103 protein-coding genes and 1 riboswitch (2 of these 104 cut by a window edge) are annotated in these 115,343 nt (G+C 64.3%); of the genes, 54 read left to right on the top strand and 49 right to left on the bottom strand.

Annotation, left to right across the window (positions count from 1 at the left end):
- The 3 genes from JY451_04395 to JY451_04385 form a co-directional block, all read left to right on the top strand.
- A protein-coding gene (locus JY451_04395; GenBank protein QZH75836.1) for a DUF2029 domain-containing protein crosses the window boundary here: on the top strand, nt 1–523 show its 3' end. Its footprint begins 641 nt before the window's first position; 523 of the gene's 1,164 nt are visible here — the last part of the coding sequence; the start codon falls outside the window, past its left edge; the stop codon is at nt 521–523.
- Nucleotides 524–609: 86 nt separating this feature from the next.
- Nucleotides 610–756, top strand: a complete 147-nt coding sequence (locus tag JY451_04390) for a hypothetical protein (GenBank protein QZH75835.1) — start codon at nt 610–612, stop codon at nt 754–756.
- 122 nt (nt 757–878) lie between these two features.
- Nucleotides 879–1,028, top strand: coding sequence for a hypothetical protein (locus tag JY451_04385; protein ID QZH75834.1), 150 nt, complete (start codon nt 879–881; stop codon nt 1,026–1,028).
- Nucleotides 1,029–1,045: 17 nt separating this feature from the next.
- On the opposite strand, the gene JY451_04380 is transcribed toward JY451_04385, so the two are convergent.
- Nucleotides 1,046–2,569, bottom strand: coding sequence for an alanine:cation symporter family protein (locus tag JY451_04380; GenBank protein QZH75833.1), 1,524 nt, complete (start codon nt 2,567–2,569; stop codon nt 1,046–1,048).
- 299 nt (nt 2,570–2,868) lie between these two features.
- On the opposite strand from JY451_04380, the gene secE reads away from it, so the two are divergent.
- Both secE and nusG read left to right on the top strand, forming a co-directional pair.
- Complete coding sequence (gene secE, locus JY451_04375; GenBank protein QZH75832.1) at nt 2,869–3,078, top strand: preprotein translocase subunit SecE; 210 nt, start codon at nt 2,869–2,871, stop codon at nt 3,076–3,078.
- Nucleotides 3,079–3,125: 47 nt separating this feature from the next.
- Complete coding sequence (gene nusG, locus JY451_04370) at nt 3,126–3,665, top strand: transcription termination/antitermination factor NusG (GenBank protein QZH75831.1); 540 nt, start codon at nt 3,126–3,128, stop codon at nt 3,663–3,665.
- A gap of 21 nt (nt 3,666–3,686) precedes the next feature.
- On the opposite strand, the gene JY451_04365 is transcribed toward nusG, so the two are convergent.
- The 5 genes from JY451_04365 to JY451_04345 are packed head-to-tail and all read right to left on the bottom strand — an operon-like array spanning nt 3,687 to nt 7,457.
- On the bottom strand, nt 3,687–4,451 hold the full coding sequence (locus JY451_04365) for a CPBP family intramembrane metalloprotease (protein ID QZH75830.1): 765 nt from the start codon (nt 4,449–4,451) through the stop codon (nt 3,687–3,689).
- A 32-nt stretch (nt 4,452–4,483) separates the two neighbouring features.
- On the bottom strand, nt 4,484–5,533 hold the full coding sequence (locus tag JY451_04360; protein ID QZH75829.1) for a sulfotransferase: 1,050 nt from the start codon (nt 5,531–5,533) through the stop codon (nt 4,484–4,486).
- A gap of 9 nt (nt 5,534–5,542) precedes the next feature.
- Nucleotides 5,543–5,923 carry a hypothetical protein gene (locus tag JY451_04355; protein ID QZH75828.1) on the bottom strand — a complete coding sequence of 127 codons (381 nt, stop codon included), beginning with the start codon at nt 5,921–5,923 and terminating at the stop codon, nt 5,543–5,545.
- Nucleotides 5,920–6,183 (bottom strand): hypothetical protein, encoded by a 264-nt coding sequence (locus tag JY451_04350; GenBank protein ID QZH75827.1) that lies wholly within the window; start codon nt 6,181–6,183, stop codon nt 5,920–5,922. Before JY451_04350 ends, JY451_04355 begins: the two co-directional genes overlap by 4 nt.
- On the bottom strand, nt 6,171–7,457 hold the full coding sequence (locus tag JY451_04345; protein ID QZH75826.1) for a hypothetical protein: 1,287 nt from the start codon (nt 7,455–7,457) through the stop codon (nt 6,171–6,173). The genes JY451_04350 and JY451_04345 overlap by 13 nt, the downstream gene beginning before the upstream one ends.
- Nucleotides 7,458–7,732: 275 nt before the next feature.
- Here JY451_04345 and rplK point away from each other — a divergent pair, with 275 nt between their 5' ends.
- The 5 genes from rplK to JY451_04320 all read left to right on the top strand — a co-directional run bounded on the left by rplK (nt 7,733) and on the right by JY451_04320 (nt 11,981).
- Nucleotides 7,733–8,164, top strand: a complete 432-nt coding sequence (gene rplK / locus JY451_04340) for a 50S ribosomal protein L11 (protein ID QZH75825.1) — start codon at nt 7,733–7,735, stop codon at nt 8,162–8,164.
- A 4-nt stretch (nt 8,165–8,168) separates the two neighbouring features.
- A complete protein-coding gene (gene rplA, locus JY451_04335; protein ID QZH75824.1) occupies nt 8,169–8,861 on the top strand; it encodes a 50S ribosomal protein L1 in 693 nt (230 codons plus the stop codon).
- Between the two features lie 201 nt (nt 8,862–9,062).
- A complete protein-coding gene (locus tag JY451_04330; protein ID QZH75823.1) occupies nt 9,063–10,928 on the top strand; it encodes a beta-glucuronidase in 1,866 nt (621 codons plus the stop codon).
- Nucleotides 10,929–11,041: 113 nt separating this feature from the next.
- Nucleotides 11,042–11,638 carry a porin family protein gene (locus JY451_04325; GenBank protein ID QZH75822.1) on the top strand — a complete coding sequence of 199 codons (597 nt, stop codon included), beginning with the start codon at nt 11,042–11,044 and terminating at the stop codon, nt 11,636–11,638.
- 106 nt (nt 11,639–11,744) lie between these two features.
- The gene (locus tag JY451_04320; GenBank protein ID QZH75821.1) at nt 11,745–11,981 is read left to right on the top strand and encodes a hypothetical protein; all 237 of its coding nucleotides are present in this window, start codon (nt 11,745–11,747) and stop codon (nt 11,979–11,981) included.
- 4 nt (nt 11,982–11,985) lie between these two features.
- Here the strand turns inward: JY451_04320 and JY451_04315 are convergent, their stop codons facing one another.
- Genes JY451_04315 through JY451_04305 form a run of 3 tightly spaced genes read right to left on the bottom strand, consistent with a single transcriptional unit; the run spans nt 11,986 to nt 17,239 of the window.
- The gene (locus JY451_04315) at nt 11,986–14,931 is read right to left on the bottom strand and encodes a DUF2339 domain-containing protein (GenBank protein QZH75820.1); all 2,946 of its coding nucleotides are present in this window, start codon (nt 14,929–14,931) and stop codon (nt 11,986–11,988) included.
- 38 nt (nt 14,932–14,969) lie between these two features.
- Complete coding sequence (locus tag JY451_04310) at nt 14,970–15,734, bottom strand: competence/damage-inducible protein A (GenBank protein ID QZH75819.1); 765 nt, start codon at nt 15,732–15,734, stop codon at nt 14,970–14,972.
- Entirely contained in the window at nt 15,731–17,239 is a 1,509-nt protein-coding gene (locus tag JY451_04305; protein QZH75818.1) for an NAD(P)/FAD-dependent oxidoreductase, read from the bottom strand. Before JY451_04305 ends, JY451_04310 begins: the two co-directional genes overlap by 4 nt.
- 45 nt (nt 17,240–17,284) lie before the next feature.
- Here JY451_04305 and JY451_04300 point away from each other — a divergent pair, with 45 nt between their 5' ends.
- Nucleotides 17,285–18,250: a magnesium and cobalt transport protein CorA gene (locus JY451_04300; protein QZH75817.1), complete on the top strand. Its 966-nt coding sequence runs from the start codon at nt 17,285–17,287 to the stop codon at nt 18,248–18,250.
- On the opposite strand, the gene folD (JY451_04295) is transcribed toward JY451_04300, so the two are convergent.
- From folD (JY451_04295) to JY451_04285, 3 genes are read right to left on the bottom strand one after another with little or no spacing between them, the layout of a single operon-like run.
- On the bottom strand, nt 18,247–19,107 hold the full coding sequence (folD, locus tag JY451_04295) for a bifunctional methylenetetrahydrofolate dehydrogenase/methenyltetrahydrofolate cyclohydrolase FolD (protein QZH75816.1): 861 nt from the start codon (nt 19,105–19,107) through the stop codon (nt 18,247–18,249). The two genes, JY451_04300 and folD (JY451_04295), sit on opposite strands and share 4 nt — an antisense overlap.
- A 46-nt stretch (nt 19,108–19,153) precedes the next feature.
- Entirely contained in the window at nt 19,154–20,077 is a 924-nt protein-coding gene (gene folD, locus JY451_04290; GenBank protein QZH75815.1) for a bifunctional methylenetetrahydrofolate dehydrogenase/methenyltetrahydrofolate cyclohydrolase FolD, read from the bottom strand.
- Nucleotides 20,078–20,112: 35 nt separating this feature from the next.
- Nucleotides 20,113–20,985, bottom strand: coding sequence for a methylenetetrahydrofolate reductase (locus JY451_04285; GenBank protein ID QZH75814.1), 873 nt, complete (start codon nt 20,983–20,985; stop codon nt 20,113–20,115).
- A gap of 139 nt (nt 20,986–21,124) precedes the next feature.
- On the opposite strand from JY451_04285, the gene JY451_04280 reads away from it, so the two are divergent.
- From JY451_04280 to JY451_04255, 6 genes are all read left to right on the top strand, one after another.
- Nucleotides 21,125–21,823, top strand: a complete 699-nt coding sequence (locus JY451_04280) for an alpha/beta fold hydrolase (protein QZH75813.1) — start codon at nt 21,125–21,127, stop codon at nt 21,821–21,823.
- Between the two features lie 44 nt (nt 21,824–21,867).
- A complete protein-coding gene (locus JY451_04275; protein ID QZH75812.1) occupies nt 21,868–23,295 on the top strand; it encodes an aminomethyltransferase family protein in 1,428 nt (475 codons plus the stop codon).
- 96 nt (nt 23,296–23,391) lie between these two features.
- The gene (locus JY451_04270) at nt 23,392–23,973 is read left to right on the top strand and encodes a hypothetical protein (GenBank protein QZH75811.1); all 582 of its coding nucleotides are present in this window, start codon (nt 23,392–23,394) and stop codon (nt 23,971–23,973) included.
- Nucleotides 23,974–24,130: 157 nt separating this feature from the next.
- A complete protein-coding gene (locus JY451_04265) occupies nt 24,131–25,741 on the top strand; it encodes a VWA domain-containing protein (GenBank protein QZH75810.1) in 1,611 nt (536 codons plus the stop codon).
- Nucleotides 25,738–26,370, top strand: coding sequence for a pilus assembly protein (locus tag JY451_04260; protein ID QZH75809.1), 633 nt, complete (start codon nt 25,738–25,740; stop codon nt 26,368–26,370). The genes JY451_04265 and JY451_04260 overlap by 4 nt, the downstream gene beginning before the upstream one ends.
- On the top strand, nt 26,370–27,011 hold the full coding sequence (locus tag JY451_04255; GenBank protein ID QZH75808.1) for a pilus assembly protein: 642 nt from the start codon (nt 26,370–26,372) through the stop codon (nt 27,009–27,011). The genes JY451_04260 and JY451_04255 overlap by 1 nt, the downstream gene beginning before the upstream one ends.
- A gap of 9 nt (nt 27,012–27,020) precedes the next feature.
- Here the strand turns inward: JY451_04255 and JY451_04250 are convergent, their stop codons facing one another.
- The 3 genes from JY451_04250 to JY451_04240 are packed head-to-tail and all read right to left on the bottom strand — an operon-like array spanning nt 27,021 to nt 29,361.
- Nucleotides 27,021–27,782 (bottom strand): helix-turn-helix domain-containing protein, encoded by a 762-nt coding sequence (locus JY451_04250; GenBank protein QZH75807.1) that lies wholly within the window; start codon nt 27,780–27,782, stop codon nt 27,021–27,023.
- 2 nt (nt 27,783–27,784) lie between these two features.
- Nucleotides 27,785–28,912 carry a cobalamin-independent methionine synthase II family protein gene (locus tag JY451_04245; GenBank protein QZH75806.1) on the bottom strand — a complete coding sequence of 376 codons (1,128 nt, stop codon included), beginning with the start codon at nt 28,910–28,912 and terminating at the stop codon, nt 27,785–27,787.
- A 53-nt stretch (nt 28,913–28,965) separates the two neighbouring features.
- Nucleotides 28,966–29,361 (bottom strand): nuclear transport factor 2 family protein, encoded by a 396-nt coding sequence (locus JY451_04240; GenBank protein ID QZH75805.1) that lies wholly within the window; start codon nt 29,359–29,361, stop codon nt 28,966–28,968.
- A gap of 68 nt (nt 29,362–29,429) precedes the next feature.
- Here JY451_04240 and JY451_04235 point away from each other — a divergent pair, with 68 nt between their 5' ends.
- The 5 genes from JY451_04235 (at nt 29,430) to JY451_04215 (ending at nt 32,988) form a co-directional block, all read left to right on the top strand.
- Entirely contained in the window at nt 29,430–29,819 is a 390-nt protein-coding gene (locus JY451_04235) for a nuclear transport factor 2 family protein (GenBank protein ID QZH75804.1), read from the top strand.
- Between the two features lie 121 nt (nt 29,820–29,940).
- Nucleotides 29,941–30,690 (top strand): SDR family oxidoreductase, encoded by a 750-nt coding sequence (locus tag JY451_04230; GenBank protein ID QZH75803.1) that lies wholly within the window; start codon nt 29,941–29,943, stop codon nt 30,688–30,690.
- 2 nt (nt 30,691–30,692) lie between these two features.
- Nucleotides 30,693–31,223, top strand: coding sequence for a DUF3237 domain-containing protein (locus JY451_04225; protein ID QZH75802.1), 531 nt, complete (start codon nt 30,693–30,695; stop codon nt 31,221–31,223).
- A gap of 99 nt (nt 31,224–31,322) precedes the next feature.
- Nucleotides 31,323–32,333, top strand: coding sequence for a DUF4118 domain-containing protein (locus JY451_04220; GenBank protein ID QZH75801.1), 1,011 nt, complete (start codon nt 31,323–31,325; stop codon nt 32,331–32,333).
- A 145-nt stretch (nt 32,334–32,478) separates the two neighbouring features.
- A complete protein-coding gene (locus JY451_04215; GenBank protein ID QZH75800.1) occupies nt 32,479–32,988 on the top strand; it encodes a DUF1097 domain-containing protein in 510 nt (169 codons plus the stop codon).
- 48 nt (nt 32,989–33,036) lie between these two features.
- Here the strand turns inward: JY451_04215 and JY451_04210 are convergent, their stop codons facing one another.
- Nucleotides 33,037–33,513, bottom strand: coding sequence for a hypothetical protein (locus tag JY451_04210; GenBank protein QZH75799.1), 477 nt, complete (start codon nt 33,511–33,513; stop codon nt 33,037–33,039).
- 156 nt (nt 33,514–33,669) lie between these two features.
- Between JY451_04210 and JY451_04205 the strand changes: the two genes are divergently transcribed.
- Nucleotides 33,670–35,736, top strand: a complete 2,067-nt coding sequence (locus JY451_04205; GenBank protein QZH75798.1) for a hypothetical protein — start codon at nt 33,670–33,672, stop codon at nt 35,734–35,736.
- 3 nt (nt 35,737–35,739) lie between these two features.
- Here the strand turns inward: JY451_04205 and JY451_04200 are convergent, their stop codons facing one another.
- Nucleotides 35,740–37,227 (bottom strand): carotenoid oxygenase family protein, encoded by a 1,488-nt coding sequence (locus JY451_04200; GenBank protein QZH75797.1) that lies wholly within the window; start codon nt 37,225–37,227, stop codon nt 35,740–35,742.
- Nucleotides 37,228–37,456: 229 nt separating this feature from the next.
- On the opposite strand from JY451_04200, the gene JY451_04195 reads away from it, so the two are divergent.
- A complete protein-coding gene (locus tag JY451_04195; GenBank protein ID QZH76553.1) occupies nt 37,457–37,882 on the top strand; it encodes a MarR family transcriptional regulator in 426 nt (141 codons plus the stop codon).
- A gap of 5 nt (nt 37,883–37,887) precedes the next feature.
- Nucleotides 37,888–38,313 (top strand): nuclear transport factor 2 family protein, encoded by a 426-nt coding sequence (locus JY451_04190; protein ID QZH75796.1) that lies wholly within the window; start codon nt 37,888–37,890, stop codon nt 38,311–38,313.
- 98 nt (nt 38,314–38,411) lie between these two features.
- Here JY451_04190 and JY451_04185 read toward each other — a convergent pair whose 3' ends face one another.
- The gene (locus JY451_04185) at nt 38,412–39,674 is read right to left on the bottom strand and encodes an MFS transporter (GenBank protein QZH75795.1); all 1,263 of its coding nucleotides are present in this window, start codon (nt 39,672–39,674) and stop codon (nt 38,412–38,414) included.
- 79 nt (nt 39,675–39,753) lie between these two features.
- On the bottom strand, nt 39,754–40,635 hold the full coding sequence (locus JY451_04180) for a hypothetical protein (GenBank protein ID QZH75794.1): 882 nt from the start codon (nt 40,633–40,635) through the stop codon (nt 39,754–39,756).
- Between the two features lie 105 nt (nt 40,636–40,740).
- On the opposite strand from JY451_04180, the gene JY451_04175 reads away from it, so the two are divergent.
- Genes JY451_04175 through JY451_04160 form a run of 4 tightly spaced genes read left to right on the top strand, consistent with a single transcriptional unit; the run spans nt 40,741 to nt 43,539 of the window.
- The gene (locus JY451_04175; GenBank protein QZH76552.1) at nt 40,741–42,276 is read left to right on the top strand and encodes an FAD-binding oxidoreductase; all 1,536 of its coding nucleotides are present in this window, start codon (nt 40,741–40,743) and stop codon (nt 42,274–42,276) included.
- Complete coding sequence (locus JY451_04170; GenBank protein QZH75793.1) at nt 42,273–42,671, top strand: cytochrome c; 399 nt, start codon at nt 42,273–42,275, stop codon at nt 42,669–42,671. The genes JY451_04175 and JY451_04170 overlap by 4 nt, the downstream gene beginning before the upstream one ends.
- A complete protein-coding gene (locus JY451_04165) occupies nt 42,668–43,036 on the top strand; it encodes a hypothetical protein (protein ID QZH75792.1) in 369 nt (122 codons plus the stop codon). Before JY451_04170 ends, JY451_04165 begins: the two co-directional genes overlap by 4 nt.
- An 11-nt stretch (nt 43,037–43,047) precedes the next feature.
- Nucleotides 43,048–43,539 (top strand): isoprenylcysteine carboxylmethyltransferase family protein, encoded by a 492-nt coding sequence (locus tag JY451_04160; GenBank protein QZH75791.1) that lies wholly within the window; start codon nt 43,048–43,050, stop codon nt 43,537–43,539.
- Between the two features lie 27 nt (nt 43,540–43,566).
- On the opposite strand, the gene JY451_04155 is transcribed toward JY451_04160, so the two are convergent.
- Nucleotides 43,567–44,079: a hypothetical protein gene (locus tag JY451_04155; protein ID QZH75790.1), complete on the bottom strand. Its 513-nt coding sequence runs from the start codon at nt 44,077–44,079 to the stop codon at nt 43,567–43,569.
- A 181-nt stretch (nt 44,080–44,260) separates the two neighbouring features.
- Here JY451_04155 and JY451_04150 point away from each other — a divergent pair, with 181 nt between their 5' ends.
- The 7 genes from JY451_04150 (at nt 44,261) to JY451_04120 (ending at nt 52,797) form a co-directional block, all read left to right on the top strand.
- Complete coding sequence (locus JY451_04150) at nt 44,261–45,169, top strand: NAD(P)H-binding protein (GenBank protein ID QZH75789.1); 909 nt, start codon at nt 44,261–44,263, stop codon at nt 45,167–45,169.
- Nucleotides 45,166–47,388 carry a PQQ-binding-like beta-propeller repeat protein gene (locus JY451_04145; GenBank protein ID QZH75788.1) on the top strand — a complete coding sequence of 741 codons (2,223 nt, stop codon included), beginning with the start codon at nt 45,166–45,168 and terminating at the stop codon, nt 47,386–47,388. Before JY451_04150 ends, JY451_04145 begins: the two co-directional genes overlap by 4 nt.
- Nucleotides 47,389–47,431: 43 nt before the next feature.
- A complete protein-coding gene (locus tag JY451_04140; protein QZH75787.1) occupies nt 47,432–48,904 on the top strand; it encodes an aldehyde dehydrogenase in 1,473 nt (490 codons plus the stop codon).
- Nucleotides 48,905–48,913: 9 nt separating this feature from the next.
- On the top strand, nt 48,914–49,435 hold the full coding sequence (locus JY451_04135) for an O-acetyl-ADP-ribose deacetylase (protein ID QZH75786.1): 522 nt from the start codon (nt 48,914–48,916) through the stop codon (nt 49,433–49,435).
- A 95-nt stretch (nt 49,436–49,530) separates the two neighbouring features.
- Nucleotides 49,531–51,543, top strand: coding sequence for a TonB-dependent receptor (locus JY451_04130; GenBank protein ID QZH75785.1), 2,013 nt, complete (start codon nt 49,531–49,533; stop codon nt 51,541–51,543).
- 81 nt (nt 51,544–51,624) lie between these two features.
- Nucleotides 51,625–52,485, top strand: coding sequence for an alpha/beta hydrolase (locus tag JY451_04125; protein ID QZH75784.1), 861 nt, complete (start codon nt 51,625–51,627; stop codon nt 52,483–52,485).
- Nucleotides 52,486–52,563: 78 nt separating this feature from the next.
- Nucleotides 52,564–52,797, top strand: a complete 234-nt coding sequence (locus JY451_04120; GenBank protein ID QZH75783.1) for a hypothetical protein — start codon at nt 52,564–52,566, stop codon at nt 52,795–52,797.
- A gap of 24 nt (nt 52,798–52,821) precedes the next feature.
- Here the strand turns inward: JY451_04120 and JY451_04115 are convergent, their stop codons facing one another.
- From JY451_04115 to JY451_04055, 13 genes are all read right to left on the bottom strand, one after another.
- Nucleotides 52,822–53,145, bottom strand: coding sequence for a TraR/DksA family transcriptional regulator (locus JY451_04115; GenBank protein QZH75782.1), 324 nt, complete (start codon nt 53,143–53,145; stop codon nt 52,822–52,824).
- Nucleotides 53,142–54,524 carry a carotenoid oxygenase family protein gene (locus JY451_04110; GenBank protein QZH75781.1) on the bottom strand — a complete coding sequence of 461 codons (1,383 nt, stop codon included), beginning with the start codon at nt 54,522–54,524 and terminating at the stop codon, nt 53,142–53,144. The genes JY451_04115 and JY451_04110 overlap by 4 nt, the downstream gene beginning before the upstream one ends.
- Nucleotides 54,525–54,662: 138 nt before the next feature.
- Nucleotides 54,663–56,159: a Ppx/GppA family phosphatase gene (locus tag JY451_04105; GenBank protein QZH75780.1), complete on the bottom strand. Its 1,497-nt coding sequence runs from the start codon at nt 56,157–56,159 to the stop codon at nt 54,663–54,665.
- On the bottom strand, nt 56,156–58,354 hold the full coding sequence (locus JY451_04100; GenBank protein ID QZH75779.1) for an RNA degradosome polyphosphate kinase: 2,199 nt from the start codon (nt 58,352–58,354) through the stop codon (nt 56,156–56,158). Before JY451_04100 ends, JY451_04105 begins: the two co-directional genes overlap by 4 nt.
- Before the next feature lie 69 nt (nt 58,355–58,423).
- Nucleotides 58,424–59,449 (bottom strand): P-type DNA transfer ATPase VirB11, encoded by a 1,026-nt coding sequence (virB11, locus tag JY451_04095; GenBank protein QZH75778.1) that lies wholly within the window; start codon nt 59,447–59,449, stop codon nt 58,424–58,426.
- A 7-nt stretch (nt 59,450–59,456) separates the two neighbouring features.
- On the bottom strand, nt 59,457–60,608 hold the full coding sequence (locus JY451_04090) for a TrbI/VirB10 family protein (GenBank protein QZH76551.1): 1,152 nt from the start codon (nt 60,606–60,608) through the stop codon (nt 59,457–59,459).
- A 26-nt stretch (nt 60,609–60,634) separates the two neighbouring features.
- Entirely contained in the window at nt 60,635–61,426 is a 792-nt protein-coding gene (locus tag JY451_04085; GenBank protein ID QZH75777.1) for a TrbG/VirB9 family P-type conjugative transfer protein, read from the bottom strand.
- On the bottom strand, nt 61,423–62,628 hold the full coding sequence (locus JY451_04080) for a type IV secretion system protein (protein QZH75776.1): 1,206 nt from the start codon (nt 62,626–62,628) through the stop codon (nt 61,423–61,425). The genes JY451_04085 and JY451_04080 overlap by 4 nt, the downstream gene beginning before the upstream one ends.
- Entirely contained in the window at nt 62,625–65,054 is a 2,430-nt protein-coding gene (locus JY451_04075; protein ID QZH75775.1) for a VirB4 family type IV secretion/conjugal transfer ATPase, read from the bottom strand. Before JY451_04075 ends, JY451_04080 begins: the two co-directional genes overlap by 4 nt.
- Before the next feature lie 21 nt (nt 65,055–65,075).
- On the bottom strand, nt 65,076–65,357 hold the full coding sequence (locus tag JY451_04070) for a VirB3 family type IV secretion system protein (GenBank protein ID QZH75774.1): 282 nt from the start codon (nt 65,355–65,357) through the stop codon (nt 65,076–65,078).
- Nucleotides 65,358–65,370: 13 nt separating this feature from the next.
- Complete coding sequence (locus JY451_04065) at nt 65,371–65,667, bottom strand: TrbC/VirB2 family protein (GenBank protein ID QZH75773.1); 297 nt, start codon at nt 65,665–65,667, stop codon at nt 65,371–65,373.
- Between the two features lie 2 nt (nt 65,668–65,669).
- Complete coding sequence (locus tag JY451_04060) at nt 65,670–66,314, bottom strand: lytic transglycosylase domain-containing protein (protein QZH75772.1); 645 nt, start codon at nt 66,312–66,314, stop codon at nt 65,670–65,672.
- A 154-nt stretch (nt 66,315–66,468) separates the two neighbouring features.
- Nucleotides 66,469–66,837 (bottom strand): tetratricopeptide repeat protein, encoded by a 369-nt coding sequence (locus tag JY451_04055; protein QZH75771.1) that lies wholly within the window; start codon nt 66,835–66,837, stop codon nt 66,469–66,471.
- A gap of 287 nt (nt 66,838–67,124) precedes the next feature.
- Here JY451_04055 and JY451_04050 point away from each other — a divergent pair, with 287 nt between their 5' ends.
- Nucleotides 67,125–68,702, top strand: a complete 1,578-nt coding sequence (locus JY451_04050; GenBank protein ID QZH75770.1) for a hypothetical protein — start codon at nt 67,125–67,127, stop codon at nt 68,700–68,702.
- A 120-nt stretch (nt 68,703–68,822) separates the two neighbouring features.
- Nucleotides 68,823–71,501 carry a TonB-dependent receptor gene (locus tag JY451_04045; GenBank protein QZH76550.1) on the top strand — a complete coding sequence of 893 codons (2,679 nt, stop codon included), beginning with the start codon at nt 68,823–68,825 and terminating at the stop codon, nt 71,499–71,501.
- 45 nt (nt 71,502–71,546) lie between these two features.
- Here the strand turns inward: JY451_04045 and JY451_04040 are convergent, their stop codons facing one another.
- Together JY451_04040 and JY451_04035 are read right to left on the bottom strand one after the other, a co-directional pair.
- Nucleotides 71,547–72,239 (bottom strand): response regulator transcription factor, encoded by a 693-nt coding sequence (locus JY451_04040; GenBank protein QZH75769.1) that lies wholly within the window; start codon nt 72,237–72,239, stop codon nt 71,547–71,549.
- Between the two features lie 78 nt (nt 72,240–72,317).
- Nucleotides 72,318–73,826, bottom strand: coding sequence for a tryptophan 7-halogenase (locus JY451_04035; GenBank protein ID QZH75768.1), 1,509 nt, complete (start codon nt 73,824–73,826; stop codon nt 72,318–72,320).
- 207 nt (nt 73,827–74,033) lie between these two features.
- Between JY451_04035 and JY451_04030 the strand changes: the two genes are divergently transcribed.
- The 6 genes from JY451_04030 (at nt 74,034) to JY451_04005 (ending at nt 84,622) form a co-directional block, all read left to right on the top strand.
- Entirely contained in the window at nt 74,034–77,378 is a 3,345-nt protein-coding gene (locus tag JY451_04030; GenBank protein ID QZH75767.1) for a TonB-dependent receptor, read from the top strand.
- A gap of 213 nt (nt 77,379–77,591) precedes the next feature.
- Complete coding sequence (locus tag JY451_04025; protein ID QZH76549.1) at nt 77,592–78,524, top strand: glycoside hydrolase family 16 protein; 933 nt, start codon at nt 77,592–77,594, stop codon at nt 78,522–78,524.
- Nucleotides 78,481–79,572, top strand: a complete 1,092-nt coding sequence (locus JY451_04020; protein QZH76548.1) for a LacI family DNA-binding transcriptional regulator — start codon at nt 78,481–78,483, stop codon at nt 79,570–79,572. The genes JY451_04025 and JY451_04020 overlap by 44 nt, the downstream gene beginning before the upstream one ends.
- A 73-nt stretch (nt 79,573–79,645) precedes the next feature.
- Entirely contained in the window at nt 79,646–80,776 is a 1,131-nt protein-coding gene (locus JY451_04015; protein QZH76547.1) for an MFS transporter, read from the top strand.
- Between the two features lie 132 nt (nt 80,777–80,908).
- Nucleotides 80,909–83,260, top strand: coding sequence for a glycoside hydrolase family 3 C-terminal domain-containing protein (locus tag JY451_04010; GenBank protein QZH76546.1), 2,352 nt, complete (start codon nt 80,909–80,911; stop codon nt 83,258–83,260).
- Between the two features lie 66 nt (nt 83,261–83,326).
- Nucleotides 83,327–84,622 (top strand): sugar MFS transporter, encoded by a 1,296-nt coding sequence (locus JY451_04005; protein ID QZH75766.1) that lies wholly within the window; start codon nt 83,327–83,329, stop codon nt 84,620–84,622.
- A gap of 74 nt (nt 84,623–84,696) precedes the next feature.
- Here JY451_04005 and JY451_04000 read toward each other — a convergent pair whose 3' ends face one another.
- The 5 genes from JY451_04000 to gcvT all read right to left on the bottom strand — a co-directional run bounded on the left by JY451_04000 (nt 84,697) and on the right by gcvT (nt 91,039).
- Nucleotides 84,697–86,304, bottom strand: a complete 1,608-nt coding sequence (locus tag JY451_04000) for a pre-peptidase C-terminal domain-containing protein (protein QZH75765.1) — start codon at nt 86,302–86,304, stop codon at nt 84,697–84,699.
- A gap of 67 nt (nt 86,305–86,371) precedes the next feature.
- Nucleotides 86,372–88,009: an aminomethyl-transferring glycine dehydrogenase subunit GcvPB gene (gene gcvPB, locus JY451_03995; GenBank protein QZH75764.1), complete on the bottom strand. Its 1,638-nt coding sequence runs from the start codon at nt 88,007–88,009 to the stop codon at nt 86,372–86,374.
- Entirely contained in the window at nt 88,006–89,367 is a 1,362-nt protein-coding gene (gcvPA, locus tag JY451_03990) for an aminomethyl-transferring glycine dehydrogenase subunit GcvPA (GenBank protein ID QZH75763.1), read from the bottom strand. Before gcvPA ends, gcvPB begins: the two co-directional genes overlap by 4 nt.
- A gap of 114 nt (nt 89,368–89,481) precedes the next feature.
- Nucleotides 89,482–89,853, bottom strand: a complete 372-nt coding sequence (gene gcvH / locus JY451_03985; GenBank protein ID QZH75762.1) for a glycine cleavage system protein GcvH — start codon at nt 89,851–89,853, stop codon at nt 89,482–89,484.
- A 4-nt stretch (nt 89,854–89,857) separates the two neighbouring features.
- The gene (gene gcvT, locus JY451_03980; GenBank protein ID QZH75761.1) at nt 89,858–91,039 is read right to left on the bottom strand and encodes a glycine cleavage system aminomethyltransferase GcvT; all 1,182 of its coding nucleotides are present in this window, start codon (nt 91,037–91,039) and stop codon (nt 89,858–89,860) included.
- A gap of 159 nt (nt 91,040–91,198) precedes the next feature.
- A riboswitch (glycine riboswitch) is annotated at nt 91,199–91,301 on the bottom strand.
- A gap of 159 nt (nt 91,302–91,460) precedes the next feature.
- Between gcvT and JY451_03975 the strand changes: the two genes are divergently transcribed.
- The 5 genes from JY451_03975 to JY451_03955 are packed head-to-tail and all read left to right on the top strand — an operon-like array spanning nt 91,461 to nt 101,744.
- Complete coding sequence (locus JY451_03975) at nt 91,461–95,129, top strand: DUF4132 domain-containing protein (GenBank protein ID QZH75760.1); 3,669 nt, start codon at nt 91,461–91,463, stop codon at nt 95,127–95,129.
- On the top strand, nt 95,105–96,235 hold the full coding sequence (locus JY451_03970; protein ID QZH75759.1) for an AAA family ATPase: 1,131 nt from the start codon (nt 95,105–95,107) through the stop codon (nt 96,233–96,235). The genes JY451_03975 and JY451_03970 overlap by 25 nt, the downstream gene beginning before the upstream one ends.
- A gap of 3 nt (nt 96,236–96,238) precedes the next feature.
- A complete protein-coding gene (locus JY451_03965; GenBank protein QZH75758.1) occupies nt 96,239–98,608 on the top strand; it encodes a hypothetical protein in 2,370 nt (789 codons plus the stop codon).
- The gene (locus JY451_03960) at nt 98,605–99,753 is read left to right on the top strand and encodes a VWA domain-containing protein (protein QZH75757.1); all 1,149 of its coding nucleotides are present in this window, start codon (nt 98,605–98,607) and stop codon (nt 99,751–99,753) included. Before JY451_03965 ends, JY451_03960 begins: the two co-directional genes overlap by 4 nt.
- Entirely contained in the window at nt 99,729–101,744 is a 2,016-nt protein-coding gene (locus JY451_03955; protein QZH75756.1) for a hypothetical protein, read from the top strand. The genes JY451_03960 and JY451_03955 overlap by 25 nt, the downstream gene beginning before the upstream one ends.
- A gap of 74 nt (nt 101,745–101,818) precedes the next feature.
- Here JY451_03955 and JY451_03950 read toward each other — a convergent pair whose 3' ends face one another.
- The 5 genes from JY451_03950 to secB all read right to left on the bottom strand — a co-directional run bounded on the left by JY451_03950 (nt 101,819) and on the right by secB (nt 107,259).
- Entirely contained in the window at nt 101,819–102,880 is a 1,062-nt protein-coding gene (locus tag JY451_03950; protein QZH75755.1) for a DUF475 domain-containing protein, read from the bottom strand.
- Nucleotides 102,881–103,153: 273 nt separating this feature from the next.
- On the bottom strand, nt 103,154–103,867 hold the full coding sequence (locus tag JY451_03945; GenBank protein ID QZH75754.1) for a DUF4136 domain-containing protein: 714 nt from the start codon (nt 103,865–103,867) through the stop codon (nt 103,154–103,156).
- 168 nt (nt 103,868–104,035) lie between these two features.
- Complete coding sequence (gene trpS / locus JY451_03940) at nt 104,036–105,055, bottom strand: tryptophan--tRNA ligase (protein ID QZH75753.1); 1,020 nt, start codon at nt 105,053–105,055, stop codon at nt 104,036–104,038.
- A 72-nt stretch (nt 105,056–105,127) separates the two neighbouring features.
- On the bottom strand, nt 105,128–106,699 hold the full coding sequence (murJ, locus tag JY451_03935; GenBank protein QZH75752.1) for a murein biosynthesis integral membrane protein MurJ: 1,572 nt from the start codon (nt 106,697–106,699) through the stop codon (nt 105,128–105,130).
- A 29-nt stretch (nt 106,700–106,728) separates the two neighbouring features.
- Nucleotides 106,729–107,259: a protein-export chaperone SecB gene (secB, locus tag JY451_03930; protein ID QZH75751.1), complete on the bottom strand. Its 531-nt coding sequence runs from the start codon at nt 107,257–107,259 to the stop codon at nt 106,729–106,731.
- Nucleotides 107,260–107,527: 268 nt separating this feature from the next.
- Between secB and JY451_03925 the strand changes: the two genes are divergently transcribed.
- Genes JY451_03925 through JY451_03915 form a run of 3 tightly spaced genes read left to right on the top strand, consistent with a single transcriptional unit; the run spans nt 107,528 to nt 109,963 of the window.
- Entirely contained in the window at nt 107,528–108,190 is a 663-nt protein-coding gene (locus tag JY451_03925; protein QZH75750.1) for a Tim44 domain-containing protein, read from the top strand.
- Between the two features lie 19 nt (nt 108,191–108,209).
- Nucleotides 108,210–109,391: a murein transglycosylase A gene (locus JY451_03920; GenBank protein QZH76545.1), complete on the top strand. Its 1,182-nt coding sequence runs from the start codon at nt 108,210–108,212 to the stop codon at nt 109,389–109,391.
- Nucleotides 109,388–109,963, top strand: coding sequence for a Smr/MutS family protein (locus JY451_03915; protein QZH75749.1), 576 nt, complete (start codon nt 109,388–109,390; stop codon nt 109,961–109,963). Before JY451_03920 ends, JY451_03915 begins: the two co-directional genes overlap by 4 nt.
- On the opposite strand, the gene JY451_03910 is transcribed toward JY451_03915, so the two are convergent.
- Nucleotides 109,960–110,484 carry a DUF2306 domain-containing protein gene (locus tag JY451_03910; GenBank protein QZH75748.1) on the bottom strand — a complete coding sequence of 175 codons (525 nt, stop codon included), beginning with the start codon at nt 110,482–110,484 and terminating at the stop codon, nt 109,960–109,962. The genes JY451_03915 and JY451_03910 overlap by 4 nt on opposite strands.
- A gap of 155 nt (nt 110,485–110,639) precedes the next feature.
- On the opposite strand from JY451_03910, the gene JY451_03905 reads away from it, so the two are divergent.
- Entirely contained in the window at nt 110,640–111,449 is an 810-nt protein-coding gene (locus tag JY451_03905) for a LytTR family transcriptional regulator DNA-binding domain-containing protein (protein QZH75747.1), read from the top strand.
- A gap of 33 nt (nt 111,450–111,482) precedes the next feature.
- Here JY451_03905 and JY451_03900 read toward each other — a convergent pair whose 3' ends face one another.
- On the bottom strand, nt 111,483–112,559 hold the full coding sequence (locus JY451_03900) for a transcriptional regulator (protein ID QZH75746.1): 1,077 nt from the start codon (nt 112,557–112,559) through the stop codon (nt 111,483–111,485).
- A gap of 130 nt (nt 112,560–112,689) precedes the next feature.
- On the opposite strand from JY451_03900, the gene JY451_03895 reads away from it, so the two are divergent.
- Nucleotides 112,690–113,259 (top strand): hypothetical protein, encoded by a 570-nt coding sequence (locus JY451_03895; protein QZH75745.1) that lies wholly within the window; start codon nt 112,690–112,692, stop codon nt 113,257–113,259.
- Here the strand turns inward: JY451_03895 and dut are convergent.
- Entirely contained in the window at nt 113,256–113,726 is a 471-nt protein-coding gene (gene dut / locus JY451_03890) for a dUTP diphosphatase (GenBank protein ID QZH75744.1), read from the bottom strand. The two genes, JY451_03895 and dut, sit on opposite strands and share 4 nt — an antisense overlap.
- Nucleotides 113,719–115,343, bottom strand: partial view of a bifunctional phosphopantothenoylcysteine decarboxylase/phosphopantothenate synthase gene (locus JY451_03885; protein QZH75743.1) — the 3' portion only. Its footprint extends 124 nt past the window's final position; only the last 1,625 of its 1,749 coding nucleotides appear in the window; its start codon lies off the right edge, out of view; its stop codon occupies nt 113,719–113,721. Before JY451_03885 ends, dut begins: the two co-directional genes overlap by 8 nt.

The raw sequence follows: 115,343 nt of genomic DNA, 5'->3' as shown, positions 1-115,343 counted from the left end.
GGTCCTGCTGTCATGGCTCGCCTTCGGCACCGAAACAATGGTCGCCTACACCACCAGCTGGCAAGCCAGTGCCGCGATCATGGACGGTGCGGGGGTCGATCTCTATCTGCGGATGGCGACACCCTACAGTCAGATCAGCCTGTTCGCGCCCGAGGGCACGGCTCTGGCACTGCAAGGCGTGATCACGTTAGGGATGGTTGTCCTCGCCGTGTTGGCTGGCAAGCGGATGCAGGGTGATCCATTGGCCAGCGGCGCGCTGGTGCTGGCGGCCACCGCGCTCGCATCGCCCTATCTGTTCAATTACGATCTGCCCTTCCTGATCCTGCCGACGCTGTGGCTGGTACGCGAAGGACTGTGTGGGGGCTTCCGCCCCTACGAAAAGCTCGTTCTCGTGCTGCTGTACGCCGCCCCTTACGCTACCCGCGCTGTCGCGCTGCCACTCGGCATCAATCTGATGCCGCTGGCGACACTGGCCTTGGTCTTGCTGGTCTGGTCACGCAGAGCCGCTGCCGAAAGGATATAAGCGCCCTGCTTCGGCCCACTCCCGGGAACCGCCGTCGCAGTCGGGGATTTCACCTCCGCAATACTACCGCCAAGGAGGAGATTCACATGGCGAAGCTTTTTCGCAGTACTCGTCCCGATAGCTGGACGAGCCCGCGTCCGTTTTCCGACCCCAGCTATCGCGCGATGGCGCATGGCAAGATCCTGCCGATGGAAGAACCGGGCTTCTGGGAACGCCTATTCAGGCGCGGATAGTAGCTGAACCGAGGCCGACGCTACTCGCCATCACGGGTTCAGATTTCGTGCGGTAAACCGTTCTTCAGCAGGGACGAGTTGAGAAACTCAGATTTGCCGGTAAGAAAGCAGGGAGCCACATGATGTCGAGTCGCGTTTTCACTTCGAGCCGTCCGGACCGCTGGACTTCGCCACGCGCGATGAGCGATCCGAGCCTGCGCCTAGCCGCCTTTGGCCGTATCCAGCCGATGGAGCAGCCCGGATTGCTCGAACGGCTATTCAGCCGCCGCTGACCCACAGGAACCGGAGGTCAGTATTCCTCCGGCTCCTCGGGCGTCTTCTCGTGGTGGTCGGCCCCGGCCGTCCTGTCACCGCGAGCCAGAGCGAAAACCACGCCGGACAGCGCTAGCAGGGCAATCAGGTTCGGCAGCACCATCAGTCCGTTGGCGATATCGCCCAGCCGCCAGATTAGATCCGATTCGCGGCTCGCCCCGACAAAGATCGCAACGCACCAGAGCACTCGCCATCCCATGTGGAGGAGTTTCTCGCCGCGCAAGGTGGAGCCGGGAACCCGATCATAGAGGAAAGTGATCGCCCGCTCGCCATAATAGCTCCAGGTGAGCAGCGTGGTGAAGACAAACAGCAACAGGGCAATGCTCGCGACCAGCGTACCAATCGGGATCTCGGCAATCGTGAAAGGGAAGGCCGCCGCAAAGGCGCCGCTTGTCATTGCGAAGCCCTGCAACTCGGACTGCCACGCGTGTTCCACGGCCACCCCGTTGGCGCTGAAATCTCCCTGAACTGTCAGGATAACAAGCGCTGTCATCGTGCAGATTACGATCGTGTCGATGAAAGTGCCGAGCATGGCCATGCGGCCCTGGAACTGCGGGTCATCGGTCTGCGCAACCGCGTGGGCTATCGGGGTAGAGCCTTGCCCCGCCTCGTTCGAGAACAGCCCGCGTGCCACACCTGCCCGGATGGCGAGGATCAAAGCCGCGCCGACAAACCCTCCGCTGGCGCTCTGCGCATTGAATGCACCGCCAAATATGCGGCTGAAGGTTTCGGGAATGTCCTCCAGATTGAGAAGGATGGCGATAATCGCCATTACGATGTAGGCGGCCGCCATTACCGGCACGACCTTTTCGGCAACATTGCCGATCGACTTGATGCCCCCGATGATGACGATGAAAACCAGGATGGCGACGATAAGTCCGCCAAGCCATTCCTCGATCCCGAACAATTCGTTCAGCCCGTCCGCGACGGCATTGGCCTGGATTCCGTTGCCGGTGACGAGCGCGGAAATGAGCGTGCCGATGCAGAAGAACACGGCCAGCCAGGTCCACTTTTTTCCCAGACCCATCATGATGTAGCTCATCGGGCCGCCGCGGTAGGTGCCATCGCTGGTTCTTTCGCGGTAACGGATGGCCAGCGAGCCTTCGGCAAAGGCCAGCGCCATGCCGAACAGCGCTGTAATCCACATCCAGAAAATCGCTCCCGGACCGCCCAGCGCGATGGCAGTAGCGACGCCAGCCAGATTGCCTGTGCCTACTTGTCCCGAAAGCGCGGTAGAGAGCGCGGCGAAGGGGGAAATCTCGCCCTTGCCTTCGGATTTGCGCCCCGCGAACAGGCCTTTCATGGCCGGAATGAAGTTAGTGATCGGATAGGCGCGCAGGCCGATCATGAACCACAGACCTGCGCCCAACAGGATCACTGCGAGCGGTGGCAAGGGGATAACCTGGACCCCGTTCCAGGTGCCACCCCAGATAAAGTCGGCTATATTGGTGACCGGGCCGAGCAGCTGCTGGTCGATGGTCATTTCGGTTCCGGCTGCCATTGCGAGAATTTTCCCTGTTCGTCCCTGGTTCTGGCGGGCAGTGCTATCGGCGCCAGCGTCCCCTGCCTAGCCCCCAGTCGCATTTCCGGTCACATTTGTTACCAAGCGGACCTTGTTTCTTGTTGCCCCGAAGGCGTTCCGGGGGTGCTCGGCCTTGCCAAGCAGCGACAGCACCCCTAAATAGCCGATCGTCATCCGACATCGGAGCCTCGCCAAGCCCCTCCCGGACCTGTCCGGGGCGGCGCGGAGCCCTACCCGGAAGGCACGGGATTTTTTAGCGAAGCGAAAGCGAAGCCAGCATGGCCGAAGAGACCAAGAAGAAGACCAGCCCCGGCGAATTCGTACGTCAGGTACGCTCGGAAACCGCCAAGGTGGTATGGCCGACCTGGCCCGAAACCGTGCGCACGGCGATCTTTGTCGGTATCATGGTCGTCATTCTGTCGCTGTTCTTCCTCGCGGTCGATTCGCTGTTCGGATGGACGGTGCAACAATTACTGGCACTGCTCTGATCCGCTTCGCCGCTTAGACAAGATTTCAGGGAAAAAGAGGGACTTTCATGGCCGCCCGCTGGTATATCATTCACGCCTATTCCGGTTTCGAGAACAAGGTGCGCGACGCGATCCTGTCCGAAGCCGAGCGCCTCGGCCTGTCCGAAGGGGTGGAAGAGGTCGAAGTGCCGACCGAGACCGTGACCGAGATCAAGCGCGGCAAGAAGGTGCAGACCGAACGCAAGTTCATGCCCGGCTATGTGCTGGCCAAGCTGAACCTGACCGACGATGTCTATCACCTCGTGAAGAACACCCCAAAGGTGACCGGCTTCCTCGGTTCGAGCAACAAGCCGCAGCCGATTTCCGAGAAGGAAGCGGCGCGCTACTTCGGCGGAGTCGAGCAGGCCAAGTCTGCGCCGAAGCACGAGATTTCGATCAATTACGAAATCGGCGATCAGGTGAAGGTGCTCGAAGGCCCCTTCGCCAGCTTCAACGGGCTGGTCGAGGAGCTCGATTTCGACAAGGCGAAGGTCAAGGTCTCGGTCTCGATCTTCGGCCGCGCGACGCCGGTGGAACTCGATTTCGAACAGGTCGAGCTGGTCAAGTAAGACGCTGGACTTCCAGCGCTTTCAGCCGCCGATCGCACCCAGTTCGCCCGCATAGGCGAGGCTGAGCATGATCGTGTCCACCGCCGCGTGGGCGAGCACCGCGGCCCAGATCGCGCCGCCCGCGCGCAACCGTACCCACCCGAGCAGTAACCCCACCGCGCCGGTCATCAGCACGCCCGCGATTCCTTGATAAAAGTGCGCCAGACCGAACACAGCGGCCTGCACAATTAGTGCAGCCGGCATGGTTCCGGCCACGCCGGGGAGCCGCAACAATCGGTCGAAAAGGAAGCCGCGAAACAGCAATTCTTCGCCCAGGCCTGCGCCCAGCCAGGCCACCGCGACGATCCACAGCGTGAACAGCGCCGGGCTGGCGGTTATCAGATCGAGCACTTGCTGGATATCGGGGGAAGCGAGGCCTGCGGCTTCGATTGCAATCCCGCCAATACTGAAGATCGCGATCACGCCTCCCGTTGCCAGCAGTGTCAGGCCTAGCGTCTGCAGCCAGTTCGTCAGCGGCAGCAGCCCCAGCGCCTGCCGGAACCGCCCGCTCCTGCGCAGCCACAGCCATGCCACGCCGACGGCAGCCAATGCCGATAGCGGGCTGGCGAGGGCGGCGAGGACCGAGATCAGTTCGCGAGGCGGCTGTTCGCCGGTGATCGCCTGACTGATGATCGCGGGAAAGATCACCAGCATTTGCATCGTGTAATAGGCGAGGCCGACGCTCAGCACCTGCAGCGCGAAGCGCCAGTAGGTGAGCCTTTCGCGTTGGATTGGTGCTGCCGTCATTGCCCGTCTTTGTCCTGTCTTTGCCCAGTGGATCAGAACAGGCAATCGGGCTTGCTCCGCATGTCTTCGTAGAGCGCCATGGCCTCTCGCGCCAAGCTACTTTCGACCGGCGCGCCGTAGGATTTGATAGGAGCCACCATCGCCTGTGCTGCCCTCGGCACTTCGGATGCAGCGGGAAGGCCGAGACGCGCGAACAGGGTGGCGACCCCATCCGGCGCAGAGGTAAACCGCTGCATGTCCAGCACTTCGCCCAGACCGCAGGCTTCCACGTGGCGCATCGCGGCGATCCAGTAGCCGAGCCAGTATTCGATGCTGTCGGGCGTGTGTGCGGCAATCACCGCGTCCATCCCGGCAAACAGGATCGGGCGATGATCGGCGCCGAATTCGAAGTGGCCGATATCGCGCGGGTAGGCGCGGGCGAACCTGCTTGCCGAATGGCTCGCCAATGCCTTGCGGTGCTGGTGAAGCAGCGATTGCGCCTGATCGAGCGGATGGCGCAGCGGCACCAAGATCCGGGCGTCAGGGAAGGCCGAGGCCAGCGCGGGCAGGCGGGCGACATTGGCGTTGTTCTTGGAAACATAGCGGGCACCGGGAACGCCGCGCGCCAGCACCAGCGCGCGCATGTAATCGCGCAGGGCATCGGCAGTATCGGCAGGCAAGCCATCGCGGGTTGCAATCCCTCTGTCCGAAAAATCACCCGGCAGATGGCGCAGCCAGAACACTTCCTCGAAGGCCTCGGGACTGTCGGCATCGACCATCATCCCGTCGCCGTGGCTGCGTTCCTTGGCATCGGCCTTGACCTGGAACCGGCGCGACAATTGCCGCCAGATAACCGGCGACAGCACGAAAGGCATGTCGCGATAACGGTGCGTTGCCACCAGCGGATGCTGCGCCAGCAGTTCCAGCACCAGCGTGGTGCCCGCTCGCGGCAGGGCGGTGATGAAGACCGGCGCGGTCACGTGCTGCGCGGCGATGGCGCCGCCGAATTTCGACTGCTCCATCTCGCGCAGCAAGGCCTGTGGCGCGCGCGCGCCGAAGGCGAGGCGGTGGACCATGCGGTCGGCCCACGAATAGTCTTCCAAGGCCACAGATCAGCTCCGGGCGAGGCGGGATTGCAGCAGCGGCCAGAGCGCCAGCGCCGCCACAGTCGCCACCACCACCAGTGGCTGGATCGAGAAGACCAGGAAATCCTGCCAGGTCAACCAGCCAGCCCACTGCGCCAGCACCACCGGCAGCGCGGCGGCGGCGAAGGTTGCGATCAGCACCAGCGTCAGCCGCACGGTCAGCCCCAGCACTTCGATCGAGCGGCGGCGCAGCGCCGCTTCCTTATGGTCGTCGCTCAAGGCCTTGTCCGTCATCACGGCAAAGGCACCGCGCAACTCGCGGGTCATCGCCTTGGTGCGCGGCCATACGTGCAGGCCTTGGAAGGCTAGCACCAGCAGCAGGCAGGAAAGGATGTAGGCGGCGATCACGCTTTGGTTTCGGCGTCCGCAGTCTGCGTTTCGGCCGCAACCGGAGCGGCTTCGACCTTGCCCGTCATCCGTTTGATCGCGCGCTTCAGCGGGAACCACACGAAGCCCACCACCATCAGCAGCATCACGCCGAGGAAGCTGAGCATCGAGCCGATGGCAGAAAGCCCGGCGCCTGCGCCCATGTAGGCGTGGGCGGGCGTGGCGGTGACGGCAAGCAGCATGGCGGCAGCCACGGCGGGCACGGTTATCAGTTTGAACATTGCGGAAACTCCATGGTGAAATAGTCGTTCGGCACGCGGATGCCGAAGGAGAAGTTGGAGGCGAATTCATCGTCGAACGGCAGGCGGTAATCCCACACTACTTCGCCCGCCGGGGTCACTTCGAAGGCGCGGCCGGCGCGCGATTCCACGATCAGGCGATTGCCGTTCTCCAGCGGCTGGTGCATCCCCATGATGTCGGAATTGAACGCGTCGGCACTGCCGCGCGGGAAGACCACGCTGGTTTCCCCCGTTTCCGGAACAAGCCGCATGATCTGGCTGCCCGGCGTATGGCCGTTCACGATCGTGGCGCGGTTGTTGAACAGTTCGATCGTGCCGTCGGGCATGATGTCGGGATCGTGCTGGCGCACCCACGGCCCCTGCTGGTGCCATTTGAGCGCGCCATCATCCTTGTCGAGAATGGCGAGCATGTTCATTGCCCGCAGCGAAACGAGCAGGTCGCCCGCTTCCACCTGCGGCAGCCGCTCTGCGAGCGCGGGCGTGACGACTTCGATATCGTTGATATGCGTCGCATCGGTGATGGTTTCGGTGTGCGACTGGTAGAGTGCGCTTTCCAGCCCGGCATCGTGGATCGCCTTGAGCACCGACATTTCGCGGAGGATGTCCCCGTCCGCGCTCACCAGCACCACGCTGTCGTGATAGTAATGATCGGTCAGAATCGCGTCGTCGATTTCCTGCGGGGTCCAGCCGTCGGGCATATACTCCTGCGGAGTTTCGCTGGCCAGGATGTGTCCGGGAATCCAGAAGGTGTCGTTGCCCACCGCCGTTACCGAGTGGTGCAACGGCTGCTGGGTGCGCCACACGGTGTTTGAACAGGCATCGATCCGGGCGCTGCCCAGCCCGGTAAGGTTCACGATCAGCGATCCGTCGGGCATCGGCCACATGCCGTGGGTGATATAATTGTTCTGCGATGCCGGGATGCGGCGCGCCGGGATGATCTGGTCCGCATCGGGCCAGATGGCGAAGAAATCCACCGTCCAGCGGTGCACTTCGTTGCCTTCGTGGTCGAGCAGCCGCACCTGCGGTCCGCCGGGCATGGTGCCCTGGATCAGGGTCAGCCCCGGCTGCGATTTCGCCGCATCGCGCGACACCAGCCCCGTGCCCTCGTGGCTGATCGGGATCAGGATGCCGGGGCGCGAGTTCACCATCCCGCCGACGAACTGCATCGTGGTGCGGGCGCTCGCCGAAATCTGCGGGAAGGGCGGCACGCCCATGCTGCCCAGCAATCCGCCCACCATGACCGTGGCGAAGAGCATGAAGAGCCTTTCGGCCGTGTTCGACTGTTTCTTCGCCGCTTCCATGCCCAAACATGTAGCGGGTCATGGTAAATGCGGGGTAAACGCGGGCGGGCAAAATCGGCGCGGACGAGCTATCCGCGCGCTTGCCTTTTTGCGCAAAAAGGTTATGGGCGCGCCTTCCCGAACGACAGTGACGGAAACCGTGCGGAAGCCGTGGAGCGAGTCCACGGCGCTTGACCGCTTAACATGAGCTTGCCGGATACGGCAGGCGACAGTGCGAAAAGGAGGCCATTATGGCCAAGAAAATCGAAGGTTACATCAACCTTCAGGTGCCCGCGGGCTCCGCCACTCCCAGCCCGCCGATCGGCCCGGCCTTGGGCCAGCGCGGCGTCAACATCATGGAATTCTGCAAGGCCTTCAACGCTGCCACCAGCGAAATGGAAAAGGGCATGCCGATTCCGACGAAGATCACCGTTTACGGCGATCGTTCGTTCACTTTCATCACCAAGACCCCGCCTGCCAGCTACCTGCTGAAGAAGGCCGCCAACCTGAAGTCGGGTTCGAAAGAGCCGGGCAAGGCTGTCGCCGGCAAGGTGACGCAGAGCCAGGTGCGCGAAATCGCTGAAACCAAGTTCGCCGATCTCAACGCAAACGATATCGACCAGGCCATGAAGATCATCGAAGGCTCCGCGCGTTCGATGGGCCTCGACGTGGTGGAGGGCTGAACCGATGGCAAAGCAGACCAAGAAGCAGCAGCTCGTCGCCAAGCTCGACGCTGAAAAGCTCTACACCGTTGACGAAGCTCTCGCCACGCTGCGCGAGCACAAGGCCAAGTTCGACGAGACCGTCGAGGTCGCCATGAACCTTGGCGTCGACCCCCGCCATGCGGACCAGATGGTGCGCGGCATGGTCAACCTGCCCTCGGGCACCGGCAAGGACGTTCGCGTCGCCGTGTTCGCGCGCGGCGACAATGCCGACAAGGCGCTGGCCGCCGGTGCCGACAAGGTCGGTGCGGAAGACCTGATGGAAGACATGCAGAACGGCAACCTCGATTATGACCGCGTGATTGCCACGCCGGACATGATGGGCGTGGTCGGCCGCCTCGGCAAGCTGCTCGGCCCCAAGGGGCTGATGCCGAACCCGAAGCTGGGCACCGTCACCCCCAACGTGGAACAGGCCGTCAAGGACGCCAAGAGCGGCCAGGTCGAATTCCGCGTCGAAAAGCAGGGCATCATCCACTCCGGCATCGGCAAGCTGAGCTTCGACGATGCGGCGCTGAAGGCGAACTTCAAGGCGCTGACTTCGGCAGTGGTGAAGTCCAAGCCGGCGGGTGCCAAGGGCAAGTATGTCCGCAAGGTCTCGATCACCTCCTCGATGGGTCCGGGCCTGAAGCTTGATCTCACTGAGGTAGAAGGGGCGTAATTTTCTTGCGCTCCGGCCTCCGCCGGAGCGTCCTCGCTAGGCGGCCAGCTGTGCTGGCCCCGCTGCGGGCGGCCAGTCGGCCTTGCGAACCTAAGCGGGTTCGTTTGGCGGGTGAGGTTCAAATTGTCGAAAGGGCCGGGAGAGCAATCCTCCGGCCCTTTTCGTTTGCCTGCCGTCTCCGGCGCGCATAGCCTCTACGTCATGAGGATGTTTCTGGCCGCATTGGCGGCAATGGTGTTGCAGGCGAGCGGGCTGGCGGCCCAGGTCCTGCCCGATGGGCCGGTGCTGGCGGCAGGCGATCTGCGCCCGGCGCAGGATCTTTCGGGCGAATGGACCTGGTCGATCGATCCCTATCGCGACGGGCAGGCGGGCTTCCACGGCGAAGGCGCGGGGACGGGCCACCGCCGTTACGACGATACCGATGTCGATGCCGCGCGCCGCGCCAATCCGCTGGCGCTCTACGAATACGATATGGACCGCAGCCCGGTCGCCACATTGCCGTCAAGCTGGCTGACCCACGCGCCGGAGATGCGGCATTATCAGGGGCTGGTCTGGTACCAGCGCCGCTTCGATGCCGCTCCGGGTGAAGGCACACGGCAATTCCTGCGTTTCGGGGCGGTGAATTACACCGCCGAAGTCTGGCTCAACGGCGAATATCTTGGGCGACACGAGGGCGGGTTCACGCCGTTCGCCTTCGAAGTGACCGGCAAGCTGCGCGCGGTGGGCAACCGGCTGGTGGTTGGCGCGGATTCGCAGCGCGACGGGTTCGATGTCCCCCCGCCGGTCACCGATTGGGAAACCTATGGCGGCATCACTCGCCCGGTGCGGCTGATCGAAGTGCCCGCAACCTATGTCGATGATGCATGGGTGCGGCTGACCGATGACGGGCGGATCGCTTTCGACGTGGCGCTCGATGGCCCCCAGGCGGCGGGTGCAAGGGTGAACTTTGCGATCCCCGACCTTGGCGTGGAACTGGCGCTGACGGCCGATGCGGCGGGCCGTGTTGCGGGCAGCGTCGCCGCTCCAGCGGGAATGGAGCGCTGGTCTCCCGCCAATCCGCGCCTCTATCACGTTGCGATAGGCGCAGGGGGAGATGTCTGGACCGACCGCGTCGGCCTGCGCACCGTGGCGGTCGACGGCGCGCAGATCCTCCTCAACGGCGAGCCGGTGTTCCTGCGTGGCATCTCCCTGCACGAAGAGGAACTGGGCGCGAACCCTACCCGCAACATGACTCCCGAAGCCGCGCGCGAACTGCTGACGATTGCGCGCGACGGGCTCAACGCAAACTTCGTCCGGCTGGCGCACTACCCCCATGCCGATGCGGTGGTGCGCGCGGCGGACGAGATGGGCCTGCTCGTCTGGAGCGAAATCCCCGTCTACTGGCGCATCGCTTTCGACGATCCCGCCACGCTCGAACGCGCGCGCATCATGCTGGCCGAAATGATCGGCCGCGATCGCAACCGCGCCAGCGTGATCGTATGGAGCGTCGGCAATGAAACCCCCGTCAGCGATGCGCGTAATGCCTTCATGACCCGCCTCGCCGAAGATGTACGCCTGCTCGATCCGCACCGGCTGGTCAGCGCGGCGCTGCTGACCGGGCGTGAGCAGCGCGACGGGCGGCAGGTGATGGTGCTCGCCGATCCGCTGGCGGCAGCGCTCGATGTGCTGGCGGTCAACACCTACAACGGCTGGTACGGACCCGATCACCCCGATACCGTGCCCGCCATCGGCTGGGACATGCCGACCGACCGCCCGCTGCTGTTCTCCGAGTTCGGCGCGGGTGCCATGCCGGGCCTCTACGCCGAAGCGGGCGCGGAACCGATCAAGTTCACCGAGGAATACCAGGCAGATTACTACCGCGCCACGCTGGCGATGGCGGAGAATATCCCTTCGCTGGCAGGCATGTCGCCGTGGATCCTGAAGGACTTCCGCTCCCCGCGTCGCCAGTTGCCCGGTGTGCAGGACGGCTGGAACCGCAAGGGGCTCATCGGGCCGGAAGGGGAGCGCAAGCTGGCCTTCGAAGTGCTCGCCCGGTGGTATGCCGCCCGCACTGCCATGGCCGACTAGACCCCAGCAATCGACCTGTCGCATTCGCCCGTCATTCCGCCTTCCGGTTCAGCGGGCGGCAAGCTGCACCGTTCGATGTGGCGCGCGGGGCTTATGCAAAAGGACGACAAGTCATGAAAAAGTTTCTCACTCTCGCGGTGATCGCGGCGGGCACCGCTGCCACTCCGGCGTTCGCACAGTCGACCGGCGGGCTCTATGTCGGTGCGATCGCGGGCTATGAAGGGCTGGATGTCGACACGGCCGACGATACCGCAACGGCCAGCGCAGACTCGGCCGTTTACGGCATTTCGGCAGGATACGATCTCAGCCTCGGCAGCGCCTTTGTCGGCGTCGAAGGCGAATATTCGACCAGCGGCGGCGACACCGAATTTCCCGGCACTGTCGCCGGCGCACGCAACGGTCTGGAGGCAGACGGCCAGTATTACGCAGGCGTGCGTGCGGGCGTGGCGCTTACTCCCGGCATCTCTGCCTATGGCAAGGTCGGCTACACCGCGCTCGATACCCGCGCCTTCACTTCGTCGGGCTCGCTCGGCGATCTGGAGGACAACGCCGACGGACTGCGCTTCGGCGGCGGCCTGCAAGTGCAATTGCCCGGACCGCTCGAAGCCCGCGTGGAATACCGCCGCTCGACCTATGGCGACGTGGGTGACGGCGCGTTTGGCGATGCGACCACCGACCAGGTGGTGGCGGGGCTGGGCGTCCGCTTCTGATTTAGGGGGGGCCGGGGGTGCGAACTTCCGGCCCTTCTTCCCTCACTCCACGTCTTTTCGGAAACCTCCTGCGCGCATGGCGTTGGTTCTCCGAAAGGAAAATCCCATGCGTAACAGTATCATTTTCATCGTCGTCGCCCTGGCTATCGTGTTCGCGCTTTCGGTATGGGTCGATAGCCGGATTGCCGCGGGCGCCGGTGCCGTTTTGCTTCTGGGCGGGCTCGCCTACGGAACGATCCGCAATGCAGGTGGCAGCCGCGCAGGCGTGGCCCGCGCGGAACGCGGCGCGCGCGAAGTGCGCGAGGAAATCGCCGAAGATGAAGAGCGTCGCGGGACGAACTGAGGCCCTAGACGACCGGTTCCGGCACACGGCTGGAAAGTTGGCGCGAGTAGATCCAGCCGATCCCGATCAGGCTGACCCCCAGCGCGAGGAAGCTGGCGATCCGGAGCAGTCCTTCTAGCCCCGCGGCATCGACCAGGAACACCTTCAGCACCGCGATCAGCATCAGCACCAGCGAGCCGATCCGCCAGGTGCGCTGGTTGTTCCGCGATCCCCACCACAGGAAGCCGAGCGCCAGCACGATGCCGAGCAAGGAGCGGAGCAAGTCCTCGGTCTGGCTCATTGGCACGGAAGTGAGCAGGCTTCCGGCGAAGGAATGGCGCAATTCGCTCAGGGCCCAGAAGGAAATCAACAGCATCAGCACCCCGTCACCCAGCCGCCGGAGCCTATCGCGCAGCATCCCTTCAGGCAGGCGAGTGAGCCACCAGACGGCCACGCCCGCCGCCAAATAGGCTGGGGCCAGCCAGTTGGCGAGCGGCAGGGCGTCGGTCGCCTGCGCGTCCCATAGCGGGTTGTGCAGCAGGAAGCCGAACAGGGTGAAGTGCCATAGTCCGGCTGCGATCAGGGCCATGCCGGTGGCGCGCCATGGCGTGCGCGGGACGAAGCGGGCGAGGGCGATGCCACCGCCGATGAGCAGCGCTTGCCAAACGGTGCGTTCGGCCATGCCAAGGGCGACGAAGGCGCTGTCGTCGGCGATGGCAAACAACTGCTTGTAGAGCACATGCAGCACCACGGTTCCCGCCGCCCCGGCCAGCGCCGCCAGCGTGAGGGCCAGCTTGCGCCGCTCCTCAACCCGCCATGCGGCGAAGCCCGCTGCCAGTGCGAGCGGCATGACATAGCGCAGCGCACCGGTCCAGGTCGGCAGGTCAGACACCAGCATGGGCAGGCCGGAAATCGCTTCGAACCCCAGCCCGATCCAGATCGCCACCGGATGCAGGCTCCACAGCAAGGCCACGGCCAGCAACGCGCCCCAAAGGCCCGTCCGTTCGCGCTGCCACCAGAGCAGGGCGACCGCGACAAGCGCCGCCGTCCACGCCAGCCATTCGGCGGGAATGACCTGCGCCAGCACGACATAACCGCATAGTCCAGCCAAGATCTCCGCCGCGCGCCGCCAGCGCCGCCGCCATTCAAGTAGCGCCAATGCCGCGAAGGGCAAGGTGGCAGCGATCCAGCGGATCAGTGCGCGGCCTCTATCCACATCACCGTATGGGTTCCCGACAGCGCGCGACAGTTCTTCGAGAATGCCCCCGGTCGAGAAAAGCGTCACCAGTGTCAGCACGCCGCCTGCCCATCCCAGCGCGGCGAGCGCTGCAACCTGCATTCGCCGCATGATTTCTGCAAGCACCAGCGTGACAGCCACCGCTCCCAGCACTTCGGCCCAATCGGGCAGCACAACGTGCAGCGCACCGAATGACAGCAGCGCTGCTGTCGCCGTTGGCAAAGCCAGATAGCGCGAGAGCGCCTCGTCGAGCCACGCACGCCAAACTGCCAATGCGGCGGTGGCAGACAGAATCGTCAGCCCCACTGACAGTCCGGGCAAGAACAACTCATTGTCCGAACTGCCGAAGTGAAAACGGCAGACCAAGCCCAGCGCCAGCGCGCCCAGGCTCACCTGCGCCAGTTCTAGCACCTGGCTATCCCGCCGCCACAGCAGCCCCAGCGGCGCACCGAGCACGATCGCACCGAAGCCCACCATAACCACGATGAAATCGCGCACCATGGGTTCAGGCCAGGTTGCCAGCAGGATCACGCCCACCGCCGCCACCAGCGCGCCAGCGGGGCGCAGTGCCGGGATCCGCCACGCCAGCACTGCCAGCGCGGCAGCAAGCAGCAGGTACAGCCCCCAGGTCAGCAAGTCGTATCCGGCAAGGCTTACCAGTGCGCCCATCTGTGCCGCCGCAATTGCGCCCGAAGCCAGCCGGGCAAGCGGCAGCTTGGCATCGTCCGCCAGCAGCAGCGGCACCAGCGCGCCGAGCGCCAGCAGGTAAAGCCCGATGGCGACCACATCCTCGGTCTCGCTCGGCAGGCCTGCCAGCATCAGTACGCCCCAGAGGAACCCGCCCGCCATGGCTGCCAGGCCCAGCCAGCGCTGCCCCATCCGCTTGGCGGTCAGCGCAAGGCCAGCGGTGAGCAGCGCCAAGTAGAAAGCCAGCACGGGAACATTGGCTTCCTCGCTCGCCACCAGCACCGGGGTGGCAAAACCCCCGAGCAGGCCGAGCACGGCGGTGGGCAAGCCGAAGCGGGAAGTCAGCGCCAGCGCCACCGCCGTCACCAGCGCCAGCCCGGCAAAGGCCAAGCCCGGCCCGATCAGACCGTATTGCGCCCCGGCAAGGTAGAAGGCCGCGTAAAGCGTCGCCAGCCCCGCGCCCGCAAGCGCCTGCCGCACGCGCGGATCGGCGACCCGTTCCTCGAACTGATAGGCCGCTTCCGCCGCGCCGAGCAGCAGCAGGCCGAACACGAAGCTGAGCGCCGTGCGTACCTCCGGCCCCATCAGCCCCTGTTCGATGGCGTAGATGACGAGGAAAATCCCCCCCGCCGCCAGCGCGATCCCGCCCGCCCAGATCGGCAGGCGACGACCGAAAATGTCCTCGAAATCGAATTTTGTGGACGAGTAGCTGGTGTCGGCCTCGGCAGGTGCAACATCCTCCGCTCCCAGCGGTGCAGGAGGCGGCAGAGGTTCGGAGACCGTCGGCTCTTCGGCAGGCGCGGACCATGCGAGCGTCTTCTCGGGTTCGGGCTCCGGCGCCGGCTCAACTTGTGGTTCCGGCTCAGGTTCCCCCACAAATTCGGCATCCGGGCGAGAGCGTTCGGACACCACCGCTTCGCTCGCGAAAGCACGCCAGTGGCTGCGGGTCTCTTCCTGCAAGTCCCGCAGCCGCCGTTCGAGCTTCTGCACCCGGCCCCACAGTCCGACCAGCACCGCACCCATTCCGATGATGAACAGCCATTCCATCTAGCGGCCCCACCAGTTGCCAGGCTCCCCGGCGCCGCTCAAATCCCGCCCGGAGTGAAATCGAAGCCTGCTTCGCCCAGTGCCTCGCACAGCGTATCCACCGCACTTGCCAGCACTTCGGCGCTCGTCGAACGGACTACGAAATTCGCGCCAACCCGGCCTTCGCGGAAGAACGGGTAGCTGCCGATCTGCGCGCCTTCGTGCGCGCGTTCGACTTCGCGCAGGATATCCGCCACTTCGCTTTCGGCGGTCCAGCAGCCCACAGATTCGGTGAGCAGCGGCGCGCCGCCTTCGAGCGTGCCGGTCAGCCCGTCGAGCATCTGCGCAGTGATGTGCGGCACGCCTGCCATCACGTAGATGTTGCCCACGTGGATGCCCGGCGCGCCCGACATGCGGTTCGGGATCAACCCTGCGCCTTCGGGCACCCGTGCCATCCGCAACCGCGCTTCGGTGAGCCCGCCGGGCTTGTTGGCATAATAACCTGCGAGCATGTCGTGCGCTTCGGGATGGACGACTACCGGCACGCCGAGTGCGGCCGCAATGGCATCCACGGTTATGTCGTCATGCGTCGGGCCGATGCCGCCGGTGGTGAAGAGGTAATCGTGCTGCACACGCAGCGCGTTCACAGCCTCGCCGATGGCCGCCATATCGTCCGCCACCACGCGCACTTCTTGCAGGCGAATGCCCTGCACCTGCAACCAGCTGGCGATCTGGGCGATGTTCTTGTCCTGCGTGCGGCCGGACAGGATCTCGTCGCCGATCACCACCAGCGCCGCGGTCCACACTTTTTCGGAGCTGCTCATTCGGCGGCGATCGCCTGCGTTGCGGGTTCTGCCTCGGCATCAGCCACCACGGCAGGCGCCTGGAGGAAGTGCAGCACTCCGTCAGCCACCGGGCGCTGGCGAAAATCGCGGCGGTCCTCCAGGTAATCGTGCCGCAGCGTCCACGGGCGTTCCGCCGCAACCTTGGGCATCAGATGGATCGCGCGCTGGAGATAGCCGGAACTGTAATCCCACGGCGTGACCGCTTCCGGCTCGTCTGCAGCCGCCAGCTCGGGCAGCGCAATGTCCGTCCCGGTCCGCGCCATATGGTTGAGCACTTCGCAGGCGTAGCGCGAATTCATATCCGCGCGCAGCGTCCAACTGGCGTTGAGATAGCCGAACACGAAGGACAGGTTCGGCAGGTTGGAGAACATCGTCCCGCGATAGAAGAAGTGGTCCTTGAAATCGACCGGCGCGCCATCCTTGCTGATCGCCACCTTGCCCGCCAGTGCCATCCGTAGCCCGGTGGCGGTGATGACCAGATCGGCAGGGAGGTAGCCGCCCGATTGCAGTTTCACGCCGCCGGCATCGAACCCGGCGATATGATCGGTGACCAGCTTCGCTTTGCCGCGCTTCACCGCGTTGAACAGGTCGCCATCGGGCACCAGGCACAGCCGCTGTTCCCACGGATTGTACGGCGGTTCGAAGTGCACGGGATCGTAGGCCTCGCCCAGCGAGCGACGCAGCAGGCCGCGCAGCTTTTCCGCCAGCTTGGCCGGATTGCGGCGCGAGAGGCTGAACAGGTAGGCGCGCAGGGCAATGTTCTTCTGCCGGGTGAGCCAGTAGGCGAACTTCTCCGGGAACCAGCGTTCGAACCGCTTGCTCCACTTGTCGCGGCGCGGGCCGGGAGCCATCCACGTCGGCGTGCGCTGGAGCATGGTGACGCTGGCGGCAGTCTTCGCCATCACCGGCAGGATGGTGACGGCAGTGGCGCCCGAACCGATCACCACGACATTCTTGCCCGCATAGTCGAGATCGTCGGGCCAGAACTGTGGATGCACCACCTGCCCGCCGAAGTCTGCAAGGCCGGGAATGTCGGCATCGTGCGGATTGTCGTAGTCATAGTATCCGCTGGCGAAATAGAGCCAGCGCGCGGTGAGTACAGTCTCGCGCCCGTCCGCTCCGCGCGAGGTCACTGTCCAGCAGGCGCGCGCGGAATCCCAGGCGGCGGAAAGCACTTCCTGCCCGAAGCGGATGTTCGGGCGGATGCCGCGTTCATCGACGATGCGGTTGAGGTATTCGAGGATCGCCGGGCCATCGGCAATCGCGTCCTCGTGCTTCCAGGGTTCGAAATCGAACCCCAGCGTGTGCATGTCCGAATCCGAACGCACGCCGGGATAGCGAAACAGGTCCCAAGTCCCACCGATCTGCTCGCGCCGTTCGAGGATGGTGTAGCTGCGGTCGGGGCAGAGCAGCCCCATGTGGCCTGCCATCGAAATGCCCGAAAGCCCTGCGCCGATGATGCAAACGTCGGTGTCGATTGTCATGCCCGCCTGATTGCCAGCAAGCGCGCGCCGTGTCACCTGCCCGCTATGACTATTGTGGCTGCAAAGCGCTATCGCGAAGGCAAGGTGGTGAAGGCCGCGCTCGGCCCGCGCGCGGGGAAGCCGGGGGAGGGCGAATTCGACTGGGTCGGGCTGGTCGATCCCACGCCAGCGGAAATGGAGCGGATGCGCAAGGCCTACGGCCTGCATCCCTTGGCTATCGAGGACGCGCTGACCGTGCGCCACCCGCCCAAGGCGGAGACCTATGGCGAGCAATTGTTCGTCATCGCCCGCACGGTCGAAAGCGGGCTGGGCGATCTGGTGGCCTATGGGCAGACCTCGGTGTTCCTGACGCGCGACTTCATCATCACCGTGCGGCTGGGCAGCGCGCGGCCGCACCTGGAACTGCGCGACCAGCTGGAAGCGCTGCCAGAACGGCTGGTCGAAGGCCCGGATTTCGTGCTCCACGCGCTGCTCGACTTCATCGCCGAGGGCTACGAGCCGGTGCTCGACAAGCTGGAGGCGATCGTGGCGCAGGTGGAAGATGGGGCGATCGAGGCTTTCCCCGACCAGTCGCGCATCCGTCGCATTTTCCGGCTGCGGCGCGGTCTGCGGCAGCTGGAAGGCACCGGCGGGCGGATGGAGGAAATGGCGAGCAAGCTAGCGCAGGTGGAACTGCCTGCCATCGATTCCCGCGCGCGGCCCTATTTCCGCGACGTGCACGACGATACCAAGCGCGTCATTTCGCGGGTGCGGGCGCTGATCGATACGCTGGGGAGCATTCTCGAAGTCGCCAGCCTGCTCGAACAGAGCCGCCAGGGCGTCATTACCCGCCAGCTTGCCGCTTGGGCGGCGATCCTAGCCTTGCCGACGGCGGTGGCGGGGATCTACGGCATGAACTTCGACTTCATGCCGGAGCTGGAGTGGCGGTACGGCTATTTCTACGTGCTCGGCGGGCTGGCCCTGGTCTGCGGCGGGCTGTTCATCCGCTTCCGCAAGATCGGCTGGCTTTAGGCCGATAGGGCGCGCGCCGCCTGCACCGTGTTGGCAAGCAGGCAGGCGATGGTCATCGGGCCGACACCTCCGGGGACGGGCGTGACGGCAAGCGCGTGCTGCACCTCGTCATAGGCCACATCGCCGACGAGCCGTGACTTGCCGTCCGGGCCTGCCAATCGCGAAATGCCGACATCGATCAGCACCGCGCCGGGCTTGACCCAGTCGCCTTTCACCATTTGCGGCTGGCCGACTGCCGCGACGATAATGTCCGAGCGGCGGGCGAGGGCGGGCAGGTCGCGCGTTCGGCTGTGGGCAATCGTCACGGTGCAGCCCGCCGCCAGCAGCAGCAGCGCCACCGGCTTGCCGACGATGTTCGAACGGCCGATCACCAGAGCGTCCAGCCCCGCCAGATCGGGCAGGACCGAGCGCAACAGCACCATCACGCCCCGCGGTGTACAGGGCACCAGTCCCTTGACCCCGGTGGCCAGCCGCCCCGCGTTGACGGGGTGGAAACCGTCCACGTCCTTGTCCGGATCGATGGCCTGTAGCACCAGATCGGTGTCGATATGGGCAGGGAGCGGCACCTGGCAGAGGATGCCGTGAACTGCCGGATCGGCATTGAGACGGTCGATCAGGGCCAGCAGGTCGGCCTGCGAGGTATCGGCGGGCAGGCGATGGGCGAAGCTGGCGATCCCTACGCGGGCGCAGGCGGTGATCTTGTGCCCGACATAGACTTCGCTCGCCGGATCATGGCCCACCAGCACTACGGCCAGGCCGGGTTGCGGGCCGCCCTGGGCGATCATCCGGGCGACGTCCGCCGCAGTTGCCTCGTCCAGCTTGCGCGCGATTGCCGCGCCATCGATCCGTTCCGCCATGCAGCGGCTTGTTCACCAGCTAGTGCGGATTGGCAAGGGCGCGGCCCTAGCCTGCGGTATACATGCTGCGGTCGGGCGCGTCGGCGTAGTCGTCCCCGCGCTGCGCCGGTTCGACCATCAGATTGCGCGCCGCCTGCACGGTGTTGGCGAGCAGGCAGGCGATGGTCATCGGCCCGACGCCGCCGGGAACGGGTGTGACGGCCAGCGCGTGCTGCACTTCGTTGAAGGCAATATCGCCAACCAGCCGGGTCTTGCCATCCTCGCCCGCAATGCGGGTAATGCCGACATCGATCAGCACCGCGCCATCCTTCACCCAGTGGCCGCGCACCAGTTCGGGCGCACCGGCTGCAGCAACGATGACATCGGCCTGTCGGCAGATTTCGGGCAGGCCTGCGGTGTTGATATGGGTGACGGTCACTGTCGCTTCGGCATCGAGCAGCAGGTTCGCCACCGGCTTGCCGACAATGTTCGACTTGCCGATCACCACCACGTCCTTTCCGGTCAGATCCGGGATGACCGTGGCGATCAGCTTCATCACGCCCAGCGGGGTGCAGGGCACGATGCCGCCGGTACCGGTGGAGAGCCGCCCGACATTGACCGGGTGGAAACCGTCGACATCCTTGTCCGGGCTGATCGAGCGCAGCACCAGCCGCGTATCGATATGTTCGGGCAGTGGCACCTGGCAGAGGATACCGTGGATTTCGGGATCGGCATTGAGCCGCGCGATCAGTGTCAGCAGCGCATCCTGCGAGGTGCTGGCAGGCAGGCGGTGTTCGGTGGACTGGATGCCGACTTTCTTGCAGGCGGCGATCTTGCGGCGGACATAGACTTCGCTCGCCGGATCTTCACCGACCAGGATCACCGTCAGGCCGGGGGCGGGGTGGCCCGCCGCCAGCAATTCCTGCACCTGTGCCCAGGTTTCCTCGTCGAGCTGGCGCGCGACTGCGTGGCCGTCGATAATCTGTGCCATTGGTACTTTCCCGGCCTTGTCGCTTGACGCTGCGCCTACTGGTGGCGCGCGTCGTAATCGTTGATCCATTCGGCGGACGCGCGCAGCGCACCGAAGGGGTAGAAATGCAGGCGCACACGCCCATGCCGTTCGTCAAGTTTCTCGGCAAGGCTGTCCACCAGCTTGTCCGGCCCCGCAGTGCCGAGCAGGTTGGTGATTGAAATGCCGTACTTCTTCATCACGTTGGCCGAAGCGCCCACGCCGCAGCGCTTGGCAAAGCCGAGCAGCCGCTTGATCCCGGCGGGACCGGGCACGCCGAGCCGCACCGGCACGTCGATCCCTCGGCTTCGCATTTCCGCCAGCCAGGCGACGATCGCATCGTCATCGAAAGCGAACTGGGTGACCACTAGCGGGGTCATCCCGTGGGCGCGGATGGCATCGAGCTTGCGCTCCATCCACGTCCACAATTCGTCGGGATTGTTGTTCGGATGCCCTTCCGGATGACCGCCGACGCCGATTACCTCGTAGCCATACTTCTCCAGCAGGCCGGTCTCGATGATCTGCAGGCTGTCCGAGAACGGCCCTTCGGGTTCGGGGGGGTCGCCTGCGATCACGAAGATGCGCTTGGCCTGCGCGCGCTGGGAGGTCTGGGCGAGGTAGTAATCCAGTTCCTCGTGCGACTTGATCCGGCGGGCGGACACGTGGGTGATCGGTTCGAACCCCAGTTCGCGCACCAGGCAACTCGCTTCGATGCGCTGTTCGATTTCCTCACCGGGAAGGAAAGTGACGGCGATCTGCGTCTTGGGCACGATCAGCGGGGCGGCTTCGCGCAGGCCTTCGAGCTCCTTGGCGGTCATTTCCAGCGAATAGCCGTCCACCATGTTCGCCATGGGCTTTTCCCAGTTGGGATGGATCGTCTCGTAGGACATCGCGTGCAGTCTCCTCTCGCCGCTTCGGCTGGAGCTGTTCCGGCCCGCCGACTCTTCACAAAAGCCTCTAGCCCAGACGCTGAAATTCGTATAGATGAAATTTTCAAGAGCGCGAATAAACTGAGTGAACCCTGCACCAATGCTGATGTTTCTGCCTGGCCTGATCTGCGATTCGCGCGTCTATGCGCCGCAACTGCGTGCGTTTCCGGGCAGCGTGGCGGTGGACGGCTACGGCATGGCCGATTCGCTGACCGACATGGCGCGGGTCGCTTTGGCGCAGGCGGATGCTGCCGGGGCCGAGCGGTTCGACGTGTTCGGCCATTCGATGGGCGGACGCGTGGCGATGGAGATCGTGCGGATCGCTCCCGAACGGGTGCGGCGACTGGCACTGGTATCCACAGGCATTCATCCGCTGGCAGAAGGCGAAGCGGAAAAGCGCGCCGCGCTCCAGCAGATCGGCTACGATCACGGCTATACCGCGCTGGTCGATCACTGGTTGCCGCCGATGGTGGCCGATGCCAACCGCGAGACGGCGATCTATGCTGATATGCGCGACATGTGCCTGTCCAAGGGTCAGGCGATGTTCGATGCGCAGATCAGGGCGCTGCTCGCCCGCCCGCCGTTCGAGCACCTGCTGGCCGGGCTGACCGGCCCGGTGCTGGTGATGACCGGCGAGCTGGACCGCTGGTCCCCGCCCGCGCAGCATGAGGCGATTGCCGCTGCCATTCCCGGTTCGCAGTTGGTGATCGTGCCGGGGGCCGGTCACATGATTACGCTGGAAGCGCCCGATGCGGTGAACGCCGCGATTGCCGACTGGCTCGCCGAACCAGCCGACTGACATTTTCGAGACAATCCGAACAATCCCCTAGAGAGGACCTGACGATGAGTGACCAGACCCTGCAAGAAAAGCTCGATGCCCAGAGCGACGTTGTCCACTTCCTGCGCAACCAGCAGACCGGCCCCAACGCCTATCCGGGCGTGCCGGCGGAATATACCAACTGGCGCAACGAGCAGGCCGCCTGGGCCAAGAGCGCAGTGCTGTTCAACCAGTCCTATCACATGGTCGAGCTCTATGTGCGCGGACCCGAAGCAATGGCGCTGCTCGAATATACCGCGATCAACAGCTTCAAGAATTACCAGGTGAACAAGGCCAAGCAGTATGTGCCCGTCACCCCCGAAGGCTATGTGATCGGTGACGTGATCCTGTTCTACCTGGCTGAAGAGGAGTTCTCGCTGGTGGGCCGCGCTCCGGCGATCGAATGGGTCGAATTCCACGCCCAGTATCCCAAACCCGATGGCAGCAAGTGGAACGTGACCGTCGAGCGTGACGAGCGCACCGCGATGCGCACCGACGGCGTGCGCAAGAACTATCGCTTCCAGCTGCAGGGCCCGAACGCGATGAAGATCCTCGAGGCGGCGATGGGCCAGACCCCGCCCGATCTGAAGTTCTTCAGCATGGCCCATATCGACATTTCCGGCCACGACGTGATCGCGCTGCGTCACGGCATGGCTGGGCAGCCGGGTTACGAGCTGTTCGGCCCCTGGGCGGACTACAAGGGCGTCCATGCGGCGCTGGTCGAAGCGGGCAAGGATCACGGCCTGACGCTGGTCGGTGGCCGCGCCTATTCGTCCAACACACTCGAATCGGGCTGGCTGCCTTCGCCGCTGCCGGCCTTCTTCACCGGCGACAGCCAGATGATGCAGGACTTCCGCGCCTGGGCCTCGGGCAAGAGCTATGCGGGCACGTGCTCGATCGGCGGTTCCTACGTGCCGGATAGCATCGAGGGCTATTACCTCACTCCGTGGGACATCGGCTACGGCCACATCGTCAAGTTCGACCATGACTTCGTCGGCCGCGAGGCGCTCGAGCGGATGGCAGGCGAAAAGCACAAGCAGAAGGTCACGCTGGCGCTCGACAACGAGGATATGATGCGCGTGCTCTCCTCGCTCTATGCCGAGGGCGAGCGGGCCAAGTACTTCGAATTCCCCAGCGCGGTCTATGCGATGCATCCGTTCGACGAAGTGCGCACCGTGGACGGCAAGTTCATCGGCGTTTCCACCTGGGTCGGCTACTCGTCGAACGAGGGCAAGATGCTGACGCTGGCGATGATCGATCCCGACGAAGTCGAAATGGGCAAGGAAGTGATGCTGGTCTGGGGCGAACCCGATGGCGGCACCTCCAAGCCCACGGTCGAGCCGCACGTGCAGACGCAGATCAAGGCGGTGATCAGCCCCGTTCCTTATTCGAACGTCGCCCGCACCGCCTATGCGGACAGCTGGCGCGCGACGGGGGTCGGTGCCAACACCTGATTCAATTCCCCTGGGGAGAGGCGGAAGGGGCGGCGCGCATTGGCGGGCCGCCCCTTTTGCTTGCCTTTCAGGTGCGTGAAGGGGCATGTGTGCGCAATGGTCCTGCGCTTCCTCCTGCTGCTTGCCGCCTTGTTCGCGCTTCCCGCGCAGGCGCTGGCCAACGATCTGATCGGCCACTGGGCCTTTCGCATCGACGACGCGACGATCTTCATCTTCGAGATTTCAGAGGACGCGGACGGTGATTGGCAGGGATCGTGGACCCGTCCGGCCAGCTTCCGCAGCAACGGCGTGGTCTTTGCGGAACTCACCGGATCGGAAGAGCTCGAAGCGATGGCGGCGCTGGAATTTGCCGGGCTGATCGAACTCAGCTTCGAAGACCCGCGCCCGAATGCGGTGCCGGACATCTTCCGTTTCCGCCATGTGGCCGAAAACCGTGCCGAACTGACCTATGTCGGCACCGACCTCGCCCCCTATCCGCTGGTGCGGGTGGCTCCGGGCAGCCGGATCGGGCCGTTCGATGCCAGCCGCATCTACGATTCCGACAATGCGGTGACAGAGGCGGATTCTCTACCGGCGCCGGTGTTGGAGGAAGTCCCTGCTGAAGAAGCTGCAGAACCCCAGGCCGAGACGCAAAGCGAACGCCCGCGAGTCGATGCTGGATTCCTTGACGACCTGTGATCGCAGATAAACAACTGGTATTCTGCAAAATTAATTCACCCTTTACCAACCGGCTCAACGAACGGCTAACCCTAACTGGTGGGCAAGGTTTAATTCCTACTGCGGCATATACGTATCTAATCTCCGGGCGAGTGGTCCGGATTGGTGGGGATACGTCATGTCGAGCAGCAGTTTTTTCTCCCGTTTGCGGGATGACACGGCGGGCAACGTGCTCGCCATGTCCGCTGCCGCCATGGTTGCCTTTACCGCACTGATTGGGTCGGCAATGGACCTGAGCGTGGTCTACATGGCGCGCGGCAAGTTGCAGAACGCCTGCGACTCGGCCGTGCTTGGCGCGCGGCAAAGCATGACTGGCACGACTTTCAACCAGTCCGTCGAGGACGAAGGCGAGCGGTTCTTCGACTTCAATTTCCCGGATGGTACTGCCGGTTCGACCGAGGTGACTTTCGAACTGGAGCAGGACGAAAACAACGCCGGCGAACTCAACGGTCTTGCCACCGCCACCATCCCCACTTCGCTGGTGCGCATCATCGGTATCGACGAGATCCCGATTTCGGTCGATTGCGACGCCACACAAGACATGGGCCACAACGATATCGTGCTGGTGCTCGACGTGACCGGTTCGATGAACGACGCCCCCAGCAATGGCGCGGGTACGAAGATCGAGCGGCTGCGCGAAGGGGCGATCGGGCTGTTCCGGGCGATGGAGTCGGACGACGGATCGATCACTCGCTACGGGATCGTGCCCTATTCGCACACCGTCAACGTGGCGCGCAGCCTGGACAACCGCGATATCCTCACCGATCAATTGTACCTGACCAGTTGGACGTACCAGCTCTGCGACGTCTGGCGCAATTCGCTGAGGAATTGCCGCAATCGCACTTCGGCCACCTATGTGCAGCCGGGCTATGTGGCGGGCAGCAACTACACGCTCTACAACAATAACGTGAGGGGGGTTCAGAGTTCCGTCCATATCAGCAACTCGACGTGGAACAATGCCAGCGGTCTCTATCCCGGCAACGTGCAGGGTTTCCGCACCAGCGGCGACGGCTGCATCGAGGAGCGACCGACCATCGACGAATCGAACCCCGCACCTTCCGGGCAGTTCATCATCCGCGACTACGTGACCCGCGAGGATATCGACCAACGCGCGAGCAATGGCGGCAACGATACTGCAAGACAGTTCGGCCGTTACGATCCGGGCGTGCAGGAGGGTCAGTCCCAGGTCGGCTGCCCTTCCGAAGCCCGGCGGCTGGCCGAATACGACGGCGAGGATGCGTTCCAGGCCGCGATCAACACCGCCACGGCGCGGGTAACCGGCGGCACCTATCACGATGTCGGCATGCTTTGGGGCACCCGGTTTGCCTCGCGCACCGGCTTCTTTGCTGGCGACAATTTCAATCAGGGTGACAATGTCACCGAAATCGACGGGATACCGGTCAACACCCACATCGTGTTCATGACCGATGGTATGCTCGATACCGGTGACCGGCTCTATTCGGCGCACGGGGTCGAGCTCTATCAGGATCGAACACGGGGCGACGGGGACCAGGATGCCCAGCATATCGCTCGCTTCGAAGCGACGTGCGATCTGGCCAAGCAGATGGGGATCACGATCTGGGTCATCGCGCTCGACGTGACCGATACCGACGATGTCGAACCCTGCGCCACCAGTTCGGCGCACTTCTACACCAGCGACGGCTCGGACCTGGAGCAGATCTTCGAAGCCATCGGCCAGGGCATCGGCAACCTGAGGCTTACCCGGTGATCCTCCGGCTTCGTTCACAGCTGCCCATGGGGCGCGACGAACGCGGTTCGACGATTGTCGAATTCGCCTTCGTCGCGCCGCCGCTGATCCTGATCCTGCTGGCCGGGTTCGATTTTGGCCACCGCAGCTATGCCACTGCCGTGCTGCAAGGCGCGCTGACCGACGCCGCCCGCGCGGCGTCGGTGCAGAATCCGCAGTTCAACGGCGAAGGCGATACCTTGGAAGAACGGGTGCAGGACGCGATGACAGGCCAGATCGCTCCTGTCGCTACGCCGGGCTACACGCTGGAAGTTACGCAGAGCAATTTCTACGACTTCAGCGGCATCGGCAACCCGGAGAAACTCGTTACCGATAACGATAATGACGGTGTCTACGATGAAGAAGATGGTGACTGCTTTTCCGACCTCAACGAGGATGGTGAATTCGACCTCGACACCGGGCGCGAAGGTCGTGGCGGATCGAACGATGTGGTGTTCTACGAAGCCACGCTGACGATGGAAGCGCTGGTACCGCTGGCCAACTTGCTTGGCGGCAGTTCGGAATATGTCCTGCGTGCCGAAACCGCTGTGCGCAACCAGCCATGGGGTTCCCAGGCAACTCCGCCGGTCGTGTGTGGAGTAGCCTTGTGATGCGCGCCATGCCCTTCCTGCGCCGCCTCGCCCGCGATCAGCAGGGCCTCGCCTTCATCGAATTCGCTTTCGCTGCACCGGTGCTGCTGCTGCTGATCCTTGGCGGCCTGGAACTGGCAAACTACGCGCTTGCACACATGCGGGTGAACCAGATCGCCATGACCGTGGCGGACAATGCCGGACGCGTGACCACCGGGATCGACGAAGCCAATGTCTACGAAGTGTTCGCCGGGGCCGATGTTATCGGTCAGCCGATCGATTTCGAAGAGAACGGTCGGATCGTGCTTTCTTCGCTGCAACCCAATGGCCGTAATGGTGGTAACCGGGGACAGATGATCAACTGGCAACGCTGCTGGGGTGATCTCGATGTTGCGCCAGCCTATGGCGAGGAAGGCGACGGTCGCAATGACAATTCGCTACGCAATGGCATGGGGCGTTCGGGGAACCAGATCACCTCGTCCGAAGGCACGGCGGTGATGGTCGTGGAAGTGTCCTACACTTACCAGCCGCTGGTCGACACCGGTTATATGGTGATCAGCGAATCCATTACCCACGAAAGCGCCTTCAACGTGCGCGGGCGGCAGAACAACAACATCACCAACAGCCAGGATCTCGACCAGCTTGTCTGCGACGACGACTGAGGCCTGGCGCTATGCCTCTTCGAGCAGCGCCGCTGTCTTGTCGAGCAGGTCGCAGATACGCCCGTCCAGCGTAGTATCGTAGCGCACCTTCGGCACTGCTACCGACAACGAACCGACGGGCATGCCGTCAATCGTCACCACCCGGGCCGTGCCGACGATCCCGCGCGAAAATTCATCCTCGGTGCTGGCAAAGCCGGTCTTGCGGATTTGCCCGAGCTGTTTGCGCAAGGCCTTTTCTTCGGTGATAGTCGCGTCGGTAAAGGCCTGACGCGTACTTTCTGCGAAGTAACGGTCCAGCTCGTCATCGGGCAGTGCGGCGAGCAGCGCCTTGCCCGCCGCGAGCGCGTGCATCGGCAGCCGCTGGCCGCTTGGCACGGAGTAGCGTAGGGCCTGCTCGGAACTTTCGGTCACCAGCGCTTCGATCTCCCAGTCGTGGCGGATGAAGAAGCTGGTGGTTTCGTCCAGCTGGATGCGTAGTGTGCGCACCAGCGGTGCCACCCGTTCAGCGAGGCTATAGCCGCCGCGCGGGCTTTGCAGCCGCGCCAGACCCGGCCCGGCGGAATAGCGCCGCGCGTCGCGTTGCAGATATTTGCGCTCCACCAGCGTGGCCAGCAGGTAGGAAAGGCTGGAGACGGGAATTCCGAGCGCAGTGGCAATTTCCTGCGCCACCAGCGGACGGCCCGCCGCCACCACATATTCGATGATGTCGAGCGTGCGGGTGGCCGATTTGACCGAGGAACTGGCCGCCGGAGAAAGAGGCCCGCCCGCCACCGTCAGCCGATCCGCTCGTCGGCGATATCGGCTCCGGCGCGCAGCGCGGCGAGCTTGGCCCAGGCCACTTTCGGATCGATCTTGCCGTAACCGGCAAAGGTGCCGAAGCCGCAATCGGTGCTGGCGATCACCCGGTCCTTGCCGACAATGGCGGCAAAGCGTTCGATCCGCTGGGCGATCAGTTCGGGGGTTTCGACATAGTTCGAACAGGTATCCACCAGCCCTGGCGCGAGCACTTTTTCTGCGGGCAGATCGGCCTTTGCCCAGACCGCCCATTCGTGTTCGTGGCGCGGATTGGCGGCTTCGAACAGGATGGTGGCGGGGCGGGCGGAGAGGATCACGTCCATGATCTCCTCCAGCGGGATATCGTGAGTGTGGGGGCCTTCGTAATTGCCCCAGCAGATGTGCATCCGCAGCCGCTCGGGCGCGATGTTCGCGGTCGCCTCGTTCAGCGCATCGACATTGGCGCGGATCGCGGTGATGAATTCCTTGTCGCTCATGTCCTGGTAGCCGGTGTGGCGGCTCATCGCCAGATCGGGGCAATCGAGCTGGAGCTGGAACCCGGCCTCGGCAATCGCTTCGTATTCCGGGCGCATCGCGGTGACCAGATCGGCGAGATAGGCTTCGTGGCTGGGGTAATACTGGTTGGGCTGGAAGGCAGTGATGAGGCCGGGGCTGGCCGAATTCATGAAGGATTCTACGCCTTCGCCGTGCCGGTCGAGCGCCAGCCGGAAACGGCGAATATCGTCGTGCAGCGGCTGGAGGTTCACCAGTTCGACCTTGTCGATGGCCGAGGCGCGGGTGAATTCCTGCGCGCCCATGATGTGGGAAAGCTTCTGCGCCAGTTCGGGTACTTCGGCGAGGTCTTTTGCGGGCTTGCGCGGAGTGTGGCCGCCGAAGCCCGACAGCCGCTCGATGATATAGGTGGAATAGCCGACCTTGCCGATTTCCCCGTCGCTGACCACCGAGACGCCCGCAGCGACCTGTTTGGCCACGGCATCGTCTATCGCCGCCTGCACCAGCCGGTCGAATTCGGCCTCGTCATAGGGCTCCCCCTTGTCGCGGGCGAGCAGCTGCGGCACGAGTTCGGGGCCGCGCGGAAGGCTGCCGACGTGGGATGTCTTGATCATTCCCGCGCTATTTCACATATACGAAATATCCGCAAGGATGAATTCTCGATCGGTCACGCGACGATGGCACAGCCGACGCTTTTGATCCTGCCGCCCTCCAGATGGTAATGGATATACTGCCGCATTTCCTGCACTTCACCCGCGGCAATCGGAAAGAACTGCTGGAGACCTTGCGCATCCAGCGCCTCGCGGGTGAGGTCGCGGAAAGCCTCGACCCGGATCACGCCCTCCACCGCCGCCAGCTCGTCCGAAGCGGCGAATTTCTCCACGGTGATGGTCTCACGGACATAGGAATGCAGGAAGGTATAGAACGCCCGCAACTCTTCGCGCGTGCGGATGGATATGCCGAAGAAGGCGAGGTCCGGCTCCCCGGCGTAGAAATCGAACACCGCATCGTAATCGCGCGCGTTGAAAGCGGCGGTGTAGCGGTCGTAATCCTCGCGGGTCATGCTTCCTCCTCTCCCCATTGCCTCGCATCGTAACACTCGTTAGCATTGTCGCAAGAGGGAGAGGACCGATGAGCCGCACAGCGCAAGAGCAGGCCAATCTGGATCTGGTGGTGGCGATGTTCGAGAATGTGCTCGTTCCGCTCGATAGTAGCCGTGTCGATGAGTATATTTCGCCCGGTTACATCCAGCATCACCAGCACGTGCAGCCGGGGCGCGAGGCGCTGAAAGGCTTTCTCGACTGGGCGCGCAGTCAGCCGGGCGAAGCCGAGCAGATCCTCCACCGCGCCTTTGTCGACGGCGATCACGTTACCCTGCACTACCACGTCATCCGCCACGCAGGCGATCCGGGCTTTGCGGTGATGGACATTTTCCGGGTGGAGAACGGCCTGATCGCCGAGCACTGGGACGTGATGCAGGATGTCGACCCGGCGCGGCAGAATCCATTGTCGCCGTTTTAGAACTGTCGTCATTGCGAGCGAAGCGAAGCAATCCAGTCCGGACCTCTCGCATTCTCGTAACAGTAGGACTGGATTGCCGCGTCGCCTTCGGCTCCTCGCAATGACGAAGGGAGGGAATTGAATGAGATTTGAAAACAAGATCGTCCTCGTCCTCGGCGGCAACTCCGGCATGGGCCTCGCCGCCGCCAAGGCGTTCGCCGCAGAGGGCGGCACGGTGCACCTGACCGGGCGCGAACAGACGACCATCGATGCTGCCGTGGCCGAAATTCCTGGCGCAACAGGCTACCGCTCCGATATCGCCGATCCCGCCGCCACCGAGGCCGTAGTGCAGGCGGTCGAGGCGGCGCATGGGCGGATCGACGTGCTTTACATTAACGCCGGGGTCGGCGGTTTCGCCCCGCTCGAAGAGATCACCGAAGAGGCGTGGGACCATGTCCATGCGATCAACCTGCGCGGCTGCGTGTTCGCCTTGCAGAAGGCCCGGCGGCCTTTGGGGCGCGGCAGCAGCGTAGTGGTCACGGGCAGCATCGGCGCGCACGGGGCGCTGGAAGGCAATGCCGCCTATGCCGCCGCCAAGGCGGGCCTGTACATGGCGATGAAGGTCTTCGCCAAGGAACTGGTGCCGCACGGCATACGCGTCAACGTGGTCAGCCCCGGCCCGATCGACACCCCGCTGCTGCACCGCAATCCGGGTATGAGCCACGCCGATGTCGCCGCGCTCAAGGACATGATGATCGCCAATATCCCGATGCACCGGATGGGCGAGGCCGACGAAGTGGCCAAGGCGGTGCTGTTCCTCGCCAGCGACGATGCCGCTTTCATCACCGGTGCCAACCTGTTCGTCGACGGCGGACTGATCGAACTGAGGTAAGCATGAGCCAGTTTTCCGACACCACCCCGTTCACCGCGCCATACAGCGCACTCGACAATCCGCGCCTGGAATTCGTGATGGAAGTGCGGCTCACCTTCCCCGAAGTCCACACCATTACCCCCCATCCCAGCGGCGGGATGCGCACGGCGGTGTTGGTGCAGGGCGGAACCTTCGTCGGCCCGCTGCTGAAAGGCCGCGCGGTGCCCGGATCGGGCGGCGACTATGCCTATTTCCGGCCGGACGACGTCGCGGTGTTCGACGCGCGTTACCTGCTCGAGGAGGACGACGGCACGATCATCCTGCTCAACAACAAGGGCTTCCTCTGGGGCCGCAAGCCCGAAACGATGCAGCGCCTGCGCGATTGGGCTTTCGGCAATGGCGAACCGGTGCCGCACGAAGACTATTACCTGCGCGGCAACCCGACTTTCGAATGCCCCATCGGCAAGCACGACTGGCTGACCAAGCATGTCTTCATCGGCGTGGGCGAACGCAAGGCAGACGGCAATTGTCTGCGATACTATGCACTTACATGAGCGATCGCACCCACCGGGATGACAAAATGAGTCGCCAGTACAGACTTTAGGCGGTATGTTGCATATATAGGGCGATTGTCGCCCGCAACGGGTCGCCGCATGTATCGTCTAGCCACTTTCGACGTTGGACGGCGCTTTGTCGCGCCGCGCGTAAGAATTGCCATGCAATGCCTGTTCGGCCTCGGCTGCACGCTGGCAGTCATCGGCCTGCGCAGCCTGCTCGATGTCTGGGCGCCGTCAGCTGGCCCGTTCTCGCTGATCTACCCCGCCATTCTGATTGCCGCGCTCTATGGACATTGGCAGGCTGGCGTCGTTGCTTATGCCTCCAGCCTGCTTTGGGCCTGGTATTTCGTCCTGCCGCTGCAGTATTCGTTCATATTCCTCGAGGCCGGTGGCGCGGCGCGCGTGGCGATGAATGCAATTTCGGGGCTGGTCGTTCTCCTATTCGCGGAGGCCTTCCGCAGGGCTGTGGTCCGCGCCATCGAACAGCGGGACGAGGAGATCGCGCGCCGTCAACTGCTGCAGCAGGAACTGGAGCATCGCACGCGAAACAACTTCGCGCTCGCTGCCAGTCTGCTCGAAACCCAGAAGCGGAGAGAGAAGTCACCCGAAGTGGCAGGGGCCCTGGATCTTGCCATCACCCGGATCCACTCCTTCGCTTCGGCCTATGCGAACCTTGCGCACAGCCAGGGGGAGGGAGCGGTGATATCCATGCGCGACTATCTGGTCGAAGTCGTAGATCGCGTGGCCCGGGGGGCGTTCAGGGAAAATGTTACCGTCGATGTCGAAATCGGCGGCAATACGCGTACCATGCCGCGCGAAGTGGCGGTGGCGATCGGCCTGTTCACCAATGAAGCGCTCACCAACTGCGCGAAATATGCTTTTCCCGATGGCCGCGACGGTAAGGTGAAAGTTCGCTTCGATGGCGATCAGCACGAATGGACCCTGGCCATCGCCGATGATGGCGTGGGCACCGCAGATGCAGTGCCGTCGTCAGGACTGGGCGAGCGCCTGATGGTGGCGTTTGCGCAGCAGGCGCGCGCAGCTTACCGGGTGGAGGCAGGGGTAACCGGCCGCTCGCTCGTCCTTTCCAGTCTCGCTGCCACCTGACGTTTCTTCTGGGTGGATGCCGGGATGAGATTGCGCCTGTCCATTCCTGCTGTTCTCAATTCCTCCTATGGACATTCTCCAAGGTTGACTTAGTCTGCCTTTTCCAGCGGTCCGCAGAGGCCGCTTAGTGGAGAGGGAAACTACCATGACCGCATATCTCGCGCTGGCCCTATCTGTGGGCCTGCTCGCCATACTCGATACCTGGCTGTTCGGTGTACCACTGGCAGAACTGCTACCGGGGCTGGTCTGGGTCAGTTTCGTCGCCTGGGGCTGCCACTTCCATTCCGGCGGTGGCGTGAAGGGAATGACCACAGCAATGGCGGGGATGAGCTTCGGCGCTCTGGTTGGTCTCGCCGCCATTCTCGCACTGATGGGACCGTTCGCAGGTTTGGGCGATTTTGCCGGTCCGGTCGCGGTGGGCTTGGGTGCCTTCGTCATCTGCCTTGCCAGCAGGATTCCCTTTCTCGCCACCATTCCGGCCAGTGTTTACGGCTTTGCTTCAGTTGCCGGGGCGACCTTCCTTATGGCAGGGGAGGACGGTCTCGATCCGCTACGCGCTATCGGACCGACCGTAATCTCGATCATCATCGGCGCACTGTTCGGGATCGTTTCCGAATACCTGGCCAATGCCCTGACAAAGAAGGATGCAGTGTAAGCAGTATCAGGGGGGCGAGGGAGCGACGGTTTCCTCGCCCTTCAAAGGCTAGATGCGGAAATCCTGGATGCCGGGCCGTGCGGAATGGTCTGCCGTTCCGCGCCAGACGAACAGCGGCCAGAAATACCGCCGCCATGGCCACGCGAGGATAATGTTGAACAGGATCGACATCGCTCCGAAGGTCCATTCGACCAAACCTTCGTCGAGTACGAAGTTCCAATAGACGATCACGATATTGATGGGGACCAGCGCCAGCAGAGCCAGCGGCATGGCGCGATTGGCGAGGATCAGCAGCCCAAGCACGACTTCGAGCAGCTTGATCACGTCGAACAACCCGCTTGCCATCAGCGCCAGCGTAAAGTCGATTGCCGGTTGTTCGTTCCCCAGCGGCTGGAGTTCGGGCCAGACAAAATGCATCAGCCCGGAAAATAGCCACCAGCCGCCGAATACCAGCCGGCTCAGGTGATAGATCCAGAAGATCGAGCCGACCCTCCCGGTGTTCTCCACGCTGTCACCTGCTGTCATCTGACGGGTTACTCCTTCCACCGCCTTTCTTATGCCGCAGGGCCAGCGGGCCGCAAGCCTCGCCAAGGCTTCACGCAAGATGAACCGCGCCCCCATGCATCGTTCAGCTTCGCAAGCGCAAATATGAACAGATTACCGGAACCGGGGATGATCATCATGCGTGGACCCATTAGCCTGAAAGCAACTGCATCGCTACTCGCACTGGCGCTTGCCGCCTGTTCGGAGCAGCCGGTATCCGCGCCGTCACAGGATTCGCTGCTGTCGTTGGCCGAACTGGATAGCAGGCTGGCCGAAATGCAGGTCGAAGATGACCCGGCTTCGACGGATGACGCCGCCTTCGCGGTTGTGACCTCTGAGTCGTCGGCAGGTTGGGGTTACCGGGCCGCCGCGCCCCAATGGATCGACGCGGGCTATTTTCCCACCGGTCCGGCGCAGCCAGCCTATCTCGGCTCTGGCGCGGCTTACGGGGATGATGATTCCTTCCATCCTGCTGACGACAGCCCCGTCAATTACGGCGCGGATTATTACAGCAGCAACAGACAGGACTACGCCGATTACCCGGACAGCAACTACGCAGAAGACTACGGCGATGGCTATGCCGACGACTACGGCACCTCATCTGGCAACCTGTCTGGGTTCGCTGCAGGGGATTTGAGCCACTGGGTCAGCCTCGCCCTGCTGGCCGTGGGCCTGTTGACCGGCTCGACTGACGACAGCGGATATGCGGACGACTATGATTATCGTGGCGGCGACGATTATGGCTACGACTACGGCTTTGGTTCGGATTACTGGACCGGTCGCGATTACCGGCCCGTCTACCAGAGCCATTATCGCCCCGCTTCCGAATGGCATCGTCCGCTCCATCGTCAGCGGGTGAACTGGTCCTATCGCGGCAATGCCTGGGACGCCTCCCGCCGGGATCGCAACGAAGCTCGTTCCGAGTGGCGGCGCGACCGCGACCGTGACGATAATCGCCAATGGGGCCGTGAGCGGGACAACGACCGCGGATGGGATCGCAACCGCGACGATGACCGCGAATGGCATCGCGACCGTAGCGACGATACCCGTTCCGGTTGGTGGCGCGGCGCGGATCGCGCCTGGCGCGGTAGCAACGCCGGATCGTTGCTGGCCCCGCCCCCGGTGGCGGAACGGGACCGCGAGCGGCGTCAGGCACTTCGCGCGGAGGCCGTGCGCCACCGTGCGGATCGCCAAGTGGTGCGCCGCGAGAGGCACAGTGAGCGTGCCGAACGGGCGAGTGATCGCGCTGCGGCCGAACGCGCGCGTTACGAGCGCCAGCAATCCCGGTTCGATCGCGTGAGCGCGCACGCTGGTGCTGATCGCATCAGGGCCGAGCGCGAGCAATCGCGTCGCGACCAGGTGCGCGTCCGCAACGAACGCGTGAGCGCACGTGCCGCTGTCGAACGCGCCCGCACCGAACGGGCCAGCGCACGTGTGGATGCCGCACGGGTCCGCAACGAGCGCGAGGCGACCCGGCGTGAGCAGGAGCGGGTACGCACCGAACGGGCTACCCAGCGCGCCGAGGCCGAGCGTGCCCGCGCCGCCCGTGCGGAACAACAGCAGGCGCGTGCAACACAGCGCGCCGAAGCGGAGCGCACTCGCGCGGCACGGGCGGAGCAGCAGCAGGCTCGTGCCACCCGGCGCGCCGAAGCCGACCGCGCCCGGAACGAACGCGAGGCGACTGCCGCAGCGCGTGCCTCCCAACGCGAAGTTGCCGAGCGGGCGCGTGCCGAACGCGCCGCGCAGCAACAGGCGCGGGCGGCGCAGCAAGCCGAGGCCGAGCGGGCTCGCAGCGAGCGGGCCGCACAGCAGCAGGCTCGCGCCAACGAACGCGCCGAAGCCGAACGGGTGCGCGCCGAGCGGGCGGCGCAGCAGGAAGCCCGTGCAGCCCAGCGTGCCGATGCCGAGCGGGCCCGCGCCGAGCGTGCAGCGCAACAGCAGGCCCAGGCCCAGCAACGCGCCGATGCCGAGCGGGCGCGGGCCGAGCGGGAGGCCGCCAATGCCGCGCGGGCTGCCGAACGTCAGGCCGCCCAGCAGGCACGGGCCGAACGCGCCGCCGCGCAGGAAGCCGCGCAGCAAGCGCGCGCCGAGCGGCAGGCGGCGCAGCAGGCACAGGCCGCCGAACGCGCGGCGGCGCAGGCCGAACGGCAGGCACGTCGTCCGGTGCGCGGCAATTCAGCGGGACAGCAGCCCGAGCCCCTGTAGGCGCTAGCGCACGGCGCTGGCGGCGAGCTTCTCCCGACTCACCCAGGTGCCGTGGACCTGGCTGCGCAAGGGCCGCCCAAGCTTCACCTTCGCCACGGCCCCGCGCTCAACCGCGTCGGCCTCGATCACCCACAGCTCGGAAAGGTAATCGGAAGGATCGCCCGCACCCGGCGGGCCGTTCGGCACATCGATCACGCTCAGCAGCCAGCCGCCGTGACCGGGTTCGGGCGAAGGGACATGCGCGGGTTCGCTTATCGCGGCGCCGGGGGGCGTTTCCATCATCGCCAGGCGCCCGGTCTCCGGCTCGATCCGCAGCAGCGCGTTGAAATTCGCACCCACCGGGCCGCCCAGCATCGGCGGGCCTTTCGCCTGTGGGTTCATGCTGAGATACCATGCGCGGTCGTAGGCGCGCCCCTGCACCGCATCCTCCACCCGGCACAGGTCTCCCGGCGGGCCGAGCGGACGTTCGGTGATCGCCAGTTCTTCCGCGCCCATGTCCACGCTCCAGCGGGTCAGCGCGCCCTGCAAGGCCTGCTGGGGAATGTCGATCCCGCCCGCCTCGCGCATGAACTGGAAGGCGTTGGAACTGGTCAGGCACAGATCGACATGCACCGTACCGCCCTGCTCGAAGGCGTTGACTTCGTGGAAGCAGGAAACTCCGACGGGCCCCTGCACCCAGCGCATTTCGGAAACGTCGCCATAGCGCGGCATGATCCCCAACCAGCTCGGCAGGTCCTGATGATGCGCCCAGTGCGCGCCGCCCGCCTTGATCCGGTCAAGGTCCGCCAAAGTCGGGAACAGCGGGAAAATCGCGTAATTCTCGGTGATGACGAAATCGTGGATCGTGGAACAATAGGGCTGATCGAACCACTGTTCGCGCACGAGATTGCCGTCTTTGTCGGCAATACAATAGGCGACATCGAGGCTGCACAGCCCCCCTGCTTCATAGCCGAAAAAGAACATCTCGCCGGTGACCGGATCGATGCGCGGATGCGCGGTGAAGGTTTCGGAGCGCAGCTTGCCCGCGTAGTCCCACTTGCCCACGGTCTCCAGCGTGTGCGGATTGACCTCGTAACCGCGCCCGTCCTCCTTGGTCATGAACAGCCTTCCGCCGTGCCAGACCGGAGTGGTGTTGGCCACGGTGCGGTCCTTGCCCGCCACGCTGGGATCGTCGGTGAAGGGATTTCGGTAGCGTCCGAACAGCGCGCGGCCCGCTTCCTTCTCGGCGAGATACCGCTCGGTCGCGACATATTTCATCGCATAATCAACCTGGCCGTTGTGGAAATGGAACCGCGCGATCATGCCGTCGTGGTTGAGCGCGATGTCATCGTCGAACATCGGCGCATGGGCATTGTCGGGCACGGCGCGGAAGAAGGCGCCCTGGATGGCGGCGGGGATCTCGCCCTCCACTTCGAGCGCAGTCAGTGAGAACTCTTCCTGCCGCGGAGTGTTGGTGCCGATGAAATGCAGGGTTTGCGGGAATGCCCCCATGTGAATATCCTCTTCCGATTCTCGATTTCGGTTTTGTTGGCGATAACGCTAACGTTTGTTACAGTCAGTGCAAGCGCGCAGGTTTGACGCGCATCAAGCAGGAGAAATTTGGGTGGGGGTGGAAGAGAAGGGCGGTATCGCCGATGCGGACGTGAGCCGCAATCTGCACTTGGCCGAGGATCGCGAGGTGGTGCTGCTGCACCGCCTGCTGAAGCTGACCAACCGGCTGATGGCACCGTTTTCCACCCACTTGGCGCACCGGCACAAGATCAGCATCAACGAATTCCGACTGCTGATGACGGTCGGCGCGCTGGGGCGGACGGCGAGCCATGAAGTGGCGGACGTCACCGGGGTCAACGCCATGAGCGTGAGCCGCGCGGTCGCCACGCTGGAAAAGCACGGGCGGCTGGTGGTGCAGCCGGACGAGGCCAACCGCCGTCGGAAGTGGCTTTCGCTGTCGGCGGAAGGCGAGCGGTTGTACCAGCTGATGCGCCCGCAGACCGAAACGGTGGCGCATTACCTGTTCGGCAAGCTCGCGCAGGGCGAACTGGAAGGCTTCGAGCAGATCGTAGAGCGATTGATCGAACGGCTCGATGCGAGGGACGAGGCGGGCAATTCGGTGTTCCTTGAACGCACCAAGCCGAAGGATGACTAGCGGCGATGACTGAAGAACAGCGCCGCGCGATCGAAGCCGCTGTGACGCGGCTGATCCACGCCTATGCCTGGGCCAACGACGCGCAGGACTGGGACGCGTGTGCGGCGCTCTACACCGAGGACGCGATGTTTCGCCGTCCGAGCGGGGGCGAGCCGATAGTGGGCCGCGCGGCGATCCTCGCCAGCTTCACCGCGCGCGCAGCCCGCGCGCAGCGGCACGTGATGGCGAATGTGCTGGTCGATGTGGCGAGCGAGCGCGAGGCGCGGGCGCGGAGCGTGGTCGTGCTCTACATGGGCGATGCCGTAGCCGCAGGGCTGCCGGTTCAGGACCCAAAATCGCCGCTGGTAGGGACGTTCGTGGATCGCTGCGTGCTGACCGATGAGGGTTGGCGGTTTGCCGAGCGGACCGGCGCGCTGGATTTTCGCCCGTAGAAAAGCGCCTCCCACCCGCTCATTATGGGCTTGTCGAAGCATAGCCTCCACCTTGGCCCAGCTGTGGGGCTACCTTCGGCCCGTGCCCTTCGACAAGCTCAGGGTGAGCGGGTTTGGGATGCTTGGGGCGGAGTGGGTGAGAGCGAAGTTTCACCTTCTTCAATCCGCGCCTTTACCAGCAAAGCTCTTCCCACCAGCAGCGCCACCAGCACGCAGGCCATCGCCGGGAACGCTGCCACGCCGAGGAAAGTCTGTGCGGGCACCTCCGCCGCAATCATCGCCGCACCCAGCGGTGGTCCGGCAAAGGCACCCAGCCGCGCCACAAGTACGCCCATGCCGACTGCCGAAGACAGCAACCGCGCCGGGAACAGGTGCGCCGCCAGCCCCGGCAGTACCATGCCGCCCGCATTGGCTCCGCCCACGCCCAGCATCAGCAGCAGCGCCCAGCGGGTGTGATCGGGCGCGGTGAGCCAGATGGCTAGGAAGCTCGCCGCCATGCTGCCGAACATCAACTTCAGCGCCGGACCTTTGCGCCAGTTGTCGATCAGCACGCTGAAGCCGATGCCGATGGCAAGGCCCGCAAGGTTCGCCCGCCCCGTTACCTGCGCCGCATAATCGAGGCTCATCCCTGCTTGCGGCAGTATGGTGGGCAGCCACGAATTGAGCAGGTAGAGATTGAGCGCGTTCAGCCCCAGCATCCCGGCGAACACCGCGAAGGGGAAGGCCCACGGCGCGGAAAAAAGCGTGAGCTGAGGCAGCTTGGCCCCTACTGCGCGCTTGCCCTGATTAGCGGCGCTGGCAGGCACGCCGGGGTCAAGTACGAACCAGAGCACGGCGGCCAGCACTATGGCCATGCCGCCGGGCACGTAGAACAACCCTTGCCAGCCCCATGTGGCGATGATCGGCGGGGCGAATTCTCCCGCCAGGAACAGGCCGATGGGAATCCCCGCCGAAACCAGCGCCATCACCGTTGCACGCAGCCGTTGCGGGGCGATTTCGCTGGAAAGCGCGCTGACATTGGGCAGGCAGGCCCCCAGCGCAAAGCCGGTCAGGAAGCGCCAGATCAGGAAGGCGGTGGGGGTCGCGGCGGTGGAAGTCGCCAGCGTGAACATCCCGGTCGCCAGGCACCCGGCGACGATCAGTGCGCGGCGCCCGAAGCGGTCGCCCAGCGGTGCCAGCGTCGCGCCGCCCACGCCGAGCCCGACGAGAATGCCGGTCAGCACCCAGCCGAAATTGGCCGGTGCGATGTCGAGCGCGGCCTCGAGCCGGGGTACGGCAATGCCCATCGCGGCGATATCGAACCCCTCCATCACGAAGACCCCGCCGAGGAGGATGAGTGCGAGGATATTGCGAGCCGTCATTTCTTCTCCCCTCCCGCTTGCGGGAGGGGCCGGGGGAGGGCCTGTCCAGCGAGTGCGGTGTTACTTATTATTCCCACCCCTAACCCCTCCCGCCAGCGGGAGGGGGACTGGTCAAGCCGTCCCACGGCGATGGCATCCGGTACGGCACCGTCAGGAAATCCGCTTCCACCGCCTCGATTGCACCCTCACGAATACGGAAGGCCTCGGCAAGATAATAGGAGTGCGGGCGGCGCACCGGGCTTCTGGCGGGCGTGCCGTCGGTCAGGGTGTAGTCGCCCAGCCTGCCCGAATGGTCGATAAAGCCATAGGTGAGCACGATCCCGCGCTCGCGGTCCACCAGCGGGAAGCGGCGGGCGCGGAGTTCGTCATCGTATCGATACCAGCCCAGAGCGAACTGCTCCTCGCACCTCAGCCGCGCCACGGGGAGCGGGAAATCGGGATTGTTGGTTGTTTGGACGCCGTTTTCGATGCGGTTGCACTGCGGCCAGAATTTGGTGCGGATCGTCCCGTCGTTGCGCTCGATCGTGTCGAAATAGCCGTTGGCCACCCGCACCAGCTCATCCCGGTCGGCTGGCTCGATCAGCAGATCCTCCATCTCGTCGCGTTGTACGAATCGCTGCGGGCCGAACGGGAAACCCTCGTCCTTGTTGCGCGCCACGACCGTCTCGATCCCGGTGATGCATTCATCGGAAACTTCGAGCCGAATGCAGCACGGATTGAGCGCGTTGGTTTCCTCCACGGCGGTGAACAGCGCCACCTGCCCGCGCTCGGGCTCGGCAAACCGCAGATCATACTCGTGGCGCGCGGTGATCGTGTTCCACAGTCCGTCGCCCACGGCGAGGCGGACGTTGTTTTCGGTATTGAACACCTCGTCGGCAAGCGGCGCCAGCGAAGGGTCGCGCGCGGCCAGCGCGTCAAGATAGGTGTCGAGAATGGCGTAAAGTTCTGCCCTTGTCGGCACGCAGCGATCTCCCCTTCGCTTGACTTCCGCCACCGCTAGCGGAAAAGTAACGATCGTTAAAGTCATGGGAGAGGCGAAATGGCGCAACAGGCGCTGCCACCGGGGATGAGCGCCGCGCGGCTGGACGAAGCGCGCCGCGCGCTCGAAGCCGCGCTGGGTTCGGGCAAAGTCTTTTTCGATGCGCTCGACCAGCGGAGCTATCGCGACAAATTCGCGGTGGACGATGCCGGGCATCACCCGGCGGGCGCGGTGGCCCCGGATACGGTCGAGGAAGTGCAGGCCGTGCTCCGCATTGCCAACCAGTATCGCCTGCCGGTCTTCCCGATCGCGCGCGGCAAGAACCTCGGCTACGGCGGCTCTGCGCCGGTGCTGGCAGGCTCTGTGGTGATGGACCTCTCCCGCATGAAAGCCATCGAATTCGATGCCGAACACGGCACCGTGCTGCTCGAACCCGGCGTGGGATTCTACGATCTTTACGACTATATCCAGCGCAACAACCTGCCATACTGGCTCAGCACGCCCGGTAACTCTTGGGGCAGTGTGATGGGCAATGCGCTCGACCGGGGGGTGGGCTACACCCCCTATGGCGAGCACACCAAGAACATCTGCGGGCTGGAAGTGGTGCTGGCCAATGGTGAGGTGGTGCGCACCGGCATGGGCGCGTTCAGCGGCGCGCCGACCTGGCAGGCCTATCCGTTCGGCTTCGGGCCGGGGTGGGACCAGATGTTCGTGCAATCGAACTTCGGGATCGTCACAAAGATGGGCATGTGGCTGATGCCCGAGCCCGAAAGCCTGATGGGCATGGATGTCGAATTCGACCGGCCCGAAGATCTGAAGGTAATGGTCGATACGCTGGCGCCGTTGCGCCGCGAGCGGCTGCTCACGCAATCGCCCAGCATCGGCAACTGGATGCGTGCCGCCGCCGTTCTGACCACCCGCGACCAGTGGACCGACGAATCCGGCGCGCTCTCTGACTCTGTGATCGACGCGATCCGCCGCCAGTTCAACATCGGCTGGTGGGGCGTCTCGCTGCGGCTGTACGGGCGCGAGGAGGTGAACCGCGCCGCGTTCCGCGTGCTCAACGATGCCATCGGCGCGGCAGGTCCGCTCTCGGTCCGCCCGACCGAATGGGTGCGCGGGCAGCCGATCGAATATACCGGCTGGACTGGCACGCCGATCACCTTCCCGATGCAAAACGTCAACTGGTACGGCGGGCGCGGCGGGCACATCGGGTTCAGCCCGATCATCCCGCAGGATGGCGACACCGCGCTGGCGCAATTCCGCCGCACCTATGCCCGCTATCAGGAATACGGGATGGACTACCAGGGCAGCTTTGCCTTCGGCGAGCGGCACCTGATCAATGTCAACGCGATGATTTTCAACAAGGACGATCCGGCCATGATGGCACGGGTCGATCCATTCTTCCGCACGCTGGTGGCCGATGCCAAGGCGGAAGGTTACGGCGAATACCGGACGCATCTGGATTACATGGACCTTGTCGCGGGCAGCTATGATTTCAACAATGGCGCGCTGGGGCGGATGAACGAGGCGGTCAAGGATGCGCTCGATCCCAACGGCATCATTGCGCCGGGTAAGAGCGGCATCTGGGGCAGTGCATACAGGCAGGAGCGCGGGGCATGAGGGGCTTGGCAATCATCGCGATGAGCGGCCTGCTGGCGGGCTGTTCGGCGGCCGTGGCGCAGCAGGAAGAGGCCCAGCAACGCGCCGGGCCTCCACCCATGCCGCAACCCGTGACTTTGGCGCAGCGTCCTGATGCCACGGGGGGCGAGGCGCTCTATGTCCAGCATTGCGCGATGTGCCACGCCGCCAACGGCATGGGCACCGGGCTGCTCGCCCGCACGCGCGAAGTGGCCTTGCTGGAGGCGCGCGACAACCTCGCGGCGCCTTATGTAGTTCTCGCGGCGCGGCAGGGCATCGGCAACATGCCTGCCATCCCGCGCGGCGAAGTGAGTGATGAAGAATTGCAGGCGATTGCCGACTATCTCGCCGCCGGACCGCACGAGGTGGCACGATGAAAGTCTCGCGCAGGAACGTGCTGGCGGGCGCTGCGGCGGTTCCACTGGCCGGGCTGGCTTCGTGGCGCTGGAGCTATCACGGCGGCGCAGTGCTGGTGCACGATCCCATGCTGGCGGCGGGGCGCGAATTCGCGGCTGTGACGCTGGTCGATGGCCGCCAATCGCTGGCGCTGGAGGGAGACCGCATCCGCTTCGCCCGCGAACTCTTCGCCAGCCGCCCGCTGCTGGTGCGCGGCGTCACCCGGCAGGCCGATGCCGTGCTGCTGGAAGACGTGGCCGGGGAAGAGGGCTACAGCCGCGTGGCGCTGGAAGTGCGGGGCAATGCCATCGACTGGGCCCTCGCACCACGCATCGTCTGGGCATAAAGGGTAGGCACATGACCCGCGCCCATCCTCTCGAAAACCGGATCCCTCCGCCGGTGGTGGCGTTCGCCGTATTGCTCGCTGAACTTGCCGCGGCTCGCTGGGTCCCGGCTGCCCAATTCGGCCCAATCGCAGCACGGCCCGATCTCGCACCGTTGCAGTTGGCAGGCATCGCGCTTGGCGTGGCCGGGCTTGCGGCGATGGCGGCGGGCGTGCTGGCCTTCCGCCGCAAGGCAACCACAGTCGATCCGCTTCACCCCGAAAAGGCGACCAGCGTGGTCACCGGCGGCATTTTTCGCTTTACCCGCAACCCGATGTATCTGGGCATGGCGCTGATTCTGCTCAGTGTCGCGCTGGTATTGAGCAATGCGCTGGCCTTGCTCGGCCCGCTACTGTTCGCTGCGTGGATCACGCGCTTTCAGATCCGCCCGGAAGAACGCGCGCTCGAACACTTGTTCGGAGCCGAGTTCCGCAATTACCGCGCGCGTGTCAGGCGCTGGCTCTAGACCCCGTCGCCATATGGTGGAGGTTGCCTAGGCTGCCGATCCGTTCCATTCGGCCAGACAGGCCTGCACCTTCTCGGTCACCTGCTGGTCGACCGAGCGGCGCAGCGAAGAGCGGGTGAGGGTAAAGCTGAAGCCATCCATGCAGAACGCCAGTGTGGCAAAGCGGCTGGTTCCTGTCACCGGTTCCGTAAGGAAGGCATAGCTCGACAAACGCACATTCACCGCGCCGTAGCATGATCCGGCATCTTCGCCGTCATCGAAGACGATCGGGGCGATGTTGAGATTGATGTAGAAAGTCAGCGCCTGCTGATCGAGTGCCATCTGTTCCGTTCCAATTGGAACACCTGCTGCGGTGAAGGCATTGCTGGCAGCCCGGAGAACCTGACCGTAGGAAGTGCCGCAGGACAGTAGATCGGCATCGTCCTCCTCGCCCAACACGTAAACCGGCGGGTAGGCCGCCGCTTTCTGCGCCAGTGCTGGTGCAGCCGCCAGCAGTCCGCCTGCCACCATCGCGGCAGCCGCAATAGGCCTGATTCTCATAGAAAGCCCCTTTCAATCCCCTGTTGCAGCCAGTGGTCTAGCAGCAAAACAATGCCGTGCCAGCATCCGATGAAGGCGCACCACGAGCAGTTGCCTCAATCGTAACAGTCGTTATGATCGCGGCCCACTGGGGAAAGCGCGAGCGGCTGACTCGTGCGCGGATGGCCGACGGGAGAGAGACTTGGGCAAGATCATCGTATCGGGCGCATCGGGCCAGTTCGGCCATGCTGCTGCCGAAAAATTGCTGGATGGAGGGGCAGAGGTCATCGCGCTCAGCCGTTCGATCGACAAGCTGGCCGATCTCGCCGCGCGCGGGGCGGAAGTTCGCGCTGCCGATTTCGATTCGCCCGATGGGCTGGTCGAGGCGATGGCGGGGGGCGAGAAGCTGCTGCTGATTTCCACCACGCTGGTGGGGCAGCGCCCGCGCCAGCACGGCAATGCCATCGCGGCGGCCAAGGCGGCGGGGGTCTCGCAGATCGTCTACACTTCGCTGCTCGGAGCCCGCAATCCGGGCAATCCTTCGGTCGAAGGCTTCGATCATATCGCCACCGAGGAACTTCTCGAGCAGTCGGGCGTGGCCTACACTTTCCTGCGCAACAGCCTCTATGCCGAAGCGGTCGCCACGGCGATGGCGATCCCGGCACTGGCCGCTGGCAGCAAGCCCGAAAATGCCGGGACGGGCCGCGTGCCGATTGTCAGCCGCGACGATTGCATTGCCATCGCCGTCGCGGTGCTGCTGCAGGACGGGCACGAAAACATGGCCTATGACGTGACCGGGCCGGACCTGTGGACGCTTCCCGATGCCATGGCACTGATTGCGGACATGGCGGGCAAGCCGATTGCGGTCCACGATGTCGATGACCAGGGTATGTTCGCCTACTTCGATTCACTCGGCGTGCCGCGTAAGTCGGCGGATGTCGATCCCAACGGCCCGATCCCCTGGGCAAGCGAAGGCATGGTGACTTTCGGCCAGTCGATCCGCGAGGGTTTCATGGATATCGCCTCGAACGATGTGGAGCGGGTGACTGGCAGGAAGCCGCGCAGCTTGCGATCAGTGTGCGAACAGTATCGGGGAGCATGGCCGCTATGATCCGCGCATTCGTGCTGGCACTGACCGCCAGCCTTTCCCTCGCTGCCTGCAGCGAGAGCTTCGATCCCGCCTCCATCGATACCGCCGCCTACGGCGCGGGCGAGAACTGGGACAATCCCGGCGGCGACTGGGCCGAAAGCCATTTCTCCCGGCTGGAAACGATCACCCCCGCCAATGTTGGCGAGCTGGGGCTGGCGTGGGAATACGATCTGGGCAGCGAGCGGGTGCAGGAAGCCACGCCGGTGGTGATCGACGGGGTGATGTACACCTCGGGCAATCTCGGCAAGGTCTATGCACTGAACGCCGCGACGGGTGCGGAACTGTGGACCTTCACGCCCGAAATGGACATGCAGATTACCCGCTCGGCCTGCTGCGACTGGGCCAATCGCGGGGTAGCGGTGGCCGACGGACCCGACGGCAAGCTGGTGTTCGTCGCCGCGCTGGACGGGATTCTCTACGCCCTCAACGCTGACGACGGCTTGATCGCGTGGCAGGTGGATACGATAACCGATCGCGACCGCGCCTACACCGTCACCGGCGCACCCGAAGTGGCGGGCGATATCGTGGTGATCGGCAATGCCGGGGCAGAGTACGATACGCGCGGTTATGTCACTGCCTATCGCGTCTCTGACGGCGAGCAGGCGTGGCGATTCTTCACCGTGCCGCGCGATCCCGCCGAAGGGCCGCAGGAAAGCCCGGCGCTGGAAGCGGCGCTGGAAACCTGGAGCGAGACATCGCGCTACGACATCGGGCTGGGCGGCACTGCCTGGGATGCGATCACTTACGATCCGCAGTTCGACCAGGTCATCATCGGCACCGGCAACGGCGATCCGATCAATGTCCACGTCCGCTCACCGGGCGGGGGGGACAATCTCTATCTCAGCAGTCTGGTGGCGGTGGACCGCGCATCGGGCGAAATGAACTGGTTCATCCAGCAGACTCCCGGCGACAGCTGGGACCTGACCGCGACCCAGCCGATGATCCTGGCCGAACAGGAGATCAACGGCGAACAGCGCCCGGTTGTGCTGCACACCCCCAAGAACGGCTTCTTTTTCGTGATCGACCGTGAGGACGGGCGAGTGCACCAGGCCAACCCCATCGTACGGATGAACTGGGCCGACGGCTGGAACTACGAAACCCAGCGCCCCAACCTGACGCCCGCCACCAGCGATTACCGCGACCAGCCGCAGATCGTCTTCCCCGGCTCCCCCGGCGCGCGCAACTGGTACCCCGCCGCCTACGATCCGGGCCGCAACACCTATTTCGCTCACGTGCTGGACATGGGCAACCTGCTGTTCCTCACCGGCGATCCGAATACCCCGCCCGAGCGGCAGGAAAAGTTCCTCAACCCGGGCACCGCGATCCTCTTCACCGCCGACATCCAGCAATCGATCAACACGCTGCCGCCACCGATGGCCGAAGCGGTCCGCGCGCTGCCGAGCTGGCAATGGGTGCTCGACCAGCCGTTCACCAGCCAGCTGCGCGCCATCGATCCGATGACGGGCGAGACCAGGTGGAGTGTCGACAGCCTTGGCTGGCAGGATCGCCACGGGGTGCTGGCGACGCAAAGCGGGCTGGTGTTCCACGGCAACGCCGCAGGCACGGTGTTAGCGCGCGACAGCGATACGGGCGAAGCCCTGTGGCAGGTCGAAACCGGCTCCACCATCATGGCCGCGCCGATGACCTATAGCGTGGACGGGGTGCAATATATCGCCGTGCAGACCGGCTGGGGCGGCGGCGGCTGGGGCTTCGTGCCCGGCTATTCGGCGGCCTATTCAAAGGGCAATGCCAACCGGCTGCTGGTGTTCCGTCTTGGTGGCGGCGAAGTGCCCGTGCCCGCCGATTTGCCGCCCATCGAACCCGCGCCTGCTCCGCCTGCGCAGTTCGAGGGCGTGACGCCCGAAACCTTGGCCATGGGCAACGCGCTGTTCACCGAAAACTGCATGATCTGCCATTCGAACCAGCCGCGCGCGCCGCTGCCCGATCTGCGGAGGATGGCCCCGAATATCCACGCCGGGTTCGAACAGATCCTGCTGCAGGGCCTGTTCGTGCCGCAGGGGATGCCCAGCTTTGCCGACCGGTTGAACGCCGAACAGGTGCGTGCGATCCAGGCCTACCTTATCTCGGTGCAGGGACCGCTACGCGAGCGCGAACTGGAACTGCAACGGCGCGGGCTACCGCTGGATAGCCAGGCGCTGACGATCATGTCGAATTATTAGCGCCGCGCGAAGGCGGGAATTCAGTGAAGAGGAGAAGGCCGCAATGACCCCCGAAGGCGTAAACATCGCCCACCCCGACAAGCTGTTCATCGGCGGCGAATGGGTGCGGCCGCTGTCAAACGAGACCATCGAAGTGATCAACCCGGCGAGCGAGGAAATCGTCGCCCGCACCGCTGCGGCGGGCAATCGCGATATGGACGCGGCCGTTGCCGCCGCGCGCCATGCCTTCGATCATGGGCCATGGCCGCAGACGCCGCCGGAGGAACGGCAGGCCAAGCTGCTCGAAATGGTCGATTACCTTGAAGCCCGCGTGCCCGAACTGGCCGCAGCATGGACGGCGCAGGTCGGCGGGCTCGCCAGCTTTGCGCCAATGATGCACGGCAGCGCGGTGGCAGGCCTGCGCGGGCTGGCCATGCTCGGCACCACCTTCGAATGGGAAAGCCGCAAGCCCGGCATGGCGGTGGACACGGTGGTGATCCGCCGCGAACCCGTGGGCGTGGTCGTCGGCATCGCGCCGTGGAACGGGCCGTTCGGGATCATGGCGAACAAGGTGTCCTACGCGCTCATTTCCGGCTCGGTCATCATCATGAAACCCTCGCCGGAAACGCCGCTCGAGGCCTATATCCTCGCCGAAGCCGCCGAGGCGGTGGGCCTGCCGCCGGGCACGGTGAACCTCGTCCCTTCTGGCCGCGAGGCCGCCGATCACCTGATCCATTCGCGCCTGATCGACAAGGTCAGCTTCACCGGCTCGTCTGCCGCCGGAAGCCACATCGCCAGCGTCTGCGGCGGCAACATGACCCGCTTCACGATGGAACTGGGCGGCAAGAGCGCCGCGATCATCCGCGACGATTTCCCAATCGAAGTGGCGGCGCAGATCCTCGGCAACACCATCACCGTCATGAGCGGGCAGGTCTGCGCGATGCTCAGCCGCGCCATTGTCCCACGCGCGCGGCACGACGAACTGGCCGAAGCGATCAAGGGCGTGATGGAAGGCGTGGTCATCGGCGATCCCGCCGATCCCGCGACCCAGCTCGGCCCGCTGGCGATGCGGCGGCAGCTCGAACGCGTAGAAATGTATATCGAGGCGGGCAAGGCTTCGGGCGCGCAGCTCGTCACAGGCGGCCATCGCCCTGCGCATCTGAACAAGGGCTATTACATGCAGCCCACGCTATTTGCGAACGTCGATAATCGCAGCAAGATTGCGCAGGAGGAGATTTTCGGACCAGTCTTGTGCCTGATACCGGCGGATGACGAGGAGGATGCAATCCGCATCGCCAACGAAAGCGACTTCGGCCTGAACGGTAGCGTGTTCACCACCGACGCGAACGCCGCCTACGCCATCGCCAAGCGCATCCGCACCGGCGTGGTCGGCCAGAACGGTATGCGGATGGAATGGACCGCGCCCTTCGGCGGCTACAAGCAATCGGGGATTGGCCGCGAAGGCGGCGAGGAAGGGCTGTGGGGCTACCTGGAGACGAAGACGGTGTTGCTCGACGCGCTTCCATCGTCAGGCTAACGGCGGTGAATGACTGACACGATCACCGTCGAACAGGGCAACATTGTTACCTATGCGGTCGACGCGGTGGTCAACGCTGCCAATTCTTCGCTGCTCGGCGGAGGAGGGGTGGACGGGGCAATCCATCGCGCTGCCGGCCCGGATCTGGTGCACGAATGCCGCCTGCTCGGTGGGTGTAAAACCGGGCAAGCCAAGCTGACCAAGGGATATCGGCTGCCGGCCAGAAACATCATCCATACCGTCGGCCCCGTTTGGCGGGGTGGCGACAATGGTGAGGATAGACAGCTGGCAGAATGTCACCGCAATTCCTTGGCGATCGCCAGGAAGCATGGTCTGAGAACGATTGCTTTCCCCGCCATCTCCACAGGAATTTTCGGCTATCCGATGGAAAAAGCTGCCCATGTTGCGATCGACAGCTCTCTTGCCGAACTGCGCGATTTCCCGGACGCGTTCGATGCAATCACCTTCGTCTGCTTTGACCAACTGGCCGCGAGCATTTTCCGGCAGGCGCTGTCGCTCGTCTCGCACTGACTTCATTCTCGGCCTGCCTGCCAATGCCGGGGTGACGCGCCAAGTTTATGTCGCTAAGGGATTCGGACAAAATCAATTTCGGATCGTGTGACGCCATGAAATATCTGCTGCTTGCCGGCTTTTGCCTGCCGTTCATCGCCACCCCAGCCGCTGCACAGGAGCAGGGCGAGCAGGCGGAAGAGAACACCATCATCGTGCTCGGCGAAGGCCTGCCCGATACGCCCGGCACGCCCGCCTATTCCACCGTCGAGCTGGACCGCGAGCAGATTGTCACCACCGCCAGCGGGCGGCTGGAGGATGCGCTGGCCAATGTCGCCGGGTTCCAGCAGTTCCGCCGTTCGGACAGCCGCTCGTCCAACCCTTCCGCGCAGGGCGCGACACTGCGCGCGCTCGGGGGCAATGCCACCAGCCGGGCGCTGATCCTGCTCGACGGGGTGCCGGTGGCCGATCCCTTTTTCGGCTACATCCCCTTCAGCGCCATCGCGCCCGAACGGCTGGACAGCATCCGCGTCACCCGCGGCGGCGGCTCCGGCCCGTTCGGCGCGGGCGCGCTGGCGGGCACGATCGAGCTGGAAAGCGCCGATGCCGCCACCCTCGGCCTCGTCACTGCCAGCGGCCTCGCCAACTTTCGCGGCGATACCGAACTCAGCGCCACGCTCGCGCCCGAACTGGGTGACGGGTTCGCGGTGATCCACGGCCGCTGGGACCGGGGCGACGGCTTTTTCACCACACCCGAAGACCAGCGCGTGCCCGCCACCAGCCGTGCCAATTACGACAGCTGGTCTGCCGGAGGCCGCGTGGTGCAGCAGCTTGGCGACTTCGAAGTGCAGGCGCGGGTGCTGGCGTTTGAGGACAGCCGCGTGCTGCGCTTCCAGGGTGCTGACAACTCCTCAGAAGGGCAAGATGTCTCGCTGCGTGTGGTCAGCCGGGGGCCTTGGCAGGTCGACGCGTTGGCCTACGGCCAGTGGCGCAATTTCACCAATGTCGTGATTTCCTCGACCCGCTTTGTCCCGGTTCTCGACCAGAAGGATACCCCGTCCGCCGGCATGGGCGGCAAAATCGAAGTCCGTCCCCCGGTTGGCGAAGCGCACACGCTGCGGGTCGGGCTGGACTATCGCCGTGCCGAAGGCGACCTGTTCGAGGACGCGATTTCCGCCTTCACCGGCGCGCTCACCGAAGAGCGGTTTGCGGGGGGCGCGACCGACGATGTGGGCCTCTATCTGGAGAACGACTGGCAGGTCGGTGCGCTCACATTGACCGGCGGGGTGCGCGCGGATCGCTATTCGATTACCGGCGGCTATTACCGGGCACTGGCGGCTGATGGGAGCGTAGTCCGTGAAGACAGTTATGCCGACCGTTCCGACTGGGAAGTGACCTGGCGCGCCGGTGCGCTGTTCGAAGCGAGCGAGGCGGTGACCTTGCGTGCCGCCGCCTATTCCGGCTTCCGCCTGCCGACGCTCAACGAGTTGTACCGCCCCTTCGTGGTGTTCCCGGTGACGACGCAGGCCAATGCCGCGCTTGCTCCGGAACGGCTGGAGGGCTGGGAGCTGGGGCTGGACCTGACGCCAGCGCCGGGCATTTCCTTCGCCGCGACATACTTCGACAACCGCGTGAAGGATGCCATCGCCAACGTCACCATAGCCACCAACCTGCGCGAACGGCGCAATCTCGATGCCATCGAGGCGACCGGGCTGGAGCTTGCAGCGAACATCGAGCGCGGGCCGTTCAGCCTCAATGGAACGCTGGTGATTACCGACGCCGAAGTCGCAGGCAATGGGTTCGCGGCACCGCTGGATGGCAATCGCCCGGCGCAGACCCCCGCCTTCGCAGCCAGCCTGACGGGTGCCTATGAATATATCGAGGGGGGGCTTGTGGCAGCTACGCTACGCCACGTTGCCAAGCAGTTTGAAGGCGATCAGGAGGACGATGTGCTCCCCGCCGCCACCGTGCTTGACCTGTTCGCGCAGTTCCCGCTGACAGCGCAGTTGTCGCTGGTGGGCCGGGTGGAGAACCTGTGGGACGAGACGATTATTACTCGCAACCAGGGCGGATCGATGGATCTGGGCGCGCCGCAGACTTTCTGGGTAGGCCTGCGCTACGGTTTCTGACGATCCCCGCTCAGTTGGCCACCCATTTGCGCAGGAAATCGCTCGGCGATCTCCACAAGTGCGTCACGAAGGAGATTGAAGATGTCGCCTGAACTGCGTGCCAGGCTGGAAGAACTGGGCCCCGATCTCTCGCCCGCGATGCTCGGCGCCACGGAGGCGCTAATGGCATCGATCAATCTTGGCATGGACCCGTCTACGCAGGTTGAGCGCGATCTATCTTACGGTCCCGACCCGCGCCACCGGCTCGACGTGTTTTCCAAAGGCACACCGACAGGTGCGCCGGTGCTGGTCTACGTCCACGGCGGCGGCTTCGTGATGGGGGACAAGCATAGCGAAAGCTCGCCGTTCTATTCCAACGTGGGCGATTTTGCCGCGCGGATGGGCTGGGTGGGGGTGACCATGACCTACCGCCTCGCCCCCGCGCACCGCTTCCCCAGCGGGGTGGAGGATATGCGGTTGTTCGTCGATTGGCTGCGCGCGAATGTGGCAGCCCACGGCGGCGATCCGGCAAGGATCGTGCTGATGGGCCAGAGCGCCGGGGCGAGCCATATTGCCAACTACCTCGCCCATGCGCGCGATCATGCCGTGGGAATTGCCGGGGCCGTGTTCCTCAGCGGCATCTACGATGTCCGTACCAGCGCCGTGAACGATTTCAACAAGGCCTATTACGGGGAGGATGTGGCGGGCTGGGGGCCAGCCTCGGCGCTTGCTGGGCTGATTGCTTCACCCGTGCCGTTGCAGTTCAGCGTGGCCGAATTCGATCCCGACGACTTCCACCGGCAGGCCGCACAGGTCGTGGAGCAATGGACCGCAGCCAAGGGCCGCTTGCCCGAAATGCACTATCTCACCGGCCACAACCACCTCAGCCCCGGCCTTTGCATCGGCAGCGACCAGGCGCAGACGGAGGCGATGGTGGCGGGCTTCGTCCAGCGGGTGACGTGAAGAAAATCGGAACGATTACCACCACCTGTTCGTTGCTTGGCTTGCAGAAACAGGAGAACTGACGTGCGTAAATTAGCCATGGCCATCACCCTCGGCACCGCTTCGCTGGCGCTCGCCGCTTGCGATGTCGAGCAGACCGAAGAAGGCGAGATGCCCGATGTGAATGTCGAGGGCGGCAATCTTCCCGAATATGACGTGGACACGCCCGAAGTTACGGTCGGCACCGAGGAACGGACCGTGGACGTTCCCGTTATCGGGGTCGAAGAAGCCGATGCCGATGAGGCGGAAGCAGACGAGCCTCCCGCAGAGTAACCCGCGCTTGTACCATCACCTGCGTCAGCCCTTGCTGGCGCAGGTGATGCACAGCGCGGCTTCAGGGCGCGCCTCCAGCCGGCCTGCCGCGATCTCGTCACCGCACTGCACGCAGTAACCGTATTCGCCAGTCGCGATGCGTTCCAGCGCGCGGCGGGTCGACGCCAGCTCGCGCGCTACAAGCCGCGCCTGCCCCTCGAGCGACTCGTCGTCCGCCATTTGCACGGCGCGTTCGGAGGAATCCGGGTCGTGCGGCTCGTCCAGATCGTCCTCGATGTGCTGGAGCCTGCCCTGCAATTCGGCAAGCTGTGCTTCGAGCGTGGCCTTGGCTTTCGCGGTATCGATCATATTGCATTCTCCTTCGAGGGAACCCAGCATCCGTGAAACGCCATCGGCATGGCGAAAGGAAGGCGCACCGTGGCGAGCGGTGGGCGGCTGACATCGCGCGCGTCGAGGATCAGCAGTTCGGCGCGGCGTTCGGCGAAGCGATCGACCACGGTGAAGATAAAGCCGTCGCCTTCCTCCGTATCAGGCGAGCGCGGCACGAACAGCGGTTCCTGCGCCGCCGCACCTTCGAGCGTTTGCGCCGTCACCTCGCCCGTTTCCCAGTCGATCTGGCCGATCCCCATGCGCGGAAAATCGCGCAGGGCGAACCAGCCGTGGCGGTACTTCGCCATCGCAAAGCGGTCATCCATCTTCGGCATATCGCCTTTCGCGCCCGCGAGCGGATGCAGGCTGACGGCTTCGGCATCGGGCTTGGAGAGGTCGAACACCACGCGGGTGATCTGGGTGATCGTTTCCGACATGTTCGGCAGGTTGCCGTGCTTGTCGGCGAAGAAGGAGAAGCAATTGCCTGGGCTGATCGGGGTGTCCACCACCACGCAGTTGCCCTCGGTATAGGCGTTCATCACGTGCCCCATCACGCCGGGCACATCGAACCAGCGCATGTCCCGCGCCGGATCGCCATTGCGGGGCATCACGCCCCACTTGCCGGGGAGATCGGGATCGTATTCGTAATAGGGCTTCCCCGCGCGCAGCCGTGCTTTGCTGGCGGTGAGCGGCATGATCGGGAATACCAGATGCTCACGCGTCACGCCCCAGTCGTGGCTGAGGCCGGGGTAGGGGGTCTGGAACCATTGCTCGCGGATCAGTGTGCCTTCGGCATCGAACACGTGCAGGCTGGCATCGGTCGTCGGCTCCCCGCCCGCGAACACGCCGTAGCTCCACCATTCGCCGGTCTGCGGATCGATCTTGGGATGCGCGGTGAGCGCGGTTGAGCGCAGGTCTCCCCATTGTCCCTCTCCCAGCGTTTCCAGGGTATCCAGATCGATCCGGTAAGGGCGGCTGTCTTCCCGCAGGGCGAACAGTTCGCCGTGATGGGCGAAGGCAAAGGTATTGCCGGTGTTGTCGCGCTGGGGCAGGTTGGAGACGCTGGCATCGTCGGTGTAGCGGTTGCGGTAGAGGCCATAGAGCCGCCGCCGCGCCGCGCGCTCTGCCTTCAGTCGCTCGGTCTGGACGTAGCGGCTGCGGAAGGAGACGTGGCCGTCTTCGAACCAGAAGGCGCTGACCATGCCATCGCCGTTGAGGACGATGTCGCCTTCCAGCGAAGGATACTGCCGGTCCCCACCGAGGCGATAGTAAGCACCTTGCAATTCCGCTGGAACTTCGCCCAGGACCTCGCACTCGAACACATCCGCTTCAAAGCGCATCGTTGTGCGCTCTTGCATGCCGAAGCTGGCGTATGGGTGAAACACTTCCGGCACTGCTTTCTCCCTGCAAGGAGACTTAGTCAACGCCAGTGGGAGAGGAAGTGCAAGGGGAACCTGCAATCGGTGAGCCCTAACGCACTCAGTGACCGGGAGCGCCTAGATTCCGCCGATTTCGATACGATGATGGAGGCCGATCCAGCCCGCCAGCCGGGCAAGTTCGCTTTCGACCGAATCCGATTTCAGATAGGCGCGGTCTTCCTTGATTCGCAGCACCAGTGTGTCGTCTTCGCGTCGCAGCATGGAGTTGCGCAGCGAAATGCGCGTGCCGCCGCCGATTTTGCGCGCCAGCCGGTTTGCGAGTCCCCAGGCGGAGGCGCGGTGGAGCTGATCTGCGTTCGCCATGCGCAGGTATTCCTCGACAATCGCGGGCTGGCCGCAACTGGCGCGCAGCGCCTGTGCCATCATCGCCCGGCCGGTGTGATCGAGACCTACCCAGCGCTTTTCCAGCGCCCAGTCGGTCGAATGCGACAGCCGCATATTGGGCTCGATCCGCGCGGAGGCCTGCGTCAGCATGGTCGCGGCCAGCCGGATGCGCTCACTGCCGCGATTGCGCCCGTCTGTCGCTTCGGCGGTCCAGGCCATTTTCAGCGTTGCACTCGTGATGTCCGCCCCGCGCGGAGTGGCGAAATGGGTGACGGCGGTGAGCAGCGGATCCTGCTCTCGCGCCGCGTCGCTCAGCCGCTGGGCAAGCAGCCCCTCGCGCAATCCCCAAGCGGAAATGATGACTTCGGCAGGCGCGAACTGGGTGAGCATCACGCGCAGCATCGCCGCCGCATCGGGCAGGCCCGAAGCGCGGTTGCCGGAAATGCCCGAAATGCCGGTCAGCTTGGCCGGATCGCATTTCGCCAGCTTGCGGGCCACAGCCTCCGCTTCCTCGTGCGAGAGGCAGTAGGCCTGCGGATCGGTGAGCGGATAGTGCGATTTGTGCATCGCATAGCTCGCCAGCGCCCGCCATGTGCCGCCGACCAGATAGAGCGGCCCGCCGTACGCTTTTGCCCATCGGGCCTTGTCCAGCTCCAACTTAACCGCCTTGCGGAAAGCCGCTTCGCCCCTTGCCTGCAAGGCGGGCAGACGTAAGGTGCCGAGCGGCAAGCTGACCCCGTCATGGCAGGTGCCGTTCTCGATCGCGACAAGTTCGAGGCTGCCACCGCCAAGGTCGGCGACGATTCCCTTGGTGCCCGGAAATGCACCGATGACGCCGAAGGCGGCGGCAGTGGCTTCCTCGACACCAGTCAGCACGCGCGGATCGAGCCCCAGCGCGCGAACCTTGGCCACGAATTGGCCGCCGTTACTGGCATCGCGCGCGGCGGCGGTGGCGACGGTAGCGATATCCTCCACCCCCAGATCATCCAGAATCGCGGCGAAGCGGGTGAGGCCGGAAAGCGCCAGTTCCTGCGCTTCCCGCGGTATTTTCCCGGTCGTCGCCAGATCGCGCCCCAGTTGCGCGGTCACCTTTTCGTTCAACCAGACGTTGGGCGCGCGGCGGGGGCCGGAATAGACCACCAGCCGCACGGTGTTCGAGCCGATGTCGATCACCGCCCGGTCCGGCACCTCGATCACTTGCGCGCTGCGTTTCGCGGTTGTGATCGTCACCGGTCGCCCTTGCGCAAGGTGAGCTTCGGCACCCGGCTGTCCTTCAGTGCTTCGCCGCGCCCGCTGAGCGATGGATTGGTCATGAAATATTCGTGGCAGTTGAAGCCGCGCCGCTCAAGTGCAGCCATGCTGTCCACTCGGTGATAATCCCCCGTCTCACCATCAAGCAGCCAGCTTTGCTGCACGTCGATCAGATTGGCGAGCAGCACCTGGTCGAGCACCTGATCGTGGACCGTGGTGTTGGCAATCGGCACCAGGGTTTCGACCCGGCGGTGCAGGTTGCGCTCCATCAGGTCGGCGCTGGAGATATAGACCTTGGCCTTGTCGCTCGGCATCGGCTCGCCATTGCCAAAGGCGTAGATGCGGCTGTGTTCGAGGAAGCGGCCGATGATCGATTTGACGGTAATGTTCTCCGACAGACCGGGCACACCGGGGCGCAGGCAGCAGATCCCGCGCACCACCAGCATGATCTCCACCCCGGCCTGGCTGGCTTCGTAGAGTTTGTCGATAATACCCTGATCGGTGATCGAATTCATCTTCGCCCAGATCGTGGCGGCCCTGCCCGCGCGGGCCAGCGCGATTTCATGATCGATGTCACTGATAATCCGCTCGTAAAGCGAAAGCGGGCTGATCGCGAGGCGCTCCATCTCCAGCGGTTCGACATAGCCGGTGACGAAGTTGAACAGCTTACCCGCATCGCGGCCCAGTGCCGGATCGGCGGTGAAGTAACTGAGATCGGTGTAAACCTTGGCTGTCACCGGGTGATAATTGCCGGTGCCGAAGTGGCAGTAGGTGCGCAGGGCCCCTTCTTCCGCGCGCACTACCATGCTGATCTTGGCGTGGGTCTTCATGTCGATGAAGCCGTAGATCACCTGCACGCCCGCGCGTTCCAGTTCGGCCGCCCATTTCAGGTTCTGCTCCTCGTCGAAGCGGGCCTTTAGTTCGACCACTGCGGTCACCGATTTGCCCGCTTCGGCAGCAGCGATCAGCGCATTGATAACAGTCGGCTGGTTGCCCGCGCGATAGAGCGCCTGTTTGATCGAGACGACATTGGGATCGGCGGCGGCTTGACGCAGGAAATCCACCACCACTTCGAAACTTTCGTAAGGGTGGTGGATGACGATATCCTTGGCGGAAATCGCCGCGAAGCAATCCCCGTCATGCTCCAGCACGCGCTCTGGATAGCGCGGGGCGTAGGGGACGAATTTCAATTCAGGGCGATCTTCCGCCACCACTTGCGCCAACCCGGATATGCCCAGCATCCCTTCGGTGGCGGTGATGAAGGCCTGGCTAAGCCCCAACTTGTCGCGTAGCAGTTCACCCGCTTCCCGATCGAAGCTCTCGTCGATCTCCAGCATGATGACCTGCCCGCGCCGCCGTCGTTGGATGGCGCTGCGGAACAGCCGGACCAGATCTTCGGCCTCTTCCTCGATTTCCATGTCGCTGTCGCGCAGGACGCGGAAGACGCCGTCCCCGTTGATCGTGAAGCCGGGAAAGATCAGGCTGGCAAAGCGGCACACCAGCCGCTCAATGGCGACATAGATCGCATCGTCCCCCAGGACTTCGGTGGGAATGCGCACGAAGCGGGGCAAGGCGCTGGGGATCAGCACCATCTCTACCAGTTGGCTGCCGTCGCTCAGCCGCGTCAGATTGAACAGCGCCCCGATGCCCATATTGGCAACGAAGGGAAACGGATGCGCCGGATCAAGCGCCTGCGGGGTAATGACCGGCATGATGTGATCGACGAAATACTGCCGGAGCCATGCCTCGGCAGCGTCATCGATGCGATCTTCCCCGGCGATATGAATGCCTTCGTCTTCCAGCAGCGGGCGCAGCGCGGCGAGGGCTTGCTGTTGCTTCTCTTCGAGTTCACGCACGCGAGTGGTGATCGCAGCGAGCTGCTGGCGCGGGGTGCGCCCATCGAGCGACATTTCGCTCACCCCGCTGCGAACCTGCCCGGCCAGCCCCGCCACGCGGATCATCATGAATTCGTCGAGATTGCTGCCGGAGATCGAGAGGAAGCGCAGTCGCTCGAGCAGCGGGTAGGCGGCGTTGTTCGCTTCTTCCAGCACCCGGTCATTGAATGAAAGCCACGACAATTCGCGGTTGAAGTAGCGATCTCCCACCGAGAGATCGGGCGCGCCGGGGCCATCGTTGGCGGCGGGGGGCGGGGTGATTTCAGGATTGCTCGACATGATCTCGCATCATCTGGCTTTTGCGGAGCAGCAGCGCAACCGATGACCCTTGGAGGTCATATTTGCCGCTCAGCCCCAGTTGTCGACGATATCGCGCGCTTCGGCGATGGCGCTGATGCCGCGTTTGCCGTTGACCCGGTCAAGCTGCACGATCACATCGATCACTCCGGCGGCATAGGCGATAGTATCGCTGCGGGTCAGGCCGATGCCGGTCTGCATCACCATCAGGCTGAGCTGTTCCAATGCGCCGCGCAGGCTGTTGGCGTGGATGGTGGAGAAGCTGCCCGGATGGCCGGTGTTGATCGCACGCAGGAAGCTGACGCTTTCCGCGCCGCGCAATTCGCCCAGCACGATCCGGTCTGGCCGCAGGCGCAAGGCCGATTGCAGCAATTCGTTGGCGGTGACCTTGGCCTCGCCAAGTTCGCCCTTAACCGCCACCAGCCCGACGCCGTTGGCACCGGGGAACTTGAGTTCGGGCGTGTCCTCCACCAGCACCACGCGTTCTTCGCGCGGGATTTCGCCGAGCATGGCGTTGAGGAAGGTGGTCTTGCCAGTGCTGGTCCCGCCCGAAACCAGCACCGTCTTGCGCGCGCGGATCGCGGCGCGGAGGAAAGCGATCGGTTCCGCCTGCGGATCGGGCAGGGTGGTATTGCCGGGTTGCAGCAGTGGCCCGGCGTCATAGGCGTCGAGCGGCAGGTCAAGCCGCCGGTGGCGACGGATCGCCATTGCCCAGTGCTTGCGCGTGGCAGGCGGGCCGCAGAACTGGATGCGCGCGCCATCGGGCAGGGTTGCGCCGAGCAGGGGATGTTCGCGATTGATCCCCTGATGACTGATCCGCGCGACCTGCTCGGCGAGGCGCTGGACCAGCTTGTCGTCGATGGAGGCAAGCTCGATGCGTTGCATTCCGCCGGAGGGAGCGGCGGCATCTTCCACCCACATTTCGCCGGGCTGGTTGACGAGGATTTCGGTGACCGTGTCCCGTTCCAGCCATTCGCGGAACGGCGCGAGATAGGCGTCAAGATAGACCGAGCCACTTGGAACCTGAGGCACCTCGTCCGGCTCTGCGCCCGCCAACCTGTGGATCTCGGCGCTCATGTCCAGCTCAGCGGACCGACGGAGCCTGGCCGAAGTCGAGATCGCGCGCGGTATAGACACGGATCGGCTCGCCCATGCGCACCCGCACGGTGGGCGAACGCTGGCCATCCTGCTGGAGCGCGGTATTGGCTGCGCTCTGCCCGCCGCCGAGGATGACTGATGCCCCGCCGCTGGCCACTGTGGTCAGCCCACCGATAACCGAGAGCAGCATGGCCGATCCGAAACGGCTGAAGAAGTGGTTGTCTACATCGCCCGCGATGCCTGCCGTGCCATCAAAACTGGTGGCGGGACTTTGCAACTGAACGGTCACGCCATCGGGGCGGATCACCCGCTGCCAGATCACATAGGCGCGCCGCTGGCCGGCTTGCAGGCCGGACTGGTACTGGCCGACCAGGCGGCTGGAGCGCGGGATCAGCACCCGGCTGCCGTCGAAGCTGCGCACGTCCTGGCTCACCACGGCGCGCACGAAGCCGGGGACATCGGTGTTGATCGCGGTTTCGAGGATGGCGGGAATCATCGTCCCCTGCGTCACCGTGGTCGCCGGATTGATGTCCTGCCGCGCCACTGCCGTGCCGCCGCCGACGCCGCCGATGCGCGCGGCAAATTCGCCCGCCGCGCCGCCGCCTGCGACCACCGCGTTCTCCGGCGCGCGCGCCATTGCCGCTTCGGCTGCAGCGGCATTGGCTGCGGCGCTGGAGGGGGCGACACCGCCGTCGAACACGAGAGTGGGCGAAGAATAGGGGTTAGCAGCAGGGCCGTAATTCGCGCCCGGTGCATTCGCCAGGACTGGTGAAGGGCCGGGATCGGCCTGCGGCATCACGCTCGCGCCCGCAGCTCCGGCATTGGCGCTGGGCAGACCATCGGTGGGCGTGACGCCGACCGGGACTACGCTGGCAGGCGGCGGCGCGGGTGGCGCAGCCGTGCCCGCCGCCGCTTCCTCGTTGCTTACCTTGCTGGCATTGAGGCCCCACAGCGTCGCCGCGCCGAGCAGGGCGACAAAGCCGATCCCCGCCGCAAGTCCCAAGGCATCCGAACGGCTCTTGCGGTTCGCCACCGCCGGGTAAGAAGTGCGGCTGGCGAGATCGATGATCTCGGTCGTCTCGCTATCGCGCGGGTCCATATCGTTGGCGACGCCGCGGTTCTTTTCAGGAAGGCGCATGGCAAGTTTCATCGCATCGGCTCCGTTCAATTCCGCTCGTTCTGGTCGCGCGCGGTGCCATCGGCAAGATAGGCACCTGCGGTGCCCTGGTTGGTAAGCAAGGCTTCGTCTTCGCCCGAGCGCAGGATGATTTCTCCGGGCACCAGATCGAGCACGATCACATCGCCGCGCACGGCAAAGTTCACCGGGCCTTCGTTGCCCTCGTGGTCTTTCAGCAGGATGGCCGGCATGGCGCGACCGACCGGCCAGGTGAGGAAGGTCGCTTCGCCATTGTCGTAGATCACTTCGGGAAGCAGGCCCGCCGAGCCAGAGCCCGCCCAGGCGTAATTGAGCGTGGCGGGATCGAGCACCGCGAGATCGTCGCTGGCGGCGGACATTTCCACGGCGTTGGGGGTGAGCGCAGGATCGGCGGCGGCCAGAGTCGTCGCGTCCTCAGGCTCCTCGGGATAGGTGAAAGTGAGGATGTACAGCGGGCTGCGCGCGTTCGGGTTTGCGACCAGATCGAACAGGTAGGTGTGGCGATTGGTCACCACCGTCATGTTGGTGGCAGCGCGCGGGGCGAGCGGCTTGACGAACAGCAGGTTCGCGCGGCGATTGGGCGTCACCTGCCAAGCGGTGGAATCGCCGATGGCGACGTTCTCGATCGCCTCGTCATCGCCGAAGCGGATGGTGGTCTGCACATTGGTCTTGCCTTCGATCCGCACGACTTCGGCGGGATCGTAAAGGCGTTCTACAAGGCGCGGATCGTCCTGCGCCAGCGCCGTGACGGGCAGCAGGGCACTGGCGAGCAGCAAGGCGGCAAAGGTCTGCCGGATCATGATTTCTTCTCCGTGGAGCGGATGGGCGCGCTTTTGAAGCGGCTGCCGATGCCGCGTGCGCGCGAAATGGGGGAAGCGGAATTGCCGGGGGCTGAACCTGCGCCGCTGGGGCCGGAGACAATGCGGGTTTCGCGGTTGGTCGATGCAGGTCCGCTGTCGTTCGCCGCCATCAGCGTGGCTCCGGAAACGCGAATACCGCGCGAGGGCGCGGTGGCGGCCTGCGCCACCCGCTCGCGCGCAGATGTAGCTGCGGCAGTCGGCGCCGGAGCGTTATAGACATTGGCGGCGACAGCCGGGGCAGGCGCGCGTTCGTCCGCCCTCTCGTTGTTGGCGAAGCCGAATACCGTCCAGCCGCTCACCATCGTGGTGAGCACCTTCATGATCATGAACATCAGCGCCAGATGCACCGCGCCGATCATGAAGAAAGCCATCGCCGGGCGCACGTCGATCTGGCCGGGGTTGGCTGCCAAGCTGGAAAGCACCGGGATCGCCAGTTCGAGCATCAGCGAACCGCCGAGCACTGCGAACAGCGGGGCGAGCGCCATCAGCACCACGCCCTTGAGCCAGCCGACGAACAGCCCCTTGGTGCCATCGAACAGTGCCATCAGGATGAAGATCGGGCCGATGCCCATCAGGATGGCGAGCGCGATCTTGGTGGTCGCCAGCACGCCCACCGTGCCCAGCAGCAGCATGGTGCCGCCCGACCACAGCAGCCCCGGTGGCGAGAAGATGGATGTGCTGTTGTCCATCGCATCGCCGCCCGATGCCTGCATCAGCGACAGCATCACCGCGTCCAGCTTGTCGGCGAAAATGGTGGTGGCGGAGCCATCGGTTCCCATGAGCGCGGTGGCGATCGAGTCAGGGCCCAGCACTGCCAGGTTCCAGAAGAACATCTGGAACACGAACCAGCTGGTGGCGAAAGTGACCACACCGACCAGCGTGATCATCTTGGGCGTGAGTGAGGACAAGCCGATACGGGTGCGCCCTGTCATCAGCGCGAAACCGAGCAGGGCCACAAACAGCGTAAGGACAATCGTCAGCGTCGGGCCGAGGAAGCCTCCTTCGGCGAACAGCCGGTTGAACGCCGCCTGCGCCATCGCATTCGCGGCGCAGTCGACACCGCGCAAGCTCGCGCCGATCCCGGCGCCGACGCCTTCCATCGCCCGCGCGCATTCGACCGAGATTGAACCAATTGTGCTCATTCCGCAGCTTCCCAACGCTGCGCATCGTCTTCGGGCTCTTCCCCGGCGGGGCCGGGCCACGGCCGACCGGTGAGCGCGGGATACCATTGCGAAGGATGGTCGCCCACCGCCTCGCGCAGCAGGTCAAGCCGCCGCACCGAGCTTTCGCGGCCCGAGAGCATGGTCAGCACTTCGGGTGCGCCGGAAAGGTCCAGCCGCACCACCACGCTTGCATCGGGCTGGCGCACGAGGAAGCAGCGGCTGTGCGCGGGCAGGCTGCGGATCAGCGCGAATTCGTGTTCGGTCAGGCCGAAACCCTCGCAGTAATCCTCCGGCCGCGCGCGGGCGTTGGGCATGAACACCATCGTGGCGGTCTGTTCGACCAGCGCGGTGCTGATCTTGCTGTCGAGCGCATCGCGCGCCGACTGGGTGGCGAAGCCGACCAGCGCGTTGCGTTTGCGCAGCGTTTTCAGCCAGTCGCGGATGCGCGCGGCGAACACTTCGTCGTCGAGCGCTTTCCAGCCCTCGTCGATCAGGATCATCGTCGGGTTGCCGTCCAGCCGCTCTTCGATGCGGTGGAACAGGTACATCATCGTCGGCGTGCGCAGCTTGGGGTTTTCCAGCAGCGCGGTCATGTCGAACCCCATAACGCGGGTGGAAAGGTCCAGCCGATCCTCGGCATTGTCGAACAGCCAGCCGTTTTCGCCTGCCTCGATCCAGGCCGATAGCCGGTCCGCCAGATCGCCGGGTTGCGGGCGGCGGCTGCCGGAGACCAGTTCCTTGAAATGGCGCAGGCGGCGCAGCGAGGGATCGTTGGCATAGGCCGCGTCTACCGCGCTGGCGATGGTCGCGCTTTCCTCGGGCCCCTCGGCCTTGAGCAGCACCGACAGCCAGTCACGCAGGAAACCGCGGTTGGCGGGCGTATCGGGCAGCGCGAGCGGGTTGAACCCGGTCGGCTCTCCCGCGCGGATGCGATCGTAGGTGCCGCCGATCCCGCGAATGAACAGCTCCGCGCCGCGATCCTTGTCGAACAGGATCGTACGCGGCGAGAACTTCTGCGCCTGCGCGGCGAGGAAATTCATCACGACGGTCTTGCCCGAACCCGACGGGCCGATCACCGAGAAATTGCCCAGATCGCCATGGTGGAAGTTGAAAAAGAACGGCGTCGAGCTGGTCGTCTGGAGCAGCGTCACCGCCTCGCCCCAGTGGTTGCCTTCAGCCTGTCCCAGCGCGAATCCGTGGAGCGAACCGAAGCTGGCCATATTGGCGGTCGAGATCATCGCCCGGCGAACGAGGAACGCCTCGTTGCCGGGGAACTGGCCCCAGAACGCCGGTTCGAGATTGGTATCCTCGCGCACCGCAATCGCGCCCGTATCGGCCAGACTGGCGGCGACTGCGGCGGTGGCGTCGTCGAGCCGTTCGAGGCTGCGCTCGCGCACCAGCACGCTGAGGTGATGATCGCCGAAGCCGACCGAGCCTGCACCGAGTTCGTCGCGCGCGGCCATCATGTCGGCGCGCTCGGCCTGGGCTTCCTCGTCCGCGCTTTTGAGGCGGCGGATCGCGAGATCGATGCGTTCGCGCGCGGTCTGGCGCTCCTGCGGGGCGAAACTTTCGCTGACGATCATTTCGTAGGGCAGCCGCAACATGGCATCGAGCAGGCCGGGGCTAGTGGCTTCGGGATAGTCCTTGAGGCTGAGCATGGCCGCGAAATCGGCTCCGGCGGAACCGCGCAGTTCCATCGCATCGATCCCGAAGCTGGCGCGGCGATAGGGTAGCATGTTGCCAATATCGGTTTCGATGTCGGGGCGACGCACCGGACGCATTTCGCCGTTGTAGAGCGCGCTCAGCAGTTCGAGCAGTTCGTTGTTGGTGCCGCCCGAAGCACCGGCATAGTCGCCCAGCGGCTGCGCCCCGTAATCGCCCAGACTGGCAGCGAGCGCCTGCACTGCGGCACGCAGGGTGCGCAGGTCCTTGGGATCGATATCCTCCGCTTCGCTTGAGCGACGATTGAAGAACTTGCTCGCCCGTTCGGCCAGTCCTGCCTTGCCGCGCGCCGGGCGGCGCACCAGCGTCACGAACTGATCGTTGACGAACAGCGCGCCGGAGGACAGCTTCTCGCGCCAGCGGCGATCGATATGGGCGGACAGCGGATCGTCGAACCGGGCTTCCAGCTCGACAGCCACCCGGCGGCGGATGACGTGGTGATACATAACGAACCGCGCATCAAGATTGCTACGCAGCATTACCTCGCGGGTCACGGCATGGGCATTGAGCGCATCGGTATCTTCGGTTTCGAACAGCAGGCCCGGCACTTGCAGCGCCGCCATCAGCGAGCCGTCGCGCAGCAGCAGCGTGCTGGCATCGACCAGCCGCGCATAGGGCAGCCGGTCACCAGCCGCCGCTTCCTTGGCGCTCCATGCAGCGGCTCCGAGCCACTTGTTTGTCATCGCATTTGCTCCTGCCGCCAATCAGGCGGAGTACGAATTGCAGCCCCAGCGCTTGTAATTTCTCACGCGCGGGCAACGGCTGACCTTGGTGATCCAGAGGTCGAAAAAGCGCGGTTCGCGCAGGCAGGCGAAATAGCCAATGGCGTGCATGATAATCGGGATGGGTACGATCCAGAAGCTCTTCAGGATCAGGAAAGCCTCGGTCGTCACCAGCGCGTTGATCACGAAATAATTGAACGTCACGCCCGCGAACATCTGCGGGCGGGTGAGCGCGCGATGGACGGGGTGGCGGGTGAGTTGCATGGCCTGGTCCCGATCAGCCGACGGCGGCCGCGCCCTGGATGCCCGCAACTATCGAGGCAGCGCCGAAGATGATGAACACACCGATGATCACTGTCGCCCCGAACCGCCAGTTCACGCGGCCCGTCAGCATCATGAACCCGACCGCTGCCACCGCCATTACCGCCACTGTGGTCGCCACCGTGCCAAGCATGGTGTCGCGCATCCAGCCGAAAGCATTGTTGATCGGCGAAGAACCGGCAGGGTCCTGCGCGAAAGCGGCACTCGGCAGCAGCACGGTGAGGAAAGCAGCAAGACGGGCAAGGATACGCATGTCTATTCGGGACTCCGGGAGTGGTTGGCAAGGCGGCCCATGATGGCCGTCACGTAATTGCGTGTTTCACGAATGTTGGGAACCCCGCCTGAACGGATCACCCGCCCCGGCCCGGCGTTGTAGGCGGCCAGCGCGCGCTCCAGATCGCCGTCGAACCGGTCCAGCTGTTCGCGCAGGTAGCGCGCCCCGCCTTCGAGATTGGCGAAAGGATCGTCCGGGTTCACCCCCAGATCGCGCGCGGTACCCGGCATAAGCTGCGCCAGTCCCCGCGCGCCGACCGGAGAGACGGCATCGGCGCGCCAGCGGCTTTCCTGCCACACGAGGGCTTCTAGTAGCGCGGGGCTGAGGTCGAACCGGTGCGCAAGGTTCTGGATCGCGGCGGCATAGGTAACAGGAACACCTGCTGCATGTGCTTGCGTGTTGGCCACCGCATATTCGGGAAGCAGCGTCGCCACGTCGGCGGGAACTTCGCTGAGCGGCTCACCGGCGACGAGCGCCGTAGCGAGCCCCGGCTGTTCCATGACCGGCCCGGCGATCCACTGCACCTGCCCGTCCATGCCGACTTCCAGCACGTCTGCCTGCGCGGGAAGCGCAGTGCAGGCGAGCAGCGCGAAAGCTGTCACAGTGAGGGCGGAACGCAGAATCATCCAAGGAGTCTCCAGAACGCGCCCTTGCTTACACGAAATGACAACGCTGTGACAAACTTGCGAGATTTTGGGCTGTCAGTGCAGAGCTCCGATAAGCATAAGGCCCGGCGAGCAACGCTCACCGGGCCTTGGCGAAATTCTCGGCTCAGGATGCTCAGCGCGAGGCGAGCGCCTGCAATTCAACGCTGGCGAGCGCAAGACTGGCGGCTTCGCGCGAAGCCATCCACCGACCATTGGCCAGTTCCAGCTCGTATTCCTCGCTGCTGTTGCGCGCGGCATTGTAATAGAACTCGGCACGTTCGAGATTGCCCAGAGCGGAGTGCGCGCTGCCGAGGTTGATAAGAATCGCCGGATCGTCCGGATTCTCCGCCAGCGCCGCTTCCAGTTCGATCAGCGCCGCCGCAGCGTCGCCTTCAACCAATGCTTCATAGGCAACATCGCGGGTTTCGTACTGCTGTTCCACCATTACGGCAGTGGCGGCCTGGGCCAGCATCAGCGGCGCGAAGGCAAGCGTGGCAAACATGGCATCTCTCCTTTGGTTATGGAGGCATTGTGCCGCGCGATCCGCAGCACTGCAACAAAACTGTCACATTGTCACAAATCCGCAATATTACTTCGGGCGATGTTTGGCAGATGCGGGACCGGGAAAACTTACTGCTAAATTTATCAGAAGGTTACTGGAATTATGTCCGCCATTCTTCGTACTGTCACATAGTCGCAAACAAACTGTCACGCGCTGCGCCTAGTCCGCCGTTGAGCGAAAACGCATTCGCTTTCCTGTGATTCTACGGACTTGAGGGGCCGACCGCTGTGACCAAACTTTCCCGTTCATTCATCCTTGGCAGTTCGATTCTGGCGCTCGCCGCTTGCGGTCCGGAAGAGATCGCTTCGCCCGGCACCGGTGGCAATGTCATCATCAACAATCCGCCTGCCACGCCGACGCCTACCCCGACGCCCACACCGACTTCGTCGCTGGTGACTCCCGCCAATGGCTGCCCGACCATCGCCGATGCGCAGGGGCTGACCGACGAAGGCACGATCACCGGCCCTGAAGGCACATGGCGCGTGTGCGCTACCCCGCTGCGTTTCAACGCTTCCTCCACCTTGCCACGCGTTCCCGGCCTGCTCTATCGCCTGCCCGGCCAGGTGAGCGTCGGAACCGATGGCGGTCCCGCTCCCGATGCGAGTGACGGCTTCTCCGACACCGACGTTGAACTTACGATCGATCCGGGCGTCATAATCTACGCCAGCGGCTCCTCGTTCCTGAACGTGACGCGCGGCAACACGATCGATGCCAACGGTACTGAAGACCTGCCGATCATCTTCACCAGCCGCGATAACGTGCTGGGCCTCAACAATGCCGATTCGTCAGGCCAGTGGGGCGGAGTGGTGCTTTCAGGCCGCGCGCCGGTGACCGATTGCGTCCAGCCTGCTGCGGCGCCGGGCACGATCGATTGCGAGCGCCAAGTCGAAGGTGCGGCTAGCCCGGCTTTCTTCGGTGGGGCAACCAACAACGACAATTCGGGCTCGATGAGCTTCGTCCAGATCCGCTATTCGGGCTTCGTCCTTTCGGGTGACAACGAATTGCAGTCGCTCACCACCGGCGGTACCGGCACGGGCACGCAACTGGCGAATATCCAGTCGGTCAACTCCTCGGACGACGGCGTCGAATTCTTCGGCGGCTTCGTCAACATCAAGCGGCTGATCGTGGCCGGTGCGGAAGACGACTCGCTCGATACCGATACTGGCGTGAAGGCGAACATGCAGTTCGTCCTTGCTGTCCAGCGCGCAGGCATCGGCGACGCGATCATCGAAGCTGACTCGGATAACGGCCTGTACCAGCAGACTCCGCGCCAGAACACGACGATTGCCAACGCTACTTTCATCCAGCGCAAGAACGACGATCAGGTGGTCCGCATCCGTGGTGCTGCCGATTACGGTCTGTACAACACGCTGGTGTGGGATGCTTCGGCAGCCGGAACGCCCTGTATCCGGATCGATCAGGCCGAAACCGCTGCTGCCACCAATCCTGGCGGTGACGAAGTCGGTGCGCCGCGCTTCCAGTCGGTCGCGCTCAATTGCACCACCAACTTCCGCAACGGCAGCGATGGCGGCCCCACCGCTGCGCAGGCCGAAGCGATTTTCGATGCTGGAGCGGGCAACAACAAGAGCTTCACCAATACCCTCGTCAACGGCTACCTCAACGGTGCCAACGAGAACACCTTCGCGACGATCTTCGACGTGACGACGCTGGGAAGCTTCTTCGAAGCGGCGAATTTCATCGGCGCGGTTGGCGCAACCGACTGGACGCAAGGCTGGACCTGCGACTCATCGGCTGTGAGTTTCGGCAACAATACCGGCAACTGCCTGACCATTCCGGTCTTCTAAGATGATGCGAGCGGGGGGTGTGTCAGGGCGTGTGCCCGGCACACTCCCCCTTTTGCTTTTCCGGCGGGCTGCAGACGCCCGCGTTACAATCCGGATCGTACCATGAGGGATTCCCCGATGATGACCACTGGCAAGCAGCTGGCGGCTTTGCTTCTCTTAACAACCGCGCTGACCGCGCCGGTAGCGGCTTTCGCACAGGATGCTGGTGGCGCTACCGCCCCGACCCAGCAGGATGTCGAGGTCGAGCAGGAAGAGCAGGTCGAGGAACCCGACGTATCGGTTCCGGGCGGTTCGATCATCGTCACTGGGCGGATCAACCGCGATCCTATGCAAAGCTCTACCCAGGTCGTGACTGTGCTCTCGACCGAGGAAATCGCCCGCACAGGTGAAGGCGACATCGCCGGTGCGCTCGGCCGCGTTACCGGTCTTTCGGTGCAGGGGCAGGGATTTGTCTATGTCCGCGGCCTCGGCGACCGGTATTCCCTGGCACTGCTCAACGGCCTGCCGCTGCCTTCGCCCGAACCGCTCAGCCGCGTGGTTCCGCTCGACATTTTCCCCACCAACGTCATTGCTTCAAGCTTGGTGCAGAAGACCTATTCGGCCAACTTCCCCGGCGAATTCGGCGGTGGCGTAATCAATCTGACCACCCGCGCAGTGCCCGAAGAGACATTCCTGACCGTGGGCGGCAGCCTCAGCGGCGACACCGAGACGACCTTGCACAACGGTTTGTCCTATTACGGCTCCGATTACGACTGGTTCGGCTTTGATGACGGGACGCGCGACGTTCCACCCGCCTTGCAGACCTATTTCGACAGCCGTTTGCAAATGAGCGATATTCCGCTCGATCCGGCCCAGAATATTGGCGGCGCGCCGATTACCCAGCAGGACATTGCCCAGCAGCTTGGCGACCCCAATCAGATCCTGCTTCAGCGCATCGGCGATGTTCCCGCCAACTGGTCGGCCAGTCTGACCGCCGGGACGGCTGTCGATGTCGGCAGCGATGGCGTGCTGGGTATCGTCTTCACCGGCTCGCTCAGCAACAAGTGGCGCACGCGCGACATTACCTCGCAGTCGATTCTGGCGGACTTCTCGCTCGATACCGACTTCCGCGACGTGGTGACCGACAACCGCATTTTGGCGAACGCGATGCTCGCGGTAGGTCTTGAAATCGGCGACCACCGCTTCCGCTTCACCAACCTGTTCATCCGCGACACCGTGAAGCAGGCATCGCTTTCGGTAGGCGAGGATTTCGACGATGACGACAGCATCCAGCGGCAGCAGACCGCCTGGTACGAGCGCCAGTTGATGGATAGCCAGCTCGTGGTCGAGCTGGAGTTCGGCGATCTCGGTCTCGACCTGCGTGGAGGCTATGCCCGCACCGACCGGGAGGCGCCCTACGAGTACACTTTCACCTATGTGCGCGACAACGCCCAGGGTGATCTGAGCGACACATTCATCAACGTGCTCGACCGCCAGACAGGCGATGCGGCCGTTGTTTTTTCCGATCTCAAGGAAGAAGTCTGGTCGGGTGGCATAGATCTCAGCTATCCGATTTTCGACGGGTTCACCGCAACGGTCGGTTATGCCTATACGGATACGACGCGCTTCTCCGAGCGCCGCGAGTTCCTCTTCAACGCGCCCACAAGCTTTCCCGATGCGATTGGCGCGCTGCGGCCCGATTTGCTGCTTGGTGATGCGATCATCGATTTTTACGATATCGGCCTGATCGAATCGACGCAGTCCGATCCGGCCTTTGCTGCCGGACTGGAAATCCACGGCGGCTACGGGAAGATCAACTGGGAGCCGACACTTGGTCTCAATTTCGATATCGGCGTCCGTTACGAAGATGCGATGCAGACGGTCAATCCAGTGCAGGTGTTCGACGTGGTCGGCGGCTCCACTGCTTCGACGCTGCTGGAAAATGCATACTGGCTGCCCGCTGCCACTATTACCTGGGAACCGATCGAAGACCTACAACTGCGCGCTAACGCCAGCCGCACCATCGCCCGGCCGCAGTTCCGTGAGCTGATTTTCCAGACCTACTACGATCCGGAAACCAACCGCCAGTTCAATGGCAATCCGCTGCTGGTTGACAGCGAGCTAACCAATTACGAAGTGCGCGCCGAGTATTATCTTGGCGGCGGTGATCGCTTGTCGGTGGCTGGTTTTTACAAGGATATCGAAAATCCGATCGAAGCCTTCTCCAGCTTTTCGGACAATTCGCAACTCACCAGCTTCGCCAATGCGCCCAATGCCACCCTTTACGGGGTTGAGGCCGATGCGCAGTATACGATCGATCTGATCGATATGGGCGGGTTCTTTGAAACCAAGCAACTGCTGCTGTTCGCCAACTACACCTGGACGCAGTCGGATATCTCGGTGGCGGCAGACGATGTCACCCTGCTATTCCCCGGTGGCCCGACAGCGGCCAGCAATCTGTTTGTCGATGGCGTTCCGTTGACCGGCCAGTCCGATCACCTTGCCAATTTCCAGATGAGCCTGGAAGATCTTGACCAGTTGCAACAGTTCACCGTGCTGGTGAACTATGCCAGCGAACGGGTGACTAGCCGTGGCACGGCGGGCCTGCCGGACATTCTCGACGAGCCGGGCCTGACGCTCGATCTGGTATATCGTCAGGGCTTCGACTTCTTCGGCAGTGAGGCCGAGCTGAAGATAGAAGCGCGCAACATCCTTGGCCGCGGAAACGAGGAATTCCAGACCAATGGGACCGACCGGGTCGAGATCAACTCGTACGATGTCGGTACGACCATCGGGGCTTCGCTCTCGCTGACTTTCTGAGGCTGAAGCCTGGAGCTTGCCCAATCCAGAACAGGCTCCAGGCGATCACCCCTCGCGCACGACCGCCGGCGTATCGAACACATAGCCCTTGCCATGCACCGTGCGTAGCAGGTGGGCCGCGCCGGCATCACGGAGGCCCACGCGCAGCCGCTTGATCCACACGTCTACCGTGCGCAGGTATTCCGGGTCACCCGCCTTACCGAGCGCTTCGATCAATTCCTGGCGGGAGAAAATCCGGTCCGGATTCTCGGCCAGAAAGCGCAACACGCGAAACTCATTGGGGCGAAGCACTATTCGCTCGCCTTGCCAGCGCGCGTGTTCGCTGCCTGTGTTGATAACCAGATCGCCGTGCTCGATCAGCCGCTCGGTTGCGGCGCTGCGATCCCCGGCATGTCCCGCCAGCACCCGGTCGAGCATCGCCTGCCGACCTAGCGGGGCAATCGCGTAGTCGTCCGCCCCCGCCTTCAATGCGCGGCGGCGGTCTTCGGCATCGTCTTCGTCCAGCACCATTGTGATATGCGCATGGACCATGCGCGGATCGGCACGCAGGCGGCGGACCAGTTCGAGGCCGGAGCAATCGTCGAGCACCCAGTCGACGAATGCCTTGGGCGCACCTTCGACCAGTTGCATCGGGCCCTGGCAGGTGAGCAGCGCAAAGGCGTAGGTCACTCCGTCATGGGTAAAGGCGTCGAAGCGGGCGGATTGCTTGTCTGTCGTGAAGATGCTGACGCGCTGCATGGTCGATTGTGCCCTGTTGTGCACGGGCACTGCTGCCGACCAAATTTGACTCCGCTATGACAATCGCCACGGCTATTTTCAGGCAGGAGCTGCCGGACAATATCGGGCCAGATATTCGCCATGCGTGGGCATGTGCTGGACGAGGAAGCGCACCGATTTTTCGATCTCGTCCAGTTCTTTGCGCGTCGCTGCCTGATCGAGCGTGGCGGCCATTGCATTGTGGCCCCGCATGGCAATACCCTGCCCCATCATCACCGCTGCCCAGCTCGTTTCGGTGAAGAGCTCATCATCCTCGCGGAAGATCTGCCCGTTCATTTTGAACAGTTCGATCTTCTCGGTCAGGCTGTCGGGCACAGACATCGTGCGGCAATAATTCCAGAACTCCGAATCGGTGCGGCTAGTGGCGTTGTAGTGCAGGATCAGGAAGTCACGGATCCTCTCGTATTCCTTGGTCGTCAGCCGATTGAAGGTTTGGGCCTGCGCCTCGTTCACCCCGTCCAGCGAAAGCAGCGCCATCAGCTTGTTGATGCCGGTGTTGATGAGGTGGATCGAAGTTGATTCAAGCGGTTCCATGAATCCCGCCGCCAGCCCGAGCGCAACGACATTCTTGTTCCAGAACTTCTTTCGCCGCCCGGTAACAAATCGAAGGTGGTTGGGCTCGGCAGTCGGCTTGCCCGCCATGTTGGCCATGAGGATATCGGTTGCCTCGTCTGGCTGCATGAATGCATCGCAAAAAACATGGCCGTTGCCGTTGCGTGTTTGCAAAGGCACCTGCCATTGCCATCCGGCGGAATGGGCAGTCGCGCGGGTGAAAGGCGGGGGCGGGCTGCCATCGTCGCGATTGCAGGGCAGGGCGACTGCGCGGTTGCACGGCAGCCAGTGGGTCCAGTCCTCATACCCCGTCTCCAGCGCCTGTTCGATCAGCAGCCCGCGAAAGCCGGAGCAGTCGACGAAAAGGTCGCCCTCGATGCTCTGCCCGCCTTCCAGTGCGAGCGAGGTAACGAAGCCGCTCTCGCTGTCCAGTTGGACATCGTCCACCCGTCCTTCCTGCCGCACCACGCCGCGCTGCTCGGCATATTTGCGCAGGAAACCGGCGTAGGCAGTGGCATTGATGTGGTAGGCGTAATTGACGGGCGGCAGGTCATCACGCTTGAAATCCTCGGTCTTGGCGAACTTGCCGAAGTAGGCTGCCATTGTTTCGACATTGAAGACCTGAATTGGCCGCTTGTCCCCCTGCTGGTGAAAGTGGTGCCAGACATGCGGGAAAGTGATGCCGCCCATCGCATAACCGTAATTGCCGAAAGGGTGGATGTAACTGTCACCCAGCTTGCCCCAGTTGACGAACTGGATGCCGAGTTTGAAGGAGCCCTGGACGGCCGCCAGCATCTCGGCCTCGTTCAAGCCGAGCAATTGCTGGAACTCAATGAATGGGGGGATCGTCGCTTCGCCGACGCCGACTGTGCCGATCAGTTCGGATTCTATCAGCGTGATCGCCAGATCGTGCCCTTCCCGCAGCCGCGAAAGCGCAGCCGCCGCCATCCACCCGGCGGTGCCGCCGCCCACGATCACGATATGCTTGATAGCCATGTGTGCAATCCGTCCTCTCGTCCGTAACCCTGCGTAACGACACACCTGCCCGAAGCAAGGGCGTCGGCTCGGGTCACAAGGTCCGTATTGGCAAAAATGCTACACTATGGCATGACAATTGTGAACGTTCATTTTTGCGCTTGTGAACGATCACATTTGCAGTATGACACGAGACGAATCCCGGCAAGGGATCGATTTTTTTTACCAATGTTGGCGAAGCGTAGGCCATGCATTGAAGGGGAGAAGACAGTGCGCAAATCGACTTTGAAGCCCGTTAACCGGGCCCGTACGCTTGCAACCGTATCCGGTCTGGCGCTCTGTGCCGCGCATCCGGGCATGGCGCTGGCGCAAGATGTGCCGGCCGCGCAGGAGCCTGAAGTGCAGGTCGATCCGGCAGATGAAAACGTCATCGTCGTCAGCGGCTTCCGTGCTTCGCTGCAAAATGCGCAAGACTTCAAGGAAAACGCCGACACGATTGTCGACGTGATTACCGCTGAGGACATCGGCGCGCTTCCCGATCGGTCGGTTACCGAGGCGCTACAGCGCGTCCCGGGCGTGAACATCGGTCGCTTCGAAAAGACCTCCGACCCGGATCGCTTTTCGGTTGAAGGAACCGGCGTTATCATCCGCGGCCTTCCCTTTGTCCGGTCCGAACTCAATGGGCGGGATATCTTCTCTGCCACCGGCGGACGAAGCCTCAGCTTCGAGGACGTGTCGCCCGAACTGGTCGGTCGGGTCGAAGTCTACAAGAATACCACCGCCGACATGATCGAAGGGCAGATTGCCGGTCTCGTCAATCTCGTCACCCGCAAGCCATTGGACAATCCGGGTCTGCATTTCGCCGGTTCGATCGAAGCCAATTACGGCGACCTGCGTGAAGAGTGGTCGCCGACGATCAACCTGCTCGCGTCGAACACGTTCGACACAGGCATTGGTACCTTCGGCCTGCAGCTGTCCTATTCGAATTCCCAGTTGCGTAGCCGCACCGATGCGTCGCAGGTTGCCGACCCGTGCTATCGCAATGCCGATCTCAGCGGCGGCTGCCTGCGCGTTTTCGACACGAATTCGGGCGGTTTTGGTGACACGCCAAACTTTCAGCCCTCCGAATTCCCGCCGGCGGGATCCGTAATCGTTCCGCAATATGCCGGCGTTCGCACGACGGACCTCGATCGCGACCGGGAAGCCTATTCGGCAGTCGGCCAGTTCGAAAGCAACGACGGGCGCTTCCTCCTCACGCTGGAATACCTGCGTTCGGACACCAGTTTCTTCACCGAGGAATACGCGCTGCTGGGTCGGATCGATGACGGCGTCTCGGCTCCTGATCCGCGCCCCGGCACGGATTTCCAGTTCGACGGAAATGGCCAGTTCCTCAATGGCATCCTGACCGACAACGTCGGCAATGCCTATGCCACGCCGTTCGGGCTTGGTGGCATCCCGGTCGACTCGCTGCGCTTCCTGCGGGACACGCAATCAGTGACCGAGGACTATTCGTTCGATGTCGACTTCGAGGTAACCGACCGTCTACGGTTCAATTTCGACGGCCAGATCGTCCAGTCGGAACTGACGCGCGATTCCGTATTCGGCGCGATGAGCACCTGGGCGGACATCGCGCTCGATCTGGGTGGCAGCACGCCGAATGTGGAGTTCCTTGCTCCCGTGGGCGCGCCTGCCGACTATTTCTCCAGCGGTTTCTACACCTACTACTGGTTCGGCCTCGACAGCCGTGAGCGCAATGACGGCGAAATGTACAGCCTGAGCGGTGATGTCGAATATGATGTGAGCGACGACGGGTTCATCCGCCAGGTGAGCTTTGGTGCGCGCTGGGCCGATCGTGATCGCACGACGCGGAACACCAACTTCAGCACCTGGGGCAACCTCTCCGCACCCTGGGCAGGTCGGGGTAACTGTGCCCCCTGGAACGAGGGCGCAGGTTGCCCATTTGTGCCGGGTCGCTTCTTTACCGGCTTGCCGGGACAGGAATTTGCGATTGCGGGGGGTGCCTTCACGGACGATTTCCCCAACTACACGCAACTTCGTGACCCTTTCGCTGATGGCTTCCAGCGCGGCAGCGTGGCGACACCGATCCCGAACGGGCAGGCCTGGTTCTATGGCGGCGACGACTTCCTGGCCGATTACCTGAATGGCGAGATCCAGCCGCAGTGGGATGAAATCTCCGAATTCTCGATGACGCCCGAGCGGTTCAACCTCGGCGTCGCGGGCCGCACTTACACGAATCCGGTGACTGGCGAGACGGTCAACTGCGACACCTACTGTCCTCGCGAAATCTCCAGCGTCGGCGAAATCACCAAGGCTGCCTATGCCCGCGTCGATTTTGGTGCGGACTTCGGCGACAGTTGGGAATTGAGCGGCAACATCGGCCTTCGCTATGTGGAAACTACGGTGCAGACGTCTTCGTTGATCGGCTTGCCCGAGCCGGGTCAATTCGATGACGTATCGATTGGCGGCAATGGTGACGGAATTGTCCAAGTTTCCGAAATCACGAGCCTGTGCCAGACTCCAACGCCGCCGGGCCAGCAACGTCTTTATTGCAATCTGACCGGAGCACGTCTTGCCGAATTCGCCTCACTCCACACCGGAGAGGCGATCCCGGACGACCGCGATATTGTCTTCGATCACTGGCTTCCGAATTTCAACGTTCGTCTGGACAGCGGGACCGGCTTCGTCATTCGCGGGGCGGTGTCCAAGGGTATATCCCGCCCCGACCTGCAGCTTTTCAGCGCCGGCGGCGTGCTCGGCTTCAGCGGACGGGTGGACGATGGCCCATTGCTGAGCATTTCAACCGGGAATCGGAGTCTGCTGCCGGTCGAATCGTGGAACTATGACCTTTCGCTCGAATGGTATTTCGACACGGTCGGCTCCTTGACGGGCGCACTGTTCGTGAAGGATATCGATGGGATTGTGACCACCGGTACAGGCGTAGTGAACTACACCACTCCTTCCGGCGTTTCGCAGGACGTGGTCATCACCGGTCCGGCCAACGATCTGAGCGGAACGCTGACCGGCTTCGAACTTGCCTATCAGCAGACCTACGACTTCCTGCCCGGCATCCTGTCCGGGTTGGGATCGCAGTTCACCTACACCTATATCGATGGTGGTGACTTCTCCAACCCGAACCTCTCGGCCATCGGCTCACCATCGGTCGCAACTGGCGGGACGCCGCTTAACGGAGGTCCGTTCGTCTCCGGGCAGCCGCTTGCGGGCATTTCGGAGCACACTATCAACGCGACCCTGTTCTACGAGCGTGGGCCTCTGGCGCTGCGCGCCGCGTACAACTGGCGCTCGGAGTTCCTGATCACGCCGCGCGACGACATCTTTCCGTTCTCGCCGATCTGGCAGGAATCGACGGGACAGCTCGATGCCTCGATCTTCTACGACATTACCGAGAACATCAAAGTCGGTGTGCAGGCGGTGAACCTGCTGGATGAAGTGACCGAGACATCACAGGTCATCGATTATGACGGCACGCGGATTACCCGATCGGCCTTCCGCAATGATCGTCGCTATGCCTTTATCGCCCGGTTCAACTTCTAACACAGAGGTCGGAGCTCCTCCGGACGACGAAGGGCCAATGGGCCCCGGCGCACCTCCCGCGCCGGGGCCCATTATTCCGACTGGCAAGGACCGGTAGGCAGCGCCTAAGGCTGGAGAGGAGAGGGACTTATGATCGACCGGATACGCAGCGCGGCAGGCGCAGGGCTGCTTGCCACGCTCGCCTTACTGTCAGGTTGTGGCGGGGAAGAGCGAATGGCTCCGCCCCTCGTTGTGTCGCCTCCCCCATCGCCGACACCGTCACCTACAGCGACCAGCGGAAACTGGGATCTGGTGTGGTCAGACGAATTCGAAGGCTCCTCCGTCAATACCGCCCGCTGGAATCTGATCGAGGACTGCTGGGGCGGCGGCAACAACGAGCGGCAGTGCTATACGGCCCGCCCTGACAATATCGTGGTGGAGAACGGCGTGCTGGCGCTGGTCGCCCGCGAGGAGGAATTCACCGGCGCAGCCTGGCCCGCGCAATGGGCGGCCACACAGGCAGATCCCGATGCACAGGCAACCAAACCTTTCACCTCCGGCAAGCTGACCACCCGCGGCAACGCCAGCTGGACCTACGGCCGTTTCGAAATGCGCGCGCGACTTCCCCAAGGGCAGGGCGTTTGGCCCGCCTTCTGGATGATGCCCGAGGAAGAGCGCTACGGTGGCTGGCCGCTCTCGGGCGAGATCGACATCATGGAAGCGGTCAATCTCGGCGTTGTGTGCCCCACCTGCGAGGCGGGCGGCGAAAATTCGATTCTTGGCACGCTGCATTTCGGCGATCGCCCACCGGGCAATGTCTTCCGCAACCGGGAGATTTCCTTCCCCGGCGTGCTCGACGGCGAATTCCATACCTACGGCGTAGTGTGGGAACAGGGCCGCTTCACCTGGTTTATCGATGGCGAACCGTTCGGCACCATGCAGGCAAGCGAATGGTTTACCGCGGCGAGCAGCGATCCGCAGGCACCCTTCGATCGGCCGTTCCACCTGATCCTCAATCTCGCCGTGGGTGGCAATTGGCCCGAGAGCACCTCGCTCGGCGGGGTTTCCACCGAGGGTTTCCCCAAGCGAATGGAAATCGATTGGGTGCGTGTCTGGCAATGCGATGCCGACCCCGCTACCGGACGCGGATGTACGGGAGCTAATTGACGTGGCGCGCAGGCGGCAATCGGTAACGATCAAGCACGTGGCAGCAGACGCGGGCGTCTCGCTGCAAACCGTCAGCCGCGTCATCAACAACGAAGCCAATGTCCGCCCCGAGATGAAGGAGCGGGTCCAGGCCTCGATCGACAAGCTGGGCTATGTGCCTTCCATCGCCGCGCAGCGGATGAGCGGATCGCGCAGCTACCTGATCCTAGCGCTCAACGATCGCGAACGCACGATCGAGGCGTGGAAAGCGCGTGAAGGCAACGACTGGGTCGACCAGATGCTCATGGGCGGAATGCTGAAATGCGCCGAATACGGATACCGCCTGATTTTTGAACTCGTCGATACGCATGACGACAACATCCAGCGTGAGCTCAAGGCAGCGATCGCTGCACTGCAACCCGACGGCGTGATCCTGACCCCGCCGCATTCGGACAATCCGCTGATCACCGGACTGCTGGCGAAGCAGAAGATACCTTATGCCCGCATTGGCTCGCGCGCCAACGGCGGCAATATCGCCATCACGATGGGGGACAGCCGGATGGCCAGGCTGGCGACACGCCACCTGATCGAAAAGGGCCACACCCGCATCGGCCTGATCGCCGGTCCGCGCGAATATGCAGTGAGCGAGCGGCGTAAGGCTGGCTGGCTGGCGGCGATGGAAGAGGCAGGCCTCGCCACCGATCTGTGCGAACGGGGCGATTTTTCCTACGCCAGCGGCGAGACGGCTGCGCGCAAGCTGCTCACCGCCAAGAACCGCCCCACAGCGATCATCGCCAGCAACGACCAGATGGCGATGGCTACCAACTCCGCCGCGCACGCGCTGGGAATGCGGGTTCCGGGGGACCTGTCGCTGATCAGTTTCGACAATTCGCCGGTCGTCCGCTTCGTCCAGCCCCCGTTGACGGCCATAGACCAGCCGATTGCCGAGACGGTGGGCCGCGCTGTGGAATTGCTCATCGCCGCCAATCGGGGCGAGGAACTGCCGCCGATGCCGGTGGTGATCGAAGGCAGCCTGATCGAGCGTGAATCGGTGGCCGCCCCGCGATGATGGATAACAGGTGACGGCTGGAGCGCCCCGCAGACGACAATCCACGCGCTTCCTTCTGCTTTATGCGTTGGCGATGGCGGGTGGGGCGATTGCCTATGTGCCCTTCCTGACCATCCTGCTGCCGGTGCGGGTGGAAGCCATGGCAGGCGGCGAAAGCGTCACCTGGCTTGCCTATTGCGCATTCGCAGGGGCAATAGCTGCGAGCCTTGGCAATGTCCTGTTCGGCTGGCTGTCCGATATCACCGGGCATCGGCGGGGATGGATTTTCGGCGGGATGCTGCTGAGCTCGGGACTGCTGATCACGCTGACCCGCGCCGACAACCTGCCCTTGTTGGTCGGCCTGCTGGTAGCCTGGCAATTGGCCCTCAACATGATGCTTGGGCCGTTGTCGGCCTGGGCGGGGGACGTGGTGCCAGACCGGCAGAAGGGCGTGCTCGGCGGATTGCTGGCGCTGGCTCCGGCGATGGGCGCACTGTCGGGCACGCTGGTGACGGTCCCGGGCATGGCGCAGGCGGATACGCGGATGCTGTTGGTGGCAGGGTTTGTGATCGCTTGCGTCCTGCCGCTGCTGTTGTTCGGCAAGCCCGTGAGCTTTCCCGAACTGATGATGCCGGAGCACCGCCCCGCGTTGCCGCCGGCGGAGCGTCCGAAGAGCATTGTCGCGCGCATGTGGCTGGCGCGGCTGCTGGTGCAGATCGCGGAGGCGGCGCTGTTTGCCTACCTCTACCTGTGGCTGCGTTCTATATCCGCCGAAATCGACGACAGTGATGCGGCACAGGTGTTCGGTGGAGTGCTGCTGCTGGCCGTGCCGGTGACACTGCTGGTGGGGCGTTGGGCTGACCGCGCGGACCGCCCGATACTTCCGCTGGGCATCGCGGCGGCAATATGCGCCGCCGCGCTGCTGGCAATGGCGTTGGCACCGGGCCTGTCCTTTGCGTTGGCAGGATATGCCGTGTTCGGGCTGGCGGCAGGCGTGTTCCTTGCGCTGCACACGGCGCAGACCCTGCGCGTGCTACCGCGCCCGCAGAACCGGGGGCGGGACATGGGGTTGTTCAATCTCACCAACACCGTGCCTTCGCTGATCATGCCGGGGCTGACGCTGGCGCTAGTGCCGGTGTTCGGCTTTTCCGGCCTGTTCGTCCTGCTCGCTGCATTGGCGGGTATAGCCTGCCTACTGCTGTTCACCGCACGCCTGCCAAACTGAAATAGGTTCTTGCCTTGATGGACTTGGCGTGTAGAACGCTTCTTGTGAACGTTCCCAAGAACGCGCGAATCCAAGGGTGAGAATGTGATGAAAGCGGGTGTTTCTCTCAGGGCACTGGTGGCTGCGGCGGGCATGGGCCTGGCGTTGGCCGGATGTGCTACGGTTCCGGCAACAGACAATTCCACTTCCGTCTCGTCGGCCATGCCGCAGGGCGAGGATGCCGTGTTGGCAGACCTCGTCAGCCGCATGTCGCTCGAACGCAAGATCGCCCAGCTGATCCAGCCGCAGATCAATTCCTTCACGCCCGAAGACATGGAACGGTACCGCTTCGGCAGCTATCTCAACGGGGGCAACGGTGGCCCCTACGGCGATGAGTACGCCTCGGCCGCCGAATGGCTGCGCTATGCCGACGAGATGTACGATGCTTCGGTGCAGCCGCTTCCCAATGGTGAACCGGTAATCCCGACGATGTGGGGGACCGACGCAGTTCACGGCCACACCAATGTCGTCGGCGCAACGATCTTCCCGCACAATATCGCACTGGGCGCAGCGGGCGACGCCGATCTGGTCCGACGCATCGGCCATGCCACCGCGCGCGAAATCGAAGTGACCGGGATCGACTGGAATTTCTCCCCCACCGTGGCCGTGGCGCAGGATGACCGCTGGGGCCGCACCTACGAAAGCTACTCGGAAGATCCCGATCTGGTCGCCCGCCTGGGCGCAGCGCTGGTCGAGGGCTTGCAGGGCAGGCCGGGCGACGCCGACTTCCTCGGCGATGGGCGCGTGATCGCCACGGCCAAGCACTTCTTCGGCGACGGCGGCACCGATGGCGGGGTCGACCAGGGTGAAGTCACCGGCGATATCGATGCGCTGCTGGCACTGCACGGTCGCCCCTATCCCGCCGCGATCGGCGCGGGGGTGGAAGCGGTGATGGCCAGCTTCAATTCGATCAATGGCGAAAAGATGCACGGCAACGGCGAGCTGCTGACCGGCGTGCTGCGCGGGCAGATGGGGTTTGACGGGCTGGTGGTCGGCGACTGGAACGGCCACGGGCAGGTGCGCGGCTGCACCGTGACCGATTGCCCGCAATCGCTGCTCGCCGGGCTCGATATCTACATGGTGCCCGATGACTGGCGCGCCCTGATGGAAACGCTGATCGCGCAGGTGAACGACGGGACGATTCCGATGGCGCGGGTGGACGAGGCGGTGACACGGGTGCTGCGGGTGAAGTACCGCGCGGGCCTGCTCGATGCCGATGCCGAGCGCCCTTCGGATCGTGGCGTCGGCGGCCAGTTCGCACTGCTCGGTTCGCCCGAACACCGCGCCGTGGCGCGCGAAGCCGTCGCCCGTTCGCAAGTGGTGCTGAGCAATGACGGCGTCCTGCCGCTCGCCGCCGGAGCCACTGTGCTGGTGGCAGGCAGCGCGGCGGACAATGTCGGTCAGGCTGCGGGCGGCTGGACACTGACCTGGCAGGGCGGGCGCGAGCTGGATCGCGAGCTGTTCCCCAACGCGCAATCGATCTGGGAAGGCCTGCGCGAAGCGGTTTCCGCAAACGGCGGGCGAGCTTTCCTGTCCGCAGACGGCAGCTTCACCGCGCGCCCCGATGTCGCGGTGGTGGTGTTCGGGGAGGCACCCTATGCCGAGTTCGCCGGAGACCAGCGCGATCTGGTGCTGCGCGACGAGGAGGGCCTTGAACTGCTCCGCCAGTTAGAAGCGCAGGGCATTCCCACCGTTGCGGTGTTCCTCTCGGGCCGCCCCATGTGGATGAACCGCGAGCTGAACCTGGCCAATGCCTTTGTCGCTTCGTGGCTGCCGGGCAGCGAAGGCGGCGGCGTGGCTGATGTGCTGACCGGCAGGGTGCCAGCGACCGGACGGCTTTCCTTCTCGTGGCCTTCGGATTGCAACGGCGCACCGCTGAACGGGCCGGACGGGGCACTGTTCCGCTTTGGCTATGGCCGCTCGCTGGACGATCATTCGGCGCTTCCCGCACTGAGCGAGGAATGCGCTGCATTGGCCGCGTTCGACGGCTCCGAAGTGTTCGGCTCGGGCCGACTGGCCTTGGGCGTGCTCGCCAATGCGGGTGAGGGCGCGCTGCCCAACCTGATCGGCAGCGAGGCTGGCGTTTCGGCGCGTGGGTTTGATCGCAATGCGCAGGAAGATTCGCGCGAGATCACCATGCGCTCCGGGTCCAGCCTTGGCATTGCGCAAAACATGGACAGCGGCGGCGCGTGGCGGATTACCTACGAAGTCGTCACCCGCCCCACCGCTCCGGTGAGCCTGCGGGTCGGCTCGGCCAGCACGATCGACCTGACGCCGCATTTCGCCCACGCCTTCGAAAAGGGCTTCCGCGAAATGGTTATCACCGAAGCCTGCGCGCCGGGGCTTGGCCAATCGATCACCTTCGCTACACAGGGCGAGGTGCGGTTCCGTATCGCCGAAATCCGCCGTGAGGAATTGCCGCAGGGCACTGCCTGTTCGTTTTGATGGTTATCGACTGATAGAAATTTGCGGAGCCGCTCCCAGAGGAGGCCCGCTTTCAGGGAGAATGACATGGCCCTTGCGCCCGGAGTTTCGAGCAGCACCGACCCTAGCCCCGTAACCGACGATTCACCGCCGGTAGATGCGCCGGGCCTGCAGTATTTCGTCTTCGGGCTGTTCTTTATCTTTGGCGGGATTACCTCGCTGAACGATGTCATCATTCCGAAGCTGAAAGAGCTCTTCACGCTCAGTTATACCGAGGCCATGCTGGTGCAATTCTGCTTCTTCGCCGCCTATGCCATTGTCGGGATTCCGGGCGCGAAGCTGGTGAAGAAGATCGGCTATATGCGCGGTGCGGTGGCGGGATTGGTCACCATGATGGCGGGCTGCCTGTTGTTCATCCCGGCCAGCCAGACAGCAACCTATGGCATCTTCCTGTTCGCGCTGTTCATCCTCGCCAGCGGCGTAGTGATCGTCCAGGTGGTGGCGAACCCGCTGATAAGTCTGCTTGGTCCGCCCAAAACCGCACATAGCCGCCTGACCTTTGCGCAGGCGTTCAATTCGCTGGGGACGACGATCTTCCCGCTCGTAGGGGCCGCGCTGATCCTGGGAAGCCTGGCAACGATAAGCGCAGACCAGTTGTCCGGTGCCGAGTTGCAGGCCTATCAGCAGGCCGAAAGCGAAGCGATCTGGCAGGGATATCTCGGTCTTGCGGCAATGATCGGGATCGTTGCTGCGGTCGTGTGGATGTTCCGTGACCGGCTGAGAGGCGAAAAGCACGAAGCCTCGGAAGGCCTCGCAGGTCTCGACCTGCTTAAGCGTGGCCGGTTCGGTTACGGTGCGCTGTGCATCTTCCTCTATGTCGGGGCGGAAGTCTCTATCGGTTCGATTATCATCAACTACCTTGCGGAAGAACGTGTGCTCGGCCAGCCCGAAAGCGTGATCGGCTGGATGATAGGCCTCTATTGGGGCGGCGCGATGATCGGTCGATTTATCGGTTCGGCGGTGCTGCGGGTGTTCAGCCCAGGCAAGATCCTTGCCTTCAATGCAGCGGGGGCGATCCTGCTGATCCTTGTCTCCACCAATACCGGCGGGTCGGTGGCAGCCTACTCTCTGCTTGCGGTGGGCCTGATGAATTCGATCATGTTCCCCACCATCTTCTCGTTAGCCTGCGAAAAGCTGGGGCCGCGCGCGGCAGACGGTTCGGGGATCATCAATGTTGCGATCTGTGGGGGTGCCATCGTGCCGCTGCTTTATGGAATGGTAGCCGATGCTACCGGTGGTAACCTGGCAGTGGCGATGGTGATCCCGATTGTCTGTTACGCGATTATTGCCGGGTTCGGGATTTTTGCCCGCCGCCCGGCCTGATCGACAAACAGAACCATGAAAAAAAGGGCGGGTGATCATGCAGACCGCCCGCCCTTCTCCTTGGCGCAAACCTCTCAGTTTGCGCGGGCCAGCGTGCCCCCGCTTGGCTGGGCCAGATTCATCAGGACTTGCTGGTGCGGCATCCCGTCGCCGCCGCGATCGATCACGATGTGCTGCCAGCCGGGCACCTGCATGTCGCGGAAATCCTCGGCATCGGTGGCCAGCGGCGCTTCCAGCACGGCGCGGTAGAACTGGCGGCGCATGAATTCGGAAAGCTCGCCCGCGGTCACTTCGCGGTCGCCATCGAGGTCTGCCCCGCCTTCGATCGCTTGCCGGAAGATGTGGCTGATATGGCCGCCCGCTTTCTCCCGCGTGGCGACCAGGCTGAGCGTATCCTCGTCCGAGCTGAAAATGCCCATCCGGTCCACGCGCTGGTCGATCACGTTGTCGAACCCGCCGGCAAAGCAGGCGTCGATCACCAGCAGCGTGCGGGCATCGATGTTCTCCATCATCGCCGCCAGTTCGTAATCGTAGAGCGGCGCGTCGAACAGTTCCATCGTTTCGGCACTGCCATCGTGCTCGGTGGTCATGTTCTCCACCTTCTCGCCGTGGCCCGAATAGAAGATCAGTAGCAAGTCTTCCTCGCCCATCGCATTGGTCAGGTCGGTCAGCGCGGCCTGGAAATTGGCGCGGGTGGCGCGGGAATTGAGCAAGGTCACGCTTTCGGGGGCGAGCACGCCTGCACTGCGCAGTGCGGCGGAAACGCGCTCGGCATCCTCGTCGGTGCGGTCGAGCGGGCTGATCCGTTCGTAGTCGGCGACGCCCACGGTCAGGGCGAAGACGCGCGAATTGCCCGTGGATGGTCTCACGGTGCGCACGCCTGCCTCGGCCTCTCGCACCGTCAGCCCGTAACGGCCTGCTTCTCCGGGGGAGAAGCTGCTGGCGGCAACGTGATAGGTGCCGTCGGTCGGCAGGGTGATCGAGAGCAGGCTGTCGGTATTGGCCGTGCCGTTGCGATCGTCGTTCATTTCCTGCCGTCCGTCGGGCAGGTAGACGGTGAGCAGTGTGTCGATGTCCTCCGAACCGAGATCGAAGGTCACTCGCTGTCCGGCTCGCCCTGCAAACGCGTAGTAGTCGACATATTGTCCGGTGAAGGAGGTGGGGTCGCTGGGGGTGAGCATCCCCGTTGCCGCTTCGCCGAAAGCAATCGGGCGGGCACCGCCGGGGGCCGGATTGGCCGGATCCATCGTGGCGAGGCGGTACTCGCCACTCCCCTGGCCGTTGAAGGCTGATACCACCAGTTCGTAGGAGCCGTCCGCCGGAAGCACGGCTTCGAGCATCGAGTCGAGCGTTGCCCCGCCGGGAGCATCGTCGTTCTCGGCGGAAAAGCCGTTAGGTCCGGAAATCCGCAACACAGTATCAAAGCGAGGCGAGGAGAGCGAAATTCGCACCCTTTGCCCCGCGCGACCCTGCATGACGTAGGTGTTGGTGCCGCGCGAGAGCGAGCCGTCCACGCCGTCGCCCAGCACGATCGCACCACCACCATCGCGCGGCTTGCGCTGCTTGCTCGCGTCGGTATCGGCAAGGCCCGATGGCCCGACGGCAAGATCCTGCGCTGCAACGGGCGCCAGCATAACCATCGCCCCCAGTGCAACAGCAGTGAAAAATCCGGCCTTCTTCATCGAGTCCCCCTGTCGAACATCAATTCCGTTCATCTATGCAATTGCACATCTGAACGATAGCCGAACGCTAGCTCACCACCTCGCTCCATGCCAGCCGGGGATGCCGCGCGGCGTGTGCTTCGTCCAGCCGGGCGCGCGGGGCGTGATGGGGGGCGGTCTTGAGGGTCTGGTCGCCCGCCTTCGCCCGCTCCGCCAGCGAGCGCATCGCCATGATGAAATGGTCGAGCGCGGCCTTGCTCTCGGTCTCGGTCGGCTCGATCAGCATCGCTCCGTGGACCACCAACGGGAAATACATCGTCATCGGGTGGAAGCCCTCGTCGATCAGCCCCTTGGCGAGATCGAGCGTGGTCAGGCCATCGGCAAAACCCTCGTCCCCGAACAGTGCTTCGTGCATGCACGGCCCGGTGGCCCCGAACGGCGCGTGGAGCACGTCTTCCAATTGGCGCAGCACGTAATTGGCGTTGAGCACCGCATCGCCCGATGCCTGCCGCAAGCCATCCGCGCCGTGGCTGAGGATATAGGTCAGCGCGCGGGTGAACATGCCCATCTGCCCATGGAACGCGGTCATCCGCCCGAAGCTCTGCGCGGCATCTTCGCCCGCGTTCTCTTCCTCGACCATCCGCAGCGAGCCATCGGCATTGCGCATCACGAAAGGTAGCGGGGCGAAGGGCACAAGCGCTTCGGAGAGCACCACCGGCCCTGAACCCGGCCCGCCGCCGCCGTGCGGGGTGGAGAAGGTCTTGTGCAGGTTGATGTGCATCGCGTCGATGCCAAGGTCGCCGGGGCGCACCCGGCCCATGATTGCGTTGAAATTCGCCCCGTCGCAATAGACCAGCCCGCCCGCCGCGTGGACCGCGTCCGAAATCGCCTTCATGTCGCGTTCGAACAGTCCGCAGGTGTTGGGATTGGTGATCATCACGCCTGCAACGTCCGGCCCCAGCCGCGCCTTGAGCGCCGCCAGATCGACCCGGCCTTGCGCGTCGGCGGGAATGTTCTCGACCTTGTATCCGGCGAAGGCCGCGGTGGCGGGATTGGTTCCGTGGGCGCTTTCGGGCACCAGCACCACTTCACGCGCATCGCCGCGCGCTTCGAGCGCCGCGCGAATGCAGAGGATTCCGCACAATTCGCCATGCGCGCCTGCCTTCGGGCTCATCGCCACCGCGCTCATCCCGGTGAGGGTAATGAGCCAGTGCGCCAGCTCGTCGATCACCTTCAGCGCGCCCTGCACCGTATCCACCGGCTGCAACGGATGGACATCGGCAAAGCCGGGCATCCGCGCAACCTTTTCATTCAGGCGCGGATTGTGCTTCATCGTGCAGGAACCGAGCGGGAAGAAGCCGAGATCGATCCCGTAGTTCTGCCGGCTGAGGCGGGTGTAGTGGCGCACCGTTTCCGGCTCTGACAGCCCGGGCAGGCCGAGCGGCTGGGTGCGGGCAAACTTGCCCAATTTCCCCTCCCGCTGGCGGGAGGGGTCAGGGGTGGGACTGACCACCGTCTCGATTTCAGGCCCACCCCCGGCCCCTCCCGCAAGCGGGAGGGGAGGAGTGAAGTCGACGCCGCATGTATCTTTGCCGCCGATCTCGAAGATCAGCGGCTCTTCGAGCATCAGCGCCTTGTTGCCGGTGACGGTGGGATAGTCCTGCGCGCCGTCCGAAGCCATAGGAGCGCCGGGCTTCCACCCGCTCGGGTTGACGGGCTTGTTCATGGCAGCACCTCCTCAAGCGCAGAAACGAAGGCCTGGATATCCGCTTCGCTGACAGTTTCGGTGACGGTCACGAGCAGGCCGTTCTCGCGCCCCTCGCCATCGGGGAACAGCTTGCCGAGGCCCACGCCCGCCAGCACGCCCTTGGCCGCCAGATCGCGCACTAGTTGCCGTGCATCGACCGGAACGCGCAGGGTGAATTCGTTGAAGAAGGCTTCGTTGACCACGCTGCATCCCTTCACCGCGCCCAGTCGCTCGGCGGCGAGGCAGGCGAGCCGGTGGTTCTCCGCCGCCAGTGCGGTCAGCCCCTTCTCGCCCAGCAGGGTCATGTGGATCGAGAAGGCCAGCGCGCAGAGGCCGGAATTGGTGCAGATGTTGCTCGTCGCCTTTTCGCGGCGGATATGCTGTTCGCGGGTCGAGAGCGTCAGCACGAAGCCGCGCTTGCCGTCGGCATCGACGGTTTCCCCGCACAGTCGCCCCGGCATCTGCCGCACCAGCTTGGGATCGCGGATCGCGAACAGGCCGAGGTACGGCCCGCCGAATTGCAGCCCGACGCCGATCGCTTGCCCTTCGCCGACCACGATGTCCGCCCCCAGATGGCCCGGAGCCTCCAGCGCGCCGAGCGCCACCGGCTCGGTATTCACCACGATCAGCAGCGCGCCCGCAGCGTGCGTCGCTTCGGCAATCCGCGCCAGATCGGGGATGCGGCCCATGATGTCCGGGTACTGCACCACCACGCAGGAGGTTGCTCCGTCGATCCGCGCGATCAGCGCGTCCTCACCCGCGTCGGCTTCCAGCTTCGGCAGGGTGTAGTCGACATGGCCGGGGGTGAAATGGGCCATCGTCTGCGCGACCGAAACGTAATGCGGATGCACGCCGCCGTCGATCAGCACCCGGTCCCGCCGGGTCTGCCGCGCGGCCATCACGATCGCTTCCCAGCAGGCGGTCGAGCCATCGTACATCGAGGCATTGGCAATCGCGCAGCCATAGAGCCGCGCCACCTGCGACTGGAATTCGAACAGCATCTGCAGGGTGCCCTGCGCAATTTCCGGCTGGTAGGGCGTGTAGGCGGTGAGGAATTCGCCGCGCTGGATCAGGTGATCGACCGTGGCGGGAATGTGGTGGCGATAGGCCCCCGCGCCGATGAAGAACGGCGCATCGGCCGCCGCGAGGTTCTGTTTGGACAGCGCCCGCATGTGCCGCTCCACCGCCATCTCGCTGGCGTGCAGCGGAAGGCCTTCGACCGGGCCGGTGAGGTAATGTTCGGCAGGGACATCTGCGAACAGCGCATCGATGGTCGGTGCGCCCACGGCGGCAAGCATCGCGGTGCGGTCGGTGTCAGTAAGGGGGAGGTAGCGCATCGTTTTCCTTGCTCCCCTCCCGCTGGCGGGAGGGGCTGGGGGTGGGCACGGTTACGTTTCGCTGCAGGTGGACAGGCCCACCCCTGACCCCTCCCGCCAGCGGGAGGGGAATGCCTACAGCGCCTCGCAAAACGCCTTGTAAGCGCCCGCATCCATCAGCCCATCAAGCTCGCCAGCATCGGCAATCGCCAGCTTGAAGAACCATCCGGCATCTTCGGGCGAGGAATTGACCAGTTCGGGATCGGCTTCCAGCGCCGCATTGCCTTCGGTCACCGTGCCGCCGATGGGGGCATAGACTTCGCTCGCCGCCTTCACGCTTTCGACCACGGCAGCTTCCGCGCCCTTGGCCAGTTCCGCGCCCGGCTGCGGGACTTCGACGAAGACCACGTCGCCCAACTGGCCCTGCGCATAGTCGGTGATGCCGATGGTGGCGGTATCGCCATCGACGTCGATCCATTCGTGGTCTTCAGTGAAATAGCGTGGCATCGGGTCAGGCTCCTTTGCGGATGTAACAGTGGGGGACGAAGGGGAGGGGAGTAACGCGCGCGGGCAGGCGGCGCCCACGCACTTCGATTTCGAGCGCGGTGCCGTCGCCCGCGACTGCACTGTCGACATAGGCCATCGCGATCGGATGGCCGAGCGTGGGCGAAAAGCCGCCGCTGGTGACGGTGCCGACTTTCTGATCGCCCGCGAACACCTCGGCCCCCTCGCGCGCAGGCTGGCGGCCTTCGAGCGCAAGGCCGACGCGGCGGGTAGGCGCACCATCGGTAAGCAGCTTGCTCAATCGGCCATGACCGGGGTAGCCGCCGCCCTCGCGGCGCGGCTTGCTTAGCGCGAAGGCGAGATCGGCGCTGACAGGATCGGTCTCGGTGGTCAGGTCATGCCCATAGAGCGGCAGCCCCGCCTCCAGCCGCAGCGAATCGCGGGCGCCCAGCCCGGCGGGCTTGACCCGTTCATCCGCCAGCAGCGCATCGCAAAAGGCCGATGCGCGTTCGGCCTCAATCGAAATCTCGAACCCGTCCTCGCCGGTATAGCCGGTGCGGCTGATCCACAGCGCGGTATTGCCCTGCGGCCAGTCGAACGCACCTGCTGTCATGAAACCCAGTTCCGCAACACCGGGGATCAATTGCTCCAGTGCCGAAGCAGCTTCTGGCCCCTGGAGCGCCAGCAAGGCCCACTCATCCAGATGGGTCATGGTGATTTCATCGGGCAGATGTTCGCGCAGATGGGCAATGTCGTCCCACTTCATCGCTCCGTTGACCACCATGTAGAAATCCGCTCCGCCTTCCTGTTCGTCTGGCAGGCGGGTGACGATCAGATCGTCGAGAATGCCGCCATCCTCGGTCAGAAGAAGTGAATAGCGTGCGTGGTTGGGTCGCAACGTGCTCAGCGCAGCGGGAAGGATCGCTTCGAGGGCGATGGCGCAGGCTTGCGGCTCGTCGGCAGTGAACATGAGTTGCCCCATGTGGCTGACATCGAACAGGCTGGCGGAGCTTCGCGTCCATTCATGCTCGGCGACAATGCCACCCCCAGATTCTTTGGCATACTGGATCGGCATTTCATAGCCCGCGAAGGGCACCATGCGCGCGCCATGCTGGCGATGCCAGGCGTCGAGCGGCAGCTTCTCCAGCGGGAGATCTTCGGCTTCGGAATCGTTTGCAGGTTCGCTCATCAAGGGTCCGACACGGCACGGCAGCACCCGGAATTCGGGTACCTTCACCATGCCCCCTCTGTCGGGAAACCTGAGAGATTCCGGCGCGCCGTTGGACCAGCGCGCCTTACTCCTTCGGTGGCAGGCGCATCGCGCGCCCGCGCTTTCCAGAGTGTCCGTTCCAGTCGCGCGGTCCCTTGTACCTGAGAGTTTCCGGGGCGGTTGCTCCTTCGGTGCTTTCCATGCCTGCACTTGGCCGGGAAAGCTCTCCCGCGCGGCTGCCGGTCGCTTGCGCTTCCACCAGACGGGGAGGCTTTGGGGCAATCGCGTGACGCGGTCAATTGCCATTGTTGCAACTGTTACTGGGGAAGCTGCGTGGGGCGCAATTCCACTTGATCTTTACCTTTTGCCGCTTGATTTCAGGACAGCGGAGGGTCGGGGCATGGTAGGATCGTTTTTCAGCCGTCTGGGGCAGGTTTTAGGCGGCGGGACGAGTGCGCTACCCCCCGTTGCACCGCTTTTTGCCAAGGCCCTCGGTGCGGCGACGGCTGGGCGGATTGCCAGCTATGTGGCCGACGGCAGCAGCAGTTCGGTGCTGTCCGATATCTCGGTGCAAGCAACCCAGCGCAATTGGCAGAACCGCAGCCGCACCTATCCACAGCGTGACGAGCTAGGCCTGTTCCGCGACCTGTCGCAATGGCGTGTGGACCGGATGCAGCGGCTGGGCGAAGTGCTTGCCCTGCTTGATCCGATTACCTGGGATTACGGCCATTTCGGCACCAAGGCCTCGCCCACATGGCTGCGGCACGTGGTGTCCCTGTGGCTGTCGAACGATCGCAAGGGGCAGCCGCTGCAAACCTTGCGCGATCTCGCGCGCGAGGGCGGCGTGGGTGACGAGGTGGTGATCGACGTGCTGTTTTCGCGCGATGCCGCCAGTTACCAGTCCACCACCAGCATCGATCGCTTCGCCGGGGTGAAGGACTGGCTGCACGACTATCCGGCGGAAGTCACGGCAGCTGCACGCAAGGCGGGGGCGGAGCCGCGCGCCAAGCTGGCGGGGACGATCGGGCAGATGGGGCTGCACGGCCTCTATTTCCCGCTGCTGCTCGACATGGCGACGGGTAGCGCCAAGGGACCGCGCAAGGCGGCAAATCAGGCGTTGACCGGGGCCGAACCCGCTGAACTCGAAGCGGCGCTGGAAACGCGCTTTGCCGTCGATCCACCCGCTCGTAGGGCGCTGCTGGTGGAAGCGATGGCGGGTTCCTTGGGCGATCGCGCAGCACCGCTGATCGCGCGACTGCGGGAGAGCGAAAAGAGCGGCTCCGTGCTGGCGGCGATGGACCGGGTGGCGGGAGCGGTGGCGGCGTCGGCTCCGCAGGCCGCAGCGCGCAGTCCGGGGCAACAGGACGGCAAGTCGGGCTTTATCGCGCTCGACGGCGAATGGGTCGCCGCCCCGCCGCGCGGCGACCTGCCGCCGCCGGGGAAGATCGATCCCGAAGCCCTTGCGTTGCTGCCTCCGGTGATCGAGGCCTACAATACGAAGATGCTGGAGGACCAGGCGCGCTACAAGGACTTCAAGAACCACTGGACGCGCAGCTTCAAGCCGCTCACTTCCGCCGCAATCGACAAGCTGCGCAGCCTTGCCGAGAAGGATCACATTGTCGGCTTCAGCAACCAGAACAATTTCCATTGGCTGCTCGGCTATTGGGTCCGTCACGCTAATATTGATCGCTTCTTCGATCATCCCTCGGTCGACCTGCGGCATCTGGTGCGGATGGCGATGGGGATGCATGCTCACTTGTTCGGCCATTTGCTAACCAGTTGGTCAGGCTCGGTGGCCGGGGGCATTCAGCGCCGCGTGACTCGCGGAGCGGACTTGCGGGTAATCTATGATTTGTGGCGGGAGAATGGTGGGAAAGACTTCTTCGCTGACTTCTACGGCGCCCCTCATTATCACGGCGATCATTGGGGGTGGGATCAGGATAGCTGGCCCATCTTCCTCGAACATCTTCCGCAACTTGACGAGGCGCTGGGACTGGTTCCGCAGAGCGGTCACCGCCAATTCAACGCCTATCGTGGACTGAAAGTGCTCGAACTGTTCCCCAAGGTGCCTGAACGCTATCGTTCGCGGCTGATGATCCTCGCCAACGAAACCTCGTGGCAGACCCGCGAGAAGGCGCGCGATCTGCTCAGGGGCGCGGCAGGAATTGAGGATTCGATCGCCCTGCAACTGGAAGACGGCAACCAGACCGTCCGCGCCAATGCCGCGCAGTGGCTGGTCGCGCGCGGAGCGAAGTCGCACATTCCCGCCATCCGCAAGCGGTTGAAAGCAGAAAAGAGCGACAAGGCCCGCGCGGCGATGATCACCGCGCTCGAACGGCTGGGGGACGATACCAGCGATTTCTTCGATCAGCAGGCGATGCTGAAAGAGGCCGAGGCGGGGCTGAAGAAGGCCACGCCCAAGGGGCTCGACTGGTTCCCCTTCGATGCCCTGCCCGCGCTGACCTGGGCGGATGGCAACCCGGTCGATCCCATGCTGCCGCGCTACTGGGTGGTGCTCGCCGCGCGGCTGAAGGAGCCCGGCGGCAATGCGCTGATCGATCTGTGGCTCGACCGGCTGGCTCCCGGTGATGCGCACAAACTCGGCTGGCTGGTCCTGACCGGCTGGATCACCGAGGACACCCGGATGCCGACCGAGGAGGAGGGCAACCGGTACGCGCTCGCCAATGTTGATGCGCAATTGGCGCAGCACAAGGCCTGGGCCAAGCAATGGCCGCAGCACGCGCAGTATTACACGCAGGATTACGACACGCTGTTTGCCCAGCTGAAACGGTCAAAAATGAGCGTCTATCTCGGCACCGCGACCGATTCCAAAGGCATTCTCGCGCTCGCCAGCCGGGTGAACGGCGCCGACGCCGCGCCGCGTATTCGCTCTTTCCTGAAGGACCACGGCGCCCGCACCTCGCAGGCGCGTGCCTTGCTCGATGTGCTCGCCAGCATCGGCACGCCCGCGGCCTTGCAGGTGCTGCTTTCCACCGCCGACCGCCTGAAGCAGAAGAGCGTGCAGGCCCACGCCCGCAAGCTGATCGAGGACGTGGCCGAACAGCGCGGCTGGACTCCGGGCGAACTGGCAGACCGCACCGTGCCCACCGGCGGGCTCGACGAGGACGGAGTGCTCGAACTCGATTGCGGGCTGGACCGCATGTACACCGCCAGGCTGGACGAGGAGGACAAGCTCACCCTCTTCAACGCTTCGGGCAAGGAAGTGAAGGCGCTCCCCGCCGCGCGGATCGACGACGAGAACGCCCTGATCAACGCCGCCAAGAAGGCGCTCAGCAACGCCCGCAAGGAAGTGAAGCAGGTCGTGACCGCGCAGACCGAACGGCTGCGCGAGGCGATGTGCATGGAGCGCACATGGTCGGGCGAGGACTGGCTCAACTACGTCGCCAGGCACCCGATCCTCGGGCGACTGGCGGCGCGGCTGGTGTGGCTGGGGCTGGATGCGGATGGCGTGGTGCAAGCGAGCTTCCGCCCGCTGGGGGACGGCACCTTTACCGATGCCAGCGATGGCGATGTCGATCCTGCCGGGTTCGATACCGTGAAGCTGGCCCATAGCACCCTGCTCACCACCGAAGCCATTGTCGCCTGGCAAGCCCATCTGGCTGATTACGCCGTCACCCCATTATTCGACCAGCTTGGCCGCACGCTACCCGCGATTACCGAAACAATGCGCAACCAGCGCGCGATTACCGATCGCGAAGGCTGGATGATCGAGACCTTTCGCCTGCGCGGGATCGCCACCAAGCTGGGCTACCAGCGCGGCCCGGCGGAGGATGGCGGCTGGTTCATGACCTACACCCGCACCTTGCGCGATGCGGGGCTGGTGGCGGAAATCGAATTCACCGGATCTGCGCTGCCCGAAGAGAACATTCCGGCCTCGCTGATCGCACTCAGCTTCCGGAAATTGTTGCCCAACGGGCGCAGCGGCAATCCGGTCGATCTGGGCACGGTGCCCGAAGTCCTGCTCGCCGAAAGCTGGCGCGACCTTTACGACATTGCCGACAAGGGCACCGGGTTCGACAAGGAATGGCAGAAGAAGGGCGGCCTGTGAGCGGCGATGTGAGCGAGAACGGGCAGGACCTGCGGGCGGCGGCGGAAGTCCGCTACGCCGATGAAATGGCGCGGTTGGCGGCTGACGATAACTCGCCCAAGCCCGCCGGCTGGCACCTGTCGCCGCGCGCGGTGCGGCGGTTCATCCTTGGCGACAGCAAGGCGGGAGTGAGCCGCAAGTTCTACGGCGACGATCCTCTGGTGGACCGCGCCATCGTCAGCCTGATGAGCCGTCAGGGGCTGATGCTGGTGGGCGAACCCGGCACGGCCAAGTCGATGCTCTCCGAACTGCTCGGCGCAGCGATCAGCGGCACCAGCGCGCTGGTGGTGCAGGGCAGCGCGGGGACCAACGAGGATCACCTGCGCTACGGCTGGAACTACGCGCTGCTGCTGTCCGAAGGGCCGAGCGAACGGGCGCTGGTGCCCTCACCCGTACTCAACGCGATGCGCAGCGGGCGGATTGTCCGGTTCGAGGAGATTACGCGCTGCCCGCCCGAAGTGCAGGATGCGCTGATCTCTATCCTCTCCGAAAAGTCGCTGGCGCTGCCCGAACTGGGCGCGGACCGGATCGAGAATGCCAAGCCCGGCTTCAACATCATCGCCACCGCCAACCTGCGCGACCGCGGGGTGCATGAAATGTCGAGCGCGCTCAAACGCCGGTTCAATTTCGAAACCGTTCACCCGATCGACGATCCCAAGTTCGAAAAGGAACTGGTGCTCAAGCAACTCGCCGAGCGGCTGCAGCCCGAAGCGGTGCAGGTGCGCGGGGCCGAGGACGTGGCGGAACTGCTGGTGCGCACCTTCCAGGACCTGCGCAAGGGCCGCACCGACGAAGGCGCCAGCCTCAATCGGCCCGACGCCGTGATGTCCACTGCGGAGGCGGTCAACGTGCTCCACGCCGCCGCGCTGGAAGCGGCCTATCTCGACGATGGCAAGCTGGGCGGCGGGCATGTCGCGCGGCAGTTGCAGGGGGTGGTGCTGAAAGACTCGCCCGACGATGGCAAGAAGCTGCGCGCCTATGTCGAACACATCGCGCGGGAGCGGGCGGCGCGGTCGGCCACCTGGAAGGAATTCTATACGGCGGCGCGCGCGCTCAAGCTTGGTTGAGCGATGCTGGCTCCGGTCCCTCTCCACGATCCGGCCCGCGATCTTTACGTGGTGCCGGTGCGGCATCACAGCCCTGCTTGCGCGGCTGCGCTCAAGCGGCTGCTGGACGAGGTGCAGCCGGGGGCGATCCTGATCGAAGGGCCGTGCGATTTCGATCCGCTGATCCCGCAACTGTGCGATTCGCGCACCCGCGCGCCGGTCGCGGTGGTGGCGCTGCGGCAGGTGGAGGAAGAGGAGGGCAAGCGGCGGCGCGCGACCAGCTACTTCCCCTTCTCCAGCCATTCTCCCGAATTCATTGCGCTGCGGCACGGCGCGGAACGGGGCATTGTCACCCGCTTCATCGACCTGCCGAGCCACGCCCGCGCCATGCTGTTCGACGGCAAGGGCGAAGTCTCGCGCACCCTGATGGGGGACGAAGCGGCGTTTGACAGCGGCGATTACGTGCGCGGGCTGGCGCGTGAACTCGGCTGCCGCGACGGCAACGAGGTATGGGACCAGCTGTTCGAAACCCGCATTGCCGAGGCCGACTGGCGGGCCTTCTTTGCCGATGTCGGGCAATATTGCGCCTGCATCCGCGCGGCGACGGCGGCGAGGGTGATGGAAGCCGACGGCACGCTGGAACGCGAGGCGCAGATGCGCGCGCTGGTGGCGCAGGCGCGGGCCGAGGTGGACGGGCCGATTGTCGCGATTGTCGGCGGGTTCCATGCTGGGGCGCTGTTTGCCGATGGTGCGGGCAAGCCGATGGCGGCATCGGCGAAAGAAGCATCGGCCTATCTGGTGCGGTATGGCAACCGCCAACTGGATGCGCTTGCGGGCTATTCGGCAGGACTGCCGCTGCCGGGGTTCTACCAGCACTGGTGGGACTGGCACGCCGTGCCTGACCAGCAAGCCAGCGCGGAGGAATGGACCACTGCGCTGATCTCCGGCTTCGCCGCGCACCTGCGCAAGGAGGGCAAGGCCCCGCCGTTCCCGATCATCCTAGCCGCGGTCGAACAGGCGCAGCGGCTCGCATCCCTGCGCGGGCGCAGCCTGCCCTTGCGTGATGATATTATCGATGCGGTGCGATCTACCTTTATCAAGGAAGAAATCACCCGCAGCGGCACTCCGCTGCTCGCCGAACTGCACCTCTGGCTGACCGGCAATGCCATCGGCGATGTGCCCCCCGGCACCGGCTCTCCCCCGCTGGTGGAAGCGGTGCGCAGCGAAGCGCGCCGCCTGCGCTTCGCCGTGGACGATGGCGACGTGCGCAGCCGCCAGCTCGATCTCTACCGCAAGCCCGCGCACCGCGAGGCGAGCCGCTTCTGCCATGCGCTGGCACTGCTCGAAGCAGGCTTCGGCCATCGCACCGGCGGGCCCGATTTCCGCAACGATGTCGCGCTTGATCGCCTGTTCGAAGTCTGGTCGGTGAGCTGGTCGCCGATGGTCGAGGCGCGGTTGGTCGAACTGGCGGGCATGGCCGACACTCTGCCTGAAGCCGTGGCGGCGGTGATCGCCGAACGGATCGCCGCGCTGTCAGAGCAAGGGCTGGGCCGCAACGCCGAAGCGGCGCTGGACCTGTTCGCTACGGCCTGCCGCGCGGGGGTGGGCGACAGCGCGGGCGCGGTGCTGCAACTGGTCGAGGCTGAAGTGATCGAGGACGCCGAACTGCGCTCGGTCGTCGCCGCTCTGGACGAGGTCGTGCTGCTGCGGCGCGGGGACGAGGTGCTGGGCATTGCCGACACCGCGCCGATCGATTCGCTGCGCGAAACGGTGTGGCGGCGGGTGGCCATGCTGCTGCCCGAACTGGCCCAACTGCCCGCCGATCAGGCGCAAGCTGCCTTGCGCGCGCTAGCCTCACTACGCGGGATTATCGACCTGGCTCGCTCGGCGGAGATTCCGTTCGATACAGAGCATTTCGACGCTGCGCTCGAGCGGCTGCGCACTGCCGATCTGGTGCCGCCCGTCGCCGGGGCGGTGCTCGCCTTCGCGCTGCTCGATGGGCGCGCGGACAGTGCTGTGCTGGCGCAGCGGCTGCGCGGCGAACTGGGCGGGGCCTATGTCGATCCGGCGGACCGGCTCGGCTTCCTCGGCGGGATCATCGCGGTCGCGCCCGAACTGCTGTGGACCCTGCCCGGAATCGTGGCCGAGCTCGACGCGGTGGTGGGCGATGCCGACGAGGACGCGTTCGTCGCCCTGCTGCCGCACCTGCGGCTGGCGCTGATGCCGCTCGATCCGCGCGATGTGGACCGGCTAGCGGAAATGGTCGCCGGGCGGCTGGGCATTTCCGGGCTGGCGCTGCAACAGGTGGCGGCGGTTTCGGAAAGCGAGGTGCTCGCCAATCTCGCGCTCGACCGGGCGATGGCGGACTTGCTGATTGCGGAGGGCGTGGCATGAGCGGGGCACCGCCTCCCGATCCCGCCCGCGCCCGCCGCTGGCGTTTGGCACTAGGCCGATACGCCGACAGGCAGATGGGCCAGACCCCGATGACTCGCGGCGATGGCCGTGCCGACCGCGCGCTCGATTACCTCTACGCCCGTGAAATGGAAAAGCGCGGGATGCGGCGCGGCGGCGGCAAGGGCAGCGGCGGCTCGCTCGATCCCAGCCAGCTCACCGCGCTCGGCTGGCTGGGCGAGCTGCGCGCGCTGTTCCCACAATCGGTGCTGGAAACTGTTCAGGCCCACGCCATCGACAATCTCGGCATGAACGAACTGCTGCGCGATCCGCAGGTGCTCGACCAGCTCGAACCCAACCAGGACCTGCTCAAGGCGCTGATCTCCTACAAGGGGATTGCCGATGAAGCGGCGCAGGCCAAGATCCGCGAGATTGCCCGCAAGATCGTCGAAGAGACGATGCAACGGCTGAAGCCGAAAGTGATGGCGGCGCTTTCGGGCAAGACCGACCGCTTCCGCCGCAGCCAGCTCAAGTCGATGCGCAATTTCGACTGGCGCGGGACGATCCGCGAGAACCTCAAACATTACGATACCGAACACGGGCGGATCGTGGCCGAACGCTTGCGCTTTTTCGGGCGCAGCGAGCGGCGCTTGCCGTGGACGATCATCCTGTGCGTCGACCAGTCGGGCTCGATGCTCGGTTCAACCATTTATGCAGCGGTTATGGCGGCGATATTGACCGGTCTGCCGCCGGTTGACGTCCGTCTGGTGGTGTTCGACACCTCGGTGGTGGACCTGTCGAGCGAGGCGCACGATCCGGTGGCGGTGCTGATGTCGGTGCAACTTGGCGGCGGGACCGACATCGGCGGCGCGGTAAGCTATTGCGAAGGGCTGATAACCCAGCCGACGCGGACCGTGTTCGTGCTGCTCAGCGATTTCATGGAAGGCGGATCCGTGGCGCAATTGCTGGCCGGCGTCCGCCGCATGAACTCCGCCCGCGTCAAGCTGCTCGGCCTTGCCGCGCTGAGCGATGATGGGGCGGCAGTCTACGATCGGGCGACGGCGCAACGGCTGGCCGGGGTGGGGATGGAAGTGGCGGCGCTGACGCCGGATCGCTTCGCCGAATGGCTAGGGCGGGCGATGGGATGATCGATCCGGCGCTCATTGCTGCGATGCAGGCCTTCGACGATAAAGCTTTGGCAACGCTCGCCAATCCCGGCCTGCTGCGGCGGGCGCAGCGCGATCTTGCCGATGGCAAGGTCGTGCTTGAGGCGAGCGAAGGCGGGAATGCGCGGCTGGCGGTGGACGGGCAGGCAGTGGAGATTGGCGCGGCTGGCCCGGCGAAAGGGCGTTGCGACTGTTCGGCGGCGGGGGTTTGCCGCCACCTGCTCGGCGCGGTGCTGCTGTTGCGGGAGTCTGCCGTCGAGGAAGTGGAAGGTGAAATCGCTTCTGTCGCCGACCCGCTAGAGATTATCGCCGCAATCCCGCTGGAAGAGGCGCGCAAGTTCACCGGCCGCCCCGGCTGGCGCGCGGCGCTGGAATTGCTGGAGACGGCGGGTGAGGTGGAACCCGGTGGCACATCTGTGGCAGTGCGCTTCGACGAGCTGGATGAGCCGGTGCTGATCCTTCGTGGGCAGGGCATGGCGGAGATCGTTTCGGGCGCGAGCAAGGCGCAGAAGAAGGCCTATCATGCCGCAGCCCTGCTGGCGGCGCGGCGGCATTTTGGCCTGTCGCTGGAAAGTGCCGACGCGGAGGAGCAGGCAGCGGCTCCGACCACCAGTGCCCCCGATCCGCAGTTCCTCGCCCGCGTCCAACGGGCACTGGTGGATTGCGCAGCGCTCGGTTTCAATCTTGCCCCGCTGCCGCTGGAGGAGAGCCTGTTCGCGCTGTCGGTCTCCTCGCGCGCCGATGCCCTGCCGCGCCTCGCCAGCCTGCTGCGCTCCATTGCCGCGCAGATGCGGCTGCGGCGCCAGCGATCGTTTTCCTTCGATGCCGGGCTGATGCTCGAACTGATGGCGACTGCCCATGCGCTGAGCCGCGCGGTGGCAAAGGCCGACCCGGCAGACCCGCATTTCGCCACCCTGGCCGGACAGGTGCGGCGCGAGTACCAGCCGCTGGGCGATGTCGAACTGGTCGGCTGCGGCGCTGAGATCTGGCGCACGAAAGGCGGAGCGCGAGGGGTGACGGTGCATCTGCTCGACGAAGGCAGCGGGCGCTTCCACGCGATCTCGCTGGCACGCGGCGCGGGGCAGGAGCCGCTGTTCGATCCGCGAAACGCTTTCTACCAGCAGGCGGTGTGGCAGGCTGGGCCGCTAGCGGAATTGGCCCACGCGAGGATTGCCCTGACGGGCGCTGGAGTTGCGGCTGACGGGCGGTTGTCAGCGGGGCAAGATGTCCGCGCGCGGCTGGTCGACAAGGCGGCGCTGCCATCCGCAGCGCATGGGCACGCGGATTGGGAGGCCATGCGCGCCGCGCTCGCCGGAGGATTCGCGCTCGGGCTGGCGGCGACCGGGCAGCCGCAGATGGTACTGCTCCACCCCACCGACACCGCCCGCCCCAGCTTCGACGAACTGGCACAGCGCCTGATCTGGCCGCTGCGCGATGCCGAGGGCCGCTGGCTGGCAGTCATGCTAGATCACGACGTACGCGGCAGCACCGCCATTGAAAACTTGCAGATGGCGCTCGGCAGGGGCTGGCGCGGGACCGTGCTGGCCAAGGCCACTCTAGCGGGCGAGTCTGTGGAGCTGGCTCCGGTGTCGCTACTCGGCGATGGCGAACCGGCGGACCTGACAGTGCCGCCGCAGCACTGGGCAAGGAACAAGGATCGCGACCTGCGTAGCTGGCTGCTACGGCTGCGCCCCGATCCGGGGCGCAACCTGCAATTCATCCAGCCGAGCGCCTCCTCGCGCGCGATTGCCGATGCGTGGCGGAACTTGCTCGACCGGCTCGAAGCAGGGCCGCAACTGGCCTCTCTGCTCGAAGGGAAACGCGCAGCTCACGCGGCCCGGCTTGGCGATTATGGTATGACCCGCCTGGCAGAACTGATTTCGATTGCACAGGATGGCGAAGCCTTGCTTGCTGCGGGCTATGCCCTGCTGGTGGCTCGCCAACAGAGGCTTGGGCTGTCTTATCTTGCTTGACGAGTATTCAAGATCACGGGGTTCTGATCCGACCTCCGACGATCGATAGATGTCCCATAATTGGTGGAGCCCTTTCAGGCTCTCATGTCGGCGATGATGTCCGATTCGCCGTGGGGATTGGCGCGGTTCCAGCGAACCGACGACCAAAATGCGAGTCCGATCAATACCGCGCCGATAAGGCCGGTAATCACTTCGGGGATATGGTAGAAGGTGTTCACATACATGATCACCGCCAGCGCCATGATCGCGTAGAATGCGCCATGTTCGAGATAGCGGTATTCGGACATCGTTCCCTTGCGGACAAGAAAGATCGTCATCGAGCGGACGAACATCGCGCCAATACCAAGGCCGATCGCGATCACGATCAGGTTGTTGGTCAGCGCGAAGGCACCGATCACGCCATCGAACGAGAAGCTGGCGTCGAGCACTTCAAGATAGAGGAAGGCCCCGAAACCTGCCTTGGCTACATCACCAGTGGAAGGCGTGGGCGGTTCGAGCACATGGTTGACGATCTCGACAGCGATGTAAGTGAGCAAGCCTCCGATAGCCGCGACGATGAAAGTCAGCGCGTCGTCATCGGCGAGCATAGCTGAGGTTGCCCAGGTGCCGGCCAGCACGATGCCGATGGCCACGGCTTCGATATTCGCCACCTTGGCCAGCGGCCGCTCGATCACGCTGATCCAGTCGTGTTCCTTGTCGGCGTCGAAGAAGAACTTGAGGCCGACCATGCCGAGGAATGCGCCGCCAAAGCCCATCAGCCCGATATGTGCATCGCTGACGATGCGCTGGTACTCGTCTGGCCTGCTGAGTGCGAGATCTACCGCCTCGATCGGGCCGAGGCTGGCGGCGATCATTACGATGAGTAGCGGGAAGACGATACGCATCCCGAAAACGGCGATGATGATCCCGATGGTTAGAAAGCGTGCCTGCCAGACCGGATCCATATCCTTGAGCACCGAAGCGTTTACCGCCGCATTGTCGAACGACAGCGAGACTTCGAGGATCGAGAGGATAATGCAAATCCACAGGATACTGAGCACCCCCCCGATCGTTCCGGTCGATACCCAGCCGTACCATCCGCCCAAGGCGAGCATGACAGCGGTGAAGATCAGCGACCCACCGAAGTGTTTGAACATCAGGTAACTTCCTTCAATAGATTCCGGTGCCGGACGCGCCGGGATGTGCGGGCGGCGTGGTATGGCAGTGCCCGTAGTCGATGATCAGGTGCGAGTGCAACTCGCCACCGCGACAGGCGATCCCTGCTGGGCGAGAACTTCAACCCGGTAAAGACTCTGCACCTCGCTCGTCTGAGCCTGCCTACTCATGGCAATCGCCCGCGCGTGACGCAAAAAAGGGCGGCCCTCCCGCGAAGGAGGACCGCCCTTGTGAATTTTTGTCCGCGAAATCGCTCAGCGGCGCGGCTGGCCTTCTTCCGGCGCGACCGATATGCGCACTGTCTCGCCCGAATTACCCGGAAAATCCGTGAACATCGCCTCAACCAGGTTCGGCACCAGATATTGCAGCCGGTTCGATTGCGAGGCCGCCTGTGCGCTGCCTTCGAACAGGCGTTCGCCTGTGGCCGCATTGTCGATCTTCAGATCGATCCCGCTGGTATAGACGGTGTAGCTGGTAATATCGCTGCCGCGGCTGAAGAAAGGATCATGCCAGCCGTAGCCCCAGCGGCTGCCGCCAAGGTAGGCAACGCGGGTGCGGCCCTGCCGGTCACGGAACAGCACCGGGCGCGAATAGCTGCGCCAGGGGCTGTAGAAGGGATCATGGTAGCCGTAGCCGAAGCCGGTCGAGCGGACGCGCTCACGCCCTTCGTCAACGCCGTAATCGAAGCGGACCAGCAACGTGGCTTCTTCCGGCGAGGCAGCCTGGACGTAGCCGAGTTCCGCCATCTCCGCTTCAACATGATCGGCATAGAGTGAGAACTCCAGCCCGCCCGCCAACGCGGGATCGTCGGCTACGACAAAAAAGCTTTCACCCTGCGGTGCGGGCAACTGGCTCTCGAACCGCGATACGTCTGCGCGGAACGGCGTGGCGCAGGCAGCGAGGCCCAGCGCGAGCGCGGGGATAGCGGCGAGCTTCAGGCTCTTCCTGAGCGAGGTGGTAATATTCATGGCTCGTTTCTTTCGAATCAGGTGCAGGTGGCTGTGCTTCGCCCCAACACCCGGACGCGCACAAATCTCTACGATGAGCCGTGCAATAGCAAGGGTGTGCTGAACGCGGGTTGAACCGTTCAGGCGTAGACGTCTGTAAACATTTGTAATCGCGGGAACTTGCCCAGATTAGCCGCGGACCAGTCCCAACGCGTTGTAAGCGCGATCCAGCGTGCTTCGCCCCGCCTCCCGCGCCTGCGCCGCTCCGCGCGCAAGAATGGCGTCGAGCGCCTCGCGGTCTTCCTTCAGGTCCACGAAGCGATCACGGATCGGGCCGAGCACGTCCACCAGCTTGTCCGCCAGCAGCGGCTTGAAATGGCCGAAGCCCTTGCCGCCATGTTCGGCCAGCACAGCCGCCGGTGTCGTCCCCGCCAGCGCGGCGTAGATTGCGATCAGGTTGAGCGCTTCAGGACGCCCTTCCAGCCCTGCCAGTTCGCTGGGCAACGGTTCGGGATCGGTCTTCGCCTTCTTGATCTTCTGCGCCATTTCGTCGGCAGTGTCGGACAGGTTGATCCGGCTCATGTCCGAAGGTTCGGACTTGCTCATCTTGCGGCTGCCGTCACGCAGCGACATGATCCGTGCTGCTTCTTCCGGAATGTACGGATCGGGCAGGGTGAAGACGGGCGTATCCTCAGTCGCAAAGTCGTTGTTGAACTTCTGCGCAATGTCGCGCGCCAGCTCCAGATGCTGCTTCTGGTCCTCGCCCACCGGCACATGGGTGGCCTGGTAAAGCAGCACGTCGGCAGCCTGCAGCACCGGATAGCCGAACAGCGCGACCGACTGGCCCTCCCGGTTCTTGCCGGCCTTGTCCTTCCACTGCGTCATCCGGTTGAGCCAGCCCATCCGCGCGGTGCCCATCAGCAGCCATTGCAGTTCGGCATGTGCGGGCACCTGTGCCTGGTTGAACAGCACAGACTTGGCGGGATCTAGCCCGCAGGCGACCAGGGTGGCGACCATTTCCAGCGTCGCCGAATGCAGGTCTGCCGGGATGTGGGGCATCGAAATCGCGTGCAGATCGGCAAGGAAGATGAAGCACCGCCCGCCGCTGGCATGGGCCTCATCCTGCAACTTCACATAATTGCGGATCGCACCGAGATAGTTGCCGAGGTGCGGCTTGCCGGTGGGCTGGATGCCGGAAACGACGGTCATCGAACCGGGTGTCATGCTGGTGGAGGGCATGGGAAATCCTGTGCTGGAAGAAATGGAGAAGTAAGGCGGGCCTCAACCCTGACGACGCTTCAACTGGCCGATGGTCTCGCGGGTTACAACCCGCAACGCCACTGCCGCCAGCAGGAAGGCAAAGCCGCCCACACCGACCAGCGCGACGATTGCGCCCACGCGCTCAAGAGCGTTACCGGCGTAGAAGCCTTGTCCATTGGGCAGCGCATACCACAAAACCGCGCCCATGAAAGCGGTAGCGGCGAGGATGCGGGCAATGCGCGACAGCACCAGCGGGGTGAGCCGGTAAAAGCCGCGCCGGTGCAGGATGGTGTAGAGCGCAGCCGTGTTGCACCAGGCGGAAACCGATCCCGCCAGCGCCAGCCCCATCACCCCGAAGCGCGGCACCAGCACGAAATTTAGCGCAATGTTCACCAGCAGCGCTCCGCCAGCGGTATAGACCGGCGTGCGGGTATCCTTGCGGGCGAAGAAGTTGGGGATCAGCACCTTGATCAGGACATAGGCGGGCAGGCCCACCACCAGCCCCGATACAACCGCGCCGGTCGCCATCGCATCGTCCAGCGTATAGGCTCCGCCGGTGTAGAAGGCACGGGTGAATGCACTGCCGGCGATGAAAAGCGCCACGGCGGCGGGAAGGGTCAGCAACAGCGCCAATTCTACCGCGTTCGATTGCAGTCGCTGTACCTCCTCGGGCAGGTCCTGCGCCACATAGCGGCTCAAGGCGGGGAGGATCGCCGTGCCCAGCGCGATGCCGATAATCCCCATCGGCAACTGGTTCAGCCGGTCCGCCATCGCCAGGAACGTGTAGGAACCATCGGGCAGTGTGGAGAGGAAAAACAGGTCGATAAAGCGACTGATCTGGTATACGCCGGCGCCCAGCACGGCGGGGCCGATCAGGATGAACAGCTCCTTCACCCCCGCCGTCATGCGCGGACGGCGCAATTTGATGCGGAAGCCGTTGCGGAGTGCGAACCAGCCGAGCCAGAGCGCCTGCAACACCCCCGAGACGGTCACCGCCACGCCCAGCCATACGCCGACTTCGCGCCGCAGTTCGAGCGAATCGGGCTGCAGCGCGCCCCACACCAGCGCCGCGATCAGGCACAGGTTGAGCAATATCGGCGCGGCGGCCGCGGCGGCAAACTTGTTCAGCGAATTGAGGATAGCGGCGAACACCGTCGCTACGCTCATGAAGGCGAGATAGGGAAAGGCCACCCGTGCCATCACCACGGCGAGGTCCATCAGTTCGGGATCGCTTTCGATCCCTTCGTTGGCGAACAGCCCGGCGATCCACGGCATGGCGATCAGAGCAATCGCGGAGAACAGGATCAGGATCGGGATCAGCACCGCCATCACCGCAGCGGCAAATTCGCGCGCTTCGGAAATATCGCCTTCTTTCGTCATCCGACGGTTGAACAGCGGCACGAAGGCGCTGGCAAAGGCTCCTTCGGCAAACAGGCGACGGAAAATATTGGGCAGCTGGAACGCCAGTTGCCAGGCGTCGCCTACCCCGCCCGCGCCGAGCACGCGGGCGAGCAGGATATCGCGGGCAAAGCCGAAAACACGGCTGACCAGGGTCAGTCCGCCAATCGTGCCGACATTCCGGAGCAGGCTCATGCGTCAGTCGCCCGCTGGCTTGGCGCAGTTCAGCCTTGGCCGCCGGTTGGCGGCGTGCCGCCTGCAGCCGCTTCCTGCGCGCGCTTCTGCTGCAACTGCTGGATATAGAGCCCGTTGAAATCGATCGGATCGAGCATAAGCGGGGCGAACCCGGCATCGCGCACTGCATCCGAAACTACCCGGCGGGCGAAGGGGAACAGGATGCGCGGGGCTTCGGCATACGTGAATGCGTGGACCTGATCTTCGGGCATGTTGCGCATGCCGACGACGCCACAGTAGGTCAGATCGACGATGTAGGCCGTACCCTGGCTGGCGCGGCTGGTGGCGGTGACTTTCAGTTCGACCTCGGTCAACTCGTCATTGATCTTGTTCGCGCCGATATTGAACTGCACGTCCATTTCCGGCTGGTCACGCCACTGGAAGCTTTCCGGCGCGCGCGGGTTTTCGACCGAGAGATCCTTCACATATTGCGAGAGGATCCCGGCGACGGGTTGGGTGTCCGCGCCGTTGCCACGGGGAGCTGCATCGAGGTTGGTGAGAACATCGCCTTCATCGGCCATTGTCGTGCTTCTTTCGTCTGTGGAGTGGATAGCGGTGCCGATGCGCCGCGCGTCTATTTCGTGCTGCGCGCGCCTATCACCCTTGTTTGCCCGCCGCAACGGGGCGGGCGCAATGCGGCGAAATGTTTCGCTGGTGCTTCAGGGGACCTTAAGCCCTGCTTGTTCATTTGCTTTTGACACCTATCTCGTTCACTATAACGGAAATGCCCGTGACGGATTACGGCCTCTTATTTTGTGGTTCGGCGGGTAAGTTTGGGAAATCTATCGCGTGATCTGGGAAATCGTCATCCTCGCCATGATCGCAGCCTTTCTGGGCATGCGGCTCTATTCGGTGCTCGGCCGCAAGGCGGAGCATGAGGAAGAGGTGGTGACCCAGCGGCTCGAACGTGCGCAGCAGGAGGCCGAAAAGCGCCAGCAGGGCCAGCCGCCGCAGGTGGCCGAAGTGGCTCGCCCGGATCGCGTGATCACCGGGTTTTCGCCCGCGATCGAGCAGGGGCTGCGTGACATCGCTTCCGCCGATCGCCGGTTCGAACTGATCCCCTTCCTCGAAGGCGCGCGCGGTGCTTACGAAATGATCCTCGAAGCCTTCTGGCGCGGGGACAAGGAAGAACTGCGGCAGCTGTGCGACAGCGACGTTTACGAAAGCTTCGTCGCCGCCATCGATGAACGCGAGGGCGCGGGCGTAGTGCTCGACAACCGGCTGATCCGGATCGAGGATTCGACCATTCACTCCGCCGTTCTCGACGGCCGGACCGCGCGCATTGCCGTACGGTTCGTCGCCGATATCGCCAGTGTCACCCGCGACAAGGACGGCACGGTGATCGCCGGTTCGCTCGACGATGCGATCGAGAGCCGCGACATCTGGACCTTCATGCGCGACACCAAGAGCAACGATCCCGCCTGGCTGCTCGACGAGACCGACGCGGCTTGATAACGCTGGCGGCGTGAGCATGTCCCGCCGCCTCGTCCCGCTGATCGCCTTGGGCCTGTTGTCCGCCTGCGGGGGGATCATCCCAGCCGGCACAGTCCCCGCTGCTCCTGCTCCCGTTGCTGCCAGTGCCATTGCGCTCGGCGTGACGATGCTGCCCACTGCTCCGCTGGCCGTCGAATCCGAAGATGCCAGCGCCGCGCTTGTCGCTTTCCGCGCCAGTTGCCGCGTCGCCACCACCCGCGAGGATGTCTCCGGCCTGACCACTCCTGCGGACTGGAGCGTTCCCTGTGATGCCGCTGCGGGCTGGGCCGATACCGATGCGCACCGCTTCTTCTCGACCTACTTCACCCCGGTGCGGGTCGGCGAAGGAACAGCCTTTGCAACCGGCTATTTCGAACCCGAAATCGCCGGGAGCCGCACGCGCCGTTCTCCGACAGATGTTCCCGTGTACGGTGTCCCCAGCGATCTCGAACGCTGCTGGCGCGATGAGATTCCCGAAAGCGAGCGCGAGGGCCGCGCCCCGCTCAGCCGCCGCCTGCCCGACGGGCGCTGCGTCGCCCACTTCACCCGCGCCGAGATCGAGGAAGGCGCGCTCGAAGGCCGCGCTCCGGTGCTCGGCTATGCCAGCGATGCGGTGGAATTCTTCTTCCTCCAGATTCAGGGTTCGGGGCGCCTGATAACGCCGGAAGGCGAGGTGATCCGCATCGGCTACGCCGGGCAGAACGGCCACGGCTACACCGGCATCGGTGCGCTGATGCGCGAACGCGGGCTGATCGGCGGCGAGACCGGCTATGCCACCTCGATGCAGGGCATCATGGCATATCTGCGGGCCAACCCCGAAGAAGGCCGCGCGATCATGCGCGAGAACGCAAGCTGGGTGTTCTTCCAGGAATTGAGCGGCCCGGATGCAGCGATTGGACCGCTCGGCTCCATCGGCGTGCCGGTGCGCGGGCGCAGCACGGTGGCGGTCGATCCGCTGTTCGTCCCCTATGGCGCGCCGGTGGTGCTCGATCTGGATCGCGAGGTCGCCAACGGCCTGTGGATTGCGCAGGATACCGGCGGAGCAATCCGCGGGCCCAATCGCTTCGATACCTTCTGGGGCGCGGGTGCCGAAGCGCGTGAAATTGCGGGGGGGATGAGCGGGCGCGGGCAGGCGGTGATCCTGCTCCCCCGCGCCGCCGCCGCCCGCCTGAACCGATGAGCGCACCGCGCGGGCTATCACCCGAGGAAAAGGCGCTGTGGGACCGGCTGGCGAAGACAGTAAAGCCGTTGCGCAAGGAGAAGCCCAAGCCGCTTGAAGTGACGGTGGCCCCTACCGTCGCTCCGTCGCAAAAGGTGCCGCCGAAATTCGTCAAGCCGGTCAAGCAACCGCGCGTGCCCCTCCCCCAGCCTGCGGCTGGTTCTCCTCCCCGCCCCAAGTACAACCAGACCGGCCTCGACTCGCACTGGGAACGCCGCCTTGCCCGCGACACCACCCAGCCCGATTTCACGCTCGACCTGCATGGCCACACGCTCGATTCTGCATGGCATAGGCTCGATAGTGGGCTGGTGCAGGCGAAGGCGATGGGCGCGCGGGTGGTGCTGGTGGTGACGGGCAAGCCGCGCCCGGTAGCCGCCGCCGACCGGGGCGAAAAGCGCGGGGCGATCCGCGCCAAGTTCCTCGACTGGCTCGCGGCCGGCCCCCACGCCTCCGACATCGCTGCGGTCAGACCGGCGCCGCGCCGCCACGGGGGCGAGGGTGCGCTCTATCTGGTGCTCAAGAAGCGGGGCTAGCCGAACAGCATCACGTTCATCAGCCGCCCTTCCAGCGCAAAGGCGAAAATGCCGGGGATCATCAGCGCGGTAAGGTAGGTGAACACCAGGTGCTTCTTGTGCCCGGCGATATCGCCCCGGCGCGCGGTGGCGATGGTCTTCCACGCGGCGTGGAAGGTCAGCGGCACGAACAGGTGGATGAAGCTGAAGCCGCCGTTGGACTGGATGAAGATCGCGCTCGTCGCGGTCACCAGCATCAGCACCAGCCAGACCTTGCCCAGCAGTTTGTGCAGCGGCGTGCCTTTGGGTGCCAGCAGCAGGTAGCCGCCCAGAATGACGGCGGGCACCACCGTGGCGACGTGAATCATGATTGGAATCTTGGCGTAATGATGCAGGTCATCGACCAGGCCCAGCGCCGCTCGCCCCAGCGCCACGATCAGCACGAAGCTCATCGTGAAGCAGGCAAGGCTGACCGCAGTGCGGGCTACCGGGCCGATATCGAAGCTGCGGGCTGGCGGGGCGGGGGTGAGCGAAGTTGTCATTGCGGGTCTCCATCGAAGTTCGTGAGACCGCTCTGCCCGCCCGCCATTCACCCGCATCACGGGCTTCGCCGACGGGAGCAGCCGTTCGCGAAATGCGCGGATTGGCAGGGAATTGCCACTTTACGAAGCGCGAACGGGCGCTAGTTTCAGGCGGAATGGCACACGGTTCCACCGCTCTTGCTCCCGGCAATGTCGCAAACCCGCTCGTCCGGCGTGTGCTGATCGATCTGGCGATCATGACCGTGATCGGCGTGGTGCTGGCGCTGGTGGGGCCGTTCGGCACCTATGACACGCCGTTCGCACAGCGGCTGGTGATCTGGCTCGGTTACGCCTGGCTTGGCTATCTGCTCTACGCGCCCATCGATGCAGCCGCGCGGCGGCTGTCTCCCGTGCTGGAACTGCCCGCCTGGAGCCTGCGCGCTGCGGGGGTGCTGCTCGCTTCGCTACCGATGGCCTTGGCGGTATGGGTCCTGCCCTATCTACCCAACGCGGCCCCGGTGCCCGATCTGGCGACCACGATTACCCATTACTTCTCGGTCGTGCTGATCGGCGCCATCGTGACGGTAACGACCACGCTGATCCGGCGCGACGAAAGCACGATTGCCGTCCAGCCTGTTCAGAAATCACCAATACAACCGGCGGCTCCCGCCGTAGCCCCCCGATTCCTCGACCGGCTCCCGGCGCACCTCGGAACCGATTTGCTGGCGCTGGAAATGGAGGATCATTACGTCCGCGCGCATACGGCGCTCGGCAGCGAACTGGTGCTGCTGCGGATGCGCGATGCCGTGGCGGAGCTCGACGGGATTGCTGGCGAGCAGGTCCACCGCAGCTGGTGGGTCGCACGCGGCGCAGTGGCGGATGTGAGGCGCGTCGGGCGCAATGTCCGGCTGGTGCTGGACAACGGCTTGGAAGCGCCCGTCAGCAGGGCAAATCTTGGACCTCTTAAGGATGCGGGCTGGCTTTAGCAGTTTGAGAGATATTCCATTTCGGTCGCGATTCTACGAACAGTTCTGAACCAAGTGCCTGTCGGAATGAACTGCCAAAACCATTCCGCAAGCAAGCAATCCGACGAAAACTGCTCCTTCAGCCGTAGCCGTCACCAGTTGGGCGACGGGGCCGAAACCATCCCGCCCCAGCGCCCCTCCGATTTTCTCGAGCGACAGTCGAGAAGTGCCGAGCGCCTGTTGCAATTGCCACAGGCTGCCGCCGAGTAGCACGCCGCCAAGCGCATGAAGCAAAGCGCCCGCGCTCCCGCCGATAACTGCAGCGCCCACAAGCCTGATGGCAGGTCTGATCTTGGGTGCCAGCACCAGCCATGCGGCGATTCCCGAGGCCAGACCGAGCATCAGCCCTTCAAACGATCCGGTGACTGCGGCGACCTGGCTGCCTGTCAGCAGTGTGATCCCCTCGCGACCGAGCGTGCTGCCGAGCGCGCCGGTTGCCATCCCACCTGCAGTCCCGGCCGGGATCAGCCCGAGGTCCGGGCGACCACGGATTGCGAGTACAATCGCCAGCGCCAGACCGATTCCCGCACCCGCCAGGGTGCCGAGTGCACCGATCATTGCCGCAAGCACGAGTACGCCGGTGCCTGCGCCGGTGCCCGCCGCCAGTGCATAGAACAGACCTCCAGCCGCGCCAGCCAAGGCACCCGTTAGCGTGCAGGCTCCGGCTACACGCGAAGGGAGGGAAGTCGACGATGTACGCGAAGGTTGGCCCGCGACTGCTGGCGGTTCTCCCGTGCCATGCTCAACCCGTGCAAGAAACCGATAGCCATGCTTGGGCACGGTGGCGATGAAGCGCGGGTTGGTGGCATCGTCTCCCAGCGCGCGGCGCAGGGTGCGAATGCATTGGGTCAGCGCCTCGTCGGTCACCGGAATGCCGCGCCAGACTTCGTCCATGAAGCGGTCCTTGGAAACCAGTGATCCGGCTTCGCGCGCTAGCAGCGCCAGCGCATCGAGATAACGGCTGCCCAGTTCCACCTCCGTGCTCCCCCCTTTTTCGGCCCGCCGCAATTGCCGGTTGGCGAGATCGAGCGTGAAAGCATCGAAGCGGATTATGGCGGGCGGGGTGTCCATGCGTTGCGCGGTCCTAGAAGCAGCGGACGGCGGGGGGAAGGATTTCAGCCATTGCTCACGAATTGCTCATGCCGCTCACCTCGGTGGTGGGCATGGGGAGGGGGAAAATTCCAACTGCAAGGATGACCCGATGACCGAAACTGTTTCCCCCCGCCCTCGCCTTCTCAACGGCTGGCGACTTGCAGGATGGGGCTGCCTGCTTGCCTTGCTGATTCTGCCCGCCTTGGCGATGCAATGGCATGCCGAAGGAGTCCACTGGACCGCCTCCGACTTCGCTTTCGCCACGGTGCTTCTTGGCCTGCTCGGCGCAGGAGCGGAGATTGCCTTCGCGGTGGGGCGCAACGCCCCGCACAAGGTCGGCATCGCGATAGCCGCGCTCGGCGGGTTTCTTACGGTGTGGATCAACGGGGCCGTCGGAATGCTCGGAAGCGAGGAGGAACCGACCAACCTTGTCTTTATTGCGATGGCAGGCATCGGGGTGGTTGCCAGCCTGCTGGTATGGTTCCGGGCCGCCCCGATGCGCTGGATCATGGCCACGCTTTCCGCCGGGCAGTTCGCCGTCGGTGTGGTGGCGGCGCTGTGGACGATGCCTGGGCATGCGGTGGAATGGGGCGTGCTGACGTTCTTCGCGCTGATCTGGGGCGCTGCGGCGGCCTGTTTCCACGCGGCGCGGTCCGCACAAAGCGGCGCTTCGCTCTAGAGCTTGGCGTGTCCGCCGGTCGAGCCGAAGCCGCCTGCGCCGCGTGTGGTATCGTCGAGTTCTGCTACTTCTTCCCACGCTGCCCGCGTGACCGGGGCGAGCACCAACTGGGCGATTCGATCTCCGCGCACGATGGGGAAATCCGCATCGCCCACGTTGATCAGGATCACCTTCAGCTCGCCGCGATAATCGCTGTCGATGGTGCCGGGCGTGTTGGGAAGGGTTATGCCGTGCTTCAAGGCAAGGCCCGAACGCGGGCGAACCTGCACTTCGTATCCCGCCGGGATGGCCAGCGCGAAACCGGTCGCGACCGGGTAGCGCATCCCGGGCGTCAGCACGATGTCCTCCGCCGCCAGTACGTCCATTCCCGCCGCGCCGCTCGTGGCGTAGGTCGGCAGCGCCAGCCCCTCGCCATGCGGCAGGCGCTTGATCTGCACACCTACTGCGTCAGGCCCAAGTTCAGGCATCGACGGTAAGCCGTTCGGCGATCTGGGTGACGAGCTTCATCGCGACTTCCTGCTTGGACATTTCGTCCCAGTGCTCGACCTTGCCCTCGCGCACAAGGTGGACGCGGTTGTCTTCCCCGCCCATCACGTCCCCCGAAACATCGTTGGCGACGATCCAGTCGACGCCCTTGCTCTTGCGCTTCTTGCGGGCATTTTCGACTACGTCACTGGTCTCCGCCGCAAAGCCGATCAGCAGTTCGGGGCGATCCTGGCTGGCGGCGACGCTGGCAAGGATATCGGGGTTTTCGGTGAGGATCAGCGCGGGTGGGGCGGCGCCGCGCTTCTTGATCTTCTCGCCCTTGAAATCGCGCGGCCGCCAGTCGGCCACGGCGGCGACCATCACCGCGACATCGGCGGGCAGGGCCGTGCGCACCGCGTCGGCCATTTCCAGCGCGCATTCGACATTGATGCGATCCACCCCCAGCGGCGTGCGCAGGTTCACCGGGCCTGATACCAGCGTCACCTTCGCGCCTGCAGCGGCGGCGGCGGCGGCGATGGCGAAGCCCTGCTTGCCGCTCGAGCGGTTGGCGATGTAGCGCACCGGATCGATCGGCTCGTGCGTTGGTCCGGCAGTGACCAGCACGTGCTTGCCGTAGAGCGGGCGGCGCTCGATATCGTCGTCGAAATCGGGCTGTCCGGCGAGCGGGTCGAAGGCGTCATAGTCCTGCTCCAGCGCCAGTTCGGCAGGTGAATCGAGCTGGTTGAGCATCGGATTCACCGGCGCAGCTGCGCCCTCGCCCTCGAAGGGTTGCGGAGCCTGTTGGCGCGCGTTGACTTCGTGGTTGATCGCTTCGCGGTCGGTCGGAGGAGCGGCGCTGGCCCTGCCTTTGCGGGCGATCAGGTGCTCGAAGCCGGTCATATCCGGTTCTGGCAATTCGGGGCCTTCGATGATCCCTTCGGGCAGTTCCATGTCCGCGAATTCGTCGTCGTCATCGTCGACCGGCTTGGCCGCCGCGCGCGGGATGATCGAGCCGAGCAGGCCACCAAGCCCGAAACCGCCTTCTCCCTCGCCTTCCTCGCCCAGTTCTTCGGCGTCATAGCGGCGGGCGAGATAGGCGGCGATATTTGTGCTGGCGGCTCCTGCATCCAGCCCCAGCACTTCGGCAATTTCAATCCATACGGCTTCGGGCTCCGGCAGGCGACCGGGGCCGAATTCGCCGCAGGCCATTTCGCCCATGTCGGGATCGAGCACCGTGATGCCCATGTCGCGCAGCGTGGTGATATTGCGCTGCGTGGCCTCGTGCTGCCACATCTTCACGTTCATCGCTGGCACCGCCATCACCGGGCGGTTGGTGGCGAGCAGCAGCGTGGTGGCCAGATCGTCGGCAATCCCCGCCGCCATTTTCGCCAACATGTTGGCCGTGGCAGGGCAGACCACCACCAGATCGGCTTCGCGCGAGAGCTGGATGTGGCCGATCTCGGCCTCGTCCTTCAGGTCCCACAGCGTGGTGTGGACCTGCCTGCCCGACAGCGCGGCGAGCGACATCGGGGTGACGAACTGCGCCCCGCCCTCGGTGAGCACGCAGGTTACTTCCGCGCCGCCCTTGCGGATCAGGCGCACGAGTTCGCAGGACTTGT

This window comes from Erythrobacter sp. (assembly GCA_019739335.1).
Lineage (GTDB): Bacteria > Pseudomonadota > Alphaproteobacteria > Sphingomonadales > Sphingomonadaceae > Alteraurantiacibacter.
The sequence above is the reverse complement of the archived record's forward strand: the minus strand, read 5'-3'. Positions and strand labels throughout refer to the sequence as shown.

Bases quoted from the DNA above. Each gene is read 5' to 3' on its own strand.
- folD (QZH75816.1), bottom strand. From the start codon at position 19,107: ATGGCGGAACGGATCGATGGCGCGGCAATCGCGCGCAAGCTGGACGAG.
- JY451_04080 (QZH75776.1), bottom strand. From the start codon at position 62,628: ATGAGCACAATTGGTTCAATCTCGGTCGAATGCGCGCGGGCGATGGAA.
- JY451_04000 (QZH75765.1), bottom strand. From the start codon at position 86,304: ATGAAGAAGGCCGGATTTTTCACTGCTGTTGCACTGGGGGCGATGGTT.
- JY451_03970 (QZH75759.1), top strand. From the start codon at position 95,105: ATGGCAGAAGAAGGGCGGCCTGTGAGCGGCGATGTGAGCGAGAACGGG.
- JY451_04385 (QZH75834.1), top strand. From the start codon at position 879: ATGTCGAGTCGCGTTTTCACTTCGAGCCGTCCGGACCGCTGGACTTCG.
- JY451_03960 (QZH75757.1), top strand. From the start codon at position 98,605: ATGAGCGGGGCACCGCCTCCCGATCCCGCCCGCGCCCGCCGCTGGCGT.
- JY451_04320 (QZH75821.1), top strand. From the start codon at position 11,745: ATGCGTAACAGTATCATTTTCATCGTCGTCGCCCTGGCTATCGTGTTC.
- JY451_04140 (QZH75787.1), top strand. From the start codon at position 47,432: ATGACCCCCGAAGGCGTAAACATCGCCCACCCCGACAAGCTGTTCATC.
- JY451_04270 (QZH75811.1), top strand. From the start codon at position 23,392: ATGGTCCTGCGCTTCCTCCTGCTGCTTGCCGCCTTGTTCGCGCTTCCC.
- JY451_04240 (QZH75805.1), bottom strand. From the start codon at position 29,361: ATGACCCGCGAGGATTACGACCGCTACACCGCCGCTTTCAACGCGCGC.
- JY451_04325 (QZH75822.1), top strand. From the start codon at position 11,042: ATGAAAAAGTTTCTCACTCTCGCGGTGATCGCGGCGGGCACCGCTGCC.
- JY451_04060 (QZH75772.1), bottom strand. From the start codon at position 66,314: ATGATTCTGCGTTCCGCCCTCACTGTGACAGCTTTCGCGCTGCTCGCC.
- secB (QZH75751.1), bottom strand. From the start codon at position 107,259: ATGGCCGATGAAGGCGATGTTCTCACCAACCTCGATGCAGCTCCCCGT.
- gcvPB (QZH75764.1), bottom strand. From the start codon at position 88,009: ATGAACAAGCCCGTCAACCCGAGCGGGTGGAAGCCCGGCGCTCCTATG.
- JY451_04345 (QZH75826.1), bottom strand. From the start codon at position 7,457: ATGCTCTTCGCCACGGTCATGGTGGGCGGATTGCTGGGCAGCATGGGC.
- JY451_04120 (QZH75783.1), top strand. From the start codon at position 52,564: ATGGCCATCACCCTCGGCACCGCTTCGCTGGCGCTCGCCGCTTGCGAT.
- JY451_04020 (QZH76548.1), top strand. From the start codon at position 78,481: ATGCCGACCCCGCTACCGGACGCGGATGTACGGGAGCTAATTGACGTG.
- JY451_04350 (QZH75827.1), bottom strand. From the start codon at position 6,183: ATGTTCAAACTGATAACCGTGCCCGCCGTGGCTGCCGCCATGCTGCTT.
- JY451_04280 (QZH75813.1), top strand. From the start codon at position 21,125: ATGCTGATGTTTCTGCCTGGCCTGATCTGCGATTCGCGCGTCTATGCG.
- JY451_04165 (QZH75792.1), top strand. From the start codon at position 42,668: ATGAAAGTCTCGCGCAGGAACGTGCTGGCGGGCGCTGCGGCGGTTCCA.
- JY451_04045 (QZH76550.1), top strand. From the start codon at position 68,823: ATGACCACTGGCAAGCAGCTGGCGGCTTTGCTTCTCTTAACAACCGCG.
- rplK (QZH75825.1), top strand. From the start codon at position 7,733: ATGGCCAAGAAAATCGAAGGTTACATCAACCTTCAGGTGCCCGCGGGC.
- trpS (QZH75753.1), bottom strand. From the start codon at position 105,055: ATGACCGTCGTTTCCGGCATCCAGCCCACCGGCAAGCCGCACCTCGGC.
- JY451_04160 (QZH75791.1), top strand. From the start codon at position 43,048: ATGACCCGCGCCCATCCTCTCGAAAACCGGATCCCTCCGCCGGTGGTG.
- JY451_04275 (QZH75812.1), top strand. From the start codon at position 21,868: ATGAGTGACCAGACCCTGCAAGAAAAGCTCGATGCCCAGAGCGACGTT.
- JY451_03945 (QZH75754.1), bottom strand. From the start codon at position 103,867: ATGAATATTACCACCTCGCTCAGGAAGAGCCTGAAGCTCGCCGCTATC.
- JY451_04310 (QZH75819.1), bottom strand. From the start codon at position 15,734: ATGAGCAGCTCCGAAAAAGTGTGGACCGCGGCGCTGGTGGTGATCGGC.
- JY451_04025 (QZH76549.1), top strand. From the start codon at position 77,592: ATGGCTCCGCCCCTCGTTGTGTCGCCTCCCCCATCGCCGACACCGTCA.
- JY451_04155 (QZH75790.1), bottom strand. From the start codon at position 44,079: ATGAGAATCAGGCCTATTGCGGCTGCCGCGATGGTGGCAGGCGGACTG.
- JY451_04365 (QZH75830.1), bottom strand. From the start codon at position 4,451: ATGACGGCAGCACCAATCCAACGCGAAAGGCTCACCTACTGGCGCTTC.
- JY451_04285 (QZH75814.1), bottom strand. From the start codon at position 20,985: ATGTCCTACGAGACGATCCATCCCAACTGGGAAAAGCCCATGGCGAAC.
- murJ (QZH75752.1), bottom strand. From the start codon at position 106,699: ATGAGCCTGCTCCGGAATGTCGGCACGATTGGCGGACTGACCCTGGTC.
- JY451_04195 (QZH76553.1), top strand. From the start codon at position 37,457: ATGGCACCGTTTTCCACCCACTTGGCGCACCGGCACAAGATCAGCATC.
- secE (QZH75832.1), top strand. From the start codon at position 2,869: ATGGCCGAAGAGACCAAGAAGAAGACCAGCCCCGGCGAATTCGTACGT.
- JY451_04145 (QZH75788.1), top strand. From the start codon at position 45,166: ATGATCCGCGCATTCGTGCTGGCACTGACCGCCAGCCTTTCCCTCGCT.
- JY451_04040 (QZH75769.1), bottom strand. From the start codon at position 72,239: ATGCAGCGCGTCAGCATCTTCACGACAGACAAGCAATCCGCCCGCTTC.
- JY451_04205 (QZH75798.1), top strand. From the start codon at position 33,670: ATGCGTGGACCCATTAGCCTGAAAGCAACTGCATCGCTACTCGCACTG.
- JY451_03905 (QZH75747.1), top strand. From the start codon at position 110,640: ATGGCACACGGTTCCACCGCTCTTGCTCCCGGCAATGTCGCAAACCCG.
- gcvPA (QZH75763.1), bottom strand. From the start codon at position 89,367: ATGCGCTACCTCCCCCTTACTGACACCGACCGCACCGCGATGCTTGCC.
- JY451_04085 (QZH75777.1), bottom strand. From the start codon at position 61,426: ATGATCCGGCAGACCTTTGCCGCCTTGCTGCTCGCCAGTGCCCTGCTG.
- JY451_04200 (QZH75797.1), bottom strand. From the start codon at position 37,227: ATGGGGGCATTCCCGCAAACCCTGCATTTCATCGGCACCAACACTCCG.
- JY451_04130 (QZH75785.1), top strand. From the start codon at position 49,531: ATGAAATATCTGCTGCTTGCCGGCTTTTGCCTGCCGTTCATCGCCACC.
- JY451_04225 (QZH75802.1), top strand. From the start codon at position 30,693: ATGAGCCAGTTTTCCGACACCACCCCGTTCACCGCGCCATACAGCGCA.
- JY451_04315 (QZH75820.1), bottom strand. From the start codon at position 14,931: ATGGAATGGCTGTTCATCATCGGAATGGGTGCGGTGCTGGTCGGACTG.
- gcvH (QZH75762.1), bottom strand. From the start codon at position 89,853: ATGCCACGCTATTTCACTGAAGACCACGAATGGATCGACGTCGATGGC.
- virB11 (QZH75778.1), bottom strand. From the start codon at position 59,449: ATGAGCGCCGAGATCCACAGGTTGGCGGGCGCAGAGCCGGACGAGGTG.
- JY451_04215 (QZH75800.1), top strand. From the start codon at position 32,479: ATGACCGCATATCTCGCGCTGGCCCTATCTGTGGGCCTGCTCGCCATA.
- JY451_04115 (QZH75782.1), bottom strand. From the start codon at position 53,145: ATGATCGATACCGCGAAAGCCAAGGCCACGCTCGAAGCACAGCTTGCC.
- JY451_03910 (QZH75748.1), bottom strand. From the start codon at position 110,484: ATGACAACTTCGCTCACCCCCGCCCCGCCAGCCCGCAGCTTCGATATC.
- JY451_03895 (QZH75745.1), top strand. From the start codon at position 112,690: ATGACCGAAACTGTTTCCCCCCGCCCTCGCCTTCTCAACGGCTGGCGA.
- JY451_04210 (QZH75799.1), bottom strand. From the start codon at position 33,513: ATGACAGCAGGTGACAGCGTGGAGAACACCGGGAGGGTCGGCTCGATC.
- JY451_04230 (QZH75803.1), top strand. From the start codon at position 29,941: ATGAGATTTGAAAACAAGATCGTCCTCGTCCTCGGCGGCAACTCCGGC.
- JY451_04235 (QZH75804.1), top strand. From the start codon at position 29,430: ATGAGCCGCACAGCGCAAGAGCAGGCCAATCTGGATCTGGTGGTGGCG.
- JY451_04265 (QZH75810.1), top strand. From the start codon at position 24,131: ATGTCGAGCAGCAGTTTTTTCTCCCGTTTGCGGGATGACACGGCGGGC.
- folD (QZH75815.1), bottom strand. From the start codon at position 20,077: ATGGCACAGATTATCGACGGCCACGCAGTCGCGCGCCAGCTCGACGAG.
- JY451_04380 (QZH75833.1), bottom strand. From the start codon at position 2,569: ATGGCAGCCGGAACCGAAATGACCATCGACCAGCAGCTGCTCGGCCCG.
- JY451_04070 (QZH75774.1), bottom strand. From the start codon at position 65,357: ATGCAACTCACCCGCCACCCCGTCCATCGCGCGCTCACCCGCCCGCAG.
- JY451_04390 (QZH75835.1), top strand. From the start codon at position 610: ATGGCGAAGCTTTTTCGCAGTACTCGTCCCGATAGCTGGACGAGCCCG.
- JY451_04055 (QZH75771.1), bottom strand. From the start codon at position 66,837: ATGTTTGCCACGCTTGCCTTCGCGCCGCTGATGCTGGCCCAGGCCGCC.
- JY451_03900 (QZH75746.1), bottom strand. From the start codon at position 112,559: ATGGACACCCCGCCCGCCATAATCCGCTTCGATGCTTTCACGCTCGAT.
- JY451_04330 (QZH75823.1), top strand. From the start codon at position 9,063: ATGAGGATGTTTCTGGCCGCATTGGCGGCAATGGTGTTGCAGGCGAGC.
- JY451_04065 (QZH75773.1), bottom strand. From the start codon at position 65,667: ATGCGTATCCTTGCCCGTCTTGCTGCTTTCCTCACCGTGCTGCTGCCG.
- JY451_04110 (QZH75781.1), bottom strand. From the start codon at position 54,524: ATGCAAGAGCGCACAACGATGCGCTTTGAAGCGGATGTGTTCGAGTGC.
- JY451_04305 (QZH75818.1), bottom strand. From the start codon at position 17,239: ATGACAATCGACACCGACGTTTGCATCATCGGCGCAGGGCTTTCGGGC.
- JY451_03955 (QZH75756.1), top strand. From the start codon at position 99,729: ATGGCTAGGGCGGGCGATGGGATGATCGATCCGGCGCTCATTGCTGCG.
- JY451_04300 (QZH75817.1), top strand. From the start codon at position 17,285: ATGACTATTGTGGCTGCAAAGCGCTATCGCGAAGGCAAGGTGGTGAAG.
- JY451_04175 (QZH76552.1), top strand. From the start codon at position 40,741: ATGAGCGCCGCGCGGCTGGACGAAGCGCGCCGCGCGCTCGAAGCCGCG.
- JY451_04220 (QZH75801.1), top strand. From the start codon at position 31,323: ATGTATCGTCTAGCCACTTTCGACGTTGGACGGCGCTTTGTCGCGCCG.
- JY451_04125 (QZH75784.1), top strand. From the start codon at position 51,625: ATGTCGCCTGAACTGCGTGCCAGGCTGGAAGAACTGGGCCCCGATCTC.
- JY451_04005 (QZH75766.1), top strand. From the start codon at position 83,327: ATGGCCCTTGCGCCCGGAGTTTCGAGCAGCACCGACCCTAGCCCCGTA.
- JY451_04185 (QZH75795.1), bottom strand. From the start codon at position 39,674: ATGACGGCTCGCAATATCCTCGCACTCATCCTCCTCGGCGGGGTCTTC.
- JY451_04075 (QZH75775.1), bottom strand. From the start codon at position 65,054: ATGACAAACAAGTGGCTCGGAGCCGCTGCATGGAGCGCCAAGGAAGCG.
- JY451_04255 (QZH75808.1), top strand. From the start codon at position 26,370: ATGCGCGCCATGCCCTTCCTGCGCCGCCTCGCCCGCGATCAGCAGGGC.
- JY451_04170 (QZH75793.1), top strand. From the start codon at position 42,273: ATGAGGGGCTTGGCAATCATCGCGATGAGCGGCCTGCTGGCGGGCTGT.
- JY451_04010 (QZH76546.1), top strand. From the start codon at position 80,909: ATGGGCCTGGCGTTGGCCGGATGTGCTACGGTTCCGGCAACAGACAAT.
- JY451_04245 (QZH75806.1), bottom strand. From the start codon at position 28,912: ATGATCAAGACATCCCACGTCGGCAGCCTTCCGCGCGGCCCCGAACTC.
- JY451_03915 (QZH75749.1), top strand. From the start codon at position 109,388: ATGAGCGCACCGCGCGGGCTATCACCCGAGGAAAAGGCGCTGTGGGAC.
- rplA (QZH75824.1), top strand. From the start codon at position 8,169: ATGGCAAAGCAGACCAAGAAGCAGCAGCTCGTCGCCAAGCTCGACGCT.
- nusG (QZH75831.1), top strand. From the start codon at position 3,126: ATGGCCGCCCGCTGGTATATCATTCACGCCTATTCCGGTTTCGAGAAC.
- JY451_03920 (QZH76545.1), top strand. From the start codon at position 108,210: ATGTCCCGCCGCCTCGTCCCGCTGATCGCCTTGGGCCTGTTGTCCGCC.
- dut (QZH75744.1), bottom strand. From the start codon at position 113,726: ATGCCTGAACTTGGGCCTGACGCAGTAGGTGTGCAGATCAAGCGCCTG.
- JY451_03965 (QZH75758.1), top strand. From the start codon at position 96,239: ATGCTGGCTCCGGTCCCTCTCCACGATCCGGCCCGCGATCTTTACGTG.
- JY451_04030 (QZH75767.1), top strand. From the start codon at position 74,034: ATGTTGGCGAAGCGTAGGCCATGCATTGAAGGGGAGAAGACAGTGCGC.
- JY451_04015 (QZH76547.1), top strand. From the start codon at position 79,646: ATGGCGGGTGGGGCGATTGCCTATGTGCCCTTCCTGACCATCCTGCTG.
- JY451_04190 (QZH75796.1), top strand. From the start codon at position 37,888: ATGACTGAAGAACAGCGCCGCGCGATCGAAGCCGCTGTGACGCGGCTG.
- JY451_04135 (QZH75786.1), top strand. From the start codon at position 48,914: ATGACTGACACGATCACCGTCGAACAGGGCAACATTGTTACCTATGCG.
- JY451_03950 (QZH75755.1), bottom strand. From the start codon at position 102,880: ATGTTCAAACACTTCGGTGGGTCGCTGATCTTCACCGCTGTCATGCTC.
- JY451_03975 (QZH75760.1), top strand. From the start codon at position 91,461: ATGGTAGGATCGTTTTTCAGCCGTCTGGGGCAGGTTTTAGGCGGCGGG.
- JY451_04100 (QZH75779.1), bottom strand. From the start codon at position 58,354: ATGTCGAGCAATCCTGAAATCACCCCGCCCCCCGCCGCCAACGATGGC.
- JY451_04090 (QZH76551.1), bottom strand. From the start codon at position 60,608: ATGCGCCTTCCTGAAAAGAACCGCGGCGTCGCCAACGATATGGACCCG.
- JY451_04035 (QZH75768.1), bottom strand. From the start codon at position 73,826: ATGGCTATCAAGCATATCGTGATCGTGGGCGGCGGCACCGCCGGGTGG.
- gcvT (QZH75761.1), bottom strand. From the start codon at position 91,039: ATGAGCGAACCTGCAAACGATTCCGAAGCCGAAGATCTCCCGCTGGAG.